Annotated in this window: 119 protein-coding genes and 1 pseudogene (2 of these 120 cut by a window edge); 97 read left to right on the forward strand and 23 right to left on the reverse strand. The window is 40.1% G+C overall.

Annotated features, from left to right (window positions below; genetic code table 11):
* Window positions 1-119: the 3' end of an MFS transporter gene (locus AC1DUW_RS00290; RefSeq protein WP_053348851.1), read on the forward strand. 1,087 nt of this gene lie to the left of the window's left edge; the window shows 119 of its 1,206 coding nt (coding positions 1,088-1,206); its start codon lies beyond the left edge, outside the window; its stop codon occupies window positions 117-119.
* Window positions 120-264: 145 nt separating this feature from the next.
* Here the strand turns inward: AC1DUW_RS00290 and bshB2 are convergent, their stop codons facing one another.
* From bshB2 to pdxK, 3 genes are all read right to left on the reverse strand, one after another.
* Window positions 265-930, reverse strand: coding sequence for a bacillithiol biosynthesis deacetylase BshB2 (bshB2, locus tag AC1DUW_RS00295; protein WP_053348416.1), 666 nt, complete (start codon window positions 928-930; stop codon window positions 265-267).
* A gap of 96 nt (window positions 931-1,026) precedes the next feature.
* Window positions 1,027-1,374, reverse strand: coding sequence for a YojF family protein (locus AC1DUW_RS00300; RefSeq protein ID WP_053348417.1), 348 nt, complete (start codon window positions 1,372-1,374; stop codon window positions 1,027-1,029).
* A 125-nt stretch (window positions 1,375-1,499) separates the two neighbouring features.
* A complete protein-coding gene (gene pdxK, locus AC1DUW_RS00305) occupies window positions 1,500-2,324 on the reverse strand; it encodes a pyridoxine/pyridoxal/pyridoxamine kinase (protein WP_477641776.1) in 825 nt (274 codons plus the stop codon).
* Between the two features lie 427 nt (window positions 2,325-2,751).
* Between pdxK and mobA the strand changes: the two genes are divergently transcribed.
* Genes mobA through AC1DUW_RS00325 form a run of 4 tightly spaced genes read left to right on the forward strand, consistent with a single transcriptional unit; the run spans window position 2,752 to window position 5,112 of the window.
* Entirely contained in the window at window positions 2,752-3,387 is a 636-nt protein-coding gene (gene mobA, locus AC1DUW_RS00310) for a molybdenum cofactor guanylyltransferase (protein ID WP_477641777.1), read from the forward strand.
* Window positions 3,377-3,841, forward strand: coding sequence for a molybdenum cofactor biosynthesis protein MoaE (locus AC1DUW_RS00315; RefSeq protein WP_477641778.1), 465 nt, complete (start codon window positions 3,377-3,379; stop codon window positions 3,839-3,841). Before mobA ends, AC1DUW_RS00315 begins: the two co-directional genes overlap by 11 nt.
* Window positions 3,834-4,067 carry a molybdopterin converting factor subunit 1 gene (gene moaD, locus AC1DUW_RS00320; protein ID WP_053348420.1) on the forward strand — a complete coding sequence of 78 codons (234 nt, stop codon included), beginning with the start codon at window positions 3,834-3,836 and terminating at the stop codon, window positions 4,065-4,067. The genes AC1DUW_RS00315 and moaD overlap by 8 nt, the downstream gene beginning before the upstream one ends.
* Before the next feature lie 25 nt (window positions 4,068-4,092).
* Complete coding sequence (locus tag AC1DUW_RS00325; protein WP_477641779.1) at window positions 4,093-5,112, forward strand: thiazole biosynthesis adenylyltransferase ThiF; 1,020 nt, start codon at window positions 4,093-4,095, stop codon at window positions 5,110-5,112.
* An 86-nt stretch (window positions 5,113-5,198) separates the two neighbouring features.
* Here AC1DUW_RS00325 and AC1DUW_RS00330 read toward each other — a convergent pair whose 3' ends face one another.
* Entirely contained in the window at window positions 5,199-5,546 is a 348-nt protein-coding gene (locus AC1DUW_RS00330; protein WP_053348422.1) for a YflT domain-containing protein, read from the reverse strand.
* 147 nt (window positions 5,547-5,693) lie between these two features.
* On the reverse strand, window positions 5,694-7,127 hold the full coding sequence (locus tag AC1DUW_RS00335; protein WP_477641780.1) for a phospholipase D family protein: 1,434 nt from the start codon (window positions 7,125-7,127) through the stop codon (window positions 5,694-5,696).
* Between the two features lie 150 nt (window positions 7,128-7,277).
* Here AC1DUW_RS00335 and AC1DUW_RS00340 point away from each other — a divergent pair, with 150 nt between their 5' ends.
* From AC1DUW_RS00340 to AC1DUW_RS00355, 4 genes are all read left to right on the forward strand, one after another.
* Window positions 7,278-7,958, forward strand: a complete 681-nt coding sequence (locus AC1DUW_RS00340) for a uracil-DNA glycosylase (protein WP_053348424.1) — start codon at window positions 7,278-7,280, stop codon at window positions 7,956-7,958.
* Window positions 7,933-8,145, forward strand: coding sequence for a hypothetical protein (locus tag AC1DUW_RS00345; RefSeq protein WP_053348425.1), 213 nt, complete (start codon window positions 7,933-7,935; stop codon window positions 8,143-8,145). Before AC1DUW_RS00340 ends, AC1DUW_RS00345 begins: the two co-directional genes overlap by 26 nt.
* Before the next feature lie 64 nt (window positions 8,146-8,209).
* The gene (locus AC1DUW_RS00350) at window positions 8,210-8,491 is read left to right on the forward strand and encodes a YwdI family protein (protein ID WP_289709872.1); all 282 of its coding nucleotides are present in this window, start codon (window positions 8,210-8,212) and stop codon (window positions 8,489-8,491) included.
* A gap of 26 nt (window positions 8,492-8,517) precedes the next feature.
* Window positions 8,518-8,886, forward strand: coding sequence for a DUF423 domain-containing protein (locus AC1DUW_RS00355; protein WP_053348427.1), 369 nt, complete (start codon window positions 8,518-8,520; stop codon window positions 8,884-8,886).
* Between the two features lie 136 nt (window positions 8,887-9,022).
* Here the strand turns inward: AC1DUW_RS00355 and gerQ are convergent, their stop codons facing one another.
* Together gerQ and hemQ are read right to left on the reverse strand one after the other, a co-directional pair.
* Window positions 9,023-9,538, reverse strand: coding sequence for a spore coat protein GerQ (gerQ, locus tag AC1DUW_RS00360; protein ID WP_082612735.1), 516 nt, complete (start codon window positions 9,536-9,538; stop codon window positions 9,023-9,025).
* A gap of 430 nt (window positions 9,539-9,968) precedes the next feature.
* Window positions 9,969-10,718 carry a hydrogen peroxide-dependent heme synthase gene (hemQ, locus tag AC1DUW_RS00365; protein ID WP_053348428.1) on the reverse strand — a complete coding sequence of 250 codons (750 nt, stop codon included), beginning with the start codon at window positions 10,716-10,718 and terminating at the stop codon, window positions 9,969-9,971.
* 259 nt (window positions 10,719-10,977) lie between these two features.
* Here hemQ and pta point away from each other — a divergent pair, with 259 nt between their 5' ends.
* Window positions 10,978-11,964 carry a phosphate acetyltransferase gene (gene pta, locus AC1DUW_RS00370; RefSeq protein WP_477641781.1) on the forward strand — a complete coding sequence of 329 codons (987 nt, stop codon included), beginning with the start codon at window positions 10,978-10,980 and terminating at the stop codon, window positions 11,962-11,964.
* A gap of 38 nt (window positions 11,965-12,002) precedes the next feature.
* A complete protein-coding gene (gene lipL / locus AC1DUW_RS00375; protein WP_053348430.1) occupies window positions 12,003-12,854 on the forward strand; it encodes an octanoyl-[GcvH]:protein N-octanoyltransferase in 852 nt (283 codons plus the stop codon).
* A gap of 261 nt (window positions 12,855-13,115) precedes the next feature.
* Here lipL and AC1DUW_RS00380 read toward each other — a convergent pair whose 3' ends face one another.
* Entirely contained in the window at window positions 13,116-13,862 is a 747-nt protein-coding gene (locus AC1DUW_RS00380) for an RsfA family transcriptional regulator (protein ID WP_053348431.1), read from the reverse strand.
* 333 nt (window positions 13,863-14,195) lie between these two features.
* On the opposite strand from AC1DUW_RS00380, the gene AC1DUW_RS00385 reads away from it, so the two are divergent.
* The 3 genes from AC1DUW_RS00385 to AC1DUW_RS00395 all read left to right on the forward strand — a co-directional run bounded on the left by AC1DUW_RS00385 (window position 14,196) and on the right by AC1DUW_RS00395 (window position 16,504).
* Window positions 14,196-14,417, forward strand: a complete 222-nt coding sequence (locus tag AC1DUW_RS00385; RefSeq protein WP_053348432.1) for a YuzB family protein — start codon at window positions 14,196-14,198, stop codon at window positions 14,415-14,417.
* A gap of 237 nt (window positions 14,418-14,654) precedes the next feature.
* Window positions 14,655-15,962: an HD domain-containing protein gene (locus AC1DUW_RS00390; protein ID WP_477641782.1), complete on the forward strand. Its 1,308-nt coding sequence runs from the start codon at window positions 14,655-14,657 to the stop codon at window positions 15,960-15,962.
* 32 nt (window positions 15,963-15,994) lie between these two features.
* Complete coding sequence (locus tag AC1DUW_RS00395) at window positions 15,995-16,504, forward strand: YwgA family protein (RefSeq protein ID WP_053348434.1); 510 nt, start codon at window positions 15,995-15,997, stop codon at window positions 16,502-16,504.
* A 28-nt stretch (window positions 16,505-16,532) separates the two neighbouring features.
* Here the strand turns inward: AC1DUW_RS00395 and AC1DUW_RS00400 are convergent, their stop codons facing one another.
* Window positions 16,533-16,718, reverse strand: a complete 186-nt coding sequence (locus AC1DUW_RS00400) for a 2-hydroxymuconate tautomerase (protein WP_053348435.1) — start codon at window positions 16,716-16,718, stop codon at window positions 16,533-16,535.
* Window positions 16,719-16,856: 138 nt separating this feature from the next.
* Here AC1DUW_RS00400 and AC1DUW_RS00405 point away from each other — a divergent pair, with 138 nt between their 5' ends.
* The gene (locus tag AC1DUW_RS00405) at window positions 16,857-17,531 is read left to right on the forward strand and encodes a site-2 protease family protein (protein ID WP_477641783.1); all 675 of its coding nucleotides are present in this window, start codon (window positions 16,857-16,859) and stop codon (window positions 17,529-17,531) included.
* 38 nt (window positions 17,532-17,569) lie between these two features.
* On the forward strand, window positions 17,570-18,079 hold the full coding sequence (locus AC1DUW_RS00410) for a YwhD family protein (RefSeq protein ID WP_379146396.1): 510 nt from the start codon (window positions 17,570-17,572) through the stop codon (window positions 18,077-18,079).
* A gap of 156 nt (window positions 18,080-18,235) precedes the next feature.
* Here the strand turns inward: AC1DUW_RS00410 and AC1DUW_RS00415 are convergent, their stop codons facing one another.
* On the reverse strand, window positions 18,236-20,302 hold the full coding sequence (locus tag AC1DUW_RS00415; RefSeq protein WP_053348437.1) for a transglycosylase domain-containing protein: 2,067 nt from the start codon (window positions 20,300-20,302) through the stop codon (window positions 18,236-18,238).
* 202 nt (window positions 20,303-20,504) lie between these two features.
* Between AC1DUW_RS00415 and speE the strand changes: the two genes are divergently transcribed.
* The 4 genes from speE to argS all read left to right on the forward strand — a co-directional run bounded on the left by speE (window position 20,505) and on the right by argS (window position 24,622).
* The gene (gene speE, locus AC1DUW_RS00420) at window positions 20,505-21,332 is read left to right on the forward strand and encodes a spermidine synthase (protein ID WP_053348438.1); all 828 of its coding nucleotides are present in this window, start codon (window positions 20,505-20,507) and stop codon (window positions 21,330-21,332) included.
* Between the two features lie 14 nt (window positions 21,333-21,346).
* A complete protein-coding gene (gene speB, locus AC1DUW_RS00425) occupies window positions 21,347-22,225 on the forward strand; it encodes an agmatinase (RefSeq protein WP_053348439.1) in 879 nt (292 codons plus the stop codon).
* A 282-nt stretch (window positions 22,226-22,507) separates the two neighbouring features.
* Window positions 22,508-22,948 carry a YwiB family protein gene (locus AC1DUW_RS00430; RefSeq protein WP_053348440.1) on the forward strand — a complete coding sequence of 147 codons (441 nt, stop codon included), beginning with the start codon at window positions 22,508-22,510 and terminating at the stop codon, window positions 22,946-22,948.
* A 3-nt stretch (window positions 22,949-22,951) separates the two neighbouring features.
* Complete coding sequence (gene argS, locus AC1DUW_RS00435; RefSeq protein ID WP_477641784.1) at window positions 22,952-24,622, forward strand: arginine--tRNA ligase; 1,671 nt, start codon at window positions 22,952-22,954, stop codon at window positions 24,620-24,622.
* Window positions 24,623-24,671: 49 nt separating this feature from the next.
* Here the strand turns inward: argS and uvsE are convergent, their stop codons facing one another.
* Window positions 24,672-25,625, reverse strand: a complete 954-nt coding sequence (gene uvsE / locus AC1DUW_RS00440; protein WP_053348442.1) for a UV DNA damage repair endonuclease UvsE — start codon at window positions 25,623-25,625, stop codon at window positions 24,672-24,674.
* A 26-nt stretch (window positions 25,626-25,651) separates the two neighbouring features.
* Window positions 25,652-26,854 (reverse strand): cardiolipin synthase, encoded by a 1,203-nt coding sequence (cls, locus tag AC1DUW_RS00445; RefSeq protein WP_053348855.1) that lies wholly within the window; start codon window positions 26,852-26,854, stop codon window positions 25,652-25,654.
* Between the two features lie 318 nt (window positions 26,855-27,172).
* On the opposite strand from cls, the gene AC1DUW_RS00450 reads away from it, so the two are divergent.
* From AC1DUW_RS00450 to AC1DUW_RS00495, 10 genes are all read left to right on the forward strand, one after another.
* Window positions 27,173-29,302 (forward strand): (Fe-S)-binding protein, encoded by a 2,130-nt coding sequence (locus AC1DUW_RS00450; RefSeq protein ID WP_477641824.1) that lies wholly within the window; start codon window positions 27,173-27,175, stop codon window positions 29,300-29,302.
* Window positions 29,303-29,497: 195 nt separating this feature from the next.
* The gene (locus AC1DUW_RS00455; RefSeq protein WP_377373472.1) at window positions 29,498-30,688 is read left to right on the forward strand and encodes an acetyl-CoA C-acetyltransferase; all 1,191 of its coding nucleotides are present in this window, start codon (window positions 29,498-29,500) and stop codon (window positions 30,686-30,688) included.
* Window positions 30,689-30,719: 31 nt separating this feature from the next.
* Window positions 30,720-31,577, forward strand: coding sequence for a 3-hydroxybutyryl-CoA dehydrogenase (locus AC1DUW_RS00460; RefSeq protein ID WP_477641785.1), 858 nt, complete (start codon window positions 30,720-30,722; stop codon window positions 31,575-31,577).
* Between the two features lie 29 nt (window positions 31,578-31,606).
* Window positions 31,607-32,737 carry an acyl-CoA dehydrogenase gene (locus tag AC1DUW_RS00465; protein ID WP_477641786.1) on the forward strand — a complete coding sequence of 377 codons (1,131 nt, stop codon included), beginning with the start codon at window positions 31,607-31,609 and terminating at the stop codon, window positions 32,735-32,737.
* Between the two features lie 26 nt (window positions 32,738-32,763).
* Window positions 32,764-33,903: an acyl-CoA dehydrogenase gene (locus AC1DUW_RS00470; protein ID WP_053348446.1), complete on the forward strand. Its 1,140-nt coding sequence runs from the start codon at window positions 32,764-32,766 to the stop codon at window positions 33,901-33,903.
* A gap of 113 nt (window positions 33,904-34,016) precedes the next feature.
* A complete protein-coding gene (locus tag AC1DUW_RS00475; RefSeq protein WP_053348447.1) occupies window positions 34,017-34,655 on the forward strand; it encodes a TetR/AcrR family transcriptional regulator in 639 nt (212 codons plus the stop codon).
* A 25-nt stretch (window positions 34,656-34,680) separates the two neighbouring features.
* Window positions 34,681-37,947, forward strand: coding sequence for a fused isobutyryl-CoA mutase/GTPase IcmF (icmF, locus tag AC1DUW_RS00480; protein WP_477641787.1), 3,267 nt, complete (start codon window positions 34,681-34,683; stop codon window positions 37,945-37,947).
* 138 nt (window positions 37,948-38,085) lie between these two features.
* Window positions 38,086-38,244: a hypothetical protein gene (locus AC1DUW_RS00485; RefSeq protein ID WP_157443906.1), complete on the forward strand. Its 159-nt coding sequence runs from the start codon at window positions 38,086-38,088 to the stop codon at window positions 38,242-38,244.
* Window positions 38,245-38,445: 201 nt separating this feature from the next.
* Window positions 38,446-39,036, forward strand: a complete 591-nt coding sequence (rpoE, locus tag AC1DUW_RS00490; protein WP_477641788.1) for a DNA-directed RNA polymerase subunit delta — start codon at window positions 38,446-38,448, stop codon at window positions 39,034-39,036.
* Window positions 39,037-39,511: 475 nt separating this feature from the next.
* Entirely contained in the window at window positions 39,512-41,119 is a 1,608-nt protein-coding gene (locus AC1DUW_RS00495; protein ID WP_053348450.1) for a CTP synthase, read from the forward strand.
* Between the two features lie 44 nt (window positions 41,120-41,163).
* Here AC1DUW_RS00495 and AC1DUW_RS00500 read toward each other — a convergent pair whose 3' ends face one another.
* Window positions 41,164-41,694: a DUF2529 domain-containing protein gene (locus AC1DUW_RS00500; protein WP_053348451.1), complete on the reverse strand. Its 531-nt coding sequence runs from the start codon at window positions 41,692-41,694 to the stop codon at window positions 41,164-41,166.
* A gap of 313 nt (window positions 41,695-42,007) precedes the next feature.
* On the opposite strand from AC1DUW_RS00500, the gene AC1DUW_RS00505 reads away from it, so the two are divergent.
* The 13 genes from AC1DUW_RS00505 (at window position 42,008) to AC1DUW_RS00565 (ending at window position 55,455) form a co-directional block, all read left to right on the forward strand.
* The gene (locus AC1DUW_RS00505) at window positions 42,008-42,379 is read left to right on the forward strand and encodes a response regulator (protein WP_053348452.1); all 372 of its coding nucleotides are present in this window, start codon (window positions 42,008-42,010) and stop codon (window positions 42,377-42,379) included.
* 246 nt (window positions 42,380-42,625) lie between these two features.
* The gene (locus AC1DUW_RS00510) at window positions 42,626-43,483 is read left to right on the forward strand and encodes a class II fructose-bisphosphate aldolase (RefSeq protein ID WP_053348453.1); all 858 of its coding nucleotides are present in this window, start codon (window positions 42,626-42,628) and stop codon (window positions 43,481-43,483) included.
* Between the two features lie 182 nt (window positions 43,484-43,665).
* Window positions 43,666-44,316: a fructose-6-phosphate aldolase gene (gene fsa, locus AC1DUW_RS00515; protein WP_053348454.1), complete on the forward strand. Its 651-nt coding sequence runs from the start codon at window positions 43,666-43,668 to the stop codon at window positions 44,314-44,316.
* A gap of 211 nt (window positions 44,317-44,527) precedes the next feature.
* The gene (locus AC1DUW_RS00520) at window positions 44,528-45,811 is read left to right on the forward strand and encodes a UDP-N-acetylglucosamine 1-carboxyvinyltransferase (RefSeq protein WP_053348455.1); all 1,284 of its coding nucleotides are present in this window, start codon (window positions 44,528-44,530) and stop codon (window positions 45,809-45,811) included.
* Window positions 45,812-45,909: 98 nt separating this feature from the next.
* Window positions 45,910-46,872: a class II fructose-bisphosphatase gene (gene glpX / locus AC1DUW_RS00525; RefSeq protein ID WP_477641789.1), complete on the forward strand. Its 963-nt coding sequence runs from the start codon at window positions 45,910-45,912 to the stop codon at window positions 46,870-46,872.
* A gap of 327 nt (window positions 46,873-47,199) precedes the next feature.
* A complete protein-coding gene (rho, locus tag AC1DUW_RS00530; protein ID WP_477641790.1) occupies window positions 47,200-48,489 on the forward strand; it encodes a transcription termination factor Rho in 1,290 nt (429 codons plus the stop codon).
* Window positions 48,490-48,638: 149 nt separating this feature from the next.
* Window positions 48,639-48,839, forward strand: a complete 201-nt coding sequence (rpmE, locus tag AC1DUW_RS00535) for a 50S ribosomal protein L31 (RefSeq protein WP_053348458.1) — start codon at window positions 48,639-48,641, stop codon at window positions 48,837-48,839.
* A 138-nt stretch (window positions 48,840-48,977) separates the two neighbouring features.
* Entirely contained in the window at window positions 48,978-49,583 is a 606-nt protein-coding gene (locus tag AC1DUW_RS00540; protein ID WP_053348459.1) for a thymidine kinase, read from the forward strand.
* A gap of 832 nt (window positions 49,584-50,415) precedes the next feature.
* Window positions 50,416-52,035 carry an ABC transporter substrate-binding protein gene (locus AC1DUW_RS00545; protein ID WP_477641791.1) on the forward strand — a complete coding sequence of 540 codons (1,620 nt, stop codon included), beginning with the start codon at window positions 50,416-50,418 and terminating at the stop codon, window positions 52,033-52,035.
* Between the two features lie 59 nt (window positions 52,036-52,094).
* Window positions 52,095-53,063 carry an ABC transporter permease gene (locus AC1DUW_RS00550; RefSeq protein WP_477641825.1) on the forward strand — a complete coding sequence of 323 codons (969 nt, stop codon included), beginning with the start codon at window positions 52,095-52,097 and terminating at the stop codon, window positions 53,061-53,063.
* Window positions 53,035-53,901 carry an ABC transporter permease gene (locus AC1DUW_RS00555; protein ID WP_053348461.1) on the forward strand — a complete coding sequence of 289 codons (867 nt, stop codon included), beginning with the start codon at window positions 53,035-53,037 and terminating at the stop codon, window positions 53,899-53,901. Before AC1DUW_RS00550 ends, AC1DUW_RS00555 begins: the two co-directional genes overlap by 29 nt.
* A gap of 38 nt (window positions 53,902-53,939) precedes the next feature.
* Window positions 53,940-54,860: an ABC transporter ATP-binding protein gene (locus tag AC1DUW_RS00560; RefSeq protein WP_379157041.1), complete on the forward strand. Its 921-nt coding sequence runs from the start codon at window positions 53,940-53,942 to the stop codon at window positions 54,858-54,860.
* Window positions 54,850-55,455, forward strand: a complete 606-nt coding sequence (locus AC1DUW_RS00565; protein WP_053348463.1) for an ABC transporter ATP-binding protein — start codon at window positions 54,850-54,852, stop codon at window positions 55,453-55,455. The genes AC1DUW_RS00560 and AC1DUW_RS00565 overlap by 11 nt, the downstream gene beginning before the upstream one ends.
* A 76-nt stretch (window positions 55,456-55,531) precedes the next feature.
* Here AC1DUW_RS00565 and AC1DUW_RS00570 read toward each other — a convergent pair whose 3' ends face one another.
* The 8 genes from AC1DUW_RS00570 to AC1DUW_RS00605 all read right to left on the reverse strand — a co-directional run bounded on the left by AC1DUW_RS00570 (window position 55,532) and on the right by AC1DUW_RS00605 (window position 61,251).
* A complete protein-coding gene (locus AC1DUW_RS00570) occupies window positions 55,532-56,011 on the reverse strand; it encodes a hypothetical protein (RefSeq protein ID WP_053348464.1) in 480 nt (159 codons plus the stop codon).
* Between the two features lie 269 nt (window positions 56,012-56,280).
* Window positions 56,281-57,105: an urease accessory protein UreD gene (locus tag AC1DUW_RS00575; protein ID WP_053348465.1), complete on the reverse strand. Its 825-nt coding sequence runs from the start codon at window positions 57,103-57,105 to the stop codon at window positions 56,281-56,283.
* A 1-nt stretch (window position 57,106) separates the two neighbouring features.
* Complete coding sequence (ureG, locus tag AC1DUW_RS00580) at window positions 57,107-57,718, reverse strand: urease accessory protein UreG (RefSeq protein WP_053348466.1); 612 nt, start codon at window positions 57,716-57,718, stop codon at window positions 57,107-57,109.
* A gap of 34 nt (window positions 57,719-57,752) precedes the next feature.
* A complete protein-coding gene (locus tag AC1DUW_RS00585; protein ID WP_053348467.1) occupies window positions 57,753-58,439 on the reverse strand; it encodes an urease accessory protein UreF in 687 nt (228 codons plus the stop codon).
* Window positions 58,432-58,887 (reverse strand): urease accessory protein UreE, encoded by a 456-nt coding sequence (ureE, locus tag AC1DUW_RS00590; RefSeq protein ID WP_053348468.1) that lies wholly within the window; start codon window positions 58,885-58,887, stop codon window positions 58,432-58,434. The genes AC1DUW_RS00585 and ureE overlap by 8 nt, the downstream gene beginning before the upstream one ends.
* An 11-nt stretch (window positions 58,888-58,898) precedes the next feature.
* The gene (gene ureC, locus AC1DUW_RS00595; protein ID WP_053348469.1) at window positions 58,899-60,611 is read right to left on the reverse strand and encodes an urease subunit alpha; all 1,713 of its coding nucleotides are present in this window, start codon (window positions 60,609-60,611) and stop codon (window positions 58,899-58,901) included.
* Window positions 60,608-60,931, reverse strand: a complete 324-nt coding sequence (locus tag AC1DUW_RS00600; RefSeq protein WP_053348470.1) for an urease subunit beta — start codon at window positions 60,929-60,931, stop codon at window positions 60,608-60,610. The genes ureC and AC1DUW_RS00600 overlap by 4 nt, the downstream gene beginning before the upstream one ends.
* Before the next feature lie 17 nt (window positions 60,932-60,948).
* Window positions 60,949-61,251: an urease subunit gamma gene (locus AC1DUW_RS00605; RefSeq protein ID WP_053348471.1), complete on the reverse strand. Its 303-nt coding sequence runs from the start codon at window positions 61,249-61,251 to the stop codon at window positions 60,949-60,951.
* A 331-nt stretch (window positions 61,252-61,582) separates the two neighbouring features.
* On the opposite strand from AC1DUW_RS00605, the gene AC1DUW_RS00610 reads away from it, so the two are divergent.
* From AC1DUW_RS00610 to spoIID, 39 genes and pseudogenes are all read left to right on the forward strand, one after another.
* Complete coding sequence (locus AC1DUW_RS00610; RefSeq protein WP_152952396.1) at window positions 61,583-62,038, forward strand: hypothetical protein; 456 nt, start codon at window positions 61,583-61,585, stop codon at window positions 62,036-62,038.
* Between the two features lie 156 nt (window positions 62,039-62,194).
* Window positions 62,195-63,265, forward strand: coding sequence for a peptide chain release factor 1 (gene prfA, locus AC1DUW_RS00615; RefSeq protein ID WP_053348858.1), 1,071 nt, complete (start codon window positions 62,195-62,197; stop codon window positions 63,263-63,265).
* A complete protein-coding gene (gene prmC / locus AC1DUW_RS00620; protein ID WP_330219177.1) occupies window positions 63,258-64,127 on the forward strand; it encodes a peptide chain release factor N(5)-glutamine methyltransferase in 870 nt (289 codons plus the stop codon). Before prfA ends, prmC begins: the two co-directional genes overlap by 8 nt.
* Before the next feature lie 160 nt (window positions 64,128-64,287).
* Entirely contained in the window at window positions 64,288-65,172 is an 885-nt protein-coding gene (gene spoIIR, locus AC1DUW_RS00625; protein WP_477641792.1) for a stage II sporulation protein R, read from the forward strand.
* Window positions 65,173-65,466: 294 nt separating this feature from the next.
* Window positions 65,467-66,516, forward strand: coding sequence for an L-threonylcarbamoyladenylate synthase (locus AC1DUW_RS00630; protein ID WP_053348474.1), 1,050 nt, complete (start codon window positions 65,467-65,469; stop codon window positions 66,514-66,516).
* 75 nt (window positions 66,517-66,591) lie between these two features.
* Entirely contained in the window at window positions 66,592-67,158 is a 567-nt protein-coding gene (locus AC1DUW_RS00635; protein ID WP_053348475.1) for a manganese efflux pump MntP, read from the forward strand.
* 259 nt (window positions 67,159-67,417) lie between these two features.
* Window positions 67,418-67,861: a low molecular weight protein arginine phosphatase gene (locus AC1DUW_RS00640; protein ID WP_056524189.1), complete on the forward strand. Its 444-nt coding sequence runs from the start codon at window positions 67,418-67,420 to the stop codon at window positions 67,859-67,861.
* A gap of 23 nt (window positions 67,862-67,884) precedes the next feature.
* Complete coding sequence (locus tag AC1DUW_RS00645; RefSeq protein ID WP_477641793.1) at window positions 67,885-69,174, forward strand: methyl-accepting chemotaxis protein; 1,290 nt, start codon at window positions 67,885-67,887, stop codon at window positions 69,172-69,174.
* A 129-nt stretch (window positions 69,175-69,303) separates the two neighbouring features.
* Window positions 69,304-69,750, forward strand: a complete 447-nt coding sequence (gene rpiB, locus AC1DUW_RS00650) for a ribose 5-phosphate isomerase B (protein ID WP_053348478.1) — start codon at window positions 69,304-69,306, stop codon at window positions 69,748-69,750.
* 141 nt (window positions 69,751-69,891) lie between these two features.
* Complete coding sequence (locus AC1DUW_RS00655; protein ID WP_477641794.1) at window positions 69,892-70,485, forward strand: TIGR01440 family protein; 594 nt, start codon at window positions 69,892-69,894, stop codon at window positions 70,483-70,485.
* Between the two features lie 411 nt (window positions 70,486-70,896).
* Window positions 70,897-72,138: a serine hydroxymethyltransferase gene (locus tag AC1DUW_RS00660; RefSeq protein WP_477641795.1), complete on the forward strand. Its 1,242-nt coding sequence runs from the start codon at window positions 70,897-70,899 to the stop codon at window positions 72,136-72,138.
* Between the two features lie 246 nt (window positions 72,139-72,384).
* Window positions 72,385-73,014 carry a uracil phosphoribosyltransferase gene (gene upp, locus AC1DUW_RS00665; protein ID WP_053348481.1) on the forward strand — a complete coding sequence of 210 codons (630 nt, stop codon included), beginning with the start codon at window positions 72,385-72,387 and terminating at the stop codon, window positions 73,012-73,014.
* A 24-nt stretch (window positions 73,015-73,038) separates the two neighbouring features.
* Window positions 73,039-74,181, forward strand: coding sequence for a non-hydrolyzing UDP-N-acetylglucosamine 2-epimerase (wecB, locus tag AC1DUW_RS00670; protein ID WP_477641796.1), 1,143 nt, complete (start codon window positions 73,039-73,041; stop codon window positions 74,179-74,181).
* A gap of 83 nt (window positions 74,182-74,264) precedes the next feature.
* Window positions 74,265-76,493, forward strand: a complete 2,229-nt coding sequence (locus tag AC1DUW_RS00675; protein WP_477641797.1) for a S8 family serine peptidase — start codon at window positions 74,265-74,267, stop codon at window positions 76,491-76,493.
* Window positions 76,494-76,768: 275 nt separating this feature from the next.
* Window positions 76,769-76,959, forward strand: a pseudogene (locus AC1DUW_RS00680) (AtpZ/AtpI family protein).
* A 7-nt stretch (window positions 76,960-76,966) separates the two neighbouring features.
* On the forward strand, window positions 76,967-77,335 hold the full coding sequence (locus tag AC1DUW_RS00685) for an ATP synthase subunit I (protein WP_048685860.1): 369 nt from the start codon (window positions 76,967-76,969) through the stop codon (window positions 77,333-77,335).
* A 22-nt stretch (window positions 77,336-77,357) separates the two neighbouring features.
* Window positions 77,358-78,053: a F0F1 ATP synthase subunit A gene (gene atpB, locus AC1DUW_RS00690; protein ID WP_053348483.1), complete on the forward strand. Its 696-nt coding sequence runs from the start codon at window positions 77,358-77,360 to the stop codon at window positions 78,051-78,053.
* Between the two features lie 62 nt (window positions 78,054-78,115).
* Window positions 78,116-78,340 carry a F0F1 ATP synthase subunit C gene (gene atpE, locus AC1DUW_RS00695; protein WP_048685857.1) on the forward strand — a complete coding sequence of 75 codons (225 nt, stop codon included), beginning with the start codon at window positions 78,116-78,118 and terminating at the stop codon, window positions 78,338-78,340.
* Between the two features lie 167 nt (window positions 78,341-78,507).
* On the forward strand, window positions 78,508-79,029 hold the full coding sequence (gene atpF, locus AC1DUW_RS00700; protein ID WP_053348862.1) for a F0F1 ATP synthase subunit B: 522 nt from the start codon (window positions 78,508-78,510) through the stop codon (window positions 79,027-79,029).
* Window positions 79,026-79,562 (forward strand): F0F1 ATP synthase subunit delta, encoded by a 537-nt coding sequence (locus tag AC1DUW_RS00705; protein ID WP_053348484.1) that lies wholly within the window; start codon window positions 79,026-79,028, stop codon window positions 79,560-79,562. Before atpF ends, AC1DUW_RS00705 begins: the two co-directional genes overlap by 4 nt.
* Window positions 79,563-79,586: 24 nt before the next feature.
* Window positions 79,587-81,095, forward strand: coding sequence for a F0F1 ATP synthase subunit alpha (gene atpA / locus AC1DUW_RS00710; protein ID WP_053348485.1), 1,509 nt, complete (start codon window positions 79,587-79,589; stop codon window positions 81,093-81,095).
* A 37-nt stretch (window positions 81,096-81,132) separates the two neighbouring features.
* Window positions 81,133-81,993 carry a F0F1 ATP synthase subunit gamma gene (locus AC1DUW_RS00715; RefSeq protein ID WP_053348486.1) on the forward strand — a complete coding sequence of 287 codons (861 nt, stop codon included), beginning with the start codon at window positions 81,133-81,135 and terminating at the stop codon, window positions 81,991-81,993.
* An 88-nt stretch (window positions 81,994-82,081) separates the two neighbouring features.
* Window positions 82,082-83,479: a F0F1 ATP synthase subunit beta gene (gene atpD, locus AC1DUW_RS00720; protein WP_053348487.1), complete on the forward strand. Its 1,398-nt coding sequence runs from the start codon at window positions 82,082-82,084 to the stop codon at window positions 83,477-83,479.
* A gap of 25 nt (window positions 83,480-83,504) precedes the next feature.
* The gene (locus AC1DUW_RS00725) at window positions 83,505-83,906 is read left to right on the forward strand and encodes a F0F1 ATP synthase subunit epsilon (protein WP_053348488.1); all 402 of its coding nucleotides are present in this window, start codon (window positions 83,505-83,507) and stop codon (window positions 83,904-83,906) included.
* 407 nt (window positions 83,907-84,313) lie between these two features.
* The gene (locus tag AC1DUW_RS00730; protein WP_053348489.1) at window positions 84,314-84,688 is read left to right on the forward strand and encodes an NADH-quinone oxidoreductase subunit A; all 375 of its coding nucleotides are present in this window, start codon (window positions 84,314-84,316) and stop codon (window positions 84,686-84,688) included.
* 26 nt (window positions 84,689-84,714) lie between these two features.
* Window positions 84,715-85,191 carry a NuoB/complex I 20 kDa subunit family protein gene (locus AC1DUW_RS00735; protein WP_176527554.1) on the forward strand — a complete coding sequence of 159 codons (477 nt, stop codon included), beginning with the start codon at window positions 84,715-84,717 and terminating at the stop codon, window positions 85,189-85,191.
* Window positions 85,192-86,310: an NADH-quinone oxidoreductase subunit C gene (locus AC1DUW_RS00740; RefSeq protein ID WP_477641798.1), complete on the forward strand. Its 1,119-nt coding sequence runs from the start codon at window positions 85,192-85,194 to the stop codon at window positions 86,308-86,310.
* Between the two features lie 4 nt (window positions 86,311-86,314).
* Window positions 86,315-87,415 carry an NADH-quinone oxidoreductase subunit D gene (locus tag AC1DUW_RS00745; RefSeq protein ID WP_053348492.1) on the forward strand — a complete coding sequence of 367 codons (1,101 nt, stop codon included), beginning with the start codon at window positions 86,315-86,317 and terminating at the stop codon, window positions 87,413-87,415.
* Window positions 87,416-88,423, forward strand: a complete 1,008-nt coding sequence (nuoH, locus tag AC1DUW_RS00750; RefSeq protein WP_053348493.1) for an NADH-quinone oxidoreductase subunit NuoH — start codon at window positions 87,416-87,418, stop codon at window positions 88,421-88,423. It begins immediately after the preceding gene.
* Window positions 88,424-88,458: 35 nt separating this feature from the next.
* A complete protein-coding gene (gene nuoI, locus AC1DUW_RS00755; RefSeq protein ID WP_053348494.1) occupies window positions 88,459-88,878 on the forward strand; it encodes an NADH-quinone oxidoreductase subunit NuoI in 420 nt (139 codons plus the stop codon).
* Window positions 88,875-89,399 (forward strand): NADH-quinone oxidoreductase subunit J, encoded by a 525-nt coding sequence (locus AC1DUW_RS00760; RefSeq protein ID WP_053348495.1) that lies wholly within the window; start codon window positions 88,875-88,877, stop codon window positions 89,397-89,399. Before nuoI ends, AC1DUW_RS00760 begins: the two co-directional genes overlap by 4 nt.
* Window positions 89,396-89,710 carry an NADH-quinone oxidoreductase subunit NuoK gene (gene nuoK / locus AC1DUW_RS00765; protein ID WP_056524221.1) on the forward strand — a complete coding sequence of 105 codons (315 nt, stop codon included), beginning with the start codon at window positions 89,396-89,398 and terminating at the stop codon, window positions 89,708-89,710. Before AC1DUW_RS00760 ends, nuoK begins: the two co-directional genes overlap by 4 nt.
* A 34-nt stretch (window positions 89,711-89,744) precedes the next feature.
* Window positions 89,745-91,616, forward strand: a complete 1,872-nt coding sequence (gene nuoL, locus AC1DUW_RS00770) for an NADH-quinone oxidoreductase subunit L (RefSeq protein ID WP_053348497.1) — start codon at window positions 89,745-89,747, stop codon at window positions 91,614-91,616.
* Window positions 91,613-93,136, forward strand: a complete 1,524-nt coding sequence (locus tag AC1DUW_RS00775; RefSeq protein ID WP_053348498.1) for an NADH-quinone oxidoreductase subunit M — start codon at window positions 91,613-91,615, stop codon at window positions 93,134-93,136. The genes nuoL and AC1DUW_RS00775 overlap by 4 nt, the downstream gene beginning before the upstream one ends.
* Window positions 93,137-93,139: 3 nt before the next feature.
* Window positions 93,140-94,666 carry an NADH-quinone oxidoreductase subunit NuoN gene (gene nuoN, locus AC1DUW_RS00780; RefSeq protein WP_477641799.1) on the forward strand — a complete coding sequence of 509 codons (1,527 nt, stop codon included), beginning with the start codon at window positions 93,140-93,142 and terminating at the stop codon, window positions 94,664-94,666.
* Window positions 94,667-94,815: 149 nt separating this feature from the next.
* Window positions 94,816-95,058: a DUF1146 family protein gene (locus AC1DUW_RS00785; RefSeq protein WP_053348500.1), complete on the forward strand. Its 243-nt coding sequence runs from the start codon at window positions 94,816-94,818 to the stop codon at window positions 95,056-95,058.
* Between the two features lie 167 nt (window positions 95,059-95,225).
* The gene (locus tag AC1DUW_RS00790) at window positions 95,226-95,975 is read left to right on the forward strand and encodes a YwmB family TATA-box binding protein (RefSeq protein ID WP_053348501.1); all 750 of its coding nucleotides are present in this window, start codon (window positions 95,226-95,228) and stop codon (window positions 95,973-95,975) included.
* A 32-nt stretch (window positions 95,976-96,007) separates the two neighbouring features.
* Window positions 96,008-97,309: a UDP-N-acetylglucosamine 1-carboxyvinyltransferase gene (gene murA, locus AC1DUW_RS00795; RefSeq protein WP_053348502.1), complete on the forward strand. Its 1,302-nt coding sequence runs from the start codon at window positions 96,008-96,010 to the stop codon at window positions 97,307-97,309.
* A gap of 201 nt (window positions 97,310-97,510) precedes the next feature.
* On the forward strand, window positions 97,511-98,545 hold the full coding sequence (gene spoIID, locus AC1DUW_RS00800; protein ID WP_477641800.1) for a stage II sporulation protein D: 1,035 nt from the start codon (window positions 97,511-97,513) through the stop codon (window positions 98,543-98,545).
* Window positions 98,546-98,565: 20 nt separating this feature from the next.
* Here the strand turns inward: spoIID and AC1DUW_RS00805 are convergent, their stop codons facing one another.
* On the reverse strand, window positions 98,566-98,991 hold the full coding sequence (locus AC1DUW_RS00805) for a VanZ family protein (protein ID WP_190270575.1): 426 nt from the start codon (window positions 98,989-98,991) through the stop codon (window positions 98,566-98,568).
* A 152-nt stretch (window positions 98,992-99,143) separates the two neighbouring features.
* Between AC1DUW_RS00805 and AC1DUW_RS00810 the strand changes: the two genes are divergently transcribed.
* From AC1DUW_RS00810 to AC1DUW_RS00845, 8 genes are all read left to right on the forward strand, one after another.
* Window positions 99,144-100,082 carry a stage II sporulation protein SpoIIQ gene (locus AC1DUW_RS00810; protein ID WP_053348505.1) on the forward strand — a complete coding sequence of 313 codons (939 nt, stop codon included), beginning with the start codon at window positions 99,144-99,146 and terminating at the stop codon, window positions 100,080-100,082.
* Window positions 100,083-100,523: 441 nt separating this feature from the next.
* Entirely contained in the window at window positions 100,524-100,796 is a 273-nt protein-coding gene (gene spoIIID / locus AC1DUW_RS00815; protein ID WP_034315767.1) for a sporulation transcriptional regulator SpoIIID, read from the forward strand.
* A gap of 322 nt (window positions 100,797-101,118) precedes the next feature.
* The gene (gene mreB, locus AC1DUW_RS00820) at window positions 101,119-102,120 is read left to right on the forward strand and encodes a rod shape-determining protein (RefSeq protein WP_053348506.1); all 1,002 of its coding nucleotides are present in this window, start codon (window positions 101,119-101,121) and stop codon (window positions 102,118-102,120) included.
* Window positions 102,121-102,402: 282 nt separating this feature from the next.
* Complete coding sequence (locus tag AC1DUW_RS00825; protein ID WP_477641801.1) at window positions 102,403-103,242, forward strand: flagellar hook-basal body protein; 840 nt, start codon at window positions 102,403-102,405, stop codon at window positions 103,240-103,242.
* Window positions 103,243-103,298: 56 nt separating this feature from the next.
* Window positions 103,299-104,147 carry a flagellar hook-basal body protein gene (locus tag AC1DUW_RS00830; RefSeq protein ID WP_477641802.1) on the forward strand — a complete coding sequence of 283 codons (849 nt, stop codon included), beginning with the start codon at window positions 103,299-103,301 and terminating at the stop codon, window positions 104,145-104,147.
* 103 nt (window positions 104,148-104,250) lie between these two features.
* Entirely contained in the window at window positions 104,251-104,580 is a 330-nt protein-coding gene (locus AC1DUW_RS00835; protein ID WP_387786260.1) for a DNA-directed RNA polymerase subunit beta, read from the forward strand.
* A gap of 124 nt (window positions 104,581-104,704) precedes the next feature.
* Window positions 104,705-105,133, forward strand: coding sequence for a 3-hydroxyacyl-ACP dehydratase FabZ (gene fabZ, locus AC1DUW_RS00840; RefSeq protein ID WP_053348510.1), 429 nt, complete (start codon window positions 104,705-104,707; stop codon window positions 105,131-105,133).
* 297 nt (window positions 105,134-105,430) lie between these two features.
* Window positions 105,431-105,718: a hypothetical protein gene (locus tag AC1DUW_RS00845; RefSeq protein WP_053348511.1), complete on the forward strand. Its 288-nt coding sequence runs from the start codon at window positions 105,431-105,433 to the stop codon at window positions 105,716-105,718.
* 127 nt (window positions 105,719-105,845) lie between these two features.
* Here AC1DUW_RS00845 and AC1DUW_RS00850 read toward each other — a convergent pair whose 3' ends face one another.
* Window positions 105,846-106,280 carry a YwpF family protein gene (locus tag AC1DUW_RS00850; protein WP_053348512.1) on the reverse strand — a complete coding sequence of 145 codons (435 nt, stop codon included), beginning with the start codon at window positions 106,278-106,280 and terminating at the stop codon, window positions 105,846-105,848.
* A gap of 385 nt (window positions 106,281-106,665) precedes the next feature.
* On the opposite strand from AC1DUW_RS00850, the gene ssb reads away from it, so the two are divergent.
* The 7 genes from ssb to AC1DUW_RS00885 form a co-directional block, all read left to right on the forward strand.
* Entirely contained in the window at window positions 106,666-107,028 is a 363-nt protein-coding gene (gene ssb / locus AC1DUW_RS00855) for a single-stranded DNA-binding protein (protein ID WP_053348513.1), read from the forward strand.
* A gap of 377 nt (window positions 107,029-107,405) precedes the next feature.
* The gene (locus AC1DUW_RS00860) at window positions 107,406-108,410 is read left to right on the forward strand and encodes an ABC transporter ATP-binding protein (protein ID WP_053348514.1); all 1,005 of its coding nucleotides are present in this window, start codon (window positions 107,406-107,408) and stop codon (window positions 108,408-108,410) included.
* Window positions 108,391-109,359: an ABC transporter ATP-binding protein gene (locus tag AC1DUW_RS00865; RefSeq protein ID WP_053348515.1), complete on the forward strand. Its 969-nt coding sequence runs from the start codon at window positions 108,391-108,393 to the stop codon at window positions 109,357-109,359. The genes AC1DUW_RS00860 and AC1DUW_RS00865 overlap by 20 nt, the downstream gene beginning before the upstream one ends.
* A 44-nt stretch (window positions 109,360-109,403) precedes the next feature.
* Window positions 109,404-111,020, forward strand: a complete 1,617-nt coding sequence (locus AC1DUW_RS00870) for an ABC transporter substrate-binding protein (RefSeq protein WP_477641803.1) — start codon at window positions 109,404-109,406, stop codon at window positions 111,018-111,020.
* Window positions 111,021-111,137: 117 nt separating this feature from the next.
* Window positions 111,138-112,142, forward strand: coding sequence for an ABC transporter permease (locus tag AC1DUW_RS00875; RefSeq protein ID WP_053348517.1), 1,005 nt, complete (start codon window positions 111,138-111,140; stop codon window positions 112,140-112,142).
* A gap of 16 nt (window positions 112,143-112,158) precedes the next feature.
* Window positions 112,159-113,061 (forward strand): ABC transporter permease, encoded by a 903-nt coding sequence (locus AC1DUW_RS00880; RefSeq protein WP_053348518.1) that lies wholly within the window; start codon window positions 112,159-112,161, stop codon window positions 113,059-113,061.
* 207 nt (window positions 113,062-113,268) lie between these two features.
* Window positions 113,269-115,343 carry the 5' portion of a S8 family serine peptidase gene (locus tag AC1DUW_RS00885; RefSeq protein WP_477641804.1) on the forward strand. The gene runs 1,660 nt beyond the window's last position, so 2,075 of the gene's 3,735 nt are visible here — the first part of the coding sequence; the start codon lies at window positions 113,269-113,271; its stop codon lies beyond the right edge, outside the window.

A 115,343-nucleotide genomic window follows, 5' to 3' on the forward strand; every position in this document is an offset into this window, starting at 1 on the left:
GGTTATTTATAGGCATGTCCATTTTGTCATTTGTTCTCATAGTCATTTACTATTTAGCACATGGTAAAAAGGCTTCTGCAAGAAAGAAAATGCAATCTGAAGAGCGGTTTTCTGCTTAATTTTCTGCATTTTCCTGTTTAAAAACAAAAAAAATGGGGATGCTTATATTATGATTGATTTTCCAAGTAATCCCCCTTTTCTCCGCCTGTTATATACAGGCGTTTTTTTTATGTTATAACAAAAAAAACCGCCAAATTGGCGGGTTCAAAATTTATAGGTCCATAATCGTTCTTTACGGATCCAGTCAAGAAAGTCAGCATCTTGGTTTTCGAATTTTTCTTTCCAGTCGACCACCATCGCCTCCGTTTGCGAACGGTGTGCTGTAAATGTATCTACCTTTTTGTTTTCGACGGCAGAGATATCATGGACGATGTCAGGTTGTCCTAAATCGTCGATGCAGTTATTGGAGAAAGCGACACAGTGAAGTTTAGGTCTCTCTTTTTCTTCGATTCTTTCCACAGCTCGGACCACAGCTCGTGCAGTTGCTTCATGATCTGGATGAACGCTGTATCCTGGGTAAAACGTAATGATTAATGAAGGATTAAGTTCATTAATGGCATCTGTAAATAAAGAAGTCAGCTTTTCATCATCTTCAAATTCGATGGTTTTATCACGCAAACCGAGCATACGTAAATCTTGGATACCAATCGCGTTTGCAGCATCGATTAATTCCTTTTTACGAATTTTAGGAAGCGATTCTCTTGTTGCAAAAGGAGGATTTCCTAAATTCCGTCCCATCTCTCCTAGTGTTAAGCATAGGTAGGTAACGGGGGTGCCTGCTTCTCTATGTAAAGCAAGCGTTCCAGAAACCGAGAAGGCTTCATCATCAGGATGTGGGAAAATAACTAATACATGGCGTTCTTTTTCCAAGGTATATTTCTCCTTCCGTTCTACTTACAGTGAGTATAGTTTTCTGCCAATTGGGGCGTGCATGGCGGATTTTTGACACCTGCAGCAAGATTGTAATTATTCAAAGGGAGTAGAACTAATTTGCATGGAAACAGCAAGTTTTCCGGTAAAATCAAGCCCTGCCAGTAGCAATCTCCCATGTTCATCAATTTCGAAGTGGTTTACTCCTTCAGCGTATACCCAGCCAATATTGAGCTTTAAGCCGATACGATAGGGTCCGTCTCCAACTATCTTCCCATGTTCATACTGTATAAAAGCATTACGGATATAAGCGCCTGCCGAAAAAAAAGCTTCATCTACATGAGTGGCATAGGCGCCGTTGGTTGTTTCAAGGTGAAGATATACATCTTGTCCTGCAAAAGAATCGATAGCATTCTGCACCTCTGTACGGTCTATAGGTTTCATTCTACAATTTCCTCCTTAACTGGGCGGCTAGATAAGCATTTCCTTCTTTCTATTTTACTAAATATAAACTAAAAAAGCGAAAAAGGCCGCTCAATGATTTTGAGCGGGCCCTTATTTTTAATTAATTATTTTGTTTTTTCAGCAACCCCGTATTTATGGTATGCACCATGATTGACAGGACCTACATAGTCATTCATCTTCCAAGAATGACGAACAGCTTCGGTTATGAAGTCTTTTGAAACATGAATCGCCTCGCGCGGACTTTTACCTTCAGCCAATTGAGCTGCAATAGCTGCTGAAGATGAACAGCCGGCACCGTGTGTATTGGTTGTTTCAATTTTTTCAGATTCAAGAATCTCAAATTCTTTTCCATCATATAAAAGGTCGATAGCTTTGTCATGATTCAGCTTATTTCCACCTTTGATTAAGACATATTTCGCACCAAGTGCATGAATTTTTTCAGCTGCACTCTTCATATCATCAATCGTCTTGATTGGCGATGTGCCTGCTAATTGGGCAGCTTCGAAAAGGTTCGGTGTAACTACTGTTGCACGTGGAACAAGTAGGTCACGAAGTGCTACAGCTGTTTCTGGATGCAATACTTCATCTTCACCCTTACAAACCATTACTGGATCAATTACGACTTTGTCTAATTTCAACTCGTCAATTTTACGGGCAACAAGTTCAATGATTTCGACTGATCCAAGCATTCCTGTTTTCATAGCATCGATACCGATTGATAAAATCGTCTCGATTTGGGCTTCTAAAATCTCAACCGGTGTAGGGAATACATTATGAGACCAGCCGTTTTTAGGATCCATCGTAACGATAGTCGTTAAAGCGGACATTCCGTAAACACCGAATTCTTGAAATGTCTTTAAATCAGCTTGAAGACCTGCGCCGCCGCTGGAATCAGAACCAGCAACTGTCATAGCTCTTTTCATAGTCATTATGTGACCTCCTCAGGAGAATTGTATCGATATTATCAGCATACCAGGTAATATCCTGTTTTTAGAATATACCAAAATTTCTATTATGTAAAACTTAGTTGTCACTCTAAATGAGTACCTTTTTGAGAGACATGGAGAGGCTTCGAATAAACACGTTTTAATTGAAAAAATATTATCGGAAATTATGAACCAATGAACGAAATTTAAGAGATTAGGCAGTGTGAAATTCCTGGGTGTTAGGGTTTGGTTTATATAAAAAATAGGCTATATTCTATTTTTTAATTAACAAGCAAAGTTTGTGAAAGTGTCATTATTTTCGAAGTTGATTTAAAATATGGATACATTGAAAACTTCTTTAAAGGATATATTCCTTATAGCGTTACCATTAGATGCGAGGTTAATCCCGAAATAGGAAGGGGGGAATCAGATGGAATGCACAATGCTGCTTTTAGCAGGCGGGAAATCTAGCCGTATGGGTGTGAATAAAGCTCTGTTGAAGATAGGCGAGGACGTGAATATCTCAAGAGTGGCTTCCGAGCTGAAAAAAGTTTCGGAAAAAATTCTAGTCATTACGAATACATCTGAAGATTATCGATTTCTTCACCTTCCGCTAATTCCCGATTTACATAAAGATCGAGGCCCCCTTGGAGGACTACATGCAGGAATGTCCTACTCAAAAACAGAGCTGCAGTTTCTTACGGCCTGTGATATGCCTTTTGTGAGTGCAGAAGCAATAAATGAAATTATTTCCTATTATGAGCCTGATCTAGATGCCATCATCCCTGAAATCAACGGCAGGCTTCAGCCGCTTCTCGCTGTTTACCATAAAAGGTGCCTACCTGTACTGACGGATTGTTTAGTGAAACAGGAATTGAAAATGAGGATCTTTTTAGAAAAGATTTCGGTGAAAATTATTAAGGAAACTGACTTTGAGCTATATCATAAGAATCCTAAGCGTTTTCAACGCCTGTTTTTCAATATGAATACGAGAGAAGATTATCAAGAGGCAGGGCATATTAATCAAACTGAATTTTTAATAAAGGATGGTAGCCATGAACTATGACATTTCTAAAGAACCGATTGTCATCCAGAAAGTGATTGATAAAGTAGTCAATCGTAATGCGGGTGCTGTCACGACCTTTATTGGTACAGTAAGGGAAATGACGAAGGGTAAAAAGACTTTATTCTTAATTTACGAAGCATATAAACCGATGGCAATTAAGAAACTAGAGCAAATCGGCTCCGAAATCAAGGAGCGTTGGCCTGATGCAGAAACGGCGATTACCCATCGCGTAGGTAAATTGGAAATCACGGATATCGCCGTTGTTATCGCTGTTAGTACTCCACATCGAAATGATGCCTATGAGGCAAATCGATATGCGATTGAAAGAATTAAAGAAATTGTCCCAATTTGGAAAAAAGAACATTGGGAGGATGGGGAAACATGGGTTGGTAATCAATTGGAAACTGTTCCTTATCCGAAAGGAAAACCAGAAGAGGTGGATATAGATGATTAATGTACTCTTATTTGCTCAATTAAAAGATGAATTAGGAAAAGAAGCTCTTTCTATAGAAGGAAATGGAATGAGTGTGGCTCAGCTAAAAGGGAAAATGAAGATTGAATTTCAATTGGAGGGTCTTGAAACCGTGATGACAGCGGTTAATGAAGAATTTGCCGACGATGAAACGATTTTATCTGATGGAGATACAGTAGCCTTTATTCCACCTGTTAGTGGAGGCTGATTAGATCAGATAGGAGGGAATCATAGTGAACGAGCGATATTCAAGACAGACCTTATTTTCACCCATTGGTGAAGGGGGACAGGTGAAAATTCAACAGAAGCATGTATTACTTCTCGGGGCCGGAGCACTGGGATCTGCTAACGCTGAAGCTTTGACTCGCGCTGGTGTAGGTAAGCTGACTATTGTGGACAGGGATTATGTCGAGACCAGTAATTTACAACGACAACAGCTGTATACTGAACAGGACGTTGAAGAAAAGCTGCCAAAAGCTGAAGCGGCAAAACGCCATTTGCATGCTATCAATCATGAAGTAGAAGTAAAGGCGGTCATAATGGATGCAACCGCGCAGACTCTGGAACCACTGCTAGGTCATGTTGATTTGATAATGGATGCTACTGACAACTTTGAAACACGGATGATTATCAATGATCTGTCACAAAAGCTTCAAATTCCGTGGATTTATGGGGCCTGTGTAGGTAGTGTTGGAATGACAATGACAATCCTGCCTGGACAGACGCCTTGTTTGCACTGTTTGCTAAAAACTATTCCGATTCAAGGAATGACCTGTGATACAGGTGGGATTATTTCACCGGCTGTAACGATGGTGGTGGCACATCAAATAGCCGAAGCCTTAAAAATTCTCGTTGAGGATTGGGAATCAGTTCGTCCTTCGCTCGTTACTTTTGATTTGTGGCGGAATCAATACCAAACTGTTAGATTAACAAAAGTGAAAAAGAAGGATTGTCTTTCTTGCGGAGATCAGCGGACATATCCATTTTTAACCTTGGAAAACGCGACGAAAACAGCGGTTCTTTGCGGAAGAGATACAGTACAGGTCAGACCGCCAAAACCATTGAAACTTCAACTAGAGAAGTTGGCCAAAGACTTGAACGGAAGTGGTTATTTGGTAAAGGTTAATCCATTTCTTCTCTCTTGTGAAAAGAATGGTGAACGGATGGTTGTTTTCCAAGATGGTCGGGCATTGGTTCACGGTACGAAGAACATGGTCCATGCAAAGGCCATGTACCAAAGTATTCTGGGATAACAAATGTAAAAAGCGAGGCTGCCGGTAGAGGCGCCTCGCTTTTTTATAGAATGCTATATAGGGTAATGTATAAAGATTGATTAGAATTAGTGAGTAATACCGTCTTTATTATCTTGTTTTGATGCAACGATGACGACTTTTCCTTCATCAAGTACTTCCTCATAACGTTCTGCTTCCATATCACTAAGTCCAAGATTGCTCATTCGATTACGAAGTTCGTCTCCACGTGATTTAAAGAGATTTCCAACAGTATCGAGGAAGCCTTGTTCTTTCATGCCAACATCTTCTGTATTCGTGTTCTCGGTAAGATGCTTCGAACGAGTTTTGTCATGGGCAAACAAATATACATCATCCTTTGTATACCCGAATGTAACTAATTCATCAATTTTTTCCTTTGCTTGCAATCCGTTTTCTACAACATGTACTTGATACATATAAACTCCTCCTTGAATTTTAGTGTAAGACTTTCTTAAATTAGGTAAATAGTATCTTGCTTATCTTAGTTGTTGATTAGCTATAGTAGTATATAACCTTATTTGGACATGGATAAACATTTTGCAATGGAATAATGATAATAATATTTAGTATGTGGTGAAACGGAACACCTTTTGTAATCGGTAGGTTAAATATTTGAAAACAGGTAATTTATCCTGATATTCACTATAATCCGCAGTGTATATTCCGTCTTGATTTTTCCAAAGTCTTTGAAAATAGTTATCGACATCCTGGGTGACTTCGGCATCATTCGGAGCGTGGATTTCAACATTGGCTTCGAGGTTATAGTCATCTAGATTGCGTGCAGTGTAATTAGCCGATCCTCCAATAATAATCATTTCATCTGCGTTTTGAATCATCATCAACTTTGTATGAAACTGTTCTTTATCTGTTTTGTACCAACGAATCGAGATGTTTTCATCACCCAGCTTTTCGAATTCAGCAGCAACTGGAAGATTAGGGAGCCCGATTTTCTCACTTCCAAATGCATTTTGATTCGGATCTAATATCATTTGAATTTTCACGTTTCGTTTAGCTGCATCTGTTAAGGCCTCGACAACATGGCGATCGGCAATATAAAACATGGCAAGCTGGATTTGGTCGCCTTTCTCCGTTTCCTTAATTGCTTTAAGAACATGTTTATTGATTTTTCCCTCTGTTAGTAACTGTACAGAAATCGGCCCTTTATCGACAGAGGCCTCCTTGAATTCTGGAAATGCCTTCGGACCCCCTGAGAATTTCGAAGCAGCTTCTTCTGCTTTAACAAAATCACCGATGATATTTCCATCCATCTGGAAGGCGATATTGGAGTGGAATCCGCTCGCGTCATGAGGGTTTGCTGATGAAATAATGGCCGTCTTTTCTGTAGCGATCACTTTCCTGTGATTGGCTTTGATATTCATCAATCTAAGATAAGAGCGCACGGTGACTTTTGGAGCGCTTTTGGCCATTGGGTTCACAATCCAACCTTTTCCGCTTTCGCCAAACCATTGGAAGAAGGTCCTGTACACACCTGAATAGAGCGGGTTTGGATCCCGTAGCCGATCTAAGTTGGTTACAATAACATCAATGTCATTTTGCTTCAGGGTTTCCAGTGCCTCTAATTGGTAGGCATTATAGGTAGTATTTACTTCATCAGTAATGAACATAATCTGGAGCTTAGGTTTCTTTTTCTTCTGGGCAACCAGTTTATCCGTTAGAGTCTCAGTTAACTTTGGAAAGTTTATCTTTTCATCATAAAAATTATTAAACAAAAACATATCGATTACGATAAAAGAATTAGCCTCTTCGATAGCTTGATTGATGGTTTGGAAGATTCGCTGTTCATGTTGCGGATTTCCCTTTTTATCGTGATAAGACAGGTCATAAATAAAATCAATATCCTCGACATGATGAATCTTTCCTTCATAAGAAATGCCATCAGGCAAGGGCTTGTAGCTGTTATAGATAATCACGAATGTAATGACGATTAAAATACTAACAAGCAGATAAAATCGTTTTCTTTTGTACCACTTTTTCATAGGGAATCCTCCAACATGGTTAGATTGCTTGCTAACTACCTATTTCCCCAATTAGGGGGTATATAGAAACATAAATCGTAATCTATGTGAAAAAGGGTAAGAAAATGAGTTTGATATAATAGTATAAAAAGAAGAAAGGGGCTATGGCAGATGGCAAAGCAGATATTAACAAATGATTGGTGGCCTCTGTTGGAAGAGGAATTCAAAAAAAATTATTACCAAGAGCTAAGGGAGTTTATAAAACAAGAGTACAGTCAGCATGTCATTCATCCGAATCAGGATGATATTTTCAATGCACTTCAATTTACTTCATATAAAAAGGTAAAGGTTGTCATTCTTGGTCAGGACCCTTATCATGGACCGGACCAAGCACATGGCCTTAGTTTTTCCGTGAAGCCGGAGGTGCGTATTCCGCCTTCTCTAAGAAATATTTTTAAAGAGTTACAAAGTGATCTAGGTTGTGAGGTTCCGGATAATGGTTCCCTTGTTGAATGGGCAGACCAGGGTGTACTTCTGTTGAATACCGTCTTGACTGTGCGTGAGGGAGAAGCCCATTCACACAGAGGAAAGGGATGGGAGATCTTTACGAATCAAGTTATCCGCTTGCTGAATGACCGACAAAAACCGGTTGTTTTTATCTTGTGGGGGAGGCCGGCTCAAACTAAAATCCCTTTGATCGATGAAAGCCGTCATAAGATCATTACGTCCGTCCATCCTAGCCCATTGTCGGCGACCCGAGGTTTCTTTGGTAGCAAGCCGTTTTCTAAAACAAATCAATTGCTGAAGGAAATGGGGGAATCCCCAATTGATTGGAAAATCTCGAATCGTTGATGTGGAGAAGAAAATTGAACGGGTAAATTGTATGGCGTGCAGGCATTTTTATGTAACTTGGGATCCTAATTTTCCAAAAGGCTGCCGTGCTTTTCAATTTAAAACGTTAAACCAACCATCTCTTGATGTTTTTCGTTCTTCCGGACAGCTTTGCATGAAGTTTGAATCCAAGCTGTTAAAAAAGTAGATCAGTATGCAAGGATGTTTTCTTCACCTCAAATTTTTGCTATGCTAGGGATGAAGGTTTTGACATGTATGTAGACGAGGTGGTAAAGGTGGATATTTCATCAAAACGAATGTTAGATAAAATGGAAGAGCTTGTCTTGAAAGCGAAACAGGCAAATTCAGAGGATAAGTTGCAGGGGTATGTAATTGCCATTCAGTCTCTATGTGAAGTAATGGTGGATGAAAAAGCCGGAAACATCAGCATCCCAAAGCCAATCACATTGACCCAGCCTGTTATGTCATCTGTATCCAATGTAGAGCCGGTTAAAATGGATGAAGCAAATGGCGCATCCTTATTCGATTTTTAAATTAAATAAAGAGGGGCGAAGAAAAAGTGAAACTGTTTATCATTTTAGGAGCATTGAATGGTTTTATTGCCGTAGCGCTAGGTGCATTCGGAGCGCACGGACTGGAAGGGAAAATTCCTGATAAATATTTAGCAACATGGCAGACGGCTGTCGATTATCAAATGTTTCATGCAGCGGGTTTATTAGTGATTGGTTTGTTGGCGGGAAAGATCTCAAGCCCGCTAATTAATTGGTCAGGCTGGCTTATGCTGATAGGAATTATCCTGTTTTCCGGAAGCTTATTCGTTCTTAGTGTTACTCAAATCAAAGTGCTGGGAGCCATTACACCAATTGGTGGGGTTTCATTCTTGGTTGCTTGGGTTCTAATGATCATTGCTGCATATAAATACTTATAAAAAAAGCTGACCTTTTTCTAGGTCAGCTTTTTTTTCATCATGGATGAAAAATGAATTATCCAGGTTATTTTCATATAAAAAACAGGCTCAAAATCACAAGAATTTGAGCCTGTTTCTTAGAACATTAAAGCTTTCTTCACCTTGGCGAATACGTGGCAAGCCCAGCGCCTCCAAATGGATATTCATACTCAATTTCTTCGTCAAAGGTAATGTAATCTAAGTATACCATCGGGATTAAGTAACGTTTTCCTGTTTGCGGGTCGCTTATGATTAAGTGGTCGCGTCCCGCAGCTTCGATAATTCCTTTGAAGATCTTTGCATTCCACTCCTTGTTGTTTTCAAACGTCGTATAAACGGTCGCCAATTTCCCTTTATTTAGACGTAGGATGTTCTCGATATACGATGCCTCGACTGGAAGCATGCCAGGTACCTGTGGTCCGGATGTGGGAGCATTCATCGGCATAGGTATTTGCTGAGGCGTGCCTGCTTTAGTGGGCTGCTGTGGCTGGTATGATGGTTGTTGGTAAGCCTGCTGCTGGAAATTTTGTTGCGGGTAAGGAGCCTGTTGTCGCAGGTCAGACTCATTATTTTCATAGGGGTAATATGGGCTTCCTCCGTACGGATAATTACCATAAGGGTTATTTTGTGACATTACATTCCCTCCTAAATTCAAGGTTTATTTGATTTTGTGGAATTTGGACAATCCGAGTGCGTGGGCTGGAAGAAACAGTGCGATTTATAGCGACCGGTATTGTATTGGTTATACCACTGTTCTTGACAATCCCCGGGTGGCTTAAAAAACCACAATGAATTTTAAGCGATACATAACGGTTGCCTTTAATGATTTACGGGTAAAGTCAAATCCTCTTGACGGACTAGTAAATAGAAGTAAAGTTCCTTCACCTCGCTGGAGTTAGGCGTTGCCTTGGTCAATATTCCTTAAGTTTAATAAACCTGTGAAAAAATAAATTCATCACTATTGAAAATGTATGGGATGTGTCATAGATTTATTCCACAGCCGGGGAAATAAAAGGAGGGTTTCAAAAAGTAAAAAGCTTCCGGATGATCCGGAAGCTCATGTCTTATACGTATAAGAAAGAGGGTACGCTTTCTTCTGGAAGGATATTCCCTACAAAGAAAGAACCGAACGCAGCGTAGCGTGCGCTTACTTCATCAAAACGCATTTCATAGATTAACTTTTTAAATTGAAGGACATCATCTGCAAATAGCGTAACGCCCCACTCATAATCGTCAAAGCCGACAGAACCGGAAATGATTTGTTTTACTTTACCGGCATAACTGCGGCCAATCAAACCATGTGAACGCATTAAGCCCTTGCGTTCTTCCATAGAAAGCATGTACCAGTTATCATCACCTTCACGACGCTTGTCCATTGGGTAGAAGCATACATGCTTCGCTTGTGGAAGAATCGGATAAAGTCTTGAACGTACATGAGGGTTTTGGTAAGGATCCTCATCATCTCCACCTGCTAGGTAATTACTTAATTCCACTACAGAAACGTAGGAATAAGCTGGGATTGTATATTCGGCAAGTTTCGTTTTATTGAATTCGTTTTCAATTGCATTCAATTCTTCCATTGTTGGGCGGGCAAACATAAGCATGAAGTCCGCTTTTTGGCCAACGATGGAATAGAGGGCATGACTGCCTTCATTATTGCTTTGAGTCGTATTCCATTTATCCAGTAAACCTTGGAATTCTGAGATAGCTAATTGGCGTTCGTCACTTGATAACGTTTTCCAAGAAGCCCAATCAATCAGACGGAAGTCATGTAAACAATACCAGCCGTCAAGTGTTTGTGCTGCTTCACTCATTGCGATCACTCCTAAGTCTTAGTATATCTTTAATATAACATAGTTTAAGTATAAGGAAATTTATATCAGTCCGCAAACACCGTTACTGTTCTTCGGTGTTCAAACAAATTTCATATTTGCCGATTTCATGATGGTGACCAAAGTGGCTGGAATTTACCTAGCTGCTAGAGTATTCTTAAAAGAAGACGAAAATGGAAGTTTTGCTGAATGGTTGATATAGAAATAACAAGAGCAGCGTACATAAAAGGAGGATGCGGTAGTGAGTGATTTATTTGAAATATTAGAATCGAAAATTACAGAGCATAATTTAAAAATCGTCTTTCCAGAAGGATTGGATGAACGCATTTTGGGAGCTGCAGGCAGGCTTGCCAAAGCTAAACTAGTAACGCCTGTATTGATTGGCGATATCGAGTTGATTCAAGAGAAAGCTAGGGAATTAAAAATTTCTCTTGAATCCATTGAAATATATGACCCGAAGAATTATATCATGATGGATGAAATGGTCGAAGCGTTTGTAAAGGTACGAAATGGTAAGGCGTCTGAAGAACAAGCCCGTGAAACCCTATTGGATGAGAATTATTTTGGAACAATGCTTGTTCATATTAAACAGGCACATGGCATGGTGAGTGGCGCAACTCATTCAACAGCTGATACGGTCCGTCCTGCTCTACGAATCATTAAAACAAAGCCAGGTATTCAAAAAACATCAGGTGCCTTTATTATGGTCCGTGGCGAGGAAAAGTACGTGTTTGCTGATTGTGCAATTAATATTAACCCTGATTCCCAGGACCTGGCAGAAATCGCCGTAGAAAGTGCGAAGACGGCCCTTATGTTCGATATCGAACCGCGTGTGGCGATGCTGAGTTTTTCGACAAAAGGATCGGCAAAATCTTCGGAGACTCAGAAAGTCGTTGATGCTGTCAAATTGGCAAAAGAAATGGACCCTCAAATTCTTCTTGATGGAGAATTTCAATTTGATGCGGCCTTTGTTCCGTCGGTCGCTAGACAAAAAGCACCGGATTCTCCTATTCAAGGAGATGCTAATGTTTTTATTTTTCCAAGTCTTGAGGCAGGAAACATTAGCTATAAAATGGTACAGCGCCTGGGTGGCTTCGAAGCGGTCGGCCCGATCCTACAGGGACTTAACCGTCCTGTAAATGATCTTTCAAGGGGATGCAGTGAAGAGGATGTATATAAATTAGCTGTTATCACAGCTGCACAGGGCTTAGTGGCCCAATATCAATAAGTCATGTCATGAAGGATAAAAAGTAGAGGGAGATTTATATGTGTAAAACAGATTCATTGTTAAAGCAGCAAGAGTGGCGGGTTATTGATCAATCATCCGTCGGTCCTCAGTTTCCTGCTCTAGAGTCCTTTGCTATGGATGATACGTTTTGTGCTTCCGTAGGGTCTGGTAAATCAATGGCCGTAGCAAGAGCGTGGGTACACCATCAGACGGTTGTGCTTGGTATTCAGGATACGAAGCTGCCTTTTCTTAAAAAAGGTGTGGATTATTTAAAAGAACACGATTTCCAGGCCATTGTACGGAATTCTGGAGGGCTTGCAGTTGTGCTGGATGAGGGAGTTCTTAATTTATCGCTCATTTTCCCCGAAAATGAGCGGAAAATTGAAATCAATCGTGGATATGATGCGATGTGGGAGCTTGTTCAATTGATGTTTGCTGATTTCGAAGTCGAAATGGAGGCAAGGGAAATCACCGGTTCATATTGCCCAGGAAGCTATGATTTAAGTATAAATGGGAGAAAGTTTGCCGGTATATCTCAGCGTCGGATTCGCAATGGTGTAGCGGTGCAAATTTACTTGTGCGTCAATGGAAGCGGTGCAGAGCGAGCCAGTCTTGTGAAGGGTTTTTACGAAGCCGCTAAAGGAGATGCAGAAACAAAATTTACTTATCCTGATATCATGCCATCTGTAATGGCTTCCCTTTCAGAACTATTAGACGTGCGATTGAGCGTACAGGACGTAATGCTTAGATTCCTGCATGTATTGAAGGAACATAGCGGTAGGATCTTCTCCGATTCTCTTTCAGTGGAAGAATGGCCGTTATACGAAGCTTACTTAACAAGAGTGGTAGAACGTAATGATAAGGTATTTGATTCATTAAAAGAAGACTGATATGAAAAAGCTGTTTCTGTAAGTTGGAAACAGCTTTTTCACATTTCAATATGATTTTATTATTCACTGAAACTGTTAAAGGAACAGAGATTGGAAACCAAAGTAAAATCAGATAGGCCGCGTCTTTAGTCCTTTCAACTATTATCACTTGAAGCCATGAAAAAAAGAGCCTTTTTTAGACTCTCTTTTTCGATCTGAGGTAACCTATGGTTGGCCTTTACCATGTGTTTGATCTGTAAGCAGAACCCCACATTATTTTAATTACTCAGCCATTTTTTCTAAATTGCCATTTCGGTCCATTTTGAACTTTGTTGCTGGCCGTTCCTCTTCCTCTAATAAGACCAGCTTTCTTGCTCGATTCATGATATTCATCAAAGTCTCATAATCTTCCTGCATCAAGCCGCTGTTCTGCTCTAGATGGCTTATCTTATTTTCAAGATCTTCATTTCGTTTTTTCAGGCCTTTAATTTCGAGCTTCAATCTTTCATTTTCGGTTTTTAATACTTCAGCCTGAAGCATTCGGCCGTTCATAGATTCTAAATAGGCTATAATCGTATCAAGGTTCATAGTCTTTTCTAGTGTTACTGGTATGTTCTGTTGCTTTGGCATGAAAGCTTCAGCCACAACGAATTCTTCTGCTGTTTCATAATTAGTAGTTTCTACTTCGGATTCTAACTCTAGTTCCTCTTCTTGTAGGTGAGGAACCATAATATCAGTAATCGTTGGAGACGGCGGTGTATAAAGAAGCCGTTTTTTCCCTCCTTGATCTTTTCCAAGAATCCTTTGGCGCTGCTTGCGCTGCTTTTTAGCAAGGGAAAGAGCTTTATCATAATTATGGCGGACGACTGCATTCCAACGGAACCCGCAAGCGGCAGAGGTGCGGTTTAACTTGTCCCCAACCTCCTCAAAAGCATTCAGCTGAGTGCTGCCTTCCCGCACATGGCGCAATACCGTTTCTGCTAAAAGCAAATCATCTTCTTCTGTCCAGGCATCTTGACGAACCTTCATTTCTACATACTCCCTTTCTGGTAACTTTTAAAATAAATAACTATATAAAATATCGTGTGGCAATGATTTATGGGGTGTTCTACTAGCATTTTGGACAAAATCTGGATTTTTTATACAAAAAGGTTGAAAGGATACTAGTTTTTTGTAATTTTAGGGAAAATAAAGGATGCACTGACTCAGAAATCATTAATTACACCATTTCCTTTTGGCTGGACTTCCCTTTTCACATCCATCTAACCCTCTTGATATTAATAGGTAGAAACGGTAAAATACCCTTTAGTTATGTAAATGGGATGAAAAATAGTTTGTCATAGAAAGGATGGTGACCGAAGGATGTCCAATGAATTCAGAGTGTGTGATGACTGCTTGGCGGTAAATATTAAAACGTTAATTCCCCGTCTGGAAAAGCTTGATCCCGATGCGAAAATTGAAATTGGCTGTCAATCCTATTGCGGTCCAGGCAGAAAGAAATCATTTGCCTTTGTCAATAACCGTCCAGTTGCAGCTCCAACGGAAGACGAGTTACTAGATAAAATTAATAAAAAACTAAAGTAGAATTCATGATAGATAATTAGGGTAGATTGACTACTTTTGATAAATGAAACACGCCATTCATCACCCAGATTCAACAAACTGCGGTGATTTTTTATTTCCTTATTTTCGATACGCAAATCGATAAAAACTTCCGTTTTCTTACAAAATGGTCCCTCTTGCTATCAAGGGGTGAGTTAGGGTTTTTTGTCAAAACACGCTATAATGAAAGCATTGAGAATATGAAAAAGAGGGTAGTTCATGGGATATTCCGGCGAAAAATTACAGGAAGAAAAAGTATTCAAAGACCCGGTGCACCGATATATACATGTTCGTGACCGGGTTATATGGGATTTAATTGGGACGAAGGAATTCCAACGTCTTCGTAGAATCAAGCAACTGGGGACGACTTATTTAACTTTTCACGGTGCGGAACATAGTCGACTCAGCCATTCGCTTGGGGTATATGAGATTGTCCGGAGAATCGTTGATGATGTTTTCGAAGGCAGACCGGAATGGAAACCGGAGGAACGGCTACTTTCTCTATGTGCGGCACTTCTGCATGATTTAGGACATGGTCCATTCTCTCATTCTTTTGAAAAGGTGTTTGACCTAGATCACGAGCAATTCACCCAACAGATAATTGTGGGTGATACAGAAGTGAATAAAATCCTGCTCAAAGTAGGTCATGATTTTCCTAAAAAAGTGGCAGAGGTTATTGCAAAAACGTATAAAGGCAAATTAGTAGTCAGCCTGATTTCGAGTCAGATTGATGCCGATAGAATGGATTATTTGCAACGGGATGCATACTTTACTGGGGTAAGTTATGGACATTTTGATATGGAACGGCTTTTGAGGGTAATGCGGCCTCGTGAAGAGCATGCCGTCATTAAGCAAAGTGGGATGCATGCGGTGGAAGACTATATTATGAGCCGTTACCAAATGTATTGGCAGGTTTATTTCCATCCAGTGACGAGGAGTGCGGAAGTCATTCTTACCAAAATATTACACAGAGCGAAGCATTTATATGAATCCGGCTATGAGTTTGCTCAGGAACCTCACCATTTTTATTCTCTGTTTAAGGGAGAAGTAACGTTAGCAGACTATTTGAAAATGGATGAAGCTGTGATGCTCTATTATTTTGGAGCATGGGAAGAGGAAAATGATGCGATATTAAAGGATTTATGCACTCGCTTCGTTAACCGTAAACTATTTAAATATGTAGAATTTCATCCATCTAATAGTCAGATGAACAGATTAATGGAGTTAAGAACATTATTTAAGAAGGCAGGAATCGATCCGGATTATTATCTCGTCGTCGATTCCTCATCCGATTTGCCGTATGATTTTTACCGACCAGGTGAGGAAGAGGAGAGACTACCGATTCACTTGTTGAAAAATAATGGGGAAATCCGTGAATTGTCACGTGAATCTGAAATAGTCGATGCAATTTCGGGGAAAAGAAGAACGGATCATAAATTGTATTATCCATCCGATTTATTGCGCGATGAATCAACGAAGAAAAATATTAAAAAACAAATTCGTAAGCTTTTGGAGCTTTCGGATTAAAGTGGTACATTTTTGGTGAGGAGTGACGAGCCTTGTTTAAGGATCATGCAAACATTATCAATGCGATTTCTACTGCCGGTGAAATTTCAGGTCGGAAAAAACTGCAAAAAATTGTGTATATCGCGAAGAAGCTGTCCTTTCCGTTTCATGAAAAGTTTCAGTTTCACTTTTACGGACCGTATTCGGAGGAGTTGACCTTACGAATTGAAGAGCTTTGCGATATGGGTTACTTGAATGAAGTAAGAGAAAAAAAAGCAGGTTATTACCAGTACTGTTATTCTATAACGGATGCTGGACAGGATTTCCTATCCATACAGGAAGTGGAGATGCCCGCTCTTGAAGCTTGCTTACTGGATATGAACGAACAAAATGCCCGTTTTTTGGAGCTTGTTTCGACGGTGCTTTACTTCGATACATTGGAAAAAGAAGAGGTTATCGAAAAGATCTTTACATTGAAAAGTAAGCAAAAATATACGCTTGAAGAAATTGATGAAGCATATGTATATATTGATCAATTAAAAACAAAAGCTAAGCCGAATTGATGGCTTAGCTTTTCCTAATTATGTAAATCTATTGGTCGCTTTTGCGGACGCCTGCTACTGCTAAATGATTTTTTGTCATTTCTTCAATGAAAATCGTTACAGCTTCAGCTGGTGCTCCAGTCGTTTCCGTAACCGCTGCGGTTACTTTTTCAACTAAAGCCTTTTTTTGCTCGTCCGTACGGCCTTCAAGCATTTTGACTGTTACATATGGCATATTCTTTCCCCCCTTTCCCCTTATGTTGTAGTGTTTCACATTGGAAATGGAATTGCAAGATACTGAAATCAGAGTTTTTTCACTTCTTGGTCTTTTGTTGTATACTAACGGTAATATATATTGGGGGAGAAGCTATTTATGCAATTCTTGGAGCAAATAGAACGGTTTTTGGCTTATAGTTTGGAACAACTTCCATATGTCATTGTGTCACTGTTAATCGCATTTACGGTTCATGAATTTTCCCATGCTTATGTAGCCTATAAGTTCGGTGACCCGACTGCAAAGAATGAAGGAAGAGTCACATTGAATCCGATTCAGCATTTGGATCCGATAGGAACACTGCTGATATTGATAGCCGGATTTGGTTGGGCAAGACCTGTCCCGGTCAATCGTTTTCATTTTAAGAATCCAAAATTGGCAGGAGTACTCGTCTCTTTTGCCGGTCCGTTCAGTAATTTGCTTGTTGCAATTTTGGGTTTTTTAATTTTTTACGGGTTACTTGCGTCAGGCGTTGGACCTGATTTACCTTTTTTCGTCGAGCCATTCTTAAGTATGCTCATAAACTTAAATATCCTTTTATTTGTATTTAATCTGATACCGCTACCACCGCTCGATGGTTATAGGATCGTACAAGATCTTGTTTCAGCAGACTTACGGGCAAAAATGACCCAGTATGAACAATATGGCTCCCTGATTTTTTTGATTCTGATTATCACTCCTCTGAGTCATTATACAATTAGGCCCATTTTGGATACTATCGTGCCGTTTGTAGGTGGCACCTTGAGTCAATTTTTTTCACTTTTGTTTTTTTAACTGATAAGGAATGACAAACAATAAAGGGGGATATAAACATGGAAGAACAACCAAAGAAAAAGGTAGGGTTTAATATTATTAAAAACGATCCGATGAAAGGACATAGCGGATATGGGGCTGGGGTTTTGACGCTCGATAATATTTCTCCGGTCATCATTGATGTTGACGCGGGCGAAGCCGAGGTCGATATTGGGGCGATGCATGCGAGAAGTGCAGTGGAAAAAGGAATCAAATTTTTAAAGACTAAGGAAGAGGTCCCGAATGCCAAACTTTACTGGCTTGTTTGGGTGACTATTGAAGCCACTCAAAATGGTCCACATTATGCAGGTGTGACAGCTTGTGAAATGATGGTCGATCGTTCAATTAGACGCGGGTACAAATCCCTTCCGGAGCATGTTAACCGGATGGATAAATCGCTAAAACGACATATCATCGTTGACGACATGGATGACAAATCAAAGCGGATACTTGCGGACTTCCTGAAAAACCATGATGCAGGCATGTGGGAACGCTCATCAGCCCAGCTCAAGCAGTCATTGACGGTTTGAATGTGATTTAATGTATTAATGTATGAAATTTGAAGTTTAGTGAAAAATGCACTTGTAGGAAACAGATAAAATCAGTAAACTTAAAGACAGCAGTTTAGACACTGTGGAACTAGGACAGAAAAACCCCGAAGCCGCTACCGGCTTCGGGGTTTTTCGTTATCCCCATGGCTTTAATACTTTTTTGTACCATGGAGTCTTTTGTTCTTCTTCCTTCGGAGTACGTTTTGAATTCTTGCCCTTGAAGTGCTCTACACAGTACTCGACTGGCTCAGTTCCTTTAACATAGTAGGTCAACCTCGAAGCAGGACAGGCCTTCGTTGCCAATTTACCGCTTTCAGGATTCACATAAACTCCGATTACATTTTCCGTTTCCTTAAACGATTTTGGGGGTTGTCCTTGAAGGCCTTTTTCCATATAGGAAGCCCAAATCTTCTTCGCATAGCTTTTTTCAGCTGGAATTTCGATTTTCTTTCCTTGATCATAACCCGTCCAAACTCCGGCAACAAGTTGCGGTGTGTAGCCAATCATCCAGCTATCTGTAGAGGTGGAGCCAGACTTTCCAGCGTATGGGCGTGTCAACTGAGAACTGATTGTGCTGCCAGTCACTTTCGTATAGCCATTTAAAGTTTCATCAAAAACCCCGGTAAGCATCTCGGTCATTACAAAGGCTTTATCCGCATCCAGAATCTGTTCCGCTTTCTTAGTATGGTCAAAAATTACTTCGCCTTTTTGATTTTCAACTCTTTTGATAAAGATGGGTTCAACTTTTTTACCACCGTTAGCCAGAATGCTGTAGGCATTAACCATTTCAATGGCTCGAACACCTGAAGTGCCAAGTGCTAGAGATGGAACAGCATCCATTTTCGATGTGATGCCGAACCTATGCGCCGTATCTACCAAAGATTGCTCACCAAGGAACAAATGCGTTTTTACGGCAAAGATATTGTCCGATAAAGCAATGGCCTGAGCCAATGTGATTTCGCCTTCCGCATATTGATGATTGTAATTGTGCGGCGTGTAAGAAGAGTGACCATCATCAAAAGAAAACGTAGTTGTCTCACTTTTCAAGGTGGTAGATGGTGTAAAACCATTTTCCAGTGCTGAATAGTAGAGCAATGGCTTCATCGTAGAACCAGGCTGGCGAACGGCCTGTGTGGCACGATTAAACGGTGATTCTGTGTAATTTTTACCGCCGACTAATGCACGGACTTCCCCTGTGCCCGGATCCATTGCGACTATAGAAGCTTGAATGCCTGAGGACTTGGGTATGGTAGTAGAAAGAACCTCTTCGGCAATGTCCTGTTGTTTTTCATCAAGAGTCGTATAAACCTTAAGCCCCCCCAGTTCAATCGTCCTGTCATCTATATGAAGCTGAGATTTTAAAGCCTGCTTAACAGCATCCTGGAAATAAGGGGCTGTTTTATTGGTTACAGTCCCGTGCTCGCCTTTTAATGTAAGAGCTGTTTGCAAGGCTTTATCCATATTTGCTTCTGAAATGTAGTTTTTGTTTTTCATGGCTTGCAGGACAATTTGTTGCCTTGATTTTGCTTTTTCCAAGTTATCCAATGGAGAGTAGTTGGACGGCCCTTTAGGTATCCCGGCTAGCATGCTCGCTTCTGAAAGAGTTAAATCCTTGGCATCTTTGCCAAAGTAATATTGACTTGCGGCCTGAGCTCCATAGGCGCCATGACCGTAGTAAATCGTATTTAGATAGCCTTCTAGAATTTCCTTTTTGGAATAGTTCATTTCCAGCCGTATCGTATAAAAGGCTTCATTAAACTTTCGCGTCCAAGTTTTGTCATGGCCGAGAAACAGATTCCTGGCATACTGCTGGGTAATCGTGCTTGCGCCTTGGACCTTCGACCTTGCACGAATATCGGCAAGGATAGCTCCGCCGATTCGTTTTATATCAAAGCCTTTATGAGTGTAAAATTGTCGATCCTCAACCGCAACAGTAGCCTTGATAAGCTGTGGAGAAATCGATTCCATTCCAGCCCAATAACGTTTCTGGCCATTATCGGTTTCACCAATCACATTTCCGCTATCACTATAATAGAGAGTGGACTGTGGCACAACCAAAGGCGGCGGACCTAATATTTTTGCATACACCAGTAAAGAGAGAAGCAATACAAAGAGTATTGTAAGTCCGATTGTGGCAAGAATAATAAAGGCCCGCACATATTTAGTTGTCCTTTTAAATCGTTCGCTTGGAATTAACTCCAATTGCTTTCACCTCTCTTTTTATAAAAAGAATCTATTACTATTATGGAAAAAAAAGAAATTTTTAAACATAAGAACTGTATTTGTGAAATTTAACTTGCAATTCTGCTAGATTCGTCTATAATTTTTCTAGCTAATGACAATAACGAAAATGGGAAACCTATTAGGTGACTTACTATATGAATTGGAAAAGGAGCGTTAATAAATGAGCATTTGGTTTACTGAAAAACAAACAGAGAATTTTGGTATTACGATGAAAGTGAATCGTACTTTACATACGGAGCAAACTGAGTTTCAAAAGCTAGATATGATTGAAACAGAAGAGTGGGGCAATATGCTATTGCTAGATGACATGGTAATGACTTCACAACGCGATGAATTCGTTTACCACGAAATGGTAGCCCATGTTCCTTTATTTACTCATCCTAATCCAGAGAACGTTTTGGTTGTAGGCGGAGGAGACGGTGGAGTAATCCGTGAAATCCTAAAACACCCAAGCGTAAAAAAAGCTACTTTGGTTGATATCGATGGGAAAGTTATCGAATACTCAAAGAAGTTTTTACCTGAAATTGCAGGCATGCTTGAAGATCCACGTGTAGACGTACAAGTAGGCGATGGCTTCATGCACATTGCCAAAAGTGAAAATGAATATGACGTGATCATGGTTGACTCAACTGAACCAGTTGGACCCGCTGTCAACTTATTCACTAAAGGTTTTTATGCTGGGATTTCCAAAGCGTTGAAAGAAGATGGGATTTTTGTGGCACAATCCGATAATCCTTGGTTTAAAGCAGACCTAATTCGTGATGTACAACGTGATGTGAAAGAAATATTCCCAATCACTAGTCTTTATTTAGCGAATATCCCGACATATCCAAGCGGCCTTTGGGCGTTTACGATCGGATCAAAAAAATATAATCCACTAGAAGTGACAGAAGACCGTTTCCATGAAATCGAAACGAAATATTATACAAAAGAACTTCATAAAGCAGCTTTCGTTCTGCCTAAATTCGTTCAAGATTTAGTGAAATAAGGGAGGCGTGGACTATGAAATTCGATGAAGCCTATTCAGGCAATGTATTCATTAAAAGTCATCCGGATTTTGAGGAATCTGAAGCAGTGCTTTACGGTATGCCTATGGACTGGACAGTAAGTTTCCGTCCAGGTTCCCGCTTTGGTCCTACTCGAATTCGTGAAGTTTCTATCGGTTTGGAAGAATACAGCCCGTATTTAGATCGTGAATTAGAAGAAGTGAAATTCTATGATGCTGGGGATATTCCATTGCCATTTGGGAATCCACAACGCAGTATCGATATGATTGAAAAATTTGTTGACGGCGTACTTGATGCAGGTAAATTCCCATTGGGTATGGGCGGGGAGCACCTCGTCACTTGGCCTGTTATTAAGGCTATGTATAAGAAATATCCAGACATGGCTATTATCCATATGGATGCCCATACAGATTTACGCGAGGACTATGAGGGTGAGCCGCTTTCACATGCGTCCATCATCCGCAAATCAGCAGAGCTTATCGGTCCGAAAAATGTTTACTCTTTCGGAATTCGTTCTGGCTTAAAAGAGGAATTTCAATGGGCAAAAGAAAACGGCATGCATATCTCGAAATTTGAAGTTCTTGAGCCACTGAAAGAAGTATTGCCTCAGCTAGCAGGTCGTCCGGTATATGTAACGATTGACATCGATGTTCTTGACCCTGCGCATGCACCGGGAACAGGCACTGTTGATTGTGGAGGCATTACATCTAAAGAGCTTTTAGCCTCGATTCATGAGATAGCGCGTTCTGAAATTAATGTAGTAGGTTGCGATTTAGTTGAAGTGGCACCGATCTATGATCCATCCGAGCAAACAGCGAACACAGCAAGCAAGCTGATTCGCGAAATGCTCCTGGGTTGGGTTCAAAAAGGTTAATGGATGGAAGACTGTTCCTGTTTTTAAGCAGGAATGGTCTTTTTTGTATACGGAGAACAAGAAGACGTGTAGATTTTCTGTATCTGAAAGATACTTTTTTAAAAATTCCACCACACGAAGCAATTATTGCGTTAAAATCAAATGAATTGGCATCACATGTTTTTCAGCAGACTAATCCGCCCAATTTAGATTCAAACTTTATTTTCCGCTCCAAGTTGAAACTTCCCTGAAGAATATTTATACTTATAAAGTTAAGAACGACATGATGAAGGAAGTGTAGCCTTGTCTCTTCATGATATAGATAAACATAATATTAAAGTTACTTTACAGACAAAAATCAAGCATGGCTCGGAAACGGAAACGTATGAGTTGGTTACATTTGGTACAAAAATGTATAAAGGTTCCGATTTGTATTTGCAATATACAGAAGAAAATGAAGCTGGTAAAACGCAGACAACAATCAAGCACAAAACGAATGATACGATTCTGCTTAGAAACGGTGCCATTAAAATGAGGCAGCTTTTCCGCTTGCAGGAAGCGACAAATGGACATTATGAAAGTATATATGGCAGGCTCGGGTTACTGACGACCACGAAGAAAATTCATCATCAATGGGATGAGCAAAAAAAGGAAGGGAAGCTGGTCCTTCACTATACGTTACATATGCAGGGAAGCGAACCCGGGCAATATGAAATGACGATTTCCTACAAGGAGGAAGCATAGAACATGAACATAGTAAAAGAGGTACAGGAAAAACTGAAACAAGAAATTAACGCTGCAGTTATTAAGGCTGGTTTAGCAACGGAAGAGCAAGTTCCAAACGTAGTATTGGAACTGCCGAGAGATAAAACACACGGAGATTATTCCACAAATATGGCGATGCAATTAACAAAGATTGCAAAAAAAGCGCCGAGAATGATAGCTGAAGCAATCATTGAAAACTTTGACAACTCAAAAGCATCAATCGAAAAAATCGAAATTGCAGGACCAGGGTTCATTAACTTCTACATGAATAATTCGTATTTGACAGAACTAATTCCGGTCATTTTGAAAGCGAACGAAGCATATGGAGAAAGTGACTTTGGAAAAGGTGAAAAAATCCAGGTTGAATTTGTTTCTGCGAATCCGACTGGTGATCTTCATCTTGGCCATGCTCGTGGTGCTGCAGTAGGTGATACTTTGTGTAATGTATTGTCTAAAGCAGGTTATGATGTTTCACGTGAATACTACATCAATGATGCAGGAAACCAGATAAATAATTTGGCTATTTCCATAGAAGCACGCTATTTCCAAGCGCTAGGCCTCGAAAAAGATATGCCAGAGGGTGGCTATCATGGCGAAGATATTATTGGCATCGGTAAAACACTTGCACGTGAATATGGCGATAAATATGTAAACGTTGATGAAAAAGAACGTTTTGACTTTTTCCGTGAGTATGGCTTGAAATATGAAATGCAAAAACTGAAAACAGACTTGGAAAACTTCCGTGTCGGTTTTGATGTATGGTACTCTGAAACTTCTCTTTATCAAGACGGTAAAATTGACGAAGCGCTTGAAGTGTTGAAGGGAAGAGGTCATATTTATGAGGAAGATGGTGCGACATGGTTCCGTTCTACAGAACTTGGCGACGATAAAGACCGCGTTCTTATTAAGCAGGATGGGTCTTACACATACTTGACACCGGATATTGCATACCACCGCAATAAATTGGAGCGCGGCTTTGAAACGTTGATTAATATTTGGGGTGCGGACCATCATGGTTATATCCCGCGTATGAAAGCAGCAATCGAAGCGTTAGGTTATAAACGCGAGCAGCTTGAAGTAGAAATCATTCAGCTTGTCCATCTATACAAAGATGGCGAGAAAATGAAAATGAGTAAGCGTACTGGTAAAGCAGTGACGATGCGTGATCTTATTGAAGAAGTGGGTCTGGATGCAACACGTTATTTCTTTGCGATGAGAAGTGCGGACACACATATGGACTTTGATCTGGATCTTGCAGTGTCACAATCCAATGATAACCCAGTTTATTATGCACAGTATGCCCATGCCCGCATTTCAAGTATTTTACGCCAAGGTGTGGAACAAGGAATCAGCTATGAAGGTACCACTGATTTCTCTGCTCTTTCTACTGAAAAGGAAGTAGAATTATTGAAGAAATTGGGAGAGTTCCCTCAGGCAATTGCAGAAGCTGCCGAAAAAAGGATGCCTCACCGCATGACAAATTATATTTTCGACCTGGCTTCTACATTCCACAGCTTCTACAATGCAGATAAAGTATTGGATGTTGAGAAGATGGATAGAAGTAAGGCCCGTCTGGGTCTTGTCAAATCAGTTCAAATTACGTTGAAAAATGCATTAGCACTGATTGGTGTTTCAGCTCCGGAAAAAATGTAATAAAAAAAGCGACTGTTTCTTGTGAAACAGTCGCTTTTTATTGTATTGATTAACACTCTACAGCACCGCCGCTAATTCTTTTCACACCACGTACCTTAGCGACATCTTCAATAAGTTTCAACATTGCYCGGTCCTTCATTTTAGCTTCAATCATGAAATCGACGTCTTGTCTGAGATCCCTTAGTACTTTCAAAAGGGGCATAATGAATTCAAAATCGATATAATCTGCATGCGAGCGAAATGCACCTGCCGACTTTGGAGAAGAAATATGAACCTTAGGAACCGTCCCAGTCTGATTCCAGGTGGAGAAAATTTGGATGAGCAGCTCGTTAAGCGGCTCATCGGATAGATTCGCTAGATGGTGGTGGTAATCAAAGACAAGCGGAATGTTTTCCTTTTTACACACGATCAAGGTTTCTGATGCTGTATATGTTTTATCGTCATTCTCCAAGGTCATCCTTGCTTTCACATGCTTGGGGAGCGACTTAAGGTTGTCATGAACCCGTATTATGGCTGATTCTTTATCACCATAAGCTCCACCGACATGGATATTGATAAAAGAGGAGTCGGCAATCCCCATCGCATCAAGCATCTTATAGTGAAACTCCATGTCTTTTACGGCATTTTGTGTAATCTCGGGTTTAGGGCTTGTAAACAACGTAAACTGATTAGGGTGAAAGCTAACCCGCATTTTATGTGCAGATATCCAATCGCCGATCTGTTTCCATTCTTGTTTAAAAGGAGTGACAAAATCCCATTCTACCTCGGGGTGCGTGGCTAAAGGAACAATTGAACTGGACATCCGGTAGATTTCTATTTGGTGGGCTGTATTATATTGAAGGACCCTTAATGTACTTTCAATGTTCTGTTTTGTCACACTAAGAAGCTTTTGCATCCCTTCCTCTTGTCCAAGTGCGCTGTACCGCTTAAAGGTAAGCGTCTTAGCGGGGGAAGCTTCCCAAAGACAGGTGGCATTAGATACATATCCAAATCTAATTTTCATTTAATTCTCTCCCTAAAAACGCGATGTTAAAGAAAAGGAGAAAGGATGGAAGCCAGTGATTCTTTTGCTGTACGGACTACATTAATGGAGGATAGTGAATCCCTGCTTAATGGCTTAGATTCAGCTATGTCTACCGCCAATTCCTTTTTTACATCTTCTATAAATGCTCGGTCAAATATCAAACAATTGATTTCACTATTTAAAAATAGACTTCGTTTATCAAAATTAGCAGTACCAACATCACAAATTATATCATCAATCAATATCACTTTAGAATGGTAGAACCCTCTTTGAAATTGCAGAATAGCAGCACCTTCCTTTAATAAAACCCGGAAATAGGGGAAGGATGCCTCTTTGACAAGGGCGTGATCCGACATTTCAGGAACAATGACCGTCACAGAAACCTTGCGTGCAAGGGCTGACCTTAATTCCTGAAACAGTGTTTGACTGGGGATGAAGTATGGGGTTCCGATTATGATTTTTTTCTCAGCTTGCTGAATTAAGCGTGTTAAAGTCTGCTCAAGATGGCTTCCGTTCGTGACAATAACCTGATGAGCCTGAGTACCAGGAACCAAGGTAGGAAAATATGCAGGTGTTCCCCGGTAATCTTCGTTTGTATCGTGAACCCAGTCAGAAAGGAAGACTTCCTGCAAATCCTTAACTCCTTCCCCAGTTATTTTTACATGGTAATCTCTCCAAGGATTTAACTTTTCCCCTTGGTTAATATACTCCCTGCCGATATTAAATCCGCCAAGATAGCCGATCCGACCGTCTATTACGGTTATTTTGCGGTGATTTCTTTTTTGTATCGAATAAAAAAGGAAGGGGAGCTTGGGTTTAAAGCTAAATGAAAAATGAACGCCGCTTTTCTTTAATTCCTGAATGCTCTCCCGGGAAATGTTTTTACTGCCAATCCTGTCGACTAACAGCCTTACTTCTACACCCGCTTCAGCTTTAGTTTGAAGTAACTTTAAAAACTCCTTACTAAATTTATCATTTTTTACTATATAAAAAAGAATATGGATAGAATCCTGAGCTAGCTTGATTTCTTTCATGAAATCATCAAACAGTATTTTCCCTGATGTGAATACAGTCATGTCACTTTTCCGAGGCGGATATTTAATGTTCGTTACCTGCTTCATATTACGCTTATGCCCTAACTTAAAATCGACCCAACACCAAGTGAAGATCAATAAAAAAATAGAGGCAAGCGTAGTGATTATCTTCAACAAAACAAAATCCCCCCTAATTGATTTAATTTAGTTTGGCTCAAGTTACTTGTTCATAACCATCAAAAAAAGAGTGAAGATAAACTACATTTTTTTTCTAAAATAGAAGGTAAATTTACAGAATTGTCGAACTATACAATAAGATGTTGAAAAACAAACCATATTATTTAGAAAGAAAAAGTTGACTGAATGCTCATTCATTATATAATGGAATTAATCAAATTTCAGAAAAATGCCATATTTTCAAATTTATTAAAATGAGCAACTAGGCATTTTACTTGAATAAAAATTTTTTAGAGGGGGAAAGAGTGCATGGAAATGAATGGCCTGCTGTGGATTAACTTAACTGCATTTTTACTTGTAACCGCTTACGCCGCTGGATTATTTGTCTATTTGATAAGGACTCGAATAGCTTATATAAAACTTGGTAAAAAAGTGGAATTCGATAACCGTGTGAAAGATCGTCTCGTGAAAATAGGGGTTTATGTATTTGGACAGAAGAAGCTCTTTAAAGATAAAAAGAGCGGAATCATCCATGCCATGTTATTTTACGGTTTCATCTTAGTGCAATTTGGTGCACTGGACTTTTTTATAAAAGGCTTAAAGCCTGGGTGGCATCTACCGTTTGGCCCCGTGTACCCGGCCTTTACTTTCTTCCAAGAAATCGTGACGCTTACGGTTCTTGTCGCAATCCTTTGGGCAGCTTATCGTCGTTACGTAGAGAAACTTGTTCGTTTGAAAAGAGATTTTAAAGCAGGATTGGTTGTCATCTTCATAACAGGAATCATGATTACAGTGTTACTAGGTAATGGGATGGGAATGATCTGGCACGGACACGAAGCAACTTGGTCAGAGCCAGTTGCCTCTAGTATCGCCTATCTATTTGGCTGGATGGGACCAACAGCAGCGACTGTTGTGTTTTATGTAGCCTGGTGGATGCATTTGCTAATCATATTATCGTTCCTCGTTTATATCCCGCAGTCTAAGCATGCTCACTTAATTGCTGGACCAATAAATGTATTTCTTAACCGTCTGGATAATCCAGGAAAATTAAAGCCGGTAGATTTAGAGGAAGAGGTTTTAGACAAAGAAGGCAATCAATATTATGGTGCCAAATATATCGAGGACTTAACGCAATATCAAATGGTGGACCTCTATGCATGCGTAGAGTGCGGCCGTTGTACGAATATGTGCCCGGCAACTGGTACAGGGAAAATGCTGTCGCCGATGGATATTATCATCAAGATGCGCGACCATTTAACAAATACAGGTGCAGCTGTTACAACAAAGCAGCCATGGGTTCCATCCTTCGTTTTTGGCAATTCAAAGGGAAATAAGATAGCACTAGCCAGTGCCACGCAGGGAGCACAGGAATCAGCTGCAGCAACTGAAGCTTACAGCCCGAGCTTAATTGGAGAAGTCATTACTGAAGAAGAACTTTGGGCATGTACCACTTGCAGGAACTGTGAAGACCAATGTCCGGTAATGAATGAACATGTCGACAAAATTATCGATATGCGCCGATATCTAGTCTTGACTGAAGGTAGGTTGGATCCAGATGCTCAACGTGCGATGACAAACATTGAGAGACAAGGGAACCCTTGGGGATTGAATCGTAAAGAGAGAGAAGACTGGAGAGTCCTGCGTGATGATGTTAACATCCCGACAATTAAAGAATTGCAAAAAGCAGACGAGGAATTCGAATATTTATTCTGGGTAGGTTCAATGGGATCGTACGATAACCGAAGCCAGAAAATTGCCCTTTCCTTCGCTAAATTAATGAATGAAGCGGGCATCAAATTTGCAATCTTAGGAAATAAGGAGAAAAACTCAGGAGATACTCCTCGCCGATTAGGTAATGAGTTTGTTTTTCAAGAGCTTGCAATGAAAAATATAGAGGAATTCCAGAAAAATGAAATTAAAAAAATCGTGACAATTGATCCGCATGCCTACAATATTTTTAAGAATGAGTATCCGGATTTTGGTTTGGAAGCTGAGGTATATCACCATACTGAATTACTAGCCAAACTTGTCAGTGAAGGCAGATTGGTACCACAGTATCCGGTTAATGAAACGATTACATTCCATGATTCTTGTTATTTGGGAAGATACAATGATGTATACAGTCCGCCACGTGAAATTTTACAATCTATTGAAGGCGTCAAGCTTATTGAGATGGAACGTAACCGTGAAAAAGGCATGTGCTGTGGAGCTGGAGGCGGCTTGATGTGGATGGAAGAAGAAACCGGAAACCGTATAAATGTGGCACGTACTGAACAAGCACTCGCCGTTAACCCAACTGTTATCAGTTCCGGCTGTCCGTACTGTTTGACCATGTTATCTGATGGTACAAAAGCAAAAGAAGTTGAAGAAAATGTAAAAACGTATGATGTAGCCGAATTACTCGAAAAAGCGGTTATTGGTGAAAATAAGTCAATAGCATCTTAATTTTAAATTGAAATTGCCTGCTTCTTTTAAATGAATAAATTCAATTGAAGTAGGCAATTTTTAATTATTTTTGAACTAAATATTTTAATTTTTGTAAAAATTATGTAATATGATATTAAGCGCTTACAATAAATATTTTTTTGATCCTATATTGAGCGAGCGTTCAATCAATGTTACTTAAAGGAGGAAAAAATGATGACAAAAACAGTGATTGTTAGTGGTGTGAGAACACCTTTTGGTAAATTCGGCGGAGGCCTTAGCAGTTTGACAGCATCACAACTTGGAGGAATTGCAATCAAGGAGGCGGTTAAGCGGGCAGGGATTGAAAGCAGCCAGATAGACGAGGTCATTATGGGGAATGTGTTACAAGCAGGTCAAGGCCAAATACCTTCTCGCCAGGCAGCACGTCTTGCAGGATTACCTTGGGAAGTGAAAACCGAAACCATTAATAAAGTATGTGCATCAGGACTTCGTAGTGTGACATTGGCTGATCAGATTATTCGCTTGGGGGAGGAAGAAATCATTGTTGCCGGCGGGATGGAATCGATGAGCAATGCACCTTATATTCTTCCGAAAGCAAGATGGGGACTTAGGATGGGTGATGCCCCGCTTAAGGACACAATGATTTCTGATGGGCTTAGCTGTAGCTTTACCGGCGTACATATGGGTACATACGGCAATAGTACTGCTGAGGAACTTGAACTTACCCGTGAGGACCAAGATAGCTGGGCCTACGAAAGTCATCAAAAAGCGATAAAAGCAATTGATGGCGGTATCCTTGCTGAAGAAATTATTTCCGTACAGGTTCCGGTACGAAAAGGTGAACCAATTACAATTGAACATGATGAAGGGCCAAGAAAAGATACATCCTCTGAGAAACTCGCTAAATTAGGTCCGGCTTTTAATAACGAAGGGACTATAACTGCAGGAAATGCGCCAGGGGTCAATGATGGAGCAGGCGCACTCGTGTTAATGAGCGAAGATCGTGCGGAAAAAGAAGGGAAAACGCCTTTTGCCTATATTTTAGGTCATGCCGAAGTGGCTGTTGAAGCAAAGGATTTTCCTAAAACACCGGGCTTAGTCATAAATAAAATCTTAGAAAAGACAGGTAAATCGATAGAAGACATTGATTTATTTGAAGTAAACGAAGCATTTGCTGCGGTGGCACTGGCCAGTGGGAAAATTGCCAACATCGAGCCGGAAAAAGTCAATGTGAACGGTGGAGCCGTAGCATTAGGGCACCCAATCGGAGCCAGTGGAGCTCGAATCATCATTACGCTAATGCATGAATTGAAACGGCGTGGCGGTGGATTAGGTATTGCAGCAATTTGTAGTGGCGGCGGCCAAGGAGATGCCATATTAATCGAAGTACCAAAGCAGGGCTGATAGATTCATAGATAAATAAGGAGGGATATTCATGAGCATTCATAAAGTAATGGTCATTGGCGCGGGGCAGATRGGATCTGGTATTGCACAAGTTTGCGCAATGAGCGGTTATGAAGTTCTTTTACATGATTTAAAAGAAGAATATGTAGAAAAAGGCTTAGGCACAATTATCAAAAATCTTTCCCGTCAAGTTGAAAAAGGGAAAATGGCAGCTGAGGATAAAGAGGCAACCCTTTCACGATTGACTTCATCAACAGATTTAAAAAATGCTGCTGGGGTTGATTTGGTGATTGAAGCGGCGATTGAAAATATGGAAATTAAAACAAAGCTATTCGCCGAGTTGGATGAAATTACTCCGAAACACGTAATTCTTGCATCCAATACTTCTTCTCTACCGATTACCGAAATAGCCGCCGCCACAAGAAGACCGGAAAAGGTAATTGGCATGCATTTTATGAATCCCGTTCCGGTCATGAAGCTGGTTGAGATTATTCGAGGCCTTGCAACAACGGACGAAGTTTATAAAAAAGTTGAGAAAATGGCGGAATCTCTAAGCAAGGTACCGGTTGAAGTAAATGATTTCCCTGGCTTTGTCTCGAACCGGATTTTGATGCCGATGATTAATGAGGCCATTTATACACTGTACGAGGGTGTCGCTACTAAAGAGGCAATCGATGACGTGATGAAGCTAGGAATGAATCATCCGATGGGTCCGTTGACACTAGCTGACTTCATTGGGTTGGACACATGTTTATACATAATGGAAACCCTTCACCAAGGGCTAGGAGATGATAAATACCGTCCATGTCCTCTGTTAAGAAAATATGTAAAAGCAGGGTGGTTAGGTAAGAAGTCAGGACGTGGCTTTTACGAATATAACAAATCATAGAGAGTATGCAGCTAGGGAGGAATGAAGGAATGGATTTCAAGTTTACAGAAGAGCAGGAAATGATGCGGAAAATGGTACGCGATTTTGCGGTGAATGAGATTACCCCACATATCGAGTCAATGGAAAGAGGAGAGTTCCCCAAAACAATCCTACATAAAATGGGTGAGCTTGGGTTGATGGGAATCCCGATTCCAGAACAATATGGGGGAGCGGGTATGGACTTTATGTCTTATATTATCGCCATTAATGAAATTTCCAAAGTAAGCCCAACTCTCGGTGTCATATTGTCTGTTCATACTTCTGTTGGAACAAATCCAATCGTTTATTTTGGAACGGATGAGCAGAAGCAAAAATATGTGCCTAAGCTTGCCGCGGGAAAAATGTTAGGTGCTTTTTGTTTAACAGAACAAAGCTCAGGTTCCGATGCTGCTAGTTTGAAATCAAAAGCGGTCAAGGAAGGCGGTATGTATCGAATAAATGGATCCAAGGTATTTATCACTAACGGTGGCGAAGCAGATGTATATATTATTTTTGCCTCAACCAATCCTGAGAAGGGGAGCAAGGGAATCTCTGCCTTTATCGTAGAAAAAGGAACCCCGGGCTTAATCATTGGAAAAAATGAACGTAAAATGGGTCTTCATGGATCGAGCACCGTACAGGTAACCTTTGAAGATATGAAAATACCTGCAGCTAATATCCTTGGCAACGAAGGTGAGGGCTTTAAGATAGCGATGGCCAACTTGGATTCTGGAAGGATAGGCATTGCTTCTCAAGCACTTGGAATCGCTGAAGGTGCCTTGGAACATGCTGTCCAATATGCAAAAGACAGAGTGCAATTTGGTAAACCAATTGCAACCCAGCAGGGGATTGGTTTCAAGCTGGCTGAAATGGCAACGAACATAGAAGCTTCTAGACTACTGGTCTATCGAGCGGCGTATTTACGCTCCAAAGGATTGAATTGCGGCAAGGAGGCGTCCATGGCTAAGCTATTCGCTTCGAGGACGGCTGTTGAGGTGACAATAGAAGCCGTTCAAGTTTACGGCGGCTATGGATACACAACGGAATATCCAGTCGAGCGCTATTTCAGGGATGCAAAGGTAACCGAAATATATGAGGGTACCAGTGAAATACAGAGGATGGTCATCAGTAAAAATCTATAAAAAAGAAAAAAGTGGGGGACACAGTCATGCAATTTAAACTAACAGAAGAACATGAAATGATCAGAAAAATGGTACGCGACTTTGCCCAAAATGAAGTGGCTCCGTCAGCCGCTGAAAGGGATGAAGAAGAACGATTTGACCGTGAGATTTTTGATAAAATGGCTGAACTGGGATTGACAGGGATTCCATGGCCAGAAGAATATGGCGGCATTGGAAGCGATTACTTAGCTTATTGTATCGCGATTGAGGAACTTTCCCGTGTTTGCGCTTCTACGGGAGTAACTTTATCCGCCCATACCTCTCTTGCAGGATGGCCAATTTACAAATTTGGATCTGAAGAGCAAAAACAAAAATACCTTCGTCCGATGGCGCAGGGTGAAAAAATAGGTGCGTATGGTCTGACGGAGCCAAGCTCAGGCTCTGACGCTGGTGGTATGAGAACGACTGCAAAGCTTGTAGGTGATGAATATATTATTAATGGTTCAAAAATTTTCATCACGAATGGCGGGATTGCTGATACGTATGTAGTCTTTGCATTGACAGACCCTGAATCCAAACAAAAAGGAACAAGTGCCTTTATCATTGAAAAAGACTTCCCGGGCTTTAGTGTGGGTAAAAAAGAGAAAAAGCTGGGGATTCGTTCATCACCTACCACGGAAATTATTTTTGATGAGTGCCGTGTGCCTAAAGAAAATCTTCTTGGCAAAGAAGGAGAGGGCTTTAAAATTGCGATGATGACGCTTGATGGTGGCCGTAACGGAATTGCGGCCCAGGCAGTCGGCATTGCACAGGGTGCATTGGATGCAGCAGTTGACTATGCAAAAGAGCGTGTCCAATTTGGAAAACCAATTTCCGCACAGCAAGGCATCGGTTTTAAATTAGCGGATATGGCGACAGGAGTGGAGGCTTCAAGGCTATTAACCTATCAGGCAGCTTGGTTAGAGTCAGAAGGTCTTCCTTATGGAAAAGAGTCGGCAATGTCAAAACTATTTGCAGGGGATACAGCAATGAAAGTGACGACAGAGGCCGTGCAAGTTTTCGGTGGTTATGGATATACAAAAGATTATCCAGTTGAACGCTATATGCGTGATGCAAAAATCACCCAGATCTATGAAGGTACGCAGGAAATTCAAAAGCTGGTCATCTCAAGGATGATAACTAAATAGAATTGAAATCAGGTTTTCCGGTGAGGAATCGTTCTTCCCGGAATACCCTTTTCATTTTTCAAAAGACTGTCTTTTGAACATTAAATGATAGGCTTTCCAAAAGGGGTTAGAAAATGGAAAAAAGAGAAGTTCATGCGTCAGTAAAGGATGAGCGGTTGGTTGAAAAAAGACGTACACAAATGATAAAAGGTGCGGTGACCCTTTTTAAAGAAAAGGGATTTCATCGTACTACGACGAGGGAAATCGCTAAAGCCGCTGGTTTCAGTATAGGTACGTTATATGAGTATATCCGGACAAAGGAAGATGTTTTATATCTGGTCTGTGATTTTATTTACGATGAAGTTCAGGAAAAACTTCAGAAAGAAATTGAACAGAGTGATGGGACACTAGAAAGTCTGAAACTGACAATCGCTTATTTTTATCAAGTAATGGATGATATGCAGGACGAAGTTCTAGTTATGTATCAAGAAGTGAAAGCTCTGACGAAAGATGCATTACCATACGTGCTAAACAAAGAAATCCAGATGGTAGGTATGTTTGAAAAGGTCATAACAAAATGTGTCGAAAATGGGGAGCTTCTGTTAACGGAAAATCAAATAAGTCTTGTTTCTCATAACATTTTTGTTCAGGGACAGATGTGGAGTTTTAGAAGATGGGCTTTACACAAAAAGTATACGCTTCAAGAGTATGTTGAACTGCAGACACAATTATTGATTCAAAATGTATCGATTCAGAAAAGTACTTTGATATGAATTCGTTTCAATAAGGAGGAGCTAAATGAGTACAGTTGAGGTGTATAAACCAAAGAACCATATCCGATTCGTGACTGCTTCGAGTTTATTTGATGGACATGATGCATCTATTAACATCATGAGGAGAATTCTTCAGGCTAGCGGTGCGGAGGTTATTCACCTAGGCCATAATCGCTCGGTAGAGGAAATAGTTAACGCGGCGATCCAAGAGGATGTTCAAGGTATAGCGATGTCATCTTACCAAGGTGGGCATGTGGAATATTTTAAATACATGTATGATTTGTTGAAGGAAAAGGGAGCTCAGCACATTCGGATTTTTGCCGGCGGAGGAGGAGTCATTATCCCGCGGGAAATTAAAGAGCTTCATGAGTATGGAATTGCCCGTATTTTCTCTCCAGATGAGGGACGGGAGTATGGGCTTCAAGGCATGATTAATGTATTGATGGAGGAGTGCGACTTTTCAACCGTCAAACCATCCTTGCAGGAACGCTTTGATGAACTGATCGCAGGGGAAACAAGTGCCATTGCCCAATATATTACCTTCGCTGAAAATAGACTCGATGCTGTAAATGAATCTGCGGCTGCAGTGGAGAGCCTCCTTGAGCAAATCAAGACATCTGAAAAGCAGGTTCCGGTTCTTGGGATAACAGGGACGGGAGGAGCAGGGAAAAGTTCGCTGACTGATGAATTGATTCGTCGATTTATAAACGAAATTCCAGATAAGAAGGTGGCCATCCTTTCTGTCGACCCGACAAAGCAAAAAACAGGTGGTGCCTTGCTGGGTGACCGAATCCGAATGAATGCAATTTTTTCTGAGCGTGTTTACATGCGGAGCCTAGCCACTCGTCATTCAAAAAGTGAGTTGTCTTTAGCGATTAAAGATGCCATTTCGGTTGTGAAGGCAGCTGGCGTCGATTTAATTATCGTTGAAACGAGCGGGATCGGTCAGGGGGATGCGGAGATTGCTGAGATATGCGATGTGGCTATGTATGTGATGACGAGTGAGTTCGGTGCTCCTTCCCAGCTTGAAAAAATTGATATGATTGATTATGCCGATTTAATAGTGATAAACAAATATGAGCGTAAAGGTTCCGAGGATGCAAAAAACCAAGTTCAAAAACAATATCAACGTAGCCGTACGCTTTTTGATCAAGATCCTTCTGAAATGCCTGTCTATGGCACAATTGCTTCCCAATTCAATGATCCAGGAACGAATGCATTATTCGCTGCACTAATTGAAAAATTAAATGAAAAAGCAGGGACAGAATGGAGTACTACTTTTTCAAAAGAAGCGGAAGTATACAAACAAAATGTCATAATTCCAACCGACCGCCGCTATTATTTACGTGAAATCAGTGATACGGTCCGATCGTATCATAAACGGGCTGGTGAACAAGTCCGTTTTGCCCGCAGACTCTTTCAGCTCGAAGGAGCAATTGAAGCAGTTAAGGAAAATGAAAGTAATGAAGACATTATCACTTCTCTGGAAACACTGAAAAAAGAAACCGCCTCCAAATTATCTGCTGAATCAAAAAAGATCCTTTCTGGATGGATGGACTTAAAAGAAAAATATGCAGGGGAGCAGTTTGTAACAAAAATCCGGGATAAAGAAATCATCACAAAGCTGAAAACTAAAAGTTTATCAGGTCTAATGATTCCGAGAGTATCACTGCCTAAATATGTGGACTATGGAGAAATATTAAGTTGGGTCTTCCGTGAAAACGTACCTGGCTTCTTCCCTTATACAGCCGGAGTCTTTCCATTCAAGCGTGAGGGAGAAGACCCTAAGCGGCAATTTGCTGGTGAAGGTTCACCTGATCGAACCAACCGACGTTTTCATTATTTGTCTAAGGACGATAATGCCAAACGACTCAGTACGGCTTTCGATTCTGTGACGTTATATGGGGAAGATCCTGATTACCGGCCGGATATTTATGGAAAGGTAGGTGAAAGCGGCGTCAGTATCTGTACGTTGGATGACATGAAAAAATTGTATGCTGGCTTCGACCTATGCCACCCATCGACATCTGTATCCATGACTATCAATGGTCCTGCGCCAATTATTTTGGCTATGTATATGAATACAGCGATTGATCAACAGGTTCAACTGAAAGAAAAAGAGTTGGGCCGTTCCCTTACAGACGCCGAAACTGAACAAGTGCAGGCTTACACGCTTCAAACGGTACGCGGGACTGTTCAAGCTGATATTCTAAAAGAAGACCAAGGGCAGAATACATGCATCTTTTCCACAGAATTTGCCCTAAGGCTAATGGGGGACATCCAAGCGTATTTTATTGATAATAAAGTCAGAAATTATTATTCGGTATCCATTTCTGGGTATCATATCGCTGAAGCAGGCGCCAATCCTATTTCACAATTGGCTTTTACTTTAGCAAACGGATTTACTTATATAGAGTATTACTTAAGCCGCGGAATGAATATTGATGACTTTGCGCCGAATTTGTCTTTCTTCTTCTCGAATGGGCTAGACCCGGAATATACGGTTATCGGAAGGGTTGCAAGACGGATCTGGGCGACAGTCATGCGTGATAAATATGGAGCGAATGACCGTAGTCAGAAGTTGAAATATCATATCCAGACGTCGGGGCGCTCTCTCCATGCGCAGGAAATTGATTTTAACGATATCCGAACGACACTTCAGGCATTAATGGCCCTGCAAGACAACTGCAACTCCCTGCATACGAATGCATACGATGAGGCTATCACTACACCTACGGAAGAGTCTGTACGTCGTGCAATGGCTATTCAAATGATCATTACAAAGGAGCACGGGCTATCAAAAAATGAAAACCCGATGCAGGGTGCTTTTGTAGTAGAAGAGTTGACAGATCTGGTTGAGGAAGCGGTACTACAAGAGTTTGATCGCATCAATGATCGGGGCGGTGTATTGGGTGCTATGGAGACACAATATCAACGCGGGAAAATCCAGGATGAATCCATGCATTACGAAATGAAAAAGCATACGGGAGAATTGCCGATTATTGGGGTTAATACGTACTTGAATCCTAACCCTCCTTCAGAAGAAGCTGTGAACAGCATGGAGATTGCCCGTGCCACGAAAGAAGAAAAGGAAGGGCAGATCATTAACTTACAGGCATTTCAGGAAAAAAATAAAGCGTTCATAGAAGAAGCCCTAACTAATTTAAAAGCAGCGGCGATGAACGGGGAAAATATTTTTGCTGAACTCATGAATTGTGTGAGAGTGGCTAGCTTGGGCCAGATTACACGTGCATTATATGATGTCGGCGGACAATATCGAAGAAATATGTAAAGTTAAGGGGTACTCCGAAATTGAGGAGGCCCCTTTTTTAAAAAAATTCCGAGTTTTTTTCGCAAAATGTAAATTTTCCCTTATAATTATTTGGTAAAGGGGCAAAAATGATGAATCAGCCCTATTGGAGTTGAAAAAATGAACCTGAAGATGATTGGACTAATCATAGGTTATATTTTTGCTATCATTATTTTATTTGAGTTGTATGAGCATCAATTAGGCGCCGTTTCCTTTTTTATTCTATCTGTAGTATTTTTTACTGCAGCTTATCGTCAGAAATCATTGAAGAGTAAATAAAATCTGTTTAAAGATTTCTGTTTACATAAACGTAAGGGTAAATCTGTGAAAGTATCAGATAGAACTAGCATAAACCCAATTAGATTGTTTATAATGGAGTATATGTCTAGCAGGAATTGTCGTTATTTTATCGAAATACTGTTTTAGATTATTTTTTTATGTGAAAAAACACAGAATTTAGTGTTTGAATAGAGAAGGGAAGTGCGGAATTTGAGTTTAAAACAATACTCAAAAGAGCAGTTATTGGAAATGTCCTTAATAGAGATGGCATATGATTTGTTAGTGGAAAGAAATGAACCAATTCCATTTAAAGATTTAATAAGTGAGTTAGCTACGCTTCATCATTTATCTAAAGCAGAAGTGGCAAAAAGAATTGCTCAATTCTATACAGATTTGAATGTAGATGGCCGATTTACTTCACTTGGAGACAACCGCTGGGGATTGAAAACATGGTACCCAGTTGACCAAATTGAAGAAGAAGTTGTACATGTTGTAAAACCGAAGAAGAAAAAGAAAGCTAAAAAAGCCGCTGTGATTGTCGACGATTTCGATGAGCTTGAAGATGAAGATCTTGATTTTGAAGAAGATATCGATGATTTAGACGAAGATGAGGATGACGACGACGATGATCTTTTAGATGCTCCAGTAATCGACGAGGAACTTTTAGAAGATGACGTAGACGATGATGACGATCTAGAAGAAGAAATAATTGAAGACGAAGCATTTGTCCTAGAAGACGATGAGGACGAAGATGAAGACGAAGAAGAGCTTGAAGAAGATCATGAGAAATAAATAATCGCCCTTGACTTTTTAAGGCGAAATTTGTAGAATCATTTTTGGGCTCCTTAAAAAAGGACACAATGATTAAATTATATCGCTCCCTTACTTTTATTGTAAGCGGAGCGTTTTTGTTTTTAATGATGGAATGAATAAATGACATCATTTTTTTATTTTTTTAAAATGATTTCTCTTATAAGGGTAAAACTATAGAGAACATAATTAAATGTTACTGTCATTTAAGGAAATTTATTCTTATTCGTGTATCCGGCATGACTCTCACTAAAGACCTTTAAGTAATTATTGGTTTGTACTGCTTTGCGGTCTTAAACGAAAAGGACAAGAAGTTAAAACCTGCCTTGTGCTTTTAAACCGCCAGTGTGGCGGCAGAAATTTAATTTATATCATAAAGATGCGGGTTCTGTTTTAAATGTATTTGAAAAAGTAAGAGAACAGCATTGGATGAAAACATTCTATAGGAGGATATGAGATGACAAAATATATTTTTGTAACAGGTGGAGTAGTTTCTTCCTTAGGAAAAGGGATAACAGCTGCTTCTTTAGGTAGACTTTTAAAAAATAGAGGCTTGAATGTAACGATTCAAAAATTTGACCCTTATATTAACTTAGATCCAGGGACAATGAGTCCTTATCAACATGGTGAAGTGTTTGTAACGGATGATGGTGCTGAAACGGATTTGGACCTTGGTCATTACGAGCGTTTTATTGACATTAACCTTGGTAAACACAGCAATGTGACAACAGGTAAAATTTATTCAACCGTCCTAAGAAAAGAGCGCCGTGGCGACTACTTAGGTGGAACAGTTCAAGTTATTCCCCATATCACAAATGAAATTAAAGAACGGGTATTCCGTTCAGGTAATGAAACTAATGCGGATATAGTCATCACTGAAATCGGTGGTACGGTCGGGGATATTGAGTCTCTTCCATTCCTTGAAGCGATTCGTCAAATTAAAAGTGATATCGGAATCAATAATGTTATGTATATCCACTGTACACTTGTTCCTTACATCAAAGCTGCTGGTGAAATGAAAACAAAACCGACACAGCATAGTGTAAAAGAGTTGCGTAGTCTTGGAATTCAGCCGAATATCATCGTTGCACGTACAGAAAGCCCAATTTCACAAGATATGAAGGATAAAATTGCGTTATTCTGCGATATCGATAAAAATTCAGTTATCGAATGTCTAGATGCAGATACACTTTACTCTATCCCTCTTGCGCTTCAAGCACAAAACATGGACCAAATCGTTTGTGATCACTTGAAATTGGACTGTGGCGAAGCGGATATGGAAGATTGGAAAGAACTTGTCAAAAAGGTTACTTCTTTATCAAAGAAAACGAAAATCGCTCTTGTCGGAAAATATGTTGAATTACAAGATGCTTACCTTTCTGTAGTGGAAGCACTTAAGCATGCAGGTTACGCATTTGATGCCGATGTTGAAATCGACTGGATAAATTCTGAAGATGTTACAAAAGAAAATGTGGCTGAACTTCTTAAAGATGCAGATGGAATCCTTGTTCCTGGTGGATTTGGAGATCGTGGAATCGAAGGGAAAATTGCAGCTACCGAATTTGCTCGCACGACAAAAACACCATTCTTCGGAATCTGTTTAGGCATGCAGTTGGCATCCATTGAATATGCACGCAACGTTCTAGGATTGCCAGAAGCGCACTCAGCTGAAATTAACGAGGAAACTCCAGACCCAATTATTGACCTTCTTCCTGAGCAAAAGGATGTAGAAGATTTGGGTGGTACACTGCGTCTTGGTCTATACCCTTGTAAGCTTATCGAAGGAACTAAAGCATACGAAGCGTATAATGATGAGGTTGTTTATGAACGTCACCGTCACCGTTATGAATTCAACAACCATTACCGTCCAGCTATGGAAGAGGCAGGATTTGTCTTTTCTGGTACAAGCCCAGATGGTCGCCTAGTTGAAATCATTGAATTAAAAGATCATCCTTGGTTCGTGGCTTCACAATTCCATCCGGAATTCACGTCACGTCCTAACCGTCCACAGCCACTATTCCGTGACTTCGTTGGCATGTCTTTAAAAAATAATAAAAAACAATAATAAAACAAAAAACAGCCCATGTGGCTGTTTTTTTTATTGAAGAATTAATCTTCATTTTTATATTCTTGAATAATTTCTACAAGGGTGAATTTAATTCCATAATAAGCAAAAAGAGCCGCAATGAGGGTTGGATACCCATATCGATTTCCTGTTTCATCGGGGATTAAGCCTCGTTGAATTCGTAAATCGATATGTACATCAGCAAGCTCCAAAAGCGATTCTTCTTCTGATGGAACAGCTGTTGAAACCGCTACAAATGGTATATCCTGCTTCTGAAGCTGTTTAGCCAGATTTACGGCTTCTAAATCGTTTGAATGGCGGCTGAATAAAAGAAACCGATCTTCTCGGGAAATAGCCGCGCCATCTTCGTATCTTTTTGCTTTAGGAAAGGGTTCCTCCCCTTCCAACGCTTCAGCTGCCACTCCTTGCATTTCACCGAAGCCGTGTACAAAAACAGATCCGTCTCCGACCGCAGCCTGAGCTAACAAGCGTCCGGCATCCTCCATTTCGAAGGCTTCCTTTTCTATCATTTTTTTAAATAAACCGCTTATCTGCGTCGAAAAAATTTTTAACATGCTTAGAAACTCCTTTAAAAATAGTACCCCTATTATAAAGGACTTTCCCCTGCATTGACAGGTTTCGGGGCTTAAGGCTGAAAAGGCGAATTTACATAATCGATTGAAAAAACAAAAAAATATAAATCCTTTTAGCCATATGGCAGGAATTTTGTTACAATTATCGAATATGAACATAGAAATCAGTGATAAAATAGAAGCATTGACATCTATGTAATTTGACGGCAATCTAACGAACTACCTTTTGGCAGGTAATTTAGTCAGGCAGATACATTTTTTATAATAATAAATTGGGAAGAGGTGAGGTGAAAAAATGTCAGGGAAAATATTAATTGTTGATGATCAATTTGGGATTCGTATTTTATTGAACGAGGTTTTACATAAAGAAGGGTATGATACATTTCAAGCAGCGAATGGCATTCAAGCCTTAGAAGTGCTAAATAATCATTCACCTGATCTTGTATTACTGGATATGAAGATTCCAGGAATGGATGGAATTGAGATTTTGAAGCGGATGAAGGTAGTTGATCCAGACATTCGGGTCATTATTATGACTGCTTATGGTGAACTTGATATGATTCAAGAAGCAAAAGACTTAGGAGCCATGACTCACTTTGCCAAGCCGTTTGACATTGATGATATTAGAAAAGCTGTGCGTGAATACTTGCCAATTCAATCAAGTTAACAGTCTTTATGATTAATATTATTATAAATTAAAGAATGCCACGGCTATCTTTTAAAAGATGAGCCGTGTTTTTTTGGAATAAATTTGAGACTTGATATAGTGAATTTGTTGCTGTTTTTTTCATGTATTGATATGCTAAAAGAGGAGAGATATTCCGATTTATAAGTGTATGTTCCAAAGGTTTTAGGGAATATCTAGATAGAATTAACTTTAAATAATAAACATTCACTAGTAGGAGGAAATCAAATGCCTTTAGTTTCTATGAAAGATATGCTGAATAAAGCTCTTGATGAAAAATATGCAGTAGGTCAATTTAATATTAATAATCTGGAATGGACACAAGCTATTCTAGCTGCTGCAGAAGAAGAAAAATCTCCAGTCATTCTTGGTGTTTCTGAAGGGGCTGCCCGTCATATGGGTGGTTTCAAAACGACAGTTATGATGGTTCAAGGTTTATTGGAAGACATGAAAATCACAGTACCTGTGGCAATTCATCTTGACCATGGTTCAAGCTTTGATAAATGTAAAGAAGCTATCGAGGCAGGATTTACGTCCGTAATGATCGATGCTTCACATCACCCAATTGAAGAAAATATTGAGACGACGAAGAAAGTTGTTGAATATGCTCACGCACGCAATGTTTCCGTTGAGGCAGAAGTGGGAACTGTTGGTGGACAAGAAGACGATATAATCGCTGATGGAGTCGTATATGCAGACCCTCAAGAGTGCGAACAGCTAGTTAAAGAAACGAATGTTGACTGCTTTGCACCAGCATTGGGATCTGTTCATGGTCCATATAAAGGAGAACCTAACCTAGGATATAAAGAAATGGAAGAGGTACGGGATTTAACACACAAACCTCTAGTACTCCATGGCGGTACAGGTATTCCTACGAAAGATATCCAAAAAGCGATCTCTCTTGGAACATCAAAAATCAATGTGAATACTGAAAATCAGATTGTTTTCACAAAAGCTGTACGTGAGGTTCTAAATAGCAACTCAGAAGTTTACGATCCTCGTAAATTCTTGGTACCTGGCCGTGAAGCGATTAAAGAGACTGTCATCGGAAAGATAAGGGAATTTGGTTCAAACGGTAAAGCGTAATTCTATAGCCTTTAGGTTTTATCATTTTTAAATGATTCAGAATATCCATCAGGGGGGCACTCTTCCCCTTTGATGGTATCTATTTATACGTGCGGCCAAAAACCGCACTTTGTTTTTTGAACAATTAGAATTCAGATGCATAATAGAAAAATAAAAAATCGAGTACATACGGAGGAAAAAACATGAAATTCTTCATAGATACAGCAAACATGGAAGAAATCAAACAAGCGCACGAACTTGGCGTATTAGCAGGAGTTACGACTAACCCGTCTCTTGTCGCAAGAGAAAAAGGTGTATCTTTCCATGACCGTTTAAAAGAAATTACAAGCCTTGTAAAGGAATCTGTTTCTGCAGAAGTCATTGCGCTTGATTTTGAGGGAATGATGGCTGAAGCGCAAGAACTTATTGCTATTGCCCCTAATATCACCATTAAAGTACCAATGACTCCAGACGGATTGAAGGCTGTTGCGGCTTTAACAAAACAAGGAGTCAAAACAAATGTTACCCTTATTTTTAGTGCCAACCAGGCATTATTAGCTGCTAGGGCAGGAGCAACTTATGTGTCTCCATTTTTAGGACGCTTAGATGATATCGGTCAAAATGGCCTGGATTTAATCTCTGATATTGCTGATATTTTTGCTATTCATGATATCAATGCTGAAATTATCGCAGCTTCAATTCGTCACCCGATGCATATTACAGAAGCTGCTCTTAAAGGAGCCCATATTGCAACGATTCCTTATAAAGTCTTAATGCAATTATTCCATCACCCATTAACAGATAAAGGGATTGAAGCTTTCTTGAAGGATTGGAATTCTCGTACAGAAGCATAAATTACCTTGCCGCTAAGTCGCTATAAATTGCACCGGTTAAATGGAAATAAACAAAATTAGAAATTTTTATCATTTTTTTACATGACTTTTCTATTTTTGTGTAAACTAAGAAACTAGATAGTAAATGTTGTCGGATTATGCAATTTTCTTGTGGTAAAATATTACTTTTTGGAAGTAGCTTCTAAGTGCTTAGCGTGGAAGGGAGTATATTATGGAAAAACTTAAAATTGCCGGTGGCTACCCTCTAAAGGGAAGCATTCGTGTCAGCGGTGCAAAAAATAGTGCGGTCGCCTTGATTCCTGCAACAATTTTAGCAGACTCTCCTGTTACGATAGAAGGCTTGCCTGATATCTCAGATGTAGAGATGCTGAAAGAGTTAATGGAGGAAATTGGCGGTGATGTTGCCTTTAATGATGGAGAAATGACAGTAGACCCCAGCAGGATGATTTCAATGCCTCTGCCTAACGGAAGAGTGAAGAAATTACGTGCCTCTTATTATTTAATGGGCGCGATGCTAGGGAAGTTTAAAAAGGCTGTGATTGGCCTGCCTGGAGGTTGCCATTTAGGTCCTCGACCAATAGATCAGCATATAAAAGGTTTTGAAGCACTTGGCGCACAAGTGACGAATGAACAAGGTGCTATTTACTTAAGGGCGGATGAGCTACGAGGCGCACGTATCTATTTGGATGTCGTGAGCGTCGGGGCAACGATTAATATTATGCTTGCTGCCGTTTTGGCTAAAGGAAGGACAGTTATTGAAAATGCAGCGAAAGAACCGGAAATCATTGATGTTGCCACGTTGTTGACCAATATGGGAGCAAAAATCAAGGGTGCTGGAACGGATATTATCCGTATTGATGGTGTGGACAGTTTGCATGGTTGCAGACATACGATCATACCTGATCGGATAGAAGCTGGAACTTTCATGATTTTAGCCGCAGCAGTCGGCGAAGGCATCTTAATTGATAATGTCATTCCCCAGCATTTAGAGTCGTTAACGGCCAAAATGCGCGAAATGGGCATAAATATCGAGGCTGGTGATGATCAGATCTTTGTTTCTCCAGGTGAGAAATATAAAGCGGTTGATATCAAGACGTTAGTTTACCCTGGATTTCCAACAGATCTTCAGCAGCCCTTCACGTCTCTTCTAACAAAAACAAGTGGTTCTAGCATGGTGACCGATACGATTTACGGGGCCCGCTTTAAGCATATAGATGAACTGCGGCGCATGAATGCAAAGATTAAAGTCGAAGGCAGAGCCGCAATTATTAATGGTCCGGTTCAACTTCACGGTGCAAAAGTAAAGGCAAGTGATTTACGTGCCGGAGCAGCTTTAGTAATTGCCGGCTTAATGGCAGAAGGGATTACTGAAGTGACCGGGCTTGAGCATATAGATCGTGGATACAGTCATCTTGTAGAGAAACTTTCAGGTTTGGGAGCAACGATTTGGCGTGAAGAAATGACGGAAGAAGAAGTGGAGCAGCTGAAAAGCTGATCCGTTTCTTGCTGCCTCATTGTGTTACATATATAAAGTAATGTGTTATACTAATATATAAATAGAGCATGCTAGTGCACATTGAGGGGGAACCAAGAATGGAAAGAAGTTTATCGATGGAGCTTGTTCGCGTGACAGAGGCGGCGGCGCTATCTTCTGCACGTTGGATGGGAAGAGGAAAGAAAGACGAAGCAGATGATGCAGCAACAACTGCAATGCGAGATGTTTTCAATACAATTCCTATGCAAGGTACAGTTGTAATCGGTGAAGGGGAAATGGAYGAAGCTCCMATGCTYTATATTGRTGAGRAGCTTGGTACTGGGCTTGGACCATTAGTGGATGTTGCGGTTGATCCTTTAGAAGGAACGAATATCGTTGCATCAGGAGGTTGGAATGCTTTAGCAGTCTTGGCGATTGCAGATAAAGGGAATCTGCTTCATGCTCCGGATATGTATATGGACAAAATAGCAGTTGGTCCTGAGGCAGTTGGGCAGATTGATATCAATGCATCAGTACTGGACAACCTGAAAGCGGTAGCCAAAGCAAAAAATAAAGATATTCAAGACGTAGTCGCAACGGTATTAAACCGCGATCGTCATTCGAAGATCATTCATGAACTTCGTGAGGCAGGTGCCCGGATTAAGTTAATCAACGATGGAGATGTTGCTGGTGCCATTAATACGGCATTCGACTTAACTGGTGTTGACATATTATTCGGATCAGGCGGAGCTCCAGAGGGAGTTATTGCAGCTGTGGCTTTAAAATGCCTCGGAGGAGAAATTCAAGGTAAGCTTCTTCCTCAAAGTGAAGAAGAAGTGGCTCGCTGTGGGAAAATGGGTCTTGAGTTAGGGAAAGTCTTGAGAATGGAAGATCTGGTTCGCGGGGATGATGCAATTTTTGCTGCAACAGGTGTGACGGATGGAGAACTTTTACGTGGTGTTCAATTTAAAGGCCATTACGGTGAAACACAATCCGTAGTCATGCGTGCTAAATCAGGTACCGTTCGTTTCATTGATGGAAGACATAGTCTAAAAATTAAACCGAATGGCTTAATTGACTGAGACTATTTTCATAAAAAATTACCGAGAGAAAGCGAGCGGTTTCATCGCTCGCTTTCTCTATAAAAAAATTTAAGTTGAATAATTAAAATAAAAAAAGTAAAATAAAGCTTGGTCTACTAATAATTGATTTGAATATATATAATCTGCCCTTTCACTCCAAACTTCAAGAAGCCTTCAAATAATTTTCTTCTTTACATGTAAAAATGTATCATCCTTTCTAAGAAAACTCTGGTCGGGTACATGGATTGCGGTTTTTCTTCCATTTAACAAACCATTTCTTTTTCAGTATGGGTGAAAACGTTTAATTAATAAAAGTGTGGTGTCATAATGAATTTAACTATTTCCAATTTAGAAAACATGAAACTAAAGGATCTCTATGAGCACGCGCGTGAATATAAAGTTTCCTATTACAGCAAACTGTCAAAAAAGGAACTTATTTTCGCAATCTTAAAGGCACAAGCTGAGCAAGATGGTCTTCTTTTCATGGAAGGCGTTTTAGAGATTATCCCTTCAGAAGGCTTTGGTTTCTTACGTCCAATTAACTATTCTCCAAGCTCGGAGGATATCTATATTTCTGCTTCGCAGATCCGCAGATTTGATTTGCGTAACGGTGATAAGGTTTCCGGTAAGGTTAGGCCGCCAAAAGAAAACGAGCGTTATTATGGATTGCTGCATGTGGAAGCTGTCAATGGGGATAACCCAGAGTCCGCTAAAGAGCGTGTTCATTTCCCAGGCTTAACACCGCTGTATCCAAACAGACAAATTAAACTGGAAACAACACCGAAGAATTTATCAACGAGAATTATGGATGTCTTAGCACCTGTTGGTTTTGGACAGCGTGGTTTGATTGTTGCACCGCCAAAAGCTGGTAAAACGATGTTAATCAAAGAAATTGCTAATGCCATAACCACGAATCATCCGGAATCGGAATTGATTGTATTGCTTATTGATGAACGTCCGGAAGAAGTAACAGACATTGAACGTTCGGTGGCTGGGGACGTGGTTAGTTCGACGTTCGATGAAGTGCCGGAGAACCATATCAAAGTCGCAGAACTAGTGTTAGAACGGGCAATGCGCCTAGTTGAACATAAACGTGATGTTATTATTTTAATGGACAGTATTACTCGTCTGGCGCGTGCCTACAACCTTGTCATTCCGCCAAGCGGTCGTACACTATCCGGAGGGATTGACCCGGCTGCATTTCACCGGCCAAAACGTTTTTTCGGTGCAGCTAGAAATATCGAAGAGGGTGGTAGCTTGACGATTCTTGCTACAGCTTTGGTAGATACAGGTTCCCGAATGGACGACGTCATTTATGAAGAGTTTAAAGGTACAGGTAATATGKAGCTTCATTTAGATCGGGCCCTTGCCGAAAGACGTATTTTCCCAGCGATTGATATTCGTCGCTCTGGTACTCGTAAAGAAGAACTGTTAATTCCGAAAGATCGTTTGGATAAACTTTGGGCAATTCGGAAAACAATGTCTGATTCACCTGATTTTGCCGAAAAATTCCTTCGCCGTTTAAAACAGACAAAAGGAAATGAAGAATTTTTCAGTAAGTTGGATGAAGAGATGTTAGAAATGAAAAAGGGACCAGCAAACGCAAAACGTTCTTAAACAGGGAAAGAAACAAACTGTTGCACAACTAGTCTTAAATTGCTATAATGAGTTCATGTGTTTTTACAATAAATGTGAGGGTACTTTTCTCTCACCTTGAAGTATATAACTCTGTTTCGAATGATTCAGGGCAGAAGGAGCTGAAAAGAATGAAAACTGGAATTCATCCAAATTATAAACTTTCAAAAGTATCTTGCTCTTGCGGAAACACTTTTGAAACTGGTTCAGTTAAAGAAGAGATCAAAGTTGAGACTTGTTCAGAATGCCACCCATTCTATACTGGTCGTCAAAAATTCGCTGAAGCTGGCGGACGTGTTGATCGTTTCAACAAAAAATACGGTATTAAATAAGCCGGACTTTTCAAAAAACAGGCAAGTATTTTTCTTGCCTGTTTTTTCTTTTCTATAAACAAGTTTGAATTTATATAAAGCCGGGTCTAATTCCATTATGGCCAAGGGATTGACAGGTGGAAGGGAGTAGCTGTTTCCATGTATGTAATGAAACAAACAGGCTGGATCGAGCTTATTTGCGGAAGCATGTTTTCAGGTAAATCTGAAGAATTGATTAAACGAGTCAGCCGTGCTCAATTTGCTAAAGAGCAAATAGCCGTTTTTAAACCTGCTATAGATAATCGCTATGCGGAAGAGGCTGTCGTATCACACAATGGGTCCTCTGTGATGGCAAAACCTATTGCCCATTCAACAGATATTTTTAAGTATTTAGATAAGCCCTTAGATATCATTGCAATAGATGAAGTGCAATTTTTTGATCATGAAATTGTCGGGGTTGCCCAGCATCTTGCGGACAGCGGTTATCGAGTGATTATGGCAGGACTCGATCAAGATTTCAGAGGTGAACCATTCGGTCCTATGCCTGCTTTATTGTCGCTAGCAGAATCAGTAACAAAGCTACAGGCTGTGTGTGAAGTGTGCGGATCACCTGCAAGCAGGACACAACGATTGATTAATGGTGCACCGGCCTCCTATGATGAGCCGATCATCCTTGTAGGTGCATCGGAATCATACGAGCCCCGTTGCCGCCATCACCACGAAGTCCCAGGCAAGCAGACGGCAGGGATTAAAGAACATATTTAAATCATGGTGCCTTAAGATCCAAAGAGATCTTAGGGCACTTTTATTAATTACACAAGTTCAGCTAAAAAAGAGCCTAAGGGAAAACAGCTATTACCTTGAGTGTTAGAGTGGCAAAACCTTGTGTTTTATTGATATCAAATTCATGAGGGTATCCTTTGTTGTTACTTATTTAGCCCTGTGTGTCCCTTTCATGGATCAATCATTAGACCTGTATAAGTCTCTTCATTTTTCTATTCCCCCTCTCGCCTACTCAAAACTATTCAGTCCTATACGTTACCGCATTCAATTGCTTTTAAATTCTTGATTTAGAGTTTTATCTAACTTGATTTTATGCTAATAATAGAGTTGTTTAATTATAGAAAAAATCGTATACTTGACACAAAAGTCGTTTACTATTGTTGTTGTATGGAAAAAATTCTTTTCAAATATCTCTTGCAAAGTGAGTCCTTCAGTACATAATAAAGCTGTTTATTATCAAATAAACTATTTAGATAAGGGATAGACGAGAATAGACACCAAATCAGCAGGTGCCTATTCTCGTCTTATGCTATTTTATGTAGTTTAGTTTCCACAATTTTATTCCGCGAAATTGTTTATCTTCATCGTAGTCATGATTTGTAATACCTCCTGTAACAACACCTGCCAGAAAGATGTTATGGACATTTGCCTTATACATATCTGAATTAATTGAATAATGTATTTTTTGTATACCAATTAGTTGTTTATTCCTGTAAATCGGGTGAGGTATGCACCCGTGAAATTCACCTAATTTTACAGGCGGGTTAAGTATTTAACCTTTATTAGAAAGATATTAATTTATGGGGTGTGACAGATGAAAAAGAAATTGTTTGGAATTATAGTATTAGCTACATTAGTTTCATCTTTCATGTTAGGGGGTTGTAATCAGCAACTCGATCAATCTGGTGATGCAAATGGTGAGGGTATTCAGAAGAAAAAGGACGAACTTGTGATGGCTTTTGGATCTGAGCCTGAAGCAGGTTTTGATCCAACAACTGGGTGGGGACGTTATGGTTCACCGCTATTCCAGAGTACTCTACTAAAAAGAGATAACAAGTTAAACATTGTAAATGATATTGCAACCAGTTATAAAGTCAATGAAGATGGCAAGGTTTGGACTGTAATCTTGCGTAAGGATGTGAAATTTTCAGACGGTCAACCATTAACCGCTGATGATGTAGTCTTTACATTTGAAACAGCTACTAAAAATGGGTCAGTTGTTGATCTTAATGGTATGGATAAAGTAGAGGCAATGGATGATTACACAGTAAAATTCACATTAAAAGAACCTCAATCAACATTTGTTAATTCTTTAGTAGGAACGGGAATTGTCCCAAAACATGCATATGGAGCAGACTATGCTGAAAACCCTATAGGTTCAGGGCCTTATCAGCTCGTTCAATGGGACAAGGGGCAACAGCTTATTATAAAGGCTAATCCTGAATACTATGACAAAAAGTCGTATTTTAAAAAGATAACCTTTTTATTCTTAAACGAGGATGCGTCATTTGCTGCTGCACAAGCGGGAAAGGTTGATCTTGCCTATATACCAGCTGCATTTAGTAACCTGGAAGTACCTGGAATGAGACTGGAATCAGTAAAAACAGTAGATAATCGGGGAATCGTCTTCCCATTTATAAAGTCAGGGGATTTTACTGAAGATGGTTTACCAATTGGTAACGATGTAACAGCCGATCCAGCTATTCGTCATGCGATAAATATTGGAGTAGACCGAAAAGCACTTGTGGATGGAGTCTTAGAAGGACGTGGGACTCCAGCCTATACTTCAGTGGATGGCCTTCCTTGGTGGAACCCAGATACAGTCATTAAAGATGCTGATTTGGACGGTGCGCGAAAACTTTTGAAAGAAGCCGGGTGGAAGGATACAGATGGAGATGGGATTCTTGAGAAAGACTCTTTGAAAGCTGAGTTCACTCTATATTACTTAGCGAGTGATGCAATAAGACAATCTCTTGCCATTTCTGTGGCCGATATGATCGAGCCACTAGGAATTCATATTAAATTAGAAGGTGGAAGCTGGGATATTATTGAAAAGAAAATGTATTCGAATGCTGTCCTTTTAGGTTGGGGAAGCCATGACCCTCATGAGATGTATAACATTTATAGTAGTAAATTTGCAGGGGTAGACTATTATAATACTGGTTTTTATCAAAACAAAACGGTAGATGATTATTTTGAAAAGGCTCTTCGCGCTACAAGTGAAACAGAAGCAATTGAGTTTTGGAAAAAAGCGCAATGGGATGGAACAACAGGTTTAAGTGCGAATGGCGACGCTCCATGGGCCTGGTTAGTGAATATTGATCATTTATACTTAGTGAAAGATGGACTTGATATCGGAGAACAAAGAATCCATGTTCATGGTCATGGTTGGCCTGCAACAGATAATATAGTTGAATGGAAATGGACTAAGTAACTGTGCGTAAATATATAGGTGGAAAGCTTGGATTATTTTTATTGTTGAAAGGTTTAAGAATGGCCACATTATTATTTGCCATTTGTTTAATTTCTTTTCTATTAATAAAAAACTCTCCGATTGATCCAATTCAAGCCTACATTGGTGCAGATATGTTGAAGGTAGGACCTGAGCAACGGGAGAAGATAGCTGAATATTGGGGAGTTGACCAACCAGTTATGGTGCAGTTCTTGAATTGGGGCTCTGCTTTGCTAACAGGTGATTTAGGAACTTCAATGATATTTCGCCGCCCGGTAATTGACATTATTGGTGAACGATTCTTAAATTCCCTAGCGCTCATGATATCAGCTTGGGTATTATCAGGTATGATTGGATTTGCCATGGGTGTTGTAGCGGCAATGAAAAAGGGGACTTGGATTGATCGAATAATAAAATGGTACTGTTTCACACTAGCTTCAACTCCTACCTTCTGGATGGGGCTCCTTATTCTTATCGTTTTTGCCGTTTGGCTAAAATGGTTTCCATTTGGAATGGGGGTTCCAGCTGGTGTCCTTGCAGAAAATGTCACAATGGTGGATCGAATCAATCATCTTATTCTGCCAGCGATCACACTTAGTATAGTTGGGGTCGCTAATGTGGCACTACATACGCGCCAGAAGCTGATTGATGTTCTTGCTAGTGATTATGTCTTATTCGCTAGGGCGAGAGGTGAACAAGGCTTTGTCCTGTTTTGGAGACATGGATTACGTAATGTTGCTTTGCCAGCGATTACCTTGCAGTTTGCGGCTTTTAGTGAATTGTTTGGTGGAGCAGTGTTGGCTGAGCAAGTTTTTTCATATCCCGGTTTAGGACAGGCTACGGTAGAAGCGGGGCTAAGGGGAGACGTTCCCCTTTTATTGGGATTAGTTATATTTAGTACAATATTTGTTTTTGTAGGAAATTTACTGGCTGATTTGAGCTATCGTTTATTAGATCCGAGAATGAGGGAGGGGAGAAGATATGATTTCAAGCCTCAAATTAAAAAATAAAGATAATCATAAACAACTTCCTTCTAATCGAAAGAAGCGGACGCTTTTTATAATCCTAATTTCAATTATTTTTTTAGTAATTGTTATATTAGGAGGTGTTTTAATTGATGAGGGGAGAATTGTAACAAATCTTAATGATCGAAATGCTCCTCCATCCCTAGACCATCTCTTTGGTACCGATTGGTTAGGTAGAGATATGTTTACAAGAACGTTAATGGGACTTTCTTTAAGTATAGGAGTTGGATTGATTGGAGCAATTGGAAGTGCGTCAATTGCTCTTTTCTTGGGTATGGCAGCAGCAACAATGGGGAAAATGGCAGATCGTCTTATTTCATGGCTCATCGACCTTTTTCTGAGTGTACCACATCTCGTAACTCTTATTCTTATCGCTTTTACATTAGGGGGAGGATTTAAAGGAATTGTAATTGGATTAGCTTTAACACATTGGCCAAGTCTTGCTCGAGTCATCAGAGCAGAGGTTATGCAAGTTCGTTCAGCAGAATATGTTCAGGTTTCACAGAAAATGGGGAAATCCCAATGGTGGATTGCTTTGCATCATATTCTTCCACATATAGCTCCACAACTGTTAATTGGTTTTATGTTACTGTTTCCTCATGTTATTTTACATGAGGCGGCAGTTACATTTTTGGGTTTAGGATTGTCGCCTCACGAGCCGGCAATTGGAATTATTCTATCAGAATCGATGAAGTACTTATCTTCAGGTATGTGGTGGCTTGCCTTTTTTCCAGGGCTTTGTTTGCTGATTATCGTTAGAACGTTTGATCAGATTGGAGAGAATATCCGGTTGCTCATAGATCCTAATAGGGCTCAAGATTAATCAGATATGCTACGTTCAATATTAAGAGGAGTTAACAAATGCCTATTCTTGAAGTGGAAAATTTATCAGTATCTTTTAAGCAATATACTGGACTTAAACAGAAAACTCATAAAGTTATATCAAGTTTAAATGTTACTCTTGAAGCAGGTGAGATTCTTGCTGTTGTTGGAGCGAGTGGATCGGGAAAAAGTCTGCTCGCACATGCCATTCTAGGAATACTGCCGAGAAATGCAAGTATAAGTGGAGTAATTAAATATGCGGGAGAGGAACTCACCCCTGATCGGCAAACTGTATTAAGAGGTAAGGAAATTGCTCTTGTACCACAATCGGTAAACTTTCTAGACCCACTCATGCGTGTTGGAAGTCAAGTCCGTACTTCTGTAAAAAATGGGGATGCTGTATCGGTTCAACGGGAGGTTTTTGAGCGCTATCACTTAAGGCAAGAGGTTGAGAAAATGTATCCATTTCAACTTTCTGGAGGTATGGCGAGGAGGACGCTTCTATCCACTGCCATGGTAAGCGGAGCAAAGGTGATTATTGCGGATGAGCCTACTCCAGGGCTCGACCCCGATGTAATAAAGGAAGCGCTAAATAATTTTAGAGAGGTTGCCGACAATGGTTGTGCGGTGATGCTGATAACTCATGATATTGAATCGGCCCTTAATATTGCAGATAAAATTGCCGTATTTTATGCAGGAACTACAGTAGAGGTAGCTCCAGTGGAGAACTTTAAAGGTCACGGTGAGGAAATACGGCATCCTTATAGTAAGGCTTTGTGGAGAGCATTACCTCAAAATGATTTTATTCCAATTCCAGGTTCGCAACCTCATCCAAGTTCATTACCAGCGGGATGTTTGTTTGCACCACGTTGTGTAATGGCAACACCTGAATGCCGGCAAGTACAACCTGAAATGCGAAAACTTAGGGGGGGAATGGTGAGGTGTATTCATGCAACTTGAAGCAAAAGACATCGGATTTCGATATGGAAATGGACCATGGCTGTTTCAAGGAGTCAATTTAACGCTAGAGCCAGGGGAAATCGTTGGCATCACTGGTCCAAGTGGATGTGGGAAAACAACGTTTTGCCGGATTTTAGCGGGTTTTGAGACACCAATTGAGGGAACTGTGACCTTTAATAGTGCTCCATTGCCAAAGAAAGGATATCATCCTGTTCAATTGATCTTTCAGCATCCAGAAAAAGCGATTAATCCACGATGGAAGATGCACAAGATTCTTAATGAAGGATGGAAACCCAATAAAGAGGTGTTAGAATTACTGGGAATTGATCGGGAGTGGCTAGAACGATGGCCTAACGAACTATCGGGAGGAGAGCTACAACGATTTTGTGTTGCCCGTGCATTAGGACCCAATACTCGATTTCTAATTGCAGACGAAATGACAACAATGCTCGATGCAATCACACAGACTCAAATCTGGCATGCTGTCATTGAAATTGCTAAAAAGAGAAAGATGGGAATAGTAGTTGTAACTCATGAATCTAAGCTTATGCAAAGACTTTGTCAACGTGTGATTGATTTTAATGATTTTAGTTGAGATAAAGAAATTAATTGAATGACATTAGAAAAGGAGATCTCTTTAATAGAGACCTCCTTTCTTATATTATCTATTTCTAATCATTCTCTTTACTATTATTTTCGTGTTCCGCTACTTTTTCATGGATTTCTGATTCAATTGCCTCAACCAGATCCTCTTCAAGCTTTTGCTTTGGCTGAGGATGGAACCATTGAATTTCTCCTTCATGAACAAAGCCTTTGAATTCCTCTCCCTGCACTTGCAAAGAAAATTGTCGGCGTTCATGTACCCGGTCTTCAAATGCTGGTTTTATTTCAAGGCCTTTAATCTCTTTTGAAATTCCATAGTGTCGCATTAATGAATGTATGGTAGTTTCAATAATGTCCACTTTACTTTCACCAATCGTTTGTTTTGGGTGAGGGTGGAGCCAATGAATTTCATCCTCATGAAAATGCCCCTTGAATTCCTCTCCTTGGACTTTAAAAGTGAATGCGTGTCGCTCGTGAACACGGTTCTCGAACACTGTTTCTACCTCAAAATCTTCAAGTTCGGGTTTTGCATTCTTATCTTCAGGCATACTGTATCCCCTCTCATGAAAGTTTCTACTTAAATATTTTTCCTAGATTATCGTAAATATTGAGTTACAAGATCGGTAAAATACCGGAGTAATCTATTAATTGCCTATTATATAGGTCTTTATTTAAGACTGTCATTTAAAGGGCGCAGTTCATGGGAAATCGGTCTTTAATAGCACAGCGTAATGTGAATTTAGGAACTCAAAATAAATACAATATAAAATGGCTCATCTGGCTGTGCCTTTTAAAGGAGCAGCCTCCGATGAATGTATTAATATTTCCGTAAAAAGCTTGGTGTACGATTATTCCACTTCTCGCTGATGATCTTTTGGCACTGATCCAATATTCGTTCAATGACTTGGGTAGAGTGGGCTAGGATTCGTATGCTAAAGCCTGGCACGGCTAGCTTTGAAATTCCAAATTTAAAACTCGATTCTTCTATTTGAATCACTTCATACAATTCATCGAGAAGAGAATTATTCGTATATTCGCTGACCGCAATCATAGAGCCTAGGTGAGTAAAGCCTTCCATGAAACCTAGACCCGATAGTGTTTGTTTTTCTGGCATTAATTTGATATGGTCAAACACACCAAGTTTACCATTCAGATAAACCTCAGTAACTAATTGAATGGTATTATAGCTAAACTTTTTACCCTCCGGGGACCAGCCAGGTGTGAGGATATCTGTGTAAATAAACGTTGCTCCACTTTCCATATGAACTACATTTTTTTGCTTGTAATGAGCATTTTCATAAGCAATTAGCGGATCTGGAAGGTATTCTAAATAACTGCCTTTTTGCAAGTGAATTTGGGTTTCCTGATAGGCATAGCCTTTCGGCGTTTTATATACTTTTGTCGCAGATTGGGTAGTTAAAGTAACTTTAGAGCCTTCATCGGCTGATATTTCCATCTTGTATCGATCGCCGTCTAAATAGCCGCCGCCGGGATTTAGAAGGTAATAGCAGACCTGACCTGAATCATCAAAGTAGATCGGTCGCATAACTTTGAGTGCACCTTGAAAATACACCCTTTTTGCGACGGTTTTCCCTTTCCGTTCTTCTAGGTCCAGAGATAAAGTGCCAGTCCAATCTGTCATATTAATCTAAACCTTTTAATAAAGCATGCTGCTTAATCCAGTCGATTACTTCAGGAAGGCCATCATCATTTTTTAAATTTGTAAAAACGAATGGTTTGTCACCGCGGAATACTTTTGTGTCCTTTGCCATTACTTCAAGGCTGGCACCGACATATGGAGCAAGGTCCGTTTTATTAATGATGAACAAATCAGATTTAATCATACCTTGTCCGCCTTTGCGGGGGATTTTTTCCCCTTGGGCAACATCAATAATATAAATAGAAAAGTCAACTAGTTCAGGGCTGAAAGTAGCTGCAAGATTGTCTCCGCCACTTTCAACAAAAATAAGTTCAACGTCCGGGTGACGCTCGATTAACTCATCGATAGCGGCGAAGTTCATGGAAGCATCTTCGCGAATGGCGGTATGAGGACAGCCGCCCGTTTCCACACCAATGATCCGATCCTCTGGAAGAACACCATTTTGTATTAAAAATTTAGCGTCTTCTTTTGTGTAAATATCGTTTGTGACAACTGCCATTTTTATTTCATTTTCGAGATGGCGTGTCAATTTTTCTACAAGCATTGTTTTACCTGCTCCAACAGGTCCTCCAACACCGATTTTTATTGGTTCCATTAAAACACTTCCTTTACTGATTCTTTCAAAAAAATTAAGACATAAATATTCGAATGTTAACGCGTTCATGTTTCATTTGAGACAGTTCAATACCAGGAGAAACGATGCCAAAATCATCTTTCGTTAGTTGCAGAATTCTTTCCACAGCCTGTGTTAATTCTGGTATAAAATTGTGAGTAATTGTTTGACCTGCTGTTTGTCCAAGAGGAATGGCTCGTACCGCATTTTGAACTTGGCTGGAAATAGCAGAATACAAATAGTAGAGGATGGTGTCTGGTTTTGTTACCCCAAGCCCATGTGCTACCATCGAAAATACAATAGCGGGATGGCCGAATGAACTCTTTCTCTTAATTTCCGCTCTATATTGTGAGAGGATTGGCATACCGTATAGCGATTCTGTGAGTTTTAGCATTCGATCCCCAATCATTTGTGTTCCTTCCCGCGTTTCCCTCGGCAAGTTTTGGACAGTTAATAGGCGATCCAGGTTCCATATTTCTTGAATATCCTCATCCATAAGAGCTTCATAAACGAGACGAGAGGCAAGCCCATCTGAGTAGATGAGCTGCTCATGTAAATACACTTTAAGCCACTGGAAAAATGTCTCCTGGTCCTTAACTTGATCTTCTTGTATATAACTCTCCAGGCCGAAAGAATGGCTGAAAGCGCCGGTAGGTAAATTAGAGTCGCATAGCTGAAACAAAGAGAGAATATTGTTATTCATGACTGTGGCCTATATGACGGAACGCTTGTTTCACTTTTCGTTCTTCCCGTTTAAAAGGAATTCCGAGTTCTTGAAGTAATTCCTCAACCAAATAGTCATATTGGACCAACATATCATCTTCTTCAAATTGAGCAGGGAGGTGACGGTTGCCAAGTTGATGGGCGATTGTCCCCATTTCTTTTATGCTTCGAGGGGAGATAACAAGTAAATCATCTGATAGCACATCTATGACGATCATATTTTTATCATCCATGTATAATACATCTCCAGCTAAAAGGTCTCGATGCTCTTTTAAGCGAATACCAAGCTCATTGCCGTGATCCGTTTTGACCCGTTGAATGCGCTTCATTAAATGTGCGCTTTCCAAGTACACTTTTTCTATATGACGCTTTTTAATTTCGTTTGTATCCATCTTTTCTAAGTTAGTGACAACTTTTTCTATAATCAATACTTTTCACCTCAGAATAGGAAATATCGCTGACCCATTGGCACCGTATCAACTGGCTCGCATGTCAGGAGTTCTCCATTTACTTTTACTTCATATGTTTGCGGATCAACTGTAATATCAGGTGTTTCAGCATTTAATTTCATATCTTTCTTAGTTAGAGTCCGAATTCCGCCAACAGGTAGAATCATTTTATGTAGTCCAAGTTTTTCATGAACACCATCATCGTAGGCTGCTTGAGAAATGAAAGTAACCGAACTTTTTGCTAAGGCCTTTCCAAACTGAGCGTACATTGGACGATAAATATACGGCTGTGGTGTCGGGATAGATGCATTGGCATCACCCATTAACCCAGTAACCGCAAGACCGTTTTTAAGCACCATTTCTGGCTTCACGCCAAAAAACTTTGGAGACCAGAGGACTAGATCTGCCAATTTTCCAACTTCAATAGAACCAACATGCTTTGAAATCCCATGTGTAATGGCTGGATTAATAGTGTATTTGGCGATATAGCGCTTAGCCCGGTTGTTGTCGGCATGTTTGCTATCTCCAAACAGGATGCCTCTTTGTTTTTTCATTTTGTCTGCTACTTGCCATGTGCGTAGAACGACTTCTCCTACTCGGCCCATTGCTTGGGCATCAGAGCTTACCATGCTAAATACGCCCATGTCGTGAAGGATATCTTCTGCTGCAATTGTTTCCCTTCTAATTCTAGAATCTGCAAAAGCGATATCTTCTGGAACAGAAGGATTTAAATGATGGCAAACCATGACCATATCAAGGTGTTCGTCGATAGTATTAACGGTATAAGGGAGGGTGGGGTTCGTTGATGAAGGCAGAATGTTATGGTAACCTGCTGATTTGATTAAATCAGGTGCATGGCCACCGCCTGCGCCTTCAGTATGGTACATGTGAAGAACTCGGTCTTTTACTGCGGCCATGGTATTTTCCATAAATCCGCTTTCATTTAATGTATCTGCGTGCAGGGCAACTTGAATGTCATATTCGTCTGCTACCTGTAGTGCGTAGTCAAGGGATGAACCAGTAGCTCCCCAGTCTTCATGAACTTTTAATCCGATAACTCCAGCTCTAACTTGCTCGATTAAGGGTTCAGTGGAAGCAGCATGTCCTTTACCTGTAAATCCAATATTTATAGGGAGGCCTTCAGCAGCTTCAAGCATGCGGTGAATATTCCATTCACCCGGAGTAACCGTAGTTGCCTTAGATCCAGCTGCAGGACCTGTACCGCCCCCGATTAATGTTGTTGTTCCAGATGTTAGTGCTACCTGTACTTGTTCTGGATTAATAAAATGAACGTGGGTATCGATGGCACCAGCTGTCACAATCAAACCTTCACCGGCGATTATTTCTGTAGATGCGCCAATAATAATATCCACATTGTCCATAACGAGTGGATTTCCGCTTTTACCAATTCCAGAAATTTTACCATCCCGAATGGCTAGATCTGCTTTACAAATTCCTGTGTAATCTAAAATTACTACGTTCGTTATAACGGTATCTGCCACACCGTCTTTACGGGTTGCAAGGGGGTGCTGGCCCATGCCGTCCCGAATGACTTTTCCGCCGCCAAAGACAACTTCTTCTCCGTATGAAGTGTAATCTTTTTCAATTTGAATAAACAAATCTGTGTCAGCAAGGCGGATAGAGTCACCAGTAGTTGGTCCGTACATTTCAGCATATTGTTTTCGGGACATTTTAAAACTCATGATTCATCCTCACTTTCTAATTTGCCGTCTACTTTATTATTGAACCCGTATATACGCCGTTCTCCTGCAAAATTTAGAAGCTGTATTTCTTTTTCATCCCCGGGTTCAAAACGAACAGCCGCTCCAGCAGGGACATTTAATCGCTTTCCGTAAGCTTTCTTCCTATTAAATTGGAGTGCTTCATTTACTTCGTAGAAATGAAAATGTGATCCGACCTGAATAGGGCGGTCGCCGGTGTTAGTAACAGAAATGGTGAATACTTCTCTTCCTTCATTACAAATAATCTCTTCTTCTTTTAAAATGTATTCTCCTGGCAACATATAGCTATCCCTCCTATTTATCGTATCGGGCTGTGGACAGTCACCAATTTCGTTCCATCTGGAAAAGTTGCTTCAACCTGAATATCATCTATCATTTCAGGTATTCCTTCCATGACATCTTCTTGTGTCAAAATGGAAGCCCCATACTCCATAAGTTGGGCTACAGTTTTCCCGTCTCTTGCCCCTTCCATAACCTCATAAGTGATGAGGGCGACAGCTTCCGGATGATTTAACTTTAATCCTCTGTCTTTTCGGCGCTTCGCAAGATCCGCTGCCACCACTATCATAAGCTTGTCGATTTCCCGCGGCAATAAATGCATAGTTGAATCCTCCTGTTGTAATTACAAACAATAAAAAAACTCCCTATTTGGAAGAAAGGGGAGCTAATTATTACCCTTTATTCATTTTCTCCTAAATCCATGTAGATAATCCTTTCAAAAGGATTTTAACATACAAAGATTTTAAGATGAAGTTTAACGCAATGCGGTTTGAACTAAAAATAGACATTTGCAATAAACTTTAACTATTAAGATAAAGTCGAGCATTTTGTAAAAAAGAGGGAAGAGAAATAAAAGATACATTTTGCTTCATTTTGGGAAAGCTGAAGAGGAACCGCTCTTTATAAACTTAACCAAAATGGAGGGAAAAAATATGAAATCAATACTGATTTTTATGACTGCTTTTCTTCTTGCTGCACTAACAGCATGCAGTCAAAATGACAATGCAATAAATAATGATTCGGAATATGGGGATCAATCCCGGGATGGCAAAGATTTTGTTGGCAAAAGTTTAAAACATGTATCTAATAAGGATTGGGACAATGAAGCGGAACGGCCATCGGATCAAGTCCTCAACACTCCGCATCATACATCCAATAATTCTCCATCCATGGGGCAGGAAATAGATAAAATCCGATCAATCATTAAATCGGAAACTAATTATGATGCAGGCTCCGTATGGTTTAATGGCAATACCATACATGTTACGGTCCATGATAAAGGTGAAATCAAGACGGATGAAGAAAGAAATGAGGAAAAGCAGCGAATTCAAGACATGATAACCAGAGTTGTTCCCCAATATAATATAGATGTTAAATTAAAGAAATAACCACAATTTTGAATCCTCTTTGACGTCGATTATTCACCTATACTATAATTAAGCTAGAAGTGAACTCGGTTAGGGCACTTATTTATAGTTAAAAAGGATGGATTACTTCCAACTCGTTTCATGTAGATGTTTTGGAAAATTTATGAGGTGAATAATTTGTTTGATCGACTGCAGGCAGTAGAAGATAGATATGAAAGATTGAATGAACTATTGAGTGACCCTGAAATCATTAATGATTCAAAGAAGCTAAGGGAATATTCTAAGGAGCAATCCAGTATTCAGGAGACGGCTTCAACGTATAAAGAGTATAAAGCAGTTCGTGAGCAACTCCAGGAAGCCAAGGCGATGCTTGAAGACAAACTTGATGCGGATATGCGTGAAATGGTTAAAGAAGAGATTAATGAACTTGAAGAGACCATACAAGGTCTTGAAGATAAGCTGAAAATATTGCTTATTCCAAAAGACCCTAACGATGATAAAAACGTAATCATGGAGATCCGCGGAGCGGCAGGCGGAGATGAAGCGGCCTTATTTGCAGGTAGTCTATACCGTATGTACAGCCGTTTTGCTGAGGTGCAAGGCTGGAGAACTGAAGTTATTGAATCAAGTCCTACAGGGCTTGGTGGTTATAAGGAAATCATTTTCATGATTAATGGTAACGGTGCATATTCAAAGTTGAAATTCGAAAATGGAGCCCATCGCGTGCAGCGTGTACCTGAAACTGAATCAGGTGGACGGATTCATACGTCCACGGCTACGGTTGCCGTTTTACCGGAAGCTGAGGAAGTGGAAGTTGAAATCCATGATAAGGATGTTCGTGTAGATACCTTTGCGTCGAGTGGACCAGGAGGACAGAGTGTTAACACCACAATGTCAGCGGTGCGATTGACGCATATTCCAACAAATACCGTTGTATCTTGTCAGGATGAAAAATCACAAATCAAGAACAAAGAAAAAGCAATGAAAGTTTTGCGTGCCCGTGTGTATGACAAAATTCATCGTGAAGTACAGGCGGAATATGACCAAAACAGGAAGCTTGCCGTTGGAACGGGTGATCGTTCAGAACGGATTCGTACGTATAACTTCCCGCAAAACCGTGTTACCGACCATCGTATCGGCTTAACGATTCAAAAGCTGGATCAAATTATGGAAGGTAAGCTGGATGATGTCGTGGATGCATTAATCATGGAAGATCAATCTTCAAGACTGGAAAATGCAGATGAATAATTCTGTAATGAAAGTATTCGAAGTCCTTAAATGGGCTTCTTCTTTTTTAAAGGAAAATGATCGGGATGCTAATGCAGGAGAAATTTTGTTGCAGCATTATTTAAAGCAAACTCGCTCCCAGCTATTAGCCAATCTCCATTATGAACTCAATAAAGAGGAGTTAGAACAATTTAAGTCCGCTGTTGAGCTACATGTTGATGGGACCCCTGTTCAATATATTACAGGCAGTGAAGAATTTTATGGACGGACCTTCCTTGTTAATGAAGAAGTGTTGATTCCAAGACCTGAAACAGAAGAATTAATTTATTATACACTTCGCAAGCTCCCTAACATTTTTACGAAGGGACAGAAGCTCAGCTTAGCGGATATTGGGACGGGCAGCGGTGCGATTGCAATTACGATGAAGCTTGAAGAAACAGACTTGCTGGTGACAGCCACGGATATAGCAGATCCATCACTTGAGGTAGCGAGAAAGAATGCCAAGTTACTTGGAGCTGAGGTACAGTTTGTGCAAGGCGATCTGCTGCAGCCGTTCATTAAGCAGAACAATCAGGTGGACATCCTTTTATCGAATCCTCCTTATATACCAAATGATGATCAAAAATCCATGTCAGTGGTCGTAACTGATCATGAACCACATCGTGCGTTATTCGCTGGTGTCGATGGCTTAGACTTTTATCGCCGCTTTATGGAACAATTGCCACTGGTTATGAATGTACCGGGACTGATTGGCTTTGAGGTAGGCACTGGACAGGGTCAGGCAGTTGCTGGTCTCTTAAAGCGGACATTTCCTGCGGCAGAAGTGTCCATTGAAAATGACATTAACAAAAAGGATCGAATGGTCTTTGCTGTATTAAAATGATTCGTCTCATATGTGAGACGGATTTTTTTGTTTGGAATGTAACGTGCTTCACCCAATATACCTTTTAGAATCTATATTTTTAGTTATCCTCTTTTTTACTTTTACTAGTTTAAGATAACGGAAAATTGGCGAAACTAATTTGTGTGAGGGGGCGAGGGCGATGAAAACTAAACATTTAGCCATTATCTATCTATTAATCTTAACAATAGGAACAATTGTAAGTATATATATGCCTAAATCGGAGGCGGTCAGTGCGGAAGAAACTATGGTGATTCCAGATGAAGCGATTCGTCTGCGAATACTTGCTAATAGTGATACAGAAGAGGATCAAGCTGTTAAGCGCCTGATTAGAGATAAAGTAAATGAAGATATTACGAAGTGGGTTCAGGAGCTTACCTCTTTGGATGAGGCGAGGGAAGTGATTACTTCGCATTTACCAGATATCCAAGCAACAGCGGAGGCAGTAGTAAGGGAAAATGGTTTGGAACAGACAGTCAACGTCGATTTTGGACAGGCGGAATTCCCGACAAAGCTTTACGGTCAGTATTTATATCCTGCAGGTGATTATGAAGCGGTGATTATCACACTTGGTGAAGGGGAAGGGGCTAATTGGTGGTGTGTGTTATTTCCTCCATTATGTTTCCTGGATTTTTCAAATGGGACAGCTGTAAGCCAAAGTCCAATTGTCGAGGATGAAGATGAAGAATCAGTGACTTCAAAAGGGAAGGCATATGCTGCAACGAATGAAGAGAAAGTTGTGCCAGAGGAAAAAGTTAAAGAAGAAGTTATAGAGGAAAGTGTAAAAGTGGAAGCGCCGGAAGAAAAGGTGAAAGAAGAGGTTTTAGAGCCAAAGGTAAAAGAGGAAGTGACAGAAGAAAAGGTTAAGGAAGAAGTGACACCGAAAGGTATCGAAGAGAACGTTGAAGATACAAGCGATAATTTGACGGCATCTACTGACCGAGGTCAACAATTATATGAAGGGGAAAAGGACCCCGAGGTGGAAGTGAAGTCCTTATTTGCAGAAATTTTCAATGAGATTTTTTAAAGTGAGGGCATCTGCCCTCGTTTTTTTTACGATTAGATAAATGTAATAATACATATCCACAGAGTTATTAACAAAATATCGAAAAAGTCTGTCAATAATCCATAATATCCACAAAGTTATCCACCGTTTCGTTACAATTATCCACAATTTGTGGATAACACTTGAATTATGTGTATACTTCTTTTATACTTTCAAAGTATATTTTAAGAAATAATAGTACGATAAGACTGAAATATCGTTCATATAAAAGCAATTATATAAAATAAGTAATGTTAAAAGGTGAAGGTGTTTACGATGAAAACGAAAGTTTGGTTAGTGGATAAAAATGTGGATAATTTACAAAGTTATCCCCAAATTACACAATCAGCTGAATTATTAAAGGCTGATCAAGTGGTTGCTTTTCCAACGGAGACCGTATATGGGCTGGGAGCTAATGCTAAAAGTGACGAGGCTGTCAAAAAAGTGTTTGAAGCGAAGGGGCGTCCGAGTGATAATCCTTTAATTGTTCATATAGCTACTGAAGAACAGTTGAAAGATATTGTTGAAGAGATTCCGGTACAGGCAAGGAAACTTATAGCTGAATTTTGGCCGGGTCCTTTAACATTGATTATGAAACGGAAACCAGGGCAGCTATCAAACCTAGTGACGGCGGGTCTAGACACAGTCGCGGTCAGGATGCCAGATCATCAGGTTGCCCTAGGTCTTATTCAAGCGAGTAATCTGCCTATTGCTGCTCCAAGTGCAAATACCTCTGGCAAACCAAGCCCCACATCAGCTAAACATGTTGTGGATGATTTAATGGGCCGGATTGCGGGCATTGTCGATGGTGGGACCACAGGTGTAGGTGTTGAATCTACCGTGCTTGATTGCACGGAGGAAGTGCCTGTTATTTTAAGACCGGGTGGCGTGACAGTTGAACAACTGGAAGCAGTCATTGGAACAGTTAGACAAGACGCTGCCTTGAAACATAAGGACGCAGCACCAAAAGCTCCGGGTATGAAATATACCCACTATGCACCGAAAGCCCCTCTTTTTTTAGTAAAGGGTAATCAAGCTTTCCTTCAGAAGCTTGTGGATGAAAAAAGAGGTGATGGGTTAAAAGTCGGTGTGATAACACCTACTGAACATCAACGAGAATATAAGGCGGATTATATTGTTGCTCCTGGATCATTAGCGGATTTACATACAGTTGCAGCAGGGCTATATGATGCTTTACGACAATTTGATGTACTTGATGTCGATATCATTTTTAGCGAAATGTTTCCTGAGTCTGGTATAGGGGTTGCGGTTATGAACCGGCTCGAGAAGGCTGCAGGTCATCAAATCATAGAAGAACATGCGTAATAAGGACTGATTTATTCTTCTATTTCTTTTCGGACATGCATAACATGTAGTAGGTACGTCCGAGGGAGGTATGGAATGAATACATTCGCTGGAGAAATCATCACATTATTGCTAATGGCTTTTGCGTTGGGAATGGATGCCTTTTCTGTCGGCCTTGGAATGGGGATGTTTAAGCTAAGGTTAAGGCAAATCCTTTTTATAGGGCTAACTGTAGGCTTTTTTCATATTTGGATGCCCTTGCTAGGTATGGGGGCAGGTCGTTTCATTTCTGATAAATTCGGAACATTTGCTACATACGCTGGCGGTCTATTGCTGTTAATTTTGGGCATCCAGATGTTTATTCCCGGTAAAAGGGGAGAAGCTGGAAATAGAGATAATAAGATGCTCGCTCCTATCGGAAAAGGTCTGTTTATTTTTGCTCTAGGGGTAAGCCTGGATAGTTTTTCGGTAGGGTTAACGCTGGGGATTTATGGAGCTAAAACGATTTTGACCATTCTCTGTTTTGGAATGGCTGCCACTTTTTTAACGTGGGCAGGACTTTTACTGGGGAGAAAGATGCAGGGGTTACTGGGAGTTTACAGTGAGATCCTTGGTGGTAGTATTCTGTGTGCGTTTGGTCTAAAACTATTATTCTCCTTTTGATGCACCTAATTTCATATCTGTCCTTCCTCAACTGTTCCGAATTACCGGGGCGGTTTTTATTTTTCTCTTTTAAACATTTCACTGTGGAAAAAGGGGAAGAAAGATGGTTTTATCTTATAGGATAAAGGGTTTACGAAATAGACTTAATTTTTTTGGTTGAAGTGAATTTATTATGATATTTTAATAATAAGAGTGCTTTTATTTTGACTATTAAAAATGGGGCAATAGCTTATAATGGATAAAAAAGGAGGACGTTAAAATGATCCGAGTATTATTTGTATGTACCGGTAACACGTGCAGAAGCCCCATGGCAGAAGCAATTTTAAAAAACAAGAATATTAAAGGTATCGAAGTGAGATCTGCTGGCGTATATGCTTCGGCTGGCCAAGACGCTTCAATGCATGCTAAAAGTGTATTAGTTGAAAATAACATATCACATAATCATTCCTCAACACCTTTATCTGAGAAGGAAATAGATTGGGCTACTCATATTTTTACCATGACGGAAGGGCATAAAGCGGCCATTATGAGTACATTCCCCCATATAATTGATAAAACTTTTACTTTAAAAGAATTTGTTAATGACGATAAACATGATAGAGACATAATAGATCCGTTTGGTGGCCCGGAAGACCTTTATCGGGAAACGTTCAGGGAGCTTCAAGATCTAATAGAAGAATTAGTAAAAAGTCTGGAAAAGTAAACAAGTCTACAGGGGGAAAAAGAATGGCGGAAAGAACTCAATATAAGTTTGGGTTACGAAAAAAATTAGTTATCTTTATCACAGTCCTTGCTTTAATCACTTATTCAACCTCGGCATTTTTTATTTTCGTGATCCATCCAATGTTTTTTGAAAACACGAGTTCGATAAGTTTTAGTGTTGGGACACTGCTATTAGGCATATTGTGGTCTGGAATTCTTGCGTTTTTTGCAGCCAGTCTTATTACTAAACCCCTGCAAACACTAGAAAAAGTGGCGTTAAGTACGGCCCAGGGAAGTATTAACGAAGAAGTAGTTTTATCAAAGACGGATGATGAGATTCGATCATTAGGTACAGCTTTTAACCATATGCTTTTTAACCTGCGGGAAATGGTGCAAAGTATTGAAGAAAATTTCCAAGAGACCAATAACAAGGTCATCCATATTTCTCAAGAATCCTCAAAAGCATCGGAACAGGCAGAAAACATGGCAAGAACCATTGAGGAAATATCCAAAGGTGCTGATACCTCGGCTGTTTCCATCATGAATACGGCTGAATCTATTGATGATGTCATCATGATTGCCCAACAGGTTCAAAATAAAGCGAAGGCATCTGTTGTTATATCCAGTGAAATGGCTTCAGAGCTTTCTCAGAGTAAAGAAGTAGTTAATTCCTTAGTTTTCGGCATTAAACAATTGGCTGAAGAAAACCAACAGTCCCTAAAAACAGTCAAGCGTTTAGAGGAAAATGCGAAAAAGGTAGAACAAATCATTGAGCTTGTCGGCGATATTGCAGCACAAACGAACTTGCTTGCATTGAATGCCTCCATTGAAGCGGCACGAGCAGGAGAACATGGGAAAGGGTTTGCTGTAGTGGCGGAAGAAGTCCGTCTGTTAGCTGATGAGAGCGCTAAAGCTGTTCAAGGCATTTCAAGTTTGATTCAAAATATTCAGGTTGAGGTACAGGCTGTTGTTAAACAAATTGGCGAACAGGTCGTCTTGGCGAATAAAGAAGCCCAAAAAGGTACTAATACGGATATAGCGATAGAAGGAATGACCAAAACAGTACATAATGTTGTCGCTGCGGTAAAAGATATTACTGAGCTTGTTGATCGTCAAATGGAAAGTGTTGAAGAAACATCAAGGCAGTCTCAAGAAGTGGCTGCTATTGCAGAAGAAACATCTGCTGGAGCGGAAGAAGTAACGGCTACGACTCATGAACAAGCGAAGGTTATGGAAAACGTAAAAAATTTGGCTATGGAGCTTAAAGAGCAAGCAGAAAAATTGAAACAGACCATTACACGCTTTCATACTTAATATCATTTTTACAGGAAACCAGTGTAGGTTTCCTGTTTCTATATGGGCGGAAACCTATAGCTTCACTTTATCTTTTCACAATTTTGTGACACAATAAAATCAAATAAAAACAGCTAGAGGAGGATTTTGATGAAAGTTGCAATTGCATCGGATCATGGTGGTATTCAAATCCGTGAAGAAATAAAGAATTTAATGAATGAGTTAAATATTCCATTTGAGGATTTTGGATGTGAATGTAGTACATCCGTGGATTATCCGGATTATGCTTTGCCAGTTGCCGAAAAAGTAGCGCAGGGTGAGTTTGATCGTGGAATACTTATATGCGGTACAGGTATTGGAATGAGCATTGCAGCGAATAAGGTTAAAGGGATACGTTGTGCATTAGTTCATGATGTGTATAGTGCGAAATTGACTCGTCAGCATAATGACAGCAATATGTTGGCAATGGGGGAACGTGTAATTGGTCCTGGGCTTGCCAGGGAAATTGCCCAAACATGGTTGACATCAGAATTTGAAGGCGGCCGTCATGAAAACAGGATTGGTAAGATAGCGGAGTATGAAGGAAAACACTCCTAATTTAAATCACTAGAATGCCCTTCTTAAGCGATAAGCTGTGCAGGTAAGAAGTGAAGATTTAGAACAAGGACAAGAGGTCTTCTCTTCATCTAAGGTCTAACCAATCAGTAAGTTTTCTTTAAATGAAAGGATGCGTATTTCATGACAAATGATACTACATTTTCAGATGAGCTTGAGATATGGAAAAATCAGTTTCGAATACTGTTACATGAGTTTCAAGAAGAGGCAGCTTTAAAAGAAAAACAGCTATTGGTAATTGGCTGCAGTACAAGTGAAGTGATTGGAAAACGAATCGGCACAGACGGAACAATTGATGTTGCGGGAATGATCTTTGCTGTAATGGAGGATTTCCAAAGAAAAACGGGAATTCAGGTTGCTTATCAATGTTGTGAACACTTAAATAGGGCTCTCGTTTTACCAAGAGAGGCCGCAGTTCGAAGAGATTATGGAGAAGTGTCAGTTGTCCCTGTAAGAACGGCAGGGGGGTCGATGGCAACCTATGCCTATCAACAATGGAAAGATGCTATCGTCGTTGAGCATATCAAGGCAGAAGCGGGGATAGACATCGGTGATACATTCATCGGTATGCATTTAAAACATGTGGCTGTCCCTGTTCGAGTCTCCATTAAAGAAATTGGTCATGCACATGTGACTATGGCTAAAACCCGTCCAAAACTAATTGGCGGGGAGCGGGCTGTATATCAGGATACTTCAGTAAACAAGAGTTGTACTTAATAGAAAATTAGGCAGCGTTTCTCAGATGAGGGATGCTGTTTTTGTATGGAGACTATTAAATAAAAGAAAAATGTAAAGAACAAGAAGAATCTTTAACGATTTTTTTGTATAGTACCAATAGAATGGTTAGTGAAGAAAAAATGGTATACCCCCCTCATCGGAAAGCTTTTTTACTAATAAAATTCAGGTAGGAAGAGCTATTTACCTTAAATAAGATGTGAAATGCGAACGTTTTTAAATGAAAAAACAATGAACGTTCGATAAAAATAGACTATCACTTCTAAAATAGACATGTTAAAATGGAGTAGAATTTTCAAATAATTATCGATAAGGCTTTTTCATGTCTTTTTGAAGTCATGTTGTAAATAATGTAAAAAGCGAATAACGCACAATTTGAGGAGGAATTACGGAATGAATCGTTTAGCAAAGCAAGATGAGCAAGTGTTTAACGCAATTCAACTGGAATTAGGGCGTCAAAGAAGTAAGATTGAGCTTATTGCTTCTGAGAACTTCGTGAGTGAAGCTGTCATGGAAGCTCAAGGATCGGTTTTAACTAATAAGTATGCAGAAGGATATCCGGGTAAACGTTACTACGGTGGGTGTGAGTATGTCGACATCGTTGAAGATTTAGCACGTGACCGCGCAAAAGAGATTTTCGGTGGCGAGTATGTAAACGTACAACCACACTCTGGAGCTCAAGCTAATATGGCAGTTTACTTTACCGTTCTTCAAACTGGCGACACTGTGTTAGGAATGAACCTGTCACACGGCGGTCATTTAACACATGGAAGCCCGGTTAACTTCAGTGGTGTTAACTACAACTTTGTTGAATATGGTGTAGACGAAAAAGATCACCGTATCGATTACAACGATGTTTTGGAAAAAGCACGTCAGCACAAGCCTAAACTGATCGTAGCAGGGGCTAGTGCATATCCACGTGAAATTGATTTCAAACGCTTCCGTGAGATTGCAGATGAAGTTGGGGCTTATTTAATGGTTGATATGGCACATATCGCAGGTTTAGTTGCTGCAGGATTGCATCAAAGTCCAGTTCCTTATGCAGACTTTGTAACGACAACTACTCATAAAACGCTTCGCGGACCACGCGGCGGTATGATTATTTGTAAAGAAGAGTTCGGTAAGAAAATTGATAAATCAATCTTCCCTGGAATTCAAGGTGGGCCTTTAATGCATGTAATTTCTGCTAAAGCTGTAGCATTCGGCGAAGCGCTTCAAGATGATTTTAAAGCTTATGCACAACAAATTATCGACAATGCTAAACGTTTGGGCGAAGGTTTGAAAAAAGAAGGCTTTACCCTTGTCTCTGATGGAACAGATAATCACTTAATTCTTCTTGATGTACGTTCTACAGGGCTAACAGGAAAAATTGCAGAACATGTACTAGATGAAATCGGTATTACCGTTAACAAAAATGCGATTCCGTATGATCCGGAAAAACCATTCGTTACAAGTGGTATACGTATTGGAACAGCGGCAGTTACATCTCGTGGCTTTGGATTAGAAGACATGGATGAAATCGCTGCAATCATCGGACTTGTTTTGAAAAATAATGAAGATAAAGCTAAACTTGAAGAAGCAAAACAGCGTGTTGAAGCATTAACAAGCAAATTTGAATTATATCCTTCATTGTAATAACGGAGCCGCTTCCTTTCTAGGGAAGCGGCTTTTGTGTGCTTAAATAGATAGACACAGAGAAGAGTGTGTTTTGAAGAGTCAGAATAGTGAAAATAGGTCTGACATCTAAACCTTTATTGAAGATTGAACCTTTTTTCTGTAAAATAGGTTGAAGTGAATTTTAAAAGATACGAAAATTTTTCTAAACGAATAGGGAAATTATAAAAAGAGCAAAATTAAGCAATAGAATTGGAGAGATGCTAAATGGGAAAAGTTTATGTTTTCGATCACCCGTTAATTCAACACAAATTAGCCTATATACGTGATATAAATACAGGAACAAAAGAATTCCGCGAACTAGTAGATGAAGTTGCGTCATTAATGGCATTTGAAATTACAAGAGACATGCCGCTTGAAGAAGTAGAAATCCAAACACCAGTCAGCAAAGCGAAAGTAAAAATGCTTTCTGGTAAAAAAGTTGGTATCGTTCCAATTTTACGTGCTGGTATTGGAATGGTGGACGGAATTATTAAATTGATTCCTGCTGCAAAGGTAGGTCATGTCGGTCTTTACCGTGATCCAGAAACATTAAAACCGGTTGAATATTATGCGAAAATGCCAAGCGATTTGGCAGAAAGAGAATGCATTGTTGTTGACCCAATGTTAGCGACAGGCGGTTCTGCTATTGAAGCTATCAATTCTATTAAAAAGCGCGGTGCAGTTAACATCAAATTCATGTGCCTAATTGCAGCCCCAGAAGGCGTAGAAGCATTAAAAGAAGCGCATCCTGATGTGGATATTTATATTGCAGGGCTTGACGAAAAACTGAATGAACATGGCTACATCGTTCCAGGTCTAGGAGACGCGGGAGATCGTTTATTCGGCACAAAATAATAGAAAGAAACTGAGGTGTCACGATTGAACCAACCGATTAAGGTCATGACGATTTTTGGAACGAGACCAGAAGCTGTCAAAATGGCGCCCTTAGTACTCGAATTTCAAAAACACCCAGAATATTTCAAATCAATCGTTGCTGTTACGGCTCAGCATCGACAAATGTTAGATCAAGTTCTCGACTTATTTTCCATTCAACCCGATTATGATTTGAATATAATGAAGGAAAGGCAAACGCTTGCTGATATTACAACAAGAGCATTAAGTGGTCTGGACTCTATAATGAAGGAAGCTAAACCTGACATTGTTCTTGTTCATGGTGATACAACTACAACCTTTGTAGCCAGTTTAGCTGCTTTTTATAATCAAATCGTCATTGGACATGTGGAAGCAGGGCTGCGCACATGGAATAAGTATTCCCCCTATCCGGAAGAGATGAATCGACAGCTTACCGGAACTATGGCAGACTTACATTTTGCGCCGACCTCAAAAGCGGAAGAGAATTTGCTGAATGAAAACAAGAAAGAAAACATATTCGTGACGGGAAATACGGCAACCGATGCCTTAAAAACGACAGTGCGGTCCACGTATTCTCATCCAGTTTTAAATAAATTGGAAGATGACCGGCTCATTTTACTTACAGCTCACCGCAGGGAAAACCTAGGGGAGCCTATGAGGAATATCTTTAGGGCTGTCAAAAAAATCGTTGCAGATCATGACGATGTTCAAGTGGTTTATCCTGTCCATTTAAATCCCGCTGTTCAAGAGCTAGCAAACGAGATTCTCGGTGATAATCCGCGTGTCCATTTAATCGAACCGCTGGACGTATTGGATTTTCATAACTTTGCATCAAGAGCCTATTTGATTTTGACTGACTCCGGAGGCATCCAGGAAGAGGCACCATCACTTGGTGTACCTGTTCTTGTTTTGCGAGATACGACTGAACGCCCGGAGGGGATTGCAGCAGGCACCTTAAGACTGGCGGGTACGGATGAACAGACCATTTTTAAAATGGCGCATGAATTGCTAACCAATCATGAAGAACACAAAAAAATGGCTAAGGCCTCTAATCCATATGGGGACGGAAATGCTTCAGCCCGAATTGCTGAAGCCGTACGTTACTATTTTAAGCAAGTCAGTGTACCGCCAACAAGATTTGAACCATAAAAAAGGAAAAGCCAATTGGCTTTTCCTTTTTTATTTGCATACTCCAAGGTAGTTGAGAAAAGATAACTGCTAAGGGGATGATTATGTTGAGAAAGATATCTTTTATATTGTCTGTTTTCCTTTTAATATTTTTTTTCTCAAATGAAAAAGGATTAGCCTCTGTCATTCTGCCGCCATTACCAAAGTTATCTGAATCTAAGAAAGTAACGGTTGTAGTCACGATGGAAAGCCCGATTTCACAAGAAAAGATTAATAAGCTGCTTGAAAAGTATCCATCCCTTCATTTACGTAATATTTATACGGTTGCCCTTGATGGATTTTCTGTATATGGGAAAAAGAATGAAATTGAACAACTTAAGAAGGAGAGTGCGATTCAAGCTGTTACTGAAGTATCTATGTATCATGCCTTGCTAGATGAAAGTGTCCCTTTCATTGGAGGAGACAGGGTGAGGAGTTTCTTTGATAAAAAGAATCACCGGATAACCGGGAAAGGAGTAAAAGTAGGGATTATCGATACAGGGATTGATTATACACATCCAGATTTGCAGCGTAATTATAAAGGAGGAAAAGATTTAGTTGATAGTGATGAAGACCCGATGGAAACGAAGAACATGGGAGGTTTAGATACAATACATGGAACCCATGTTGCGGGTATTATTGCAGCCAATGGAAAAATGGTGGGTGTCGCTCCAGAAGCAGAGATTTATGCATATCGGGCATTGGGTCCAGGAGGTGCAGGAGATACAGAGCAAGTCTTGACGGCTATTGAGTCAGCAATGAAAGATAAGGTAGATGTTTTAAACCTTTCTCTTGGGAACAATGTCAATGGACCTGATTTACCTATTTCGCTAGCCTTAAATAAAGCGGTGGAAAGCGGAATCGTTGCTGTCACATCAAACGGCAATTCTGGGCCGGCTGTTTGGACTGTGGGTTCGCCTGGGACAGCAGAAAAAGCGATTTCGGTAGGGGCGTCAACTCCTCCGTTGAAGGTTCCATATATGGTTTACGGACTTGGGTCAAAAAAGTATCAATCTTATTTGACTCTATTTCAAGGCTCAAAGAAGTGGAACTTAACTTTTTCGGAAGAAGTAATTTATGGAAATATCGGAAACGAAAATGAGCTAAAACATGTTAAAGATAAAATCGTGTTACTTGAGCGTGGCACACTTACCTTTCAGGAGAAAGTATCCAATGCTGAAAAGGCAGGAGCGAAAGCGGTAATTATATATAATAATACGAACGGAACCTTTACCGGTAGCTTAGAAAAAGAGATGAACATACCAGTTTCATCTATTAATAGAAGAGATGGATTACGACTTAAGAAATTTGTGGATCAAAAAAAACACGAAAAAGTTCATTTTGTATATAAGAAGGAGCAAGATAGACTGGCTGATTTTAGCTCGAGGGGACCGGTAACGGTATCTTGGGGGATTAAGCCAGACGTGTTAGCGCCTGGAGTTGAGATTGAAAGCACCATTCCTAAGGGATATATGTCCTTAGCTGGCACAAGTATGTCTGCCCCGCATGTTGCAGGTGCGTGCGCTTTAATTTTACAAAAGCATCCGGAGTGGACTCCTGAACAAGTAAAGTCAGCCTTGATKAGTACTTCTAAGCCATTAAGTAAAACGGCACGTCAACTGTATCATACATATGAACAGGGAGCTGGCCGCATCCAGGTTGCTGAAGCATTAAAAGCAGACACACTGCTGTATCCAAGTTCTTTGTCATTTGGAATGTATACAAAAAAAGAGGGAATTGAAGAGCATCATGAACCGATTGTCCTTGAAAATACAGGAAAGAAGATTAGGAGGTACTCTTTTCTTGTCCCATTAAAAGAGAAGGGACTCATTTGGGATTTGCCGAAATCGATTACTTTAAATCCAAGTGAAAAGAAAGCAATCGATGTGGGACTTCAAGTAAACCCGTCTGAACTCAAGAAGGGGGTTTATGATGGGTACCTAATTATAATGGAAGGAAGTAAAAAAATTTCGCTCCCTTATTTATACGTTAAAGAAGAACCGGATTATCCAAGAGTAATGGGGTTTGAATTCGGCCAAGGCGACCAGGCCGGCACATATCGATACGAGATGTATCTACCTCGAGGAGCTGAAGAATTCGGGATTGCTCTTTATGACGCAGACACCTTAAAATTTGCCGGATATATGGATTGGTCGAAACCAGCACCCTCAGGTTTGACCAAAAAAAATATATATAGAAAAGACTTGCCGCCTAAAGGTGTATATAAAGCAATAATATTTGCAAGAAGGAATGGAAGAGAAGATCGGATAGAAAAGACGTTACTTATTGAGTGAAGAAATGACAATAAGTAAAATAAAACGTATGTCAATAGTAATAAAAAGATAATTTGTGAACAATTCGTTAATAATTACAAACCTGTGACAAATTTCACTAACCACTCATTGACATTGATTCTTGCCTATTGTATGCTAACTAAGGATGTAAAATGAGAGGGTTTTCAGGAGCCCAACATGCAGATTTTTACAGCATGAAATGTTTTCTATCCTCCACCAAATTTCAACCGCGAGGATGCAACTTTCGTCAAATAAATTGCCGTCTATTAATGGCTATGACTTTGATGTCAGCGATTCTTTCTCAAATAGTCGGATCAGTTTTGATCGGTATCTTCTTTTTAGAAAGATGATTTGACAGAACCCTTGATTCGAACCGCTGCTATTAGTAATTGGCCTTCTTTGTGGACTTGCATTAGGTTTACAAGCAATGCTCCATTCAGTTCGAAAATATTTCTCAGGAGATTAAATGAAAAATGCCAGAAATGAAAATCATGTTCAACAGGCAGAGTAAATATATAATTTTTCTTCTGGCGGTTTATGTTGTTGGATGGGGACTTACGAGTTATCAAGCCGTTTTTGCTGGGCTTATACTGGGTACGAGTTTGAGTTTATACAATTTATGGCTGATTAATCAGAAAATGAAAAAATTCAGTCAGGCGCTTGATGAAGGAAAGAAAACTAAATCTCTTGGAACGATGACACGAATGGCATCCGCAGGTCTAGCGGTACTCATTGCATTGGAATTTCCGGAGCATTTTCATCTGATTAGTGTTGTATGGGGATTAATGACAGCTTATATCGTCATTTTTATAGATTTTTTCATCCAATTAATACGTCGATAGCGGGGAAGAGAGGTGAATATAGTTGAATCATGAAGCACCCTTACACGATTTTATGGGTCTAACTTTTAACTTAAGTAATGTCCTAATGATAACAATTGCGAGTCTTGTTGTGTTCTTAATTGCAGTGATTGGTACACGTAAGTTAGCAATGAAGCCAACTGGCATGCAGAATTTCATGGAATGGATTATGGATTTTGTTAAGGGGATTATTAATAGTAACATGGACTGGAGAACAGGTGGTCAGTTTCAACTGCTTGGTATGACTTTGCTAATGTACATTTTTGTGTCCAATATGCTAGGTCTTCCGTTTGCAATTAGTTACGATGGAGTGCTTTGGTGGAAATCACCAACAGCCGACCCAGTTATCACATTGACTCTTGCAGTCATGGTTTTAGGTTTAACGCATTACTATGCTATAAAAATGAAAGGCGCCAAGGGTTACTTTAAAGCTTACAAAAACCCAATGACACTTGTAGAGGAATTTACAAACTCCTTGACACTTGGTCTGCGTCTATATGGTAACATTTATGCTGGTGAAGTTTTGCTAGGTTTATTAGCAGGGACGTTAGCATTTAGTGGACCTGCCGGATTTATTGGTGCAATTGTGCCTACATTAGTATGGCAAGGCTATAGTATTTTCGTCGGTAGTATCCAAGCGTTTATCTTTGTTACGTTAACAATGGTTTATCTGTCTCATAAAGTCAGTGACGACCATTAATTATAAGTTCATTTAGAACTAAAAAAATAAAATTTTGATACAATTTAAGGAGGATATTTATAATGACAGGTTCAGTAGGTCTTCTTGCAGCAGCAATTGCAATTGGTTTAGCAGCACTAGGTGCAGGTATTGGTAATGGTCTTATCGTTTCAAGAACAGTAGAAGGTATCGCTCGTCAACCAGAAGCTCGCGGTATGCTTCAAACAACAATGTTCATCGGTGTAGGTTTAGTTGAAGCGATGCCTATCATCGCGGTAGTAATTGCGTTTATGGTATATGGTGGTTAATAGAACCTTTAAAAAGTTCAAAAATGGCGAAGTTCGTTCCATGTGAACCTTCGCCTTTCCTTTATGTCCACAATCCTGTTTTTATACAGTTTAAGAGCATAGTTTTCTAAAAGTTCATATGAATGAACGCTTTAAGAAGTGAAACTCGTGAAGGGAGTGAACCAAGCGTGTTAACAAGCAGCTTTGTACTTGGGTCAACGTCTCATGGCTTTAATGGCGGAGACATGTTATTCCAATTAGTAATGTTTATCATTTTGTTAGCGTTGCTGAAGAAATTTGCATGGGGTCCTCTAATGGGCATCATGACTCAACGTGAAGAACATGTTGCAAATGAAATTCAAGCAGCGGAAGCTAGCAGACAAGAAGCACTTAAATATTTAGAAGAACAACGTGAAATCGTAAAACAATCTCGCACTGAAGCGGGACAACTTATAGAAAACGCAAAACTTCAAGGTGAAGCACAGCGTGAAGATATCGTGAATCAAGCACGTCTTGAAGCTGAACGTGTTAAAGAATCAGCGAAGCGTGAAATTGTACAGGAAAAAGAAAAAGCTATTACAGCATTACGCGAGCAAGTGGCATCTTTATCCGTACTTATTGCTTCTAAAGTAATTGAAAAAGAACTTTCTGAAGCTGATCAAGAGCAATTGATTAATGACTACATTCAAGAGGCAGGAGAAGGGAAATGAGCGATATAACAGTAGCAAAGCGTTATGCCGTTGCCCTTTTCCAAATTGCGAAAGAGCAAAATCTCATTAACCAACTTGAAGAAGAGCTTCGCATAGTGAATGAAGTTTTTACAAATGATAATGAGCTATTAAGCTTCTTAGCTCATCCTAAAATGACTAAAGATGCAAAAAGTGCTTTGATTGCAAATGCATTTGCAAGCCTTTCTTCTTCCGTTCAAAACACAGTAATGTTAATGGTAGAGCGTCATCGTACAGATGAAGTGACTGCTATGGCACAAGAGTTTATTGAACTTGCGAATGAAGAAAACTCAGTTGCGGATGCAACTGTCTATACAGTTCGTCCATTGACTGAATCAGAAATGGAAGCTGTGTCTTCATCTTTTGCTGCAAAAATCGGTAAAAGAAATTTACGCATTACTAATATTACGGATACCAATATTCTTGGCGGCATCAAACTTCAAATCGGTAACCGCATATATGACGGAACGATTAGCGGTAAGCTTGGTCGTCTTAGCAAACAACTATTAGGTTAATATTCACAGATAGGGGTGAAATTCATGAGCATCAAAGCTGAAGAAATCAGTGCGCTGATTAAAAAGCAGATTGAAAACTATCAGTCGGAAATTAAAGTAAGCGATGTAGGTACAGTTATCACTGTTGGTGATGGTATCGCACGCGTTCATGGTTTAGATAATGCAATGTCTGGGGAGCTCTTAGAATTTTCCAATGGTTCAATGGGTTTAGCACAAAACCTTGAGCAAAATAACGTAGGTGTTGTTATTCTTGGACCTTTCAGAGACATTCAAGAAGGCAGTGAAGTACGCCGTACAGGAAGAATCATGGAAGTACCAGTTGGAGAAGAATTAATCGGACGTGTTGTAAATCCGCTTGGACAGCCATTAGATGGTCTTGGCCCAATCGCTACAACAAAAACTCGTCCAATCGAAAGCCCTGCTACAGGTGTTATGGACCGTAAATCTGTTCATGAACCATTACAAACAGGGATTAAAGCTATCGATGCTCTAGTACCAATCGGACGTGGACAACGTGAGTTAATCATTGGTGACCGTCAAACTGGTAAAACATCAGTTGCGATCGATACAATCCTTAACCAAGCTGACCAAAACATGATCTGTATTTATGTTGCTATTGGCCAAAAAGAATCAACAGTTCGTGGAACAGTTGAAACACTACGTAAAAATGGTGCATTAGATTACACAATCGTTGTATCTGCATCAGCTTCTCAACCAGCACCACTTTTATACCTAGCTCCATATGCTGGTGTGACTATGGGTGAAGAGTTTATGTTTGCTGGCAAGCACGTTTTAGTGGTTTATGATGATCTTTCTAAACAAGCATCAGCATACCGTGAACTTTCCTTGCTGCTTCGCCGTCCTCCAGGTCGTGAAGCTTTCCCTGGGGATGTATTCTACTTGCACTCCCGCTTACTTGAGCGTGCAGCTAAATTGAATGACACTTTAGGTGCTGGTTCAATCACTGCGCTTCCATTTGTTGAAACACAAGCAGGCGATATCTCTGCTTATATTCCAACAAACGTTATTTCCATCACAGATGGACAAATCTTCTTACAATCTGATTTGTTCTTCTCAGGTGTACGTCCTGCGATTAACGCTGGTCTTTCCGTATCCCGTGTTGGTGGATCTGCACAAATTAAAGCGATGAAAAAAGTTGCTGGTACATTACGTCTAGACTTAGCTTCTTATCGTGAATTGGAAGCATTCTCTCAATTCGGTTCTGATCTTGATGCTGCTACACAAGCAAAACTTAACCGTGGTGCTCGTACAGTTGAAGTTCTTAAGCAAGATCTAAACAAACCAATTAAAGTTGAAAAACAAGTCATGATTTTCTATGCATTAACTAAAGGTCATTTAGATGATATTCCAGTATCGGATATCCTTCGTTTTGAAGAAGAATACTATGTGTTCCTAGATCGTTCTCATCCAGAATTATTAGATCACATTCGCACAACTAAAGGTCTTCCTGAAGACGCTGCTATCGTTGCTGCAATTAACGAGTTCAAAAAGAATTTCGTTATTTCTGAATAATAAGGTCTAACTAATTTATAAAGGGTGGTGAGAATGAATGGCCTCTTTACGCGATATTAAGTCTCGGATTACTTCAACGAAAAAGACGAGTCAAATTACAAAAGCGATGCAGATGGTATCTGCTTCTAAAATGAACCGTGCAGAAGCGAATGCTAAAGCATATGTTCCATATATGGATAAAATTCAAGAAGTAGTATCAAGTATTGCGAACGGAAGTACGGATGCATCTCATCCAATGCTTGTCTCACGTCCAGTGAAGAAAACCGGTTACCTGGTAATCACATCGGACCGCGGATTGGCAGGAGCCTACAACAGTAGTATCCTTCGCCACGTTCATAAAACTATTCTTGAACGCCATAAATCCAATGATGAGTTCGTCATTATCGCAATCGGAAGGGTTGGCCGTGATTTCTTTGTCAGCCGTAATATGCACGTAGAGCTTGAAGTAATTGGGGTTCCTGATCAGCCGTCTTTTGCTGACATTAGCTCCCTTGCTAAATCTACAGTGAATTTGTATCTAAATGAACTGTGTGATGAGCTTTATATGTACTATAACCATTATGTCAGCCCAATCCAGCAGGATGTAACGGAAACGCAAGTCCTTCCTTTAGCTGACTTTAATACTTCCAATGCAACATTGACTTCTTATGAATTTGAACCGAATGCTGAAGAAATTCTTGAGGTATTACTACCTCAGTACGCAGAAAGTTTAATTTATGGTGCTTTGTTAGATGGTAAAGCAAGTGAGCACTCTGCACGTATGACTGCAATGAAAAATGCAACCGATAATGCGAAAGAATTGATCGATTCACTTTCATTGCAATATAACCGTGCACGTCAGGCCGCAATTACTCAAGAAATCACGGAAATTGTTGGCGGTGCAGCAGCTTTAGAATAAAATTATTAAAGGGACGGTCGGCCCGGACGATATGTTGGCCGTTCCATAAACTTGATAGTCGTTATAAGCAACGTTAGGAGGGAAAACGATGAATATAGGACGCGTTACTCAAGTTATGGGTCCGGTTGTTGACGTGAAATTCGAAGACGGACAACTTCCTAAGATCTATAACGCGTTAAGAATCGAAAATACAGCGTCTGGTACAGGACTAACTCTTGAAGTAGCCCTTCAACTAGGTGATAATACAGTTCGTACTGTAGCAATGTCTTCCACGGATGGTTTAACTCGTGGTGCAGAGACTGTTGATACAGGAGCTCCAATTTCCGTTCCTGTAGGTGAAGTAACTCTAGGTCGCGTTTTCAACGTATTAGGGGAAAACATTGACCTATTTGAACCACTTACAGCTGAAGTACGTCGTGATCCAATTCACAGACAAGCACCAACTTTTGAGAACTTATCAACATCAGTTGAAATTCTTGAAACTGGTATTAAAGTAGTAGATTTACTTGCACCTTACATCAAAGGTGGTAAAATCGGTCTCTTCGGTGGTGCCGGTGTTGGTAAAACTGTACTTATCCAAGAACTTATTAATAACATCGCACAAGAGCACGGCGGTATTTCAGTATTCGCTGGTGTAGGTGAGCGTACTCGTGAAGGAAATGACCTTTTCTACGAGATGACTGATTCTGGTGTTATTAAGAAAACAGCGATGGTATTCGGACAAATGAACGAGCCACCAGGTGCACGTATGCGTGTAGCTTTAAGTGGTTTGACAATGGCTGAATATTTCCGTGACGAACAAGGACAAGACGTTCTTTTCTTCATCGATAACATCTTCCGTTTCACTCAAGCAGGTTCAGAGGTTTCTGCCCTTCTAGGCCGTATGCCTTCAGCGGTAGGTTACCAACCAACCCTTGCTACAGAAATGGGTCAATTACAAGAACGTATCACATCAACTAATAAAGGTTCTGTTACATCTATTCAAGCGATCTATGTACCTGCCGATGACTATACGGATCCGGCTCCAGCTACAACTTTCGCTCACTTAGATGCAACAACTAACCTTGAGCGTAAACTTTCTGAAATGGGTATCTACCCAGCAGTTGATCCATTGGCTTCTTCTTCTCGTGCTCTTAGCCCAGAAGTCGTTGGAGCTGAGCACTATAAAGTAGCTCGTCAAGTTCAATCAACTTTACAGAAATATAAAGAACTTCAAGATATTATTGCGATCTTGGGTATGGACGAGTTAAGCGAAGACGAAAAAGTAATCGTTGCCCGTGCTCGTAGAATTCAAAACTTCTTGTCACAAAACTTCCACGTGGCTGAACAATTTACTGGTCAAAAGGGATCTTATGTACCAGTTAAAGAAACAGTCCAAGGATTCAAAGATATCCTAGCTGGAAAATACGACGAACTTCCTGAAGATGCTTTCCGTCTAGTTGGTCGCATCGAAGAAGTTATTGCTAAAGCAAAAGAAATGGCTTAATTAAAGGGACCTAGGAGGGAATGAAATGAAGACCATTAAAGTCAATGTTGTTACTCCCGATGGCCCAGTATATGATGCAGAAGTTGAAATGGTAAGCACTAAAGCTAAAAGTGGTGAGCTGGGAATTATGGCTGGACACGTTCCAACTGTAGCTCCTCTTACCATCGGTGCTGTCCGTCTTAAAAATGGAAGCAACACAGACTATGTAGCTGTAAACGGTGGCTTCTTAGAAGTTCGCCCTGATGTGGTAACCATTTTAGCTCAATCTGCTGAAAGAGCTGAAACTATCGATCTTGCACGCGCTCAAGCAGCAAAAGCACGTGCGGAACAAAGATTGCAGAACAATGATGGATCAAATGATACCAAAAGAGCTGATTTATCGCTTAAACGTGCTATCAATCGGATTCAAATTGCAGAAATGCGATAATTTTATATAATCAAAACACCAGGACTTTCTATTTGCGGAGAGTCCTGGTGTTTTTTATTTTAGTCATGCAATCTTAACTGCCTTTAAAAGAGCTTATTATCATACAAACTCATAATTTCTGCATTTGAACGTCGAAATAAGAAAAAATCTGCTGAAATTTCATAAAAAATATCGAATTATAGTGTAAAGTATTTTCCATATTAACCCTTACTTCATCGACATACTAATTTCTGGATGATATAATGTATACGCTTACATTTATTACTTCTGGCCCCCTCTTTGTCACGTTACTTCTAAAAAATTGTAGCACTGCATAAATATTTAAAACAAGATTCCAATAAAAAAAGAAGACAAGCAAGTTAAAAATACACCTATTAAACATGATTTCTCTATAAAGGGAGATGGACATGGGACAGCTGCATATTTACCAAAATAACTATTTAATTGTATTTGTTTTTCTTAGTCTTGGCATTTTACTACCTTTAGTCGCATTATTTTTTGGAAGACTGCTTAGACCATACAAACCGAATGATATGAAATACACGACTTATGAAAGTGGGATCGAGCCTTTTCAGGATTCAAGAGTTCAGTTCAATGTCAGGTATTATTTATTTGGCTTGATGTTCGTCATTTTTGATGTAGAAACTGTTTTCCTTTACCCATGGGCAGTAGCTTACGACGAGCTGGGGCTGTTTGCGCTAATTGAAATGTTATTTTTTGTCCTTATCCTTTTATTAGGACTAATCTACGCTTGGAAAAAGAAGGTGTTAAAGTGGAATTAAAATTAGACGACCTTACTCCTGCAGAAATGGAAGAATTGCGTCACAGTATTTTTTTATCCACACTTGAACAAGTAAAGGCCTGGGCAAGAAGTAATTCCCTATGGCCAATGACTTTTGGTTTAGCATGCTGTGCGATTGAAATGATGGGAGTGGGTTCCTCTCATTATGATTTGGACCGTTTTGGCTCTTTTTTCCGAACATCACCTAGACAATCGGATGTCATGATTGTTTCTGGCACTGTAACGAAAAAAATGGCTCCGATAATAAGGAGATTGTACGACCAAATGCCAGAGCCGAAATGGGTTATTGCTATGGGGTCTTGTGCAACTGCAGGAGGACCATATGTGCGATCATATTCGGTTGTCAAAGGGGTAGATCAAATAGTACCTGTTGATGTTTATATCCCTGGGTGCCCCCCAAACCCGGCAGCACTTATTTATGGTATTAATAAATTAAAAGAAAAAATCCGTTACGAAGCGAAAACTGGAAAGCGGGTGATATAGATGAGTGAAGAGCAGGATTTAGCGCAACAAAAGAAAGAGGCAGCTGCAAAGGCAAAAGCCGCCGCTTTAGCCCGAAGACAGTCAAAAGAAAGTGTTACAGAAGAACGGGAAGGAAATATGAATGTAGCGAAACAAAAAGCCGCCGCAGCTGCAAAGGCAAAAGCAGTTGCTTTAGCCCGAAGGCAGTCAAAAGAAAGTGTTACAGGAGAACCGGAAGGAAATATGGATGTAGCGAAACAAAAAGCCGCCGCAGCTGCAAAGGCAAAAGCCGCCGCTCTCGCCCGAAAACAATCAAAAGAAAGTGGAATAGAAGAATCGGAAGGAAATATGGATGTAGCGAAACAAAAAGCCGCCGCAGCTGCAAAGGCAAAAGCCGCYGCTCTCGCCCGAAAACAATTAAAAGAAAGTGGAATAGAAGAATCAGAAGGAAATATGGATGCAGCGAAACAAAAAGCCGCCGCAGCTGCAAAGGCAAAAGCCGCTGCTCTCGCCAAAAAAAAGGAATTAGTGGGCAAAGAAGAGCATCCTGAAAAAGCAAAGGCTAAGGCCATTGCTGCTGCAAAAGCGAAAGCCGCCGCTGCTGCAAAGACCAGGGCTAGAGTAGAGGAGAGTACAGAAGTTCACACCCCAGATGAACCTTCACCAAACCAATCAATACTCGATCAAATTGTTCAGGCTATTGAAAGGAATTTGGGACAAGGTGCTCTAACAGATTACTATATTAATAATCTATCAAAAGATGTCCCCACATTAGTTGCTAAACCAGATACATATTTTCAAATAGCTAAAATTTTACGGTATGATGAACAGTTGAACTTTCACTATTTATCAGAACTGCATGGAACAGATTTTGAAACTCATATGGAAATCTATGTTCACCTATATTCATTTAATACGAATCATTCGGCTGCCTTGAAAGTGAAGCTGGATAGGGATTCTCCAGTTGTTCCTTCATTAGTCCCTTTATGGTCGGGGGCAAATTGGCCGGAATGTGAAGCCTACGATTTACTCGGTATCCTCTTTCAGGGACACCCTGATTTAAAGCGGATTTTACTTGGTGAGGATTGGGTCGGGTATCCTCTTCGAAAAGATTATCAGCCTTATGATGTGGAGGTGTAACCCAATGTTACGAACGGAAGAAATGCTTCTCAATGTAGGGCCACAGCATCCGAGTACACATGGTGTTTTTCGGCTTGTCATCAAAATCGATGGTGAAATAATAAAAGAGGCTACACCTGTCATAGGGTATCTACATCGCGGTACGGAAAAATTAGCGGAAGATCTACAATATACTCAGATTATTCCCTATACCGACCGACTGGATTATCTGGCCGCAATGACAAATAATTATGTGCTTTGTCATGCCGTTGAAACAATGATGGGGGTTGAAATCCCCGACAGGGCAGAGTATTTGCGGGTAATCGCAATGGAGTTAGGCAGAGTTGCGAGTCACCTTGTTTGGTGGGGAACTTATTTGCTTGATATTGGAGCGACGAGCCCCTTTTTATATGCTTTTCGTGAACGTGAAATGATCGTTAACTTATTGACTGAATTGTCAGGTGCACGACTTACATTTAATTATATGCGGGTCGGAGGTGTGAAATGGGATGCTCCTGAAGACTGGATTGAAAAGGTGGCAGAGTTTGTTCCTTATATGAGGGAGCAGCTAGCTGGTTACCATGAGCTGGTAACAGGGAATGAAATCTTTGTGAACCGAGTTAAGGGAGTGGGCACCTATTCGAAGGAAGAAGCGCTTCAGTACTCACTAAGCGGTGCAAACTTAAGGTGTACAGGTGTAAAATGGGATTTAAGAAAAAATGAACCATATTCTATTTATAACAGGTTTCAATTTAATATTCCTACCCGAGAAGAAGGCGATGCTTTTTCACGCTATCACTGCAGGATGGAGGAAATTGAAGAATCATTGAAAATCCTTGAGCAGGCGGTTGAGCAGTTTCCAACGGCAGGACCAATCATTGCTAAGGTCCCGAAAATAATAAAAGTGCCAAAAGGCGAGGCCTTTGTCCGAATTGAATCACCAAGAGGGGAAATCGGCTGTTATATCGCAAGTGAGGGAAAAAAGGAGCCGTACCGGTTAAAATTCCGCCGACCTTCATTTTATAATCTGCAAATTCTTCCAAAGTTACTGGAAGGGGAAAATATGGCGAACTTGATAACGATCCTAGGTGCCATCGATATTGTATTAGGGGAGGTGGATGGATAAATGATCCAGGATTTGCTTCAATCCACGCCAAGTCTACTGAATTTTGGCATCTTTTTTGGCTTGGCTGTGCTGCTCCTATTTGTTGTTTTAGGGTTTGTCACCTATGGTATTCTTTCTGAACGAAAAATCATGGGGTTCATGCAGTTGCGGGTGGGGCCAAATCAGATTGGTGGTAAATGGGGGCTTTTGCAGACCGTTGCCGATGTTTTGAAGCTTTTAATCAAGGAAGATACAATCCCAAAAAAAGCCGATAAGCCGCTTTATATATTGGCACCGGTAATCGCCTTTGCTCCAGCTTTCATGGTCCTTGCTACATTGCCATTTACCGATGCATTTCAATTTGCCGATATAGGTGTCGGACTATTGTATTATATGGCGGTTTCCGGTATTACGACGATTGGTATCGTCACGGCAGGCTGGGCATCCAACAATAAATACTCTTTGATTGGCGGAATGCGGGCGGCAGCGCAAATGATATCGTATGAAATTCCGCTCGTGATGTCGTTAGTGGGGATAGTCCTGTTAACAGGGAGCTTAAACTTAAATGATATAGTCGCTGCACAGGAGAAGGTTTGGTTCATTTTTCTTCAACCAATTGCGTTTATAGTTTTTTTTATTGCATCGGTAGCTGAGTTGAACAGGGTCCCTTTTGATCTTCCGGAAGCGGAATCTGAACTCGTTTCGGGTTATCATGTTGAATACTCTGGATTTCGCTGGGCATTCTTTATGTTGTCAGAATATGTGTATATGTTTGCAATGGCTACGTTAACCACTGTATTATTTTTAGGGGGATGGAATTCTATACCGTTTCTGGATTTTATTCCGGCGGCTGTCTGGTTTGGACTGAAGTTTAGTGCTGTGTTTTATGTATTGGTTTGGATTCGTGTAACCTTTCCGCGTATAAGGGCCGATCAATTGATGGAGTTCGGCTGGAAAGTACTGCTGCCGATTGCGTTAGCTAATATATTTTTAACTGCACTTTTAAAAGAATTATTTAAACTTTTTTAAAAAACTTTAAGCTAATCAGAAAGCGAGGGATTAATATGCTTGGCTTAGCAAAAGGTTTAACCTATACGTTGAAGAACTTGACACGGAAAAAAGTGACCTACGACTACCCAAATGAGCCGCTGCCGCTCCCTGATCGATTCCGTGGAATACAAAAATTCTATCCTGAGAAGTGCATTGTATGCAATCAATGCGTGACGATTTGTCCAACAGACTGTATACAATTAACAGGGAAAAAGCATCCGGACCAAACAAAAAAAGGTAAAATCATCGATACGTATGACATCAATTTTGAGATATGTATTTTGTGTGATCTATGTACGGAGGTTTGTCCTACTGAAGCGATAGTGATGACGAATCAATTTGAACTGGCGGAATACAGCCGTGAACAGTTATTTAAAAATCTGGAGTGGCTGGATGAAAATGATGAAAATATCCGGAAGGTGAATAAAGTATGAGTTTGTCCGGTGAATTAATTGCATTTTTGGGTTTGGCACTCGTCGCCATATTAGGCGGTGTGCTGCTAATTACGTTAACAAAAGTGGTACACATGGTAATTGCCCTTGTCTTTACATTTCTAAGCATTGCAGGCATTTATATGCTGCTCTCGGCAGAATTTGTGGCAGTCGTACAAATCTTAATCTATTCTGGGGCAATTACGATCGTGATGTTGTTTGGAATTATGCTGACTAAACATCAAGAACGCGAAGAACCGTCAAAAGGGAGGTGGGGAAAATTCTCTTTGCTGCTAGCGGTTGCTGGATTTGCTGTGGCAGTTTATCTGGGTATTTACAATCTGCATATACCTGTTCAGCCAACGACCTTGCATGAGGAAAATACGAAACAAATTGGCATTGAGCTGTTTTCCAAATATGTGATTCCGTTTGAAGTGATGTCTGTTCTCCTGCTTGTTGCTTTAGTAGGTGCCATTGTGTTAGCAAAAAAAGACGATAAGGATGAGGAGGGAGATCAATTATGACAGGAGTTCCCTTGTCGGCTTATCTGGTATTGGCACTAGTTTTATTTTGTATTGGACTGTATGGCGCATTGGTAAAAAGAAATGCGGTCATTGTTTTGATTTCCATTGAGCTGATGCTGAACGCTGCGAATATCAATTTGGTTGCTTTCAGTAAATTTGGAGTAACGCCATCCATTACTGGTCAAGTGTTTTCATTATTTACAATTACAATTGCTGCAGCCGAGGCAGCTGTTGGGCTGGCCATATTAATGGCCCTTTATCGTAATCGTAAGACGGTCAATGTTGATGAAATGGATTCAATGAAGCATTGAAGGTTTATATAAATGAAGAAGGGGATTTGATACGATGATGGAGAATGCTTGGCTCATACCGATCTTCCCACTCGTCACGTTTCTGGTTCTGCTTCTATCAGGCAGGAGATGGCGAGAACAAGGAGCCTATATAGGAATATTATTAACGCTAGCTTCGTTTATTTTATCGCTGCTTGTCTTGATAGAACGGTTTAAAGAACCTACTTATAAAGTAACGATAGATTGGCTTTCCATCGGTGGGACGCAACTTACGGCAGGATTTGAAATCAATCAGCTTAATGCCTTGATGCTCGTGATTGTTTCACTTGTTAGCCTGCTTGTCCAGATTTACTCGAAGGGGTACATGTACGGTGAAGAGCGATTCTCCATTTTCTATGCATACCTTGGTTTCTTCACCTTTGCAATGCTTGGGCTTGTCATGGCACCCAATTTATTGCAACTCTATTTCTTCTGGGAATTGGTCGGGGTTGGATCCTTCCTATTGATTGGGTTTTACTTTTATAAACAGGAAGCAAAGAAGGCTGCGAAGAAGGCCTTTATTATGACCAGAATAGGTGATGTAGGGCTTTTAATTGGCGTTATTCTACTATTCTGGGAAACTGGTAGCTTTGAATATGGAGAGATCTTTCAAGCTGTTCAAGCTGGCGAGATTTCAGTTGGAAGGTTGACGTTGATTGCTGTTCTGATTTTTATCGGTGCGGTTGGGAAATCGGGACAGTTTCCTCTTCACACTTGGCTTCCTGATGCAATGGAAGGTCCGACTCCTGTATCTGCACTGATTCACGCAGCAACTATGGTTGCAGCAGGAGTTTACTTGGTAGCCACTATGTTTCCGTTGTTTCTGGCAAGCGTTACAGCAATGCACGTCGTAGCAGTAACGGGTGGATTTACAGCCATCTTTGCCGCAAGCATTGCTCTTGTGCAAAAGGATGTTAAGCGTGTGCTAGCCTATTCGACGATCTCCCAACTTGGCTTTATGATGCTAGCTTTAGGTACGGCTGGATATGTGGCAGGGGTGTTTCATTTAATGACTCATGCTTTTTTTAAAGCATTGCTGTTTTTAGCAGCAGGAAGTGTAATTCATGCTATACATACACAGAACATAGAAAAAATGGGTGGGTTATGGAAAAGGTTGAATTGGACAGGACCGCTTTTCTTGATTGGAACTTTGGCTATATCGGGGTTTCCCTTGCTGTCGGGGTTTTTCAGTAAAGATGAAATTCTTATGTCAGCCTGGGAGCATGGGGATTATCTCCTATTTACACTTGCAGTGATTACATCTTTTTTAACCGCATTTTATATGTTCCGCCTGTTTTTCATGATATTTGCAGGAGAATCACGAAGTTCAGTTAATCAGGTTAAGGAATCACCTTCAATCATGTTACTTCCTATGTTTGTTTTGGCGTTGCTTGCTGTGATTAGTGGATATATTCAAACCCCATGGTTCGGAACATTCCTGGGTGATTGGCTAGTCGAAGGAAATGAAAAGCTGCTTGGCGCTAGCCATAATGAGGGACCTGTGTGGATTATGTTTATGGCCGTGTTTGTATCGCTTGCTGGCATATTACTTGCTTATATGATGTACGCTAAAAAGAAGATACCCCGGGACTGGCTCTTCAAAGAGAACTCCAAATTATATAAAGTTATAGATAATAAGTATTTTATTGATGAGATTTACTTTTTTACTGTAGGCTATGCAATTAAGGGCTTTAGTTTATTTCTTTCTTATATTGAAAAGTTCATTGTCGGGGGATTGATCTCAACAGTGACAAGTTCAATAGAGGGGCTAGGGAAAATAGGGTCTAAACTGCAAACAGGACAGGTGCAGCAGTATGGCATGATCGCCTTTCTTGGGCTCGCGGTACTATTGGTCATCTTTGCGTTGACAGGGGGGTATTTAAGATGAATGTCTATTTGCTCTCACTATTAGTGTTTTCTCCGCTACTTGGCATTGTAATGGTTGCCATTATGCCGAAAAAAGAGGAAAGAACGATCAAGCAATTCGGCTTTTTTGGAACACTGCCTCCCCTTATTCTCTCGTTATTTCTATTTAGTCAATATTATTCGGGTGTGGCACTCTCTTCCTTTGATACCAAGATTAATTGGATCCGATTTGGAAATTTGGCGATGTATGACCCTAAATTGTTTACCGTTAATTTTGAATTGGGTCTGGATGGGTTAAGTCTCATCTTTATATTACTGACAACAATCGTTTCGTCGCTAGCAGCGATGGCCTCCATTTATATAAAACAAGAGTGGAAAGGGTATTACCTTTTATTTCTAATTTTAGAGATTGGTATGCTCGGTGTCTTTACAGCAGAAAACTTAATTCTTTTTTTCATCTTTTTTGAAATGACGTTGATTCCGACATTCTTTTTAATTGGGAGATGGGGATTTTTAGAGAAGGAGAAAGCATCTTATAGTTTCCTAATTTATAATGGCATTGGTTCGGCGGTTCTATTGGTGGCTATTTTGATTTTGTTTGCTCGGACAGGAACGACGAATATTGAGGCTTTGTCTCAGATGATGACGATGGGCGGCGTCTCGCTCTTTGCACCAATTTCCGGTTCGATGAAGTATGGATTATGTTTGGCCTTCATCATAGCTTTTGCGATTAAGCTGCCCGTATTTCCCTTCCACAGCTGGATGGTGCGGGTTCATGCCGAGGCACCGCCCTCCATTGTTATGATTCATGCAGGTGTCCTTTTGAAAATAGGGGCATACGGAATCATCCGGTTTGGAATGGGGATTTTCCCGGAACAATATAAAAGCCTGGCTTTTATCGTTGTACTTTTTGGAGTCCTAAGCTTGTTGTATGGTGCATTTTTAGCGTTATTGCAAACGGATTTCAAGCTCGTTTTAGCATATTCCTCGGTTTCCCATATGGGAATCGTTATGATGGGGCTGGGTGCCTTGAACGAATCGGGTATTCAGGGAGCCATCTTTCAAGTTATCTCACATGGATTAATTGCTGCTTTGTTGTTTTTCTTGGTTGGCGTGTTGTATGAGCGGACGGGCACAACCATGCTTACTAAACTTGGCGGCTTGACAAAGTCGATGCCAATATTTTCTGGACTTTTGTTAGCTGGCGGGATGGCTTCCCTCGGTTTGCCTGGGATGTCTGGCTTCATCAGTGAATTTATGGTATTTCTCGGCTTATTCAAGAGTCAGCCATTGTTTGCGGCAATCGGAGCTCTGGGACTTGTTTTAACGGCTGTCTATATGCTGAGAGCGGTCCTGATGATAACGTTTGGTAAAAGTAATAGCTTGGTAGAGAAAGAGAAACATGACCTTAAGGGGCTGGAGTTTGTGCCAACTGTGGTACTTCTCGGGTTGATTATATCGGTTGGGGTGTACCCAAATCTATTAGGCGGGCCTCTTCAAGAAACGATTGATGCCATGATGCTAGCGCTAGGGGGGCGATGAAGGATGGATTGGAACACAATGCTTTCTTACAATTGGGGAGCGATGATGCCAGAATTCATCATCCTTGGAACGGCCATGATTCTTTCGATATTGGATTTATTCTGGCCAAAGCATTTTAATCGAAGGAAACTTGCATGGCTCGCGTTAACCGGAATTATTCTGGCATTTTTGTCACTGATTAGCTTATTTTCCTTTGAGACTGTAAGCATCTTATCCGATACATTTCGTTTAGATTCATTTGCAAAAGCATTTAAGCTAATCTTATTATTCGGAGCGGGTCTTGTCATCCTCCTTGCTGAAAGCTACGAGCCCCAAGAGGGATTGCAGGAGCATCGCGGGGAATTTTATTATCTGTTCCTGACCGCATTGCTTGGGGCGATGATTATGACCTCAAGCGGTGATATGATAACCTTGTTTGTTGGGCTAGAACTACTTTCACTTTCTTCTTATATATTAGTAGGAATACGTAAACATAATAGAAAGTCTAATGAAGCGTCTATGAAATATGTGATTAACGGCGGTATTTCTACGGCAATCACTTTGTTCGGAATGAGCTATTTATATGGAGTGACCGGTTCGGTAAATCTAGGGGAGATGAGCCGGACGATGGCCGCTATGACGGATGGCCAGCTGCAATACATTATGGGTCTCGCTTTCTTCATGGTTTTTGTTGGTTTATCCTTTAAGATTGCTGCTGCTCCGTTTCATATGTGGGCGCCGGATGTCTATGAGGGAGCACCTACTCCTGTGGTTGCCTTTTTAAGTGTCATCTCGAAAACTGCAGGATTCGTCATCATCCTGCGTGTCTTCCTTTCACTGTTTCTAACCGCTCCCGGTGATACATTCGGAGCACTCGACTTTTTGGAAAAAAATAATATCTATATAGCTTTTGTGGCAGGTCTGACAATCATTATTGGAAATGTAATTGCATTAAGACAACAAAACTTAAAACGGTTATTTGCCTTTTCTAGTATCGCCCATGCCGGTTACCTCCTTGTAGCGGTAGCGACAATGGGCGGTGGCTACTTCTTAATGGATACTGTCTGGTTTTACTTACTGGCATATTTACTAATGAATATCGGCGTATTTGCGGTCATTCAACTGCTTTCCAGTCAAAGTGGCTCAGAGGACATAAGTATTCTGGCAGGGCTTGGGGGGAGATCTCCATACCTTGCCATAGCATTTACTGTCTTTATCCTCTCGTTAGCTGGAATTCCTGGAACGACAGGGTTCATCGGCAAACTGAATATTTTTCTTGGAACATTCATTACTGAACCTGGACATTATGTCCTTGCAGGGATCATGATTGCAGGTACAATTGTGTCCTATGTGTATTATTTTGGATTATTGGTTCAAGTCTTTTTCCGCCCCATTCATTCAGACAAGGTAATTAAAATTCGATCCGGTCTGTCCACCGTTATAATTATTTGCCTAGTAGGTACCATCCTTTTCGGGATAGTTCCTAATCTAGCCTTGGATTTTCTCCATAATCAATTTGGGGATTTTACAGACTTTATTTCGAGTGAATGATATAATGCCTGTATCAGAGGCTTGTTCCATTGGATCAAGCCTCTATTTACAGTTTCAAAAAGATATTTTGCAATTCTTCCTTTTATATTCCAAATTCGAAGGGGTTTTGTGTTAGAATAGAAGACGGGTGTCTTTTAGGAGGTATGTACATGTTTTCAACAATGGGACAGCAGGCTTTAACAGGAATAATTGCACACTTGTTTTTCATTGCAGTTACCTGGTGGGCTTTACAGGCATTACACTTTGATAAAATTTTAAGATCCAATTCAGTCATCAAGGCCAGGGTTTTATATATTTTATTAACGGTTGCCATCGGTTCAGTTGTTAGTAATTTCTTCCTTGACTACCTGGGATTTGCGAACCAACTCCCATATATGTTTAGTGATGATTAATAAGCTGTAAGACTCTGCTTATAGCAAAATATGATTCTACTCTTGTATTCGCCATACTTCCCCTGCTATTAATAATATCAGGTAGTGAGGTGTCACCAATTGTCGGAAAACACGAAGTATGAACTCTCTCCTTGTGGAAAGAATGTATAAAAGGGGAGGGATTTAACATGCATAATTGGAACAAAAAAATGTTAACATACATAGTATTTCTTGGTTTGATGGTGATTTTAATTGGGAATAGAACGATTGTAGCAGAAAGTAAAACCGATATAGTTAAGTTGGTGGAACTGCTACAACAGGATAAGGATTTAAACATAGGAGAATGGTCTGTATATGCTAGAGAAATAAATAAAGAGATTGCAACTAAACAAGAGTTTGAAAGAGAAGTATCAGTTTTAAAACAAAAATACCCTCAATTTCAATGGTACCGGGAAGATGATGCTTCCGGCTGGAAGGCTGAGGCGTTAATTCACAATGTCGATTCAGGTCTAACCGAGTCTATTAAAATAATGACAACGGAAGAGAAATTTGATAAAGTTACCTATGTTATTTACGAAGTGAAGGGGCAAAAGTGGAGAAAAGGTAATTCAGCCTTCTTTACAACAACGTTCCAGAACAGGGTGAATGACCTATTTATAGGAACTCCTTCAATTTTTTCTTGTATAAAAGGGTCTATCAATGATAATATGGATTCGGTTTTAAACTCTAAAACTGAAGATCTGTTAGATATGTTCCAAGCAAGGGAAATTGAGAGTGTGCATGAAACAAACTTTACATCTATATCTGCACATTCAACATTGTTTAAACAACCTTTGACAAAAGAAAAATTAAATTTGCAGTTTGGGCTACGGACAGAAGGATTGGGTGACAGAACGAACTTTGTAGTTGGCACACCAATCATAACGTTTGAATATTAATATAGAGAAAATGGACGCGGAGGGGAATACTTTTGGAAAAAATCATCGTCCGCGGCGGAAATAGGCTTAGCGGGACAGTTAAAGTAGAAGGTGCTAAAAACGCCGTTTTGCCAGTTATCGCTGCAACATTATTAGCAAGTGATGGGAAAAGTATCATTAAAGATGTTCCTACGCTCTCCGATGTATATACAATCAACGAAGTATTGCGCAACTTAAATGCAGATGTTGCCTTTCATGACAATCAAGTAACTGTAGATGCATCAAGAGAGTTATTAGAAGAAGCACCATTTGAATATGTACGTAAAATGAGAGCTTCCGTTTTAGTGATGGGCTCATTATTAGCAAGGAATGGCCGGGCCCGCGTTGCTCTCCCTGGTGGTTGTGCCATCGGTTCTCGTCCTATCGATCAACATTTAAAGGGCTTTGAAGCGATGGGAGCAAAAGTGAAGGTCGGTAACGGTTTCATTGATGCCGAAGTTGAAGGCAGACTTAAGGGTGCAAGAGTGTACCTTGACTTCCCAAGTGTAGGTGCCACTGAAAATATCATGATGGCAGCAACACTTGCTGAAGGTACGACTATACTTGAAAATGTGGCCAAAGAGCCTGAAATTGTAGATCTTGCGAATTTCCTTAATAAAATGGGTGCCAAAGTCAGAGGCGCTGGTACGGGTACAATGAGAATCGAAGGTGTCGATAAATTATATGGCACTGAACATGCGATTATACCTGACCGCATCGAGGCTGGTACGTTTATGACAGCGGCTGCTCTTACCGGTGGTAACGTTCTTGTTCAAGGAGCTGTGCCTGAACATCTTACTTCCCTTATTGCGAAAATGGAAGAAATGGGCATTACAATCCTTGAGGAAGAAGATGGATTGCGTGTTATCGGTCCAAAAACCTTGAAGGCTATTGATATTAAAACAATGCCGCATCCTGGTTTCCCAACTGATATGCAATCACAAATGATGGCATTATTATTGCGTGCTGAAGGAACAAGTATGATTACGGAGACAGTGTTCGAAAACCGTTTTATGCATGTTGAAGAATTCCGCCGCATGAATGCGAATATAAAAATTGAGGGTCGTTCTGTTATTGTGAATGGACCAACTAATATTCAAGGTGCTGAAGTGGCTGCAACTGATTTACGTGCTGCTGCTGCGCTTATCCTGACTGGATTAGTTGCGGATGGCATTACTCGTGTTACAGAATTAAAGCATCTTGACAGAGGATACGTAAACTTCCATGGTAAATTAGCATCTTTAGGTGCTGATGTGGAGCGTATTAACGAAGAAGTACCTTCAGAAACGAAAAAAATTGCCGATTTAAACGCATAAGATATCTTAAAAAACCCATTCTCGCTTCAGTCATTGAAGTGTGAATGGGTTTTTTGTTTTGTTCTAGTATTAAAACTTCTAACTCAGTAACTGTCGTTTTTCTATTCATAAAAGCTTGTCCTTCGACATACATATGTTATGTAGAGATACCTGCTGGATGGGAGAATATCAGCAGAGAACAAGTGTAGGGAGGCCCAGGATTTGAAAGCTATCAAACCGATGATTGTACTATTTATAGCAGTATCATTTGTGATTATTATGATTCCAGCAGTGCTTGTGCTTCCATTTTCAAGTGATAAGACAAGTGGAAAGTTAGACGAACAATTAGAACAGAAAGCAAAGGAAGAGGGTAAAGAAGTGAGTACAAATGAAATGAGTGCCGTTGAAGTTGCTGTTTACCGTACATCTGCTAAAAAGATTCAAAAACTGCCGATTGAATCGTATTTGGCTGGAGTGGTTGCAGCTGAAATGCCGGCGGATTTTGAGGAAGAAGCATTGAAGGCCCAAGCATTGACAGCCAGAACTTACATTGTAGATCAGCTAATAAACGATAATCGAATGGGCTTGCCAGACGGTGCAGATGTGAGCGATACGGTAATGCATCAAGTTTATATGAATAATGATGAGCTAAAAAAGCAGTGGGGCTCTGATTATAAATGGAAGATGAAGAAAATTAACAAAGCTATTAAGGAAACACAAGGCCAAATTCTAACCTATAATGGAAAACCAATTACAGCGACTTTTTTTTCAACCAGCAATGGGTATACAGAGAATTCCGAGGACTATTGGGAAGCAGAGTTTCCTTATTTAAAAAGTGTATCCAGTCCATGGGATAAAGAATCACCAAAGTTTTATAATAAAATGGTAGTGGACGCTGCGGATTTTGAAAAGAAGCTAGGCGTAAGTCTATCATCAGGGACAACAATAGGGACTGTCATTGAAAGAACATCAGGTAATCGTGTAGGTGTAGTTGAAATCGGCGGAAAGAAATTGACAGGGAAGCAGATTCGTGAAAAGCTCGGATTGAAGTCATCTGATTTTAACTGGGAGCGCCAAGGCAACCAAATTGTCATCACGACCAAAGGATATGGACACGGAGTTGGAATGAGTCAATACGGTGCTAACGGAATGGCCCGGGAAGGAAAAAGCTATGAAGATATTGTAAAGTACTACTATAAAGGGGTAAAAGTACAGTCTTCTAGCAAGTGGATGAATACAATGACGGCGAAAAAATGAGAGATGGGATTCCCCATCTCTCATTTTTTTCCGCCTAATTTTTCTATAATAGTTAAAAAGCCACGTTTGTGCTTGAAATAGTGGTAGTGAACATGAAAATAGACAGCCAATACTCCGATGATATCTTTGATTACATCTATTAAGGTGGCGGAACGGTAGGGAATGAAAGATTGATGATATTCATCTACAATACCGTATAAGCCTGCCACAAGGGCTGCCAACAAGCTTAGCGTTGGCTTCAGTTTTTGGTTTGCTGCAAGAGCAGAAACGAATAGTATGTACAAAATTGCAAATTCGACTAAATGAAGTGCCTCTTTGATAAATCGGTCCGTTGATGATGAGGGGATATCAAGAATAACATCATCAGGAAGGCTGGACATTGTCCAAATGGCAATCATATATAAAAAAGGTAATAACGTTAACACGAGTTTAAAGGCTTTTTTCATAAATTAAACATCCTTCAACAGTAAGATACAAAACATTTTACCATTCTACGAATAAAATCGGTTTCTTTTCCACAAAATAAATCTAAAAAATTTTTTACCAAAATGTATATAATCTTAGCAAAATGTTCAGAATGATTGCTGAGGTGATTAATATGAGAGAGGAAGAAAAGAAACCAACTTCCAAAATCCGACGTATACTTAAACAACGTTGGGCATTATCAGCAATCTATATCGCAAGTGCAGCCATAATCTTAGCCGCGGCCTTCTTATTACAAAATAGTTTTGATGATTCAGCTAATGACGGTAAAGAGGACTCAGCTGAAACAGGAAAAAACTACGAACAGCCTTCAGTCGAGGTCAATAGTAATCTTGAGACAATCAAGATGCCTGTAGCCAATGCCGACAAAACGGTAATTAAAAAACAATTCTATGATGTGAATGCAGATGAAAAGGCACAAGAAGAAGCTTTGGTTTTCTACAACAATAGATATGAGCAAAACAAAGGTATAGACATTGCAATGGAAGATGGAAAAGCTTTCGATGTAAAAGCATCGCTAAGTGGAAATGTAACGAAAGTTCAAGACGATGCTTTGCTTGGCAATTTAATCGAAGTTGAGCATGAAGATGGTGTCGTTACTCGTTATCAATCAGTGAAAGATATCAAAGTTGCGGTTGGTGACAAAGTGAAACAAGGGCAAGCTATTGCTACTGCTGGAAAAAGTCAAATCAATGAAGAAGCAGGCGTGCATGTCCACTTCGAAATCAGAAAAGATAACATTGCATTAAATCCAATTGATTTTGTTGATAAACAAGCATCTGCCATTCAATCAGCAACTGAAACAGAAGGCAGCACACTTGACGATTCAACTGAGAAAGAAGAAACACCAGCAGTTGACGAATCTAAAACTGAGAAAGAAGAAACACCAGCAATTGACGAATCAGAAACTGGAACAGATGAAACGCCTGCAGTTGATGAAACTGAAGAGGGCACAGATTTAGAAAGTGGTACTGATAAGGAAGGCTCTACTCCAGGTGAAGATTCTACTGAGAAAAGCGATTCCTTGAAAGATTCGTTAAATCAATCTAATTAAGATTAAGATTAAGATTTTTAATAAAATCAAAACATAAACCTTGAGCGTTTCGAATGACAACAACTGAAAATTTGGTAAAAGGAAGCCGTTCATTTTGAACGGCTTCCTTTTTTTCTTTCGAGGAAATATTGGTTCAAACGATGAAACCCTCGCCCTTCCGACAAATTTCTCGGGAAATAATTTGTTTTTAAGGAAAATAAACAGATAAATCTTAGAAATAAATCTAATTCACATGTCCCATTAGGCATATATTCTTAACCAAGCTAATAAGATGTTATAAACCATGAAAAGAGAGTGTTTGAGGTGAGGAATCGTTTATTACAAATTATCTAATAGTTGAATAATTCTATCTTTCATTGTTTATAGGGCAGCGGTATTCGATTCGAAAAATACGAATCTCATTTCACACTTCTCACATCCAATTTGGGGAGGTCGAGTGGTGTGCACGATTACATCAAAGAAAGAACTATCAAGATAGGAAAGTATATCGTGGAAACTAGAAAAACAGTTCGCGTCATTGCAAAAGAGTTCGGAGTCTCTAAAAGTACAGTGCATAAAGACTTAACGGAGAGGCTGCCAGAAATTAATCCTGATTTGGCTAACGAAGTGAAGGATATATTGGATTATCATAAATCCATTCGTCACCTTCGAGGTGGAGAAGCGACAAAATTAAAATATAAACGATCTGAAAGAGAAGAAGAAATCGTTAAATAAGTATTTAAATTGATTCCGGTATTTGGAAGTGATTCGAGAAATTAGGGAATAGATAAAGAGGACATGAAAATGTGTCATCTTTCTAAAACCTTGATTATGAATCTCCATGCCGGGATTTTTTTATTGGGTAATAGTATGAGAAAGTGATTATGGAATATATGTAGATGTATTGACGATGTTTCATATTGGTTATTTAGGAAAAAATAGTATATGTTTGTGTTTATTTATAATTCATACTTACTTGTGTCAATACGATATGGTAAAATAAACAATTAGGACAGAAGTAGGTTATATGTGAGGATATTCAAGGAGGATTTAAGAAATGTTTGCTAGAGATATTGGGATAGATCTTGGAACAGCCAATGTTCTAATACATGTCAAAGGTAAAGGAATTGTGTTAAATGAGCCTTCGGTAGTAGCGATTGATAAGAATACAAACCGTGTTCTTGCTGTCGGGGAAGAAGCTCGTAAAATGGTAGGCCGGACTCCAGGAAACATCATCGCAATTCGTCCTTTAAAAGACGGCGTCATTGCGGATTTTGATGTAACAGAATCGATGCTTAAGCATTTTATAAATACATTAAATGTGAAAGGCTTTCTTTCAAAGCCTAGAATTTTAATTTGCTGCCCAACAAACGTAACAAGTGTTGAACAAAAGGCGATTAAAGAAGCTGCAGAAAAGAGCGGTGGCAAGAAAATATTCCTTGAAGAAGAACCAAAAGTAGCTGCAATCGGTGCTGGCATGGATATTTTTCAACCAAGCGGCAACATGGTCGTAGATATTGGTGGCGGGACAACTGACATTGCGGTTCTTTCGATGGGGGATATCGTTACGTCTTCTTCTATTAAAATGGCCGGTGATAAATTTGATAATGAAATTTTACATTATATCAAACGGAAGTATAAGCTTCTAATCGGTGAACGTACAGCAGAAAACATTAAAATTCAGGTTGCAACAGTCTTCCCTGGTTCACGTAAAGAAGTCATTGATATTCGTGGGCGTGATATGGTATCAGGATTACCTAGAACCATCTCTGTCAACTCTGAAGAAATTGAAGAAGCTCTTCGCGAGCAGGTTTCTATCATTGTACAAGCTGCTAAAAGTGTACTTGAGCGGACACCACCTGAACTTTCTGCCGATATTATTGACAGAGGCGTCATTTTAACAGGCGGAGGCGCATTGCTTCATGGTATTGATCTCCTTCTTGCAGAAGAACTTAAAGTCCCAGTACTTGTTGCGGAAAATCCAATGGATTGTGTTGCAATTGGAACTGGAATTATGCTTGATAATATGGACAAATTGCCACGGCACAAATTCAATTAAAAAGCGGACGTGAAAATCTGCATTATAAGATAGGGGTCTAAGGTTCAGACAAACATGAGGCATAGTGAAAGTGCGTGCAGTTCTAGTACTGATGAGCAATAGGCCCTCTTCTTTTAGTTGAAAATTTAACACCATTCCTTTAAATCTGACCTAGCCTATAATACAGACAAATTCTTCTGCCTAATGCTTTTCTTTTTTCCTTAAGATACTGAAGTTTATAACCGATAAGATAGATATAAGAAATCAAACGGTATAAGTAATGTAGAATAAGGAGTGAAGAAGATGTTAAGAGGTTTTTATACAGCTGCTTCTGGGATGCTTACACAGCAAAGGCGTACAGAAATGCTTACAAACAATATGTCCAATGCAAATACAACAGGGTTTAAAGCTGACCAAACGAGTATAAGATCTTTTCCGGAAATGCTTCTCAGCAACATCGATAGTAAAACGATTCCTACAGAAAACAAATTAAGCATGTCGAAGTTTTCTCAGGTAGGGAGCCTTAGTACCGGTGTTTATGTACAAGAAACCAATCCTTTATTTACACAAGGTACTCTAGAGGAAACCCAGCTTAATACAGATCTTGCCTTGGCTGACGAAAATCTTCCAATCAATGAAGGAACCGGTCGGCAAGGGGCGGTGCTTTTTACAGTTCAGGATGGTGATGGTGGACTCCGTTATACACGTAACGGCAGTTTTACTTTAGATGGGCAAGCGTATTTGACCACCCCTAAGGGTTATTATGTACTGGATGAGAATAATGAACGAATTCAGCTTGATAGTGATCAGTTTACCGTTACAGAAAACGGTGTTATTTTAGAAGGAAATGTTCAAAAGGCACGCCTTGGCATTGGTTTTTCAGATAATCCATCTGCACAGCTTATGAAAGATGGAGAAGGTCTTTATAAAGTTGTGAATGATGATGAATTACCTAGTGCATATGCGGGTGCAGAGGTTAGTTTTTCTACGAAACAAGGTTTCCTTGAGGGCTCGAATGTCGATCAATCGAGAACTATGACAGAAATGATGTCGTCATACCGCTCTTTTGAAGCTAGTCAGAAAGTCCTTCAAGCCTATGATAAAAGTTTGGATAAAGCGGTCAATGAGGTTGGCAAGCTTTAAGTAATCGATTTGTAGAAAACTGTCTTTAGGAATTTGAACATTTAAGGGGAATGTCTATGAATCGAACTATGATAACAGCGACGAATACGCTAAACCAACTTCAAAGTAAAATTGATCAAATCAGCAATAATATTGCCAATGTGGATACGACTGCTTACAAAAAGACCCAAACGAGTTTTAATGATTTGTTAACGCAAAGTTTTGATAATCAGCCGAGTAAGTCCAAGGAAATTGGAAGGTTGACAACACCTGGTATTCGACAGGGAACAGGTGCTAAGATAAGTCAATCTCAATTGGTGCTTGCACAGGGGGCTTTAAAGACGACAGACCGTAATCTTGATGTGGCATTCACAAAGGAAGATCTATTCTTTACGGTAAGCGTTCAGGATGGCAAAGGGGTCAATACAAGGTTAACACGGGATGGTGCTTTTTATTTATCCCCTAGTGCGAAAAATCCAGAACAAATGCTGCTTGTTACCTCTGCTGGGCATCGAGTCCTTGATGAATATGGGGAGCCGATCCTTATTGAGGGGAGTATTAAAGAAATCACAGTTTCGGAAAAAGGCTTATTGACGGTTGATACGGAGGAATTTGGCGAGAAGAGTTTTGGGCTCGGCGTTGTCTCGGTAAAAAAACCACAATTCCTTGACCAATTAGGTGGTAATTTACTTGGTCTTCCCGATAACATGAGAGGCCTGGGCGTTACGGAAGATGATATAATGACAGCGCTAACAGGAGATTCACGTAGTGAAATAGCTGTTAGCCAAGGCGTCCTAGAGTCCTCGAATGTCGATCTTTCTAAAGAAATGACGGATTTAATCAATGTTCAGCGTCATTATCAGTTTCAATCTCGTGCCGTAACGATGGCTGATCAAATGAGCGGATTAATCAATGGTATCCGTTGATTAATAGGAATACAGAATAAAGAATACCTCGCTGCGAGTTTATAACAAATCGGTTATAATTAATACTTTAACAAAGGTATTTGTTGGCGCTTTTCATTTCGACATGGCTGCCGATAGTATGAGAAGAGAGAAAATCAGTCGGCGAGTTTTCTTAGAAAAAGGAGCTTTTACATCTTATATGGAGCAAAAAAGTGTAATGAGACAACAACTTAATGAAGAGGTAATGGAAGTTGAAGCGAAACAGAAACGTAGAATAAGGGTGCGTCTTTTGCCAATTTGGCTTCGTTTACTCATTGTTATGGGATTAATTTTCTTTGCTGTATTATCTGGGGCGCTTTTAGGTTACAGTGTGATCGGTGGAGGACACGCAACGGATGTTTTTCAAAAATCAACGTGGACCCATATTATTGATATTGTAAACAAAGACGCATAGTTCCATATTTTTCGAAGTAGTTGCCGTTGTTATAGAAATATTTATGGCAACTACGCCTCTGCCTTTAGGGTAGAGGCGGGTTTTCGTTAAGTGTGAAAAAATTAAAGTCATAGGAGGAACAAATATGTTAGATATTACGCAAATAAAGGAAATCATTCCTCATCGTTATCCATTTTTATTAGTTGATCGGATTATTGAAATAGATGAAGGAAAAAGAGCTGTAGGGCTGAAAAATGTTACAGCTAATGAAGAATTCTTTAATGGGCATTTCCCTGATTATCCTGTTATGCCTGGAGTCTTAATTGTAGAGGCATTAGCACAAGTTGGCGCTGTAGCAGTTTTGAAACAAGATGAATATAAAGGACGGCTTGCGTTTTTTGCTGGAATTGATAATTGTCGATTTAAAAAGCAGGTAAAACCAGGTGACCAACTACGCCTTGAAGTTGAAATAGTGCGTATGAGGGGATCATTGGGTAAAGGGAAAGCGGTGGCAACGGTAGATGGCGAGGTTGCATGTGAAACAGAGATTATGTTTGCCTTCGGAGACAAATAAAAATATACTTGTTCAAGATAAAGTTGGATTAATATAACTTTTTTTATAAAAATGGTTTTGAAAAGCCTTTATAGGTGTATATATAAGAAGCAAATGCTTTGAATTCTTTAAGTACAATTTCTTTTTATTCTCCCTTTGAATGTCGGACATATATATGTCCGGCATTTTTTAATGCGAATCATTCGTTATAAATATGAGTTCAGCGGACTTCTTTGCTATTTTAAAATAGGACGCAAGTTATTTTCACATTCGGGCAAAATAAGTAAGGAATAAAAGATAGAAGGGAGGTTGCCAAAAATGATGATGAAAAGAATTTTTGCACTAATTGCGGGATCTTTATTATCTGTGATGTTCCTTGCTGGGTGTGGAACAAATAATAATGATAACAATCCCGCTCCAGAAGATAATAACATAATTAATGATGATAACAATGGCGTTGATGATAACAATGTGAATGATGATAACAATGTGAATGATGATAATGATAACGATAACGATGCAAATGATCTGGATAAAGATGATGATGGAATGATTGAAAATGACGATAATACCAAAGATAACGACGCTGATGACGATAACAAGTAAAGTAATTAGCATTGATTAAAAAGACTGACCTAGTTAAGAAGAGGATTATTATCCTTTTTCGTCTAGGTCAGTCTTTTTTTTGTGTGTATTTGGTTTGAGGGGAAATAGGAATAAAGGGAAGTGTACCTTATTTATTCGTGGCTAGTTTAGGCTTAGAGCGGATTTTTTGCTTGAATTCATTTATTAATTCATCTCCGACTAGACCTTTTAGGACCAAATCTTCAAGAAGAAGTTCTGCATATTTGCTGCGTGTTTTTTGGATGTGTCCAACAAATAATAGGCTATAATGGTTGCCAACTTTTCTTATGGTACGTAGGACAGTGCTAAATAAAGCTGGTTCATTGTCCTTTTTTGTAATAACGGCTTGGATAAACACCTCTCCGTCTATATTGGGAAGTGAGGATTCAAGCTCTTTGAAGTGGCTTTCTTCTACAAAGGCTTCGAGTAACCAGGTTCTTGCATCATTTTCTTTATTAATTATAAGACCGTCTGTTAATACAATATCAATTAAGTGTAATTCCTCAGTAACAATTTGCAACGAAATTAATTTAAACGATTTCATCTAATTCCTCCGTTTCTTGCCTGTATGAAGAAGGGTGGAAAATACCCCTCTTAAACCTAGATTTCCGATATTTGATTGGGTTCGTGAAAGTTTAAACCTGTTAATCCTTTTAAAGGTAATTATATCATACTAAAAAACCGTACCTTAATGAAATGAAAACCCAACAATTGTCTAAATTATGAACGATACAATAAAAATTTGCAAAAAATTTAAATTTGTATTCTTTTTGTTTTTTACTTACTTTCCATTGCAAAAATTGAATTTTAGGTAAATACAAATCAGGTTTTTATGAAGAAAATGGGTGGACACAGATTATTTTGTCGATTTTCCATTTGATGAAAGATTCATTATGATAAAAGCATATTAAAGAGAAAGGAGTGAAAAGATGATCAACCAAATTACCCTTGTAGGGAGACTGACGAAGGACCCCGAATTAAGATACACACCGGATGGCAAGGCAGTTTCCAATATTACGTTAGCGGTCAACCGTAACTTTCGTAATACAGTAGGCGATTATGAGGCGGACTTTGTACAGTGTATCATATGGAAAAAGACAGCTGAAAACACCGCTCAGTATTGCAAAAAAGGGGCCTTAATTGGCATTACCGGCAGAATTCAAACAAGGAGATACGAAAACCAAGAAGGTAAAAAAGTATATGTTACCGAAGTTGTCGCCGAGAAGGTTCAATTCATAGGATCTAAACAAAATGATGTTAAGCCAAAGGATTTTGAGCATATTGGTTTATAGTCTAACGTGAATTTCTATTCTTGAACCAGGCGTCTTTTTCATCAACATAAAACAATTTCGTAAAAGTATTACTTCATATAAGACTCGTTTACTCCCATTATTTCCCCAAAGCCGATTTGGCTTTTCCCCCGTAAGTATCTCCGATTACCCCCTAAATTGAATCAAGGTACTTGATTCCCTCCTTTTGAATGACTGCAAAATCGCAGTCATTTTCTTTATGTAATAAATATGTACAACAAAGTGGTAAATGTAAAATAAAATTATTATTCTAAAAAATTAGAATTTTAAGAAAATATATTGTAAATTTTCAATTTAGATGCAATAATAAATCAAATAATATTAAATTGGTAAAATAGTTATATATAGGAAGTGATGTAATGAAGGGACCAATTATTGAAGTGAACGGACTACGAACGAGTTTTCGTACTGACGATGGGGAAATTCCAGTCGTAAATTCCATTGATTTTCACATCAATCCAGGTGAGGTGCTGGGGATTGTTGGGGAATCTGGCTGCGGGAAAAGTGTAACTTCTTTGTCCATCATGGGACTAGTTCCCTCTCCGGCTGGTAAGGTAGAAGGAGAGATTCTTTTTAAAGGGGTTAACATCGCCAATGCCTCTGAAGCGAAAATGCGAAAGATTCGCGGAAATGAAATTGCCATGATTTTTCAGGAACCAATGACAAGCTTGAATCCAGTTTTTACAATTGGAGAGCAATTGGTGGAGACTCTTCGGATACATAGAAAATGGAATAAAAAGCAGGCCCGTCAAAGAGCCGTGGAAATGTTAAAGCTGGTTGGGCTTGGACGTGCTGAGGAACTTATCAATGAATATCCCCATCAGCTTTCAGGTGGGATGAGACAGAGGGTCATGATTGCAATGGCAATGATCTGTGAGCCGAAACTTCTCATAGCAGATGAACCGACAACCGCTTTGGATGTGACGATTCAAGCACAAATTTTAGAGTTAATGAAGAACTTAAATAAAGAGACAGATACAGCAATCATGATGATTACTCACGATCTTGGCGTTGTGGCGCAAATGTGTGAGCGTGTCATTGTAATGTATGCCGGCAAGGTAATAGAGGAAGGACAAGTGCAAACGATTTTTCGAAATCCGAAACATCCATATACGGTCGGTTTACTACAATCGATTCCTGATATGCGTCTAAAAAAAGAGCGGCTTTACTCGATTCCAGGTAATGTTCCAAGGCCAGGAACAAGCAACCAGGGCTGCCAGTTTGCCCCTCGTTGCTCTCATGCTCTGGAGAAATGTCTAAGTGAGACCCCGTCACTTCTGGAATTCGATAACGGCCAGCAAGTACGCTGCTGGATGTATGAAGATGGGAAAGGAGCAGCATTGCATGACTCAACCATTAGTTAAGGTAGAAAACTTGAAGAAGCATTTTCCAATCAAAGGAGGTATTCTCGGGAAGACGGTGGGGGAGGTAAAGGCCGTTGATGGTTTGTCATTCTCCATTTATAAAGGAGAAACCTTAGGTCTTGTTGGTGAAAGCGGTTGCGGAAAGTCAACAACAGGTAGGTTACTGCTTCGATTGCTTGAGCCAAGTGAAGGGAATGTTTATTTTGAGGGAAAAGACCTAACGACTTTAACTTCTCGTGAAATGAGAAAGATGCGTCGAGAAATGCAAATGGTTTTTCAGGACCCATTCGCGTCCCTTAATCCCAGGCATACTGTTGAAAAGATATTGGAAGAGCCCCTTATCGTTCATGGTTTAAAAGATAAAAAGGAACGCCAACACCGGGTGCAGGAGCTCCTAAAGGTTGTTGGTTTAAGCAGTTACCATGCCAAAAGGTACCCACATCAATTCAGTGGTGGTCAGCGGCAACGTATTGGCATTGCTAGGGCACTTGCAGTTAACCCTAAGCTGATTATCGCTGATGAGCCCGTATCTGCACTGGATGTGTCGATTCAAGCTCAGGTGTTGAATCTTTTGCAAGATTTGCAGAAGGATTTTGATCTGACTTACTTATTCATTGCCCACGATCTTGGCGTAGTAAGGCATATCTCTGACCGCGTCGGTGTCATGTATCTTGGTCATATCGTTGAATTGACGGGAAGTGAAGAACTCTACGAAGACCCCCTTCATCCATATACGCAGGCTTTATTATCTGCTGTGCCGATTCCAGATGTGGAATATAAGGGAGATAGAGTAATCTTGCAGGGCGATGTTCCAAGCCCATCTAACCCGCCAAGCGGTTGTCCCTTCCATACGAGATGCCCGCAGGCCATGGTGGAGTGCAAATCAGTAAAACCCGTCTTGCATGAGCATAAACCCGGTCACTACGTTGCTTGTCATTTATACAATTGACACGACGTACACATAAATTCTTAAAAAAATAAAGGGGGAAGAATATGAAGAAGACATGGGCTTTATTGTTAACTACTATCCTGGCGCTTTCACTTGCACTTGCAGGATGTTCCTCATCTACAACCAAAGAGAAAGATGAAGATAAAGGGGGATCAAGTGAAGCAAAAGGAGGCGTATTAATTTATGGTAAAGGCGGCGATGCAGTTTCACTTGATCCCGCTATAGTAACGGATGGTGAATCATTTATCGTCACACAGCAGGTTTTTGAAACCCTTGTAAAATACGGAGAAGATAATACGGAAATAAAGCCAGGTCTTGCAGAATCATGGGATGTTTCCGATGACGCAAAGACATATACATTCAAATTGAAAACCGGCATTAAGTTCCATGATGGCTCGGATTTCAATGCGGAAGCAGTTGTTAAAAACTTTCAGCGCTGGGCACAAAGTAAGGATGAAGCTAAATTTGCATACTATGCCTCTATGTTTGGCGGCTTTGAAGGTGATGAAGGCCATGTTATCAAAGAGGTAAAAGCTATTGATGGTAATACAGTGGAATTCACTTTAAATCGTCCGCAGGCACCATTCTTGAAAAATATTGCTATGCCTACATTTGCAATAGCAAGTCCAACTGGCTTTGAAAAAGATGCAGACAATTTCGGTAAGAATCCTTCTGGAACAGGTCCATTCAAATTTAAATCATGGAAACCAGGCGATACGATTGAAGTGGTGAAAAATGATGACTATTGGCAAGATGGACTGCCAAAGCTTGATGGAATCACGTTTAAAGTCATTAAAGATAACTCTGCTCGATTAAATGCTGTAATCAAAGGTGAAGTTGATCTAATGGACGGGTTAAACCCAAGTGATATTAGCAAAGTAACAGGGGATGACAAACTACAAATATTCGAACGTCCATCCATGAATGTCGGCTACTTTGCATTCAATGTTGAAAAAGCTCCATTCGACAAAAAGGAAGTACGCCAAGCCATCTCACACCTAATTAACAAAAAAGAAATCATTGATAACTTTTACGAAGGCACAGCTGAGCCTGCTAAGAATCCAATGCCTCCATCTGTTTCTGGATACAATGACAACATTGAAGACTATGACTACGATGTAGAAAAAGCTAAGGAATTACTTAAAAAGGCTGGACTTGAAGATGGGTTCAAAATGGATCTTTGGGCAATGCCGGTACCACGTCCATATATGCCAGATGGTCAAAAAGTAGCTGAAGCCATTCAAGCAAGCTTAAAACAAGTAGGTATCGAAGCAAATATCGTTTCGTATGAATGGGCTGCATATTTAGAGAAAGTGCAGGCAGGAGAAGCTGAATCCTTCATGCTAGGCTGGACAGGCGATAATGGAGATGCAGATAACTTCCTTTACACCTTATTGGATAAAGATAATATCGGATCAAATAACTATGCTCGCTATGCAAACGAAGAGGTTCATGAACTATTGATTGAAGCTCAATCTACTGCAGAAGAAGATAAACGTAATGAGTTATATGGAAAAGCGCAGGAAATCATTCATGAAGAAGCGCCATGGGTTCCACTTGTACACTCTTTACCACAACTTGCTGGAACTAAGACAATAAAAGGATTCGTTCCGCATCCAACCGGTTCTCAATCTCTAGTTAACGTGTCTATAGAGAATTAACCGTACGAATCGGGGAGTATGGATTTATGCATGCTTCCCGGTTTTGTTATGGAATGCATTTCAAAATAATCGAGGGTGAATGTAAAGGACCCTATTGTAAAAAGGCGGGTGATTGTTTTGTTTTCCTATACCGTACGGCGTTTAGGATCCCTCATTCCAGTATTACTTGGAATGGCGTTTATTGTATTTATGATGATTCGTGCGATTCCAGGAAATCCTGCACAAGTAATTTTAGGACAGCAAGCAACAAAAGAGGCAGTTGCGGCAATGACAAAGGAACTCGGTTTGGATAAACCTTGGTTTATTCAGTTTTGGGATTATCTATTAGGTCTGTTAACAGGCGATCTTGGTGTTTCCTTAAAAACAAAGAGTCCGGTATCTGAAGAAATTGTGCCTTATCTAATGGCGACGATTGAGTTAGCCTTGATTGCAATGCTTATAGCTGTAGTCATTGGTGTAAATGCCGGTATTATTTCGGCGTGGTTCCAAAACTCATGGTTTGATTATGCAGCAATGGTCATTGCGTTGATTGGTTTGTCTATGCCGATATTCTGGCTTGGACTAATGGAACAATATATCATTTCGATTCAATGGGACTTACTTCCTACGACAGGGCGTGACAATATCAGGGATCCTGTTGAGGCAATAACGGGTCTGTATTTATTAGACACCCTCATTTCTGGAAGAGTTGACCAATTTAGCGAAGTGGTTAAGCATTTAATTTTACCGGGACTCGCGCTTGCTACCATTCCGATGGCGATTATTGCAAGGATGACACGCTCGTCCATGTTAGAGGTAATGAGATCGGATTTCATCCGTACGGCTCGAGCCAAGGGAATGAGAATGTTTTGGGTTGTTTATAAGCACTCCTTGAAGAATGCTTTAATTCCAGTGGTTACGGTTATCGGCCTACAGACAGGGTTGCTCTTAGGAGGGGCTATTTTAACGGAAAACATTTTTGGTTGGCCAGGTATCGGTACATACATTTATGATGCAATTCTTTCCCGGGATTATCCGGTCATTCAGTCCGGAATCCTCATCATCGCCTTTTTGTTTGTCATGATTAACCTAGTTGTGGATTTGTTGTATGCAGCGATTGATCCTAGGATTAAGTATAAATAAATAGGGAGGGAAGCTCATGCCTGAAATAGCAACGAATACATCGCCAATCCTTAATCCCCAAGAGACAGAGGAAAAAGTCATCTCTCCTTGGAAGGAAGGGTGGAAAAGCTTTAAGAAAAATAAGATAGCCCTTGTTGGTCTTGGTATTGTTTTATTTTTTGTCTTAATCGCTATTTTCGCACCGATTATTGCACCTTATTCATTTGAGGGGCAGAAGCTTAGTGATAAACATCTGTCTCCATCTTCAGAACATTGGTTTGGAACGGATGAATTTGGCCGTGACATTTTGAGTAGGGTTATCTATGGCTCGCGCATATCAATAGGAATTGGTTTTTTATCTGTGGCCGGGTCTGTCGTCGTCGGGTCTTTTCTAGGAATTATCGCCGGGTATTACGGAAAGTGGATAGATACAATCATATCGAGGGTTTTTGACATTATTCTAGCGTTTCCAAGTATATTGCTTGCCATTGCCGTAGTAGCCGTATTGGGGCCTTCACTTCGCAATGCACTTATTGCCATTGCCATCGTCAATGTCCCTATATTCGGCAGGCTTTTACGTTCGAGGGTATTAACAGTGAAAGAAGAGGAATATGTAACAGCTGCCAAGGCAATAGGAATGGGGGATGGCCGAATTCTACTTCATCACGTTCTCCCGAATAGCCTTGCACCGATTATTGTTCAAGGTACTTTGGCGATTGCCACTGCCATTATTGAGTGTGCAGCACTCGGGTTCCTTGGTCTCGGTGCACAACCGCCGGCACCAGAGTGGGGAAAAATGCTTGCCGATTCGAGGTCATTTATCATTCAGGCACCATGGACGGTGCTGTTTCCTGGTCTTGCGATTATGCTAACTGTCCTCGGCTTTAACCTAATGGGTGATGGACTGCGTGATGCATTGGATCCGAGAATGAAAAACTAAATGTTAAAAGATGGTGATTCTTTTACAATCACCATCTTTTTTGTTTTTCTTACAAATCTATTAAAATATGAAAAATAATAACAAAATCCTAGTTATAAATAGGAAAATAGTGACTATTATCTCTTAAAATCACCCCAAAGGTTGTGATACTTTTATACTTAGTAAGAAAATTCCAAAAATTGATTATTTTAGAGGAGGAAAAGTTCATTGATTAAACGTAGCTTGTCCATTCTAGCAATCTTTCTATTAGTATTTACGGCAACCGTTTCCGCAGCCAAGCTCCCTGATCCTTCGAACGGATCGAGCGTTGGAAAGAAGAATCAGGAAAGTATTTTAAAGTTAAAGAAAAACGAAACGGAAAAGAAATACAAAAGTAACGAGAAGGTAAGGGTCATCGTAGAGATGAAGGAAGCCCCGGCAATAGAAATAGCTTCGAAGGAAGGGAAACTTTTTAAAGAGCTATCTAAAAATAAGAGGCAACAATTAAAGTCCGAAAAGTTGGCCAACCAGAAAAAAGTGAAAAATAAAGTGAAAGAGAAAAAAATAGCATTCAAGGAACTAGAAAGCTTTACGACAGTGGTAAATGGTTTCAGTGCAGAGCTTCAATATGGCGAAATTAAAAAGGTCGAGGCCATGCCTGAAGTTGCTGAAGTACATATAGCGAATGAATATGAACGTCCTGTTGAAAAGCCGGAGATGATTTATAGTAAAGAACTTGTCCAGGCTCAGGAAGCTTGGCGGGAGTATGGTTATAAAGGGGAAGGAATGGTCGTCGGTATTATAGATACTGGAATCGACCCATCTCACCGTGATATGGTTCTAAGCGATGAAAATAAAGCAGAACTGACTGAAAGTGAAATTAGTGGAATAAAGGATTCTAGCCATCTATTAGGTAACTATTATACTGCGAAGGTACCTTATGGATACAATTACATGGACGAAAATGAAGAAATCCTTGATCTTGGTGAAGAGGCTTCGATGCATGGAATGCATGTAGCTGGAACCGCAGGAGCCAATGGGGATGAAGAGAATGGCGGCATTAAAGGGGTCGCTCCTGAAGCCCAGTTGCTTGCTTTAAAGGTATTTGGGAATGACCCTGCTATGCAGACAACATGGGGCGATATTTATATTAAGGCAATTGATGATGCAATTATTCTTGGGGCAGATGTGCTGAACATGAGCCTAGGATCTACTGCAGGTTTTGTATCAGCTGAAGATCCTGAGCAGCAGGCGGTTTCGAGAGCTGTGAATAATGGGATACTCATGTCGATTTCAGCAGGGAACTCGGCTCATTTTGGTAATGGGTTTGCAAACCCAACGGCCTCAAACCCGGATATCGGCGTTTCAGGTTCACCTGGACTTGCTCATGATTCGGTACAAGTAGCATCCGTCGAGAATAACTTCATGGATTTAGATGCGGCTACTTATGATATGAAAGGGCAGGAAGGGAAAGCACCGTTCATGTCGGCTTCAAGCGTACATCCCAATGCTCTAAAGGATAAAACATATGACTTGGTTGTTGCAGGTCTTGGGACGCCAGGGGAGCTTTCGAAAGTGGATGTGAAAGGCAAGTTTGCCCTTATTGAGCGCGGCACGCTTTCTTTTATTGAAAAAGCCCAAAATGCTCAGGCAGCAGGAGCGGCAGGAGTCATTATTTTTAACAATGCTGATGGGTATATTTCTATGGCTACAGATCCAAGCATAACGATTCCGCAGTTGTTTATGTTGAAATCGGATGGAATAAAGTTGAAAACAGCCATAACTGAAGGGGAAAAGGTGAAGGTTACCTTTAATGGTGATAAGACAAAAGCTGTAAATCCCGAAGCAGGGAAAATGAGCTCATTCAGTTCATGGGGTGTCGCACCGAATCTGGATTTTAAACCAGAAATCACAGCTCCAGGTGGACAAATATACTCGACGTTGAACAATGATGAATATGGCATGATGAGTGGTACCTCGATGGCGGCACCGCATGTATCCGGGGGTTCTGCACTGGTTCTTGAAAGAGTGGATAAAGAATTTAAACTAAATGGATTTGCGCGGGCGAATTTGGCTAAGAACCTGATGATGAATACTTCAAAGCCATTAACGGATCAAGGTGTCGTCAATAATGCTCTTGGTTGGAAAAATCCTTACTCGCCTCGGAGGCAAGGAGCAGGTGTCATGCAGCTACAATCTGCTTTGTCCACACCAGCTGTCGTGACGGAGGCATTTACGAAAGAAGCGAAGGTTGCTATGAAGGAAATCGGCAATAAGTTCGCCTTTACTTTGAAGGTTGAAAA

Source organism: Peribacillus sp. P4_C12, from assembly GCF_056402095.1.

Bases quoted from the DNA above. Each gene is read 5' to 3' on its own strand.
- AC1DUW_RS00300 (WP_053348417.1), bottom strand. From the start codon at position 1,374: ATGAAACCTATAGACCGTACAGAGGTGCAGAATGCTATCGATTCTTTT.
- pdxK (WP_477641776.1), bottom strand. From the start codon at position 2,324: ATGACTATGAAAAGAGCTATGACAGTTGCTGGTTCTGATTCCAGCGGC.
- mobA (WP_477641777.1), top strand. From the start codon at position 2,752: ATGGAATGCACAATGCTGCTTTTAGCAGGCGGGAAATCTAGCCGTATG.
- AC1DUW_RS00315 (WP_477641778.1), top strand. From the start codon at position 3,377: ATGAACTATGACATTTCTAAAGAACCGATTGTCATCCAGAAAGTGATT.
- moaD (WP_053348420.1), top strand. From the start codon at position 3,834: ATGATTAATGTACTCTTATTTGCTCAATTAAAAGATGAATTAGGAAAA.
- AC1DUW_RS00330 (WP_053348422.1), bottom strand. From the start codon at position 5,546: ATGTATCAAGTACATGTTGTAGAAAACGGATTGCAAGCAAAGGAAAAA.
- AC1DUW_RS00335 (WP_477641780.1), bottom strand. From the start codon at position 7,127: ATGAAAAAGTGGTACAAAAGAAAACGATTTTATCTGCTTGTTAGTATT.
- AC1DUW_RS00340 (WP_053348424.1), top strand. From the start codon at position 7,278: ATGGCAAAGCAGATATTAACAAATGATTGGTGGCCTCTGTTGGAAGAG.
- AC1DUW_RS00350 (WP_289709872.1), top strand. From the start codon at position 8,210: ATGTATGTAGACGAGGTGGTAAAGGTGGATATTTCATCAAAACGAATG.
- gerQ (WP_082612735.1), bottom strand. From the start codon at position 9,538: ATGTCACAAAATAACCCTTATGGTAATTATCCGTACGGAGGAAGCCCA.
- hemQ (WP_053348428.1), bottom strand. From the start codon at position 10,718: ATGAGTGAAGCAGCACAAACACTTGACGGCTGGTATTGTTTACATGAC.
- lipL (WP_053348430.1), top strand. From the start codon at position 12,003: ATGTGTAAAACAGATTCATTGTTAAAGCAGCAAGAGTGGCGGGTTATT.
- AC1DUW_RS00380 (WP_053348431.1), bottom strand. From the start codon at position 13,862: ATGAAGGTTCGTCAAGATGCCTGGACAGAAGAAGATGATTTGCTTTTA.
- AC1DUW_RS00385 (WP_053348432.1), top strand. From the start codon at position 14,196: ATGTCCAATGAATTCAGAGTGTGTGATGACTGCTTGGCGGTAAATATT.
- AC1DUW_RS00390 (WP_477641782.1), top strand. From the start codon at position 14,655: ATGGGATATTCCGGCGAAAAATTACAGGAAGAAAAAGTATTCAAAGAC.
- AC1DUW_RS00400 (WP_053348435.1), bottom strand. From the start codon at position 16,718: ATGCCATATGTAACAGTCAAAATGCTTGAAGGCCGTACGGACGAGCAA.
- AC1DUW_RS00405 (WP_477641783.1), top strand. From the start codon at position 16,857: ATGCAATTCTTGGAGCAAATAGAACGGTTTTTGGCTTATAGTTTGGAA.
- AC1DUW_RS00410 (WP_379146396.1), top strand. From the start codon at position 17,570: ATGGAAGAACAACCAAAGAAAAAGGTAGGGTTTAATATTATTAAAAAC.
- speE (WP_053348438.1), top strand. From the start codon at position 20,505: ATGAGCATTTGGTTTACTGAAAAACAAACAGAGAATTTTGGTATTACG.
- speB (WP_053348439.1), top strand. From the start codon at position 21,347: ATGAAATTCGATGAAGCCTATTCAGGCAATGTATTCATTAAAAGTCAT.
- argS (WP_477641784.1), top strand. From the start codon at position 22,952: ATGAACATAGTAAAAGAGGTACAGGAAAAACTGAAACAAGAAATTAAC.
- AC1DUW_RS00450 (WP_477641824.1), top strand. From the start codon at position 27,173: ATGAATGGCCTGCTGTGGATTAACTTAACTGCATTTTTACTTGTAACC.
- AC1DUW_RS00455 (WP_377373472.1), top strand. From the start codon at position 29,498: ATGACAAAAACAGTGATTGTTAGTGGTGTGAGAACACCTTTTGGTAAA.
- AC1DUW_RS00465 (WP_477641786.1), top strand. From the start codon at position 31,607: ATGGATTTCAAGTTTACAGAAGAGCAGGAAATGATGCGGAAAATGGTA.
- AC1DUW_RS00470 (WP_053348446.1), top strand. From the start codon at position 32,764: ATGCAATTTAAACTAACAGAAGAACATGAAATGATCAGAAAAATGGTA.
- AC1DUW_RS00475 (WP_053348447.1), top strand. From the start codon at position 34,017: ATGGAAAAAAGAGAAGTTCATGCGTCAGTAAAGGATGAGCGGTTGGTT.
- icmF (WP_477641787.1), top strand. From the start codon at position 34,681: ATGAGTACAGTTGAGGTGTATAAACCAAAGAACCATATCCGATTCGTG.
- AC1DUW_RS00485 (WP_157443906.1), top strand. From the start codon at position 38,086: ATGAACCTGAAGATGATTGGACTAATCATAGGTTATATTTTTGCTATC.
- AC1DUW_RS00495 (WP_053348450.1), top strand. From the start codon at position 39,512: ATGACAAAATATATTTTTGTAACAGGTGGAGTAGTTTCTTCCTTAGGA.
- AC1DUW_RS00500 (WP_053348451.1), bottom strand. From the start codon at position 41,694: ATGTTAAAAATTTTTTCGACGCAGATAAGCGGTTTATTTAAAAAAATG.
- AC1DUW_RS00505 (WP_053348452.1), top strand. From the start codon at position 42,008: ATGTCAGGGAAAATATTAATTGTTGATGATCAATTTGGGATTCGTATT.
- AC1DUW_RS00510 (WP_053348453.1), top strand. From the start codon at position 42,626: ATGCCTTTAGTTTCTATGAAAGATATGCTGAATAAAGCTCTTGATGAA.
- fsa (WP_053348454.1), top strand. From the start codon at position 43,666: ATGAAATTCTTCATAGATACAGCAAACATGGAAGAAATCAAACAAGCG.
- AC1DUW_RS00520 (WP_053348455.1), top strand. From the start codon at position 44,528: ATGGAAAAACTTAAAATTGCCGGTGGCTACCCTCTAAAGGGAAGCATT.
- rpmE (WP_053348458.1), top strand. From the start codon at position 48,639: ATGAAAACTGGAATTCATCCAAATTATAAACTTTCAAAAGTATCTTGC.
- AC1DUW_RS00540 (WP_053348459.1), top strand. From the start codon at position 48,978: ATGTATGTAATGAAACAAACAGGCTGGATCGAGCTTATTTGCGGAAGC.
- AC1DUW_RS00545 (WP_477641791.1), top strand. From the start codon at position 50,416: ATGAAAAAGAAATTGTTTGGAATTATAGTATTAGCTACATTAGTTTCA.
- AC1DUW_RS00550 (WP_477641825.1), top strand. From the start codon at position 52,095: ATGGCCACATTATTATTTGCCATTTGTTTAATTTCTTTTCTATTAATA.
- AC1DUW_RS00555 (WP_053348461.1), top strand. From the start codon at position 53,035: ATGATTTCAAGCCTCAAATTAAAAAATAAAGATAATCATAAACAACTT.
- AC1DUW_RS00560 (WP_379157041.1), top strand. From the start codon at position 53,940: ATGCCTATTCTTGAAGTGGAAAATTTATCAGTATCTTTTAAGCAATAT.
- AC1DUW_RS00565 (WP_053348463.1), top strand. From the start codon at position 54,850: ATGCAACTTGAAGCAAAAGACATCGGATTTCGATATGGAAATGGACCA.
- AC1DUW_RS00570 (WP_053348464.1), bottom strand. From the start codon at position 56,011: ATGCCTGAAGATAAGAATGCAAAACCCGAACTTGAAGATTTTGAGGTA.
- AC1DUW_RS00575 (WP_053348465.1), bottom strand. From the start codon at position 57,105: ATGACAGATTGGACTGGCACTTTATCTCTGGACCTAGAAGAACGGAAA.
- ureG (WP_053348466.1), bottom strand. From the start codon at position 57,718: ATGGAACCAATAAAAATCGGTGTTGGAGGACCTGTTGGAGCAGGTAAA.
- AC1DUW_RS00585 (WP_053348467.1), bottom strand. From the start codon at position 58,439: ATGAATAACAATATTCTCTCTTTGTTTCAGCTATGCGACTCTAATTTA.
- ureC (WP_053348469.1), bottom strand. From the start codon at position 60,611: ATGAGTTTTAAAATGTCCCGAAAACAATATGCTGAAATGTACGGACCA.
- AC1DUW_RS00600 (WP_053348470.1), bottom strand. From the start codon at position 60,931: ATGTTGCCAGGAGAATACATTTTAAAAGAAGAAGAGATTATTTGTAAT.
- AC1DUW_RS00605 (WP_053348471.1), bottom strand. From the start codon at position 61,251: ATGCATTTATTGCCGCGGGAAATCGACAAGCTTATGATAGTGGTGGCA.
- AC1DUW_RS00610 (WP_152952396.1), top strand. From the start codon at position 61,583: ATGAAATCAATACTGATTTTTATGACTGCTTTTCTTCTTGCTGCACTA.
- prmC (WP_330219177.1), top strand. From the start codon at position 63,258: ATGAATAATTCTGTAATGAAAGTATTCGAAGTCCTTAAATGGGCTTCT.
- spoIIR (WP_477641792.1), top strand. From the start codon at position 64,288: ATGAAAACTAAACATTTAGCCATTATCTATCTATTAATCTTAACAATA.
- AC1DUW_RS00630 (WP_053348474.1), top strand. From the start codon at position 65,467: ATGAAAACGAAAGTTTGGTTAGTGGATAAAAATGTGGATAATTTACAA.
- AC1DUW_RS00635 (WP_053348475.1), top strand. From the start codon at position 66,592: ATGAATACATTCGCTGGAGAAATCATCACATTATTGCTAATGGCTTTT.
- AC1DUW_RS00640 (WP_056524189.1), top strand. From the start codon at position 67,418: ATGATCCGAGTATTATTTGTATGTACCGGTAACACGTGCAGAAGCCCC.
- AC1DUW_RS00645 (WP_477641793.1), top strand. From the start codon at position 67,885: ATGGCGGAAAGAACTCAATATAAGTTTGGGTTACGAAAAAAATTAGTT.
- rpiB (WP_053348478.1), top strand. From the start codon at position 69,304: ATGAAAGTTGCAATTGCATCGGATCATGGTGGTATTCAAATCCGTGAA.
- AC1DUW_RS00655 (WP_477641794.1), top strand. From the start codon at position 69,892: ATGACAAATGATACTACATTTTCAGATGAGCTTGAGATATGGAAAAAT.
- AC1DUW_RS00660 (WP_477641795.1), top strand. From the start codon at position 70,897: ATGAATCGTTTAGCAAAGCAAGATGAGCAAGTGTTTAACGCAATTCAA.
- upp (WP_053348481.1), top strand. From the start codon at position 72,385: ATGGGAAAAGTTTATGTTTTCGATCACCCGTTAATTCAACACAAATTA.
- AC1DUW_RS00685 (WP_048685860.1), top strand. From the start codon at position 76,967: ATGCCAGAAATGAAAATCATGTTCAACAGGCAGAGTAAATATATAATT.
- atpE (WP_048685857.1), top strand. From the start codon at position 78,116: ATGACAGGTTCAGTAGGTCTTCTTGCAGCAGCAATTGCAATTGGTTTA.
- AC1DUW_RS00705 (WP_053348484.1), top strand. From the start codon at position 79,026: ATGAGCGATATAACAGTAGCAAAGCGTTATGCCGTTGCCCTTTTCCAA.
- atpA (WP_053348485.1), top strand. From the start codon at position 79,587: ATGAGCATCAAAGCTGAAGAAATCAGTGCGCTGATTAAAAAGCAGATT.
- AC1DUW_RS00715 (WP_053348486.1), top strand. From the start codon at position 81,133: ATGGCCTCTTTACGCGATATTAAGTCTCGGATTACTTCAACGAAAAAG.
- atpD (WP_053348487.1), top strand. From the start codon at position 82,082: ATGAATATAGGACGCGTTACTCAAGTTATGGGTCCGGTTGTTGACGTG.
- AC1DUW_RS00725 (WP_053348488.1), top strand. From the start codon at position 83,505: ATGAAGACCATTAAAGTCAATGTTGTTACTCCCGATGGCCCAGTATAT.
- AC1DUW_RS00730 (WP_053348489.1), top strand. From the start codon at position 84,314: ATGGGACAGCTGCATATTTACCAAAATAACTATTTAATTGTATTTGTT.
- AC1DUW_RS00735 (WP_176527554.1), top strand. From the start codon at position 84,715: ATGGAAGAATTGCGTCACAGTATTTTTTTATCCACACTTGAACAAGTA.
- AC1DUW_RS00745 (WP_053348492.1), top strand. From the start codon at position 86,315: ATGTTACGAACGGAAGAAATGCTTCTCAATGTAGGGCCACAGCATCCG.
- nuoH (WP_053348493.1), top strand. From the start codon at position 87,416: ATGATCCAGGATTTGCTTCAATCCACGCCAAGTCTACTGAATTTTGGC.
- nuoI (WP_053348494.1), top strand. From the start codon at position 88,459: ATGCTTGGCTTAGCAAAAGGTTTAACCTATACGTTGAAGAACTTGACA.
- AC1DUW_RS00760 (WP_053348495.1), top strand. From the start codon at position 88,875: ATGAGTTTGTCCGGTGAATTAATTGCATTTTTGGGTTTGGCACTCGTC.
- nuoK (WP_056524221.1), top strand. From the start codon at position 89,396: ATGACAGGAGTTCCCTTGTCGGCTTATCTGGTATTGGCACTAGTTTTA.
- nuoL (WP_053348497.1), top strand. From the start codon at position 89,745: ATGATGGAGAATGCTTGGCTCATACCGATCTTCCCACTCGTCACGTTT.
- AC1DUW_RS00775 (WP_053348498.1), top strand. From the start codon at position 91,613: ATGAATGTCTATTTGCTCTCACTATTAGTGTTTTCTCCGCTACTTGGC.
- nuoN (WP_477641799.1), top strand. From the start codon at position 93,140: ATGGATTGGAACACAATGCTTTCTTACAATTGGGGAGCGATGATGCCA.
- AC1DUW_RS00785 (WP_053348500.1), top strand. From the start codon at position 94,816: ATGTTTTCAACAATGGGACAGCAGGCTTTAACAGGAATAATTGCACAC.
- AC1DUW_RS00790 (WP_053348501.1), top strand. From the start codon at position 95,226: ATGCATAATTGGAACAAAAAAATGTTAACATACATAGTATTTCTTGGT.
- AC1DUW_RS00805 (WP_190270575.1), bottom strand. From the start codon at position 98,991: ATGAAAAAAGCCTTTAAACTCGTGTTAACGTTATTACCTTTTTTATAT.
- AC1DUW_RS00810 (WP_053348505.1), top strand. From the start codon at position 99,144: ATGAGAGAGGAAGAAAAGAAACCAACTTCCAAAATCCGACGTATACTT.
- mreB (WP_053348506.1), top strand. From the start codon at position 101,119: ATGTTTGCTAGAGATATTGGGATAGATCTTGGAACAGCCAATGTTCTA.
- AC1DUW_RS00825 (WP_477641801.1), top strand. From the start codon at position 102,403: ATGTTAAGAGGTTTTTATACAGCTGCTTCTGGGATGCTTACACAGCAA.
- AC1DUW_RS00830 (WP_477641802.1), top strand. From the start codon at position 103,299: ATGAATCGAACTATGATAACAGCGACGAATACGCTAAACCAACTTCAA.
- AC1DUW_RS00835 (WP_387786260.1), top strand. From the start codon at position 104,251: ATGGCTGCCGATAGTATGAGAAGAGAGAAAATCAGTCGGCGAGTTTTC.
- fabZ (WP_053348510.1), top strand. From the start codon at position 104,705: ATGTTAGATATTACGCAAATAAAGGAAATCATTCCTCATCGTTATCCA.
- AC1DUW_RS00845 (WP_053348511.1), top strand. From the start codon at position 105,431: ATGATGATGAAAAGAATTTTTGCACTAATTGCGGGATCTTTATTATCT.
- AC1DUW_RS00850 (WP_053348512.1), bottom strand. From the start codon at position 106,280: ATGAAATCGTTTAAATTAATTTCGTTGCAAATTGTTACTGAGGAATTA.
- ssb (WP_053348513.1), top strand. From the start codon at position 106,666: ATGATCAACCAAATTACCCTTGTAGGGAGACTGACGAAGGACCCCGAA.
- AC1DUW_RS00860 (WP_053348514.1), top strand. From the start codon at position 107,406: ATGAAGGGACCAATTATTGAAGTGAACGGACTACGAACGAGTTTTCGT.
- AC1DUW_RS00865 (WP_053348515.1), top strand. From the start codon at position 108,391: ATGACTCAACCATTAGTTAAGGTAGAAAACTTGAAGAAGCATTTTCCA.
- AC1DUW_RS00870 (WP_477641803.1), top strand. From the start codon at position 109,404: ATGAAGAAGACATGGGCTTTATTGTTAACTACTATCCTGGCGCTTTCA.
- AC1DUW_RS00880 (WP_053348518.1), top strand. From the start codon at position 112,159: ATGCCTGAAATAGCAACGAATACATCGCCAATCCTTAATCCCCAAGAG.